Source organism: Pseudoalteromonas lipolytica, from assembly GCF_003515105.1.
GTDB lineage: Bacteria > Pseudomonadota > Gammaproteobacteria > Enterobacterales > Alteromonadaceae > Pseudoalteromonas > Pseudoalteromonas lipolytica.
Genome location: NZ_CP032091.1, coordinates 230686 through 346028, shown reverse-complemented (window position 1 = coordinate 346028; position 115343 = coordinate 230686). Strand labels below are relative to the sequence as shown.

At 41.0% G+C, this 115343-nt stretch carries 102 protein-coding genes (2 of these 102 only partly in view); 29 read left to right on the top strand and 73 right to left on the bottom strand.

Translation table 11 applies throughout. The features are described from left to right. Window positions 1–36 carry the end of a tetratricopeptide repeat protein gene (locus D0907_RS17845; RefSeq protein WP_118844950.1) on the top strand. It extends 963 nt beyond the left edge of the window, so the window shows 36 of its 999 coding nt (coding positions 964–999); its start codon lies beyond the left edge, outside the window; the stop codon is at window positions 34–36. A gap of 13 nt (window positions 37–49) precedes the next feature. Continuing rightward, window positions 50–1147: a HupE/UreJ family protein gene (locus D0907_RS17840; protein WP_065979146.1), complete on the top strand. Its 1098-nt coding sequence runs from the start codon at window positions 50–52 to the stop codon at window positions 1145–1147. 25 nt (window positions 1148–1172) lie between these two features. Here D0907_RS17840 and D0907_RS17835 read toward each other — a convergent pair whose 3' ends face one another. The 10 genes from D0907_RS17835 to D0907_RS17790 all read right to left on the bottom strand — a co-directional run bounded on the left by D0907_RS17835 (window position 1173) and on the right by D0907_RS17790 (window position 15342). Then, a complete protein-coding gene (locus D0907_RS17835) occupies window positions 1173–1790 on the bottom strand; it encodes a TetR/AcrR family transcriptional regulator (RefSeq protein ID WP_065979145.1) in 618 nt (205 codons plus the stop codon). A gap of 129 nt (window positions 1791–1919) precedes the next feature. Then, complete coding sequence (locus tag D0907_RS17830) at window positions 1920–3323, bottom strand: efflux transporter outer membrane subunit (RefSeq protein WP_118844949.1); 1404 nt, start codon at window positions 3321–3323, stop codon at window positions 1920–1922. Then, the gene (locus D0907_RS17825; protein WP_036972767.1) at window positions 3323–6454 is read right to left on the bottom strand and encodes an efflux RND transporter permease subunit; all 3132 of its coding nucleotides are present in this window, start codon (window positions 6452–6454) and stop codon (window positions 3323–3325) included. Before D0907_RS17825 ends, D0907_RS17830 begins: the two co-directional genes overlap by 1 nt. Before the next feature lie 12 nt (window positions 6455–6466). Beyond that, window positions 6467–7630: an efflux RND transporter periplasmic adaptor subunit gene (locus D0907_RS17820; protein WP_036972769.1), complete on the bottom strand. Its 1164-nt coding sequence runs from the start codon at window positions 7628–7630 to the stop codon at window positions 6467–6469. Between the two features lie 187 nt (window positions 7631–7817). Next, entirely contained in the window at window positions 7818–8909 is a 1092-nt protein-coding gene (locus D0907_RS17815; protein ID WP_118845277.1) for a 6-phosphofructokinase, read from the bottom strand. Window positions 8910–9174: 265 nt separating this feature from the next. Next, the gene (locus tag D0907_RS17810; RefSeq protein ID WP_118844948.1) at window positions 9175–10845 is read right to left on the bottom strand and encodes a type 1 glutamine amidotransferase family protein; all 1671 of its coding nucleotides are present in this window, start codon (window positions 10843–10845) and stop codon (window positions 9175–9177) included. Between the two features lie 75 nt (window positions 10846–10920). After that, a complete protein-coding gene (gene paeA / locus D0907_RS17805) occupies window positions 10921–12213 on the bottom strand; it encodes a polyamine export protein PaeA (RefSeq protein ID WP_036972771.1) in 1293 nt (430 codons plus the stop codon). Window positions 12214–12337: 124 nt separating this feature from the next. Beyond that, a complete protein-coding gene (locus tag D0907_RS17800; protein ID WP_065979141.1) occupies window positions 12338–13036 on the bottom strand; it encodes a substrate-binding periplasmic protein in 699 nt (232 codons plus the stop codon). 126 nt (window positions 13037–13162) lie between these two features. Further along, on the bottom strand, window positions 13163–14272 hold the full coding sequence (locus D0907_RS17795; RefSeq protein ID WP_036972773.1) for an arginase family protein: 1110 nt from the start codon (window positions 14270–14272) through the stop codon (window positions 13163–13165). A gap of 290 nt (window positions 14273–14562) precedes the next feature. Continuing rightward, window positions 14563–15342, bottom strand: a complete 780-nt coding sequence (locus tag D0907_RS17790; protein WP_036972774.1) for a DUF2189 domain-containing protein — start codon at window positions 15340–15342, stop codon at window positions 14563–14565. Between the two features lie 144 nt (window positions 15343–15486). Here D0907_RS17790 and udp point away from each other — a divergent pair, with 144 nt between their 5' ends. Further along, window positions 15487–16242, top strand: coding sequence for a uridine phosphorylase (gene udp, locus D0907_RS17785; protein WP_065979140.1), 756 nt, complete (start codon window positions 15487–15489; stop codon window positions 16240–16242). Here the strand turns inward: udp and cdd are convergent. Both cdd and D0907_RS17775 read right to left on the bottom strand, forming a co-directional pair. Beyond that, window positions 16231–17163 (bottom strand): cytidine deaminase, encoded by a 933-nt coding sequence (cdd, locus tag D0907_RS17780; RefSeq protein ID WP_065979139.1) that lies wholly within the window; start codon window positions 17161–17163, stop codon window positions 16231–16233. The genes udp and cdd overlap by 12 nt on opposite strands. 155 nt (window positions 17164–17318) lie before the next feature. Further along, window positions 17319–17636, bottom strand: coding sequence for a hypothetical protein (locus D0907_RS17775; protein ID WP_227006865.1), 318 nt, complete (start codon window positions 17634–17636; stop codon window positions 17319–17321). A gap of 397 nt (window positions 17637–18033) precedes the next feature. Between D0907_RS17775 and D0907_RS17770 the strand changes: the two genes are divergently transcribed. Further along, window positions 18034–20070, top strand: a complete 2037-nt coding sequence (locus D0907_RS17770; protein WP_065979138.1) for a tetratricopeptide repeat-containing sensor histidine kinase — start codon at window positions 18034–18036, stop codon at window positions 20068–20070. On the opposite strand, the gene ppc is transcribed toward D0907_RS17770, so the two are convergent. Beyond that, window positions 20071–22716, bottom strand: a complete 2646-nt coding sequence (gene ppc / locus D0907_RS17765) for a phosphoenolpyruvate carboxylase (protein ID WP_036972780.1) — start codon at window positions 22714–22716, stop codon at window positions 20071–20073. A gap of 424 nt (window positions 22717–23140) precedes the next feature. On the opposite strand from ppc, the gene D0907_RS17760 reads away from it, so the two are divergent. Both D0907_RS17760 and D0907_RS17755 read left to right on the top strand, forming a co-directional pair. Further along, a complete protein-coding gene (locus D0907_RS17760; protein ID WP_065979137.1) occupies window positions 23141–23887 on the top strand; it encodes an SDR family NAD(P)-dependent oxidoreductase in 747 nt (248 codons plus the stop codon). Window positions 23888–23898: 11 nt separating this feature from the next. After that, a complete protein-coding gene (locus D0907_RS17755; protein WP_065979136.1) occupies window positions 23899–24507 on the top strand; it encodes a flavin reductase family protein in 609 nt (202 codons plus the stop codon). A gap of 4 nt (window positions 24508–24511) precedes the next feature. On the opposite strand, the gene D0907_RS17750 is transcribed toward D0907_RS17755, so the two are convergent. Then, window positions 24512–25591 carry a M24 family metallopeptidase gene (locus D0907_RS17750; protein ID WP_065979135.1) on the bottom strand — a complete coding sequence of 360 codons (1080 nt, stop codon included), beginning with the start codon at window positions 25589–25591 and terminating at the stop codon, window positions 24512–24514. A 129-nt stretch (window positions 25592–25720) separates the two neighbouring features. On the opposite strand from D0907_RS17750, the gene D0907_RS17745 reads away from it, so the two are divergent. The 3 genes from D0907_RS17745 (at window position 25721) to D0907_RS17735 (ending at window position 29509) form a co-directional block, all read left to right on the top strand. After that, window positions 25721–26941, top strand: coding sequence for a M24 family metallopeptidase (locus tag D0907_RS17745; protein ID WP_065979134.1), 1221 nt, complete (start codon window positions 25721–25723; stop codon window positions 26939–26941). 161 nt (window positions 26942–27102) lie between these two features. Further along, window positions 27103–28509: a YfcC family protein gene (locus D0907_RS17740; protein WP_036972786.1), complete on the top strand. Its 1407-nt coding sequence runs from the start codon at window positions 27103–27105 to the stop codon at window positions 28507–28509. Between the two features lie 427 nt (window positions 28510–28936). Beyond that, window positions 28937–29509, top strand: a complete 573-nt coding sequence (locus D0907_RS17735) for a hypothetical protein (protein ID WP_143474468.1) — start codon at window positions 28937–28939, stop codon at window positions 29507–29509. A 484-nt stretch (window positions 29510–29993) separates the two neighbouring features. Here the strand turns inward: D0907_RS17735 and ppiC are convergent, their stop codons facing one another. The 7 genes from ppiC to D0907_RS17700 all read right to left on the bottom strand — a co-directional run bounded on the left by ppiC (window position 29994) and on the right by D0907_RS17700 (window position 38182). Next, complete coding sequence (gene ppiC / locus D0907_RS17730; protein ID WP_036972789.1) at window positions 29994–30272, bottom strand: peptidylprolyl isomerase PpiC; 279 nt, start codon at window positions 30270–30272, stop codon at window positions 29994–29996. A gap of 63 nt (window positions 30273–30335) precedes the next feature. Continuing rightward, window positions 30336–30914 carry a lysoplasmalogenase gene (locus tag D0907_RS17725; protein WP_162898069.1) on the bottom strand — a complete coding sequence of 193 codons (579 nt, stop codon included), beginning with the start codon at window positions 30912–30914 and terminating at the stop codon, window positions 30336–30338. A gap of 112 nt (window positions 30915–31026) precedes the next feature. Further along, window positions 31027–31401: a thiol-disulfide oxidoreductase DCC family protein gene (locus tag D0907_RS17720; RefSeq protein WP_244223175.1), complete on the bottom strand. Its 375-nt coding sequence runs from the start codon at window positions 31399–31401 to the stop codon at window positions 31027–31029. A 26-nt stretch (window positions 31402–31427) separates the two neighbouring features. Then, entirely contained in the window at window positions 31428–32450 is a 1023-nt protein-coding gene (locus D0907_RS17715) for a zinc-binding dehydrogenase (protein ID WP_036972794.1), read from the bottom strand. A 13-nt stretch (window positions 32451–32463) separates the two neighbouring features. After that, window positions 32464–33870, bottom strand: coding sequence for a TolC family protein (locus tag D0907_RS17710; protein ID WP_065979129.1), 1407 nt, complete (start codon window positions 33868–33870; stop codon window positions 32464–32466). Further along, entirely contained in the window at window positions 33863–37009 is a 3147-nt protein-coding gene (locus D0907_RS17705) for an efflux RND transporter permease subunit (RefSeq protein ID WP_118844947.1), read from the bottom strand. The genes D0907_RS17710 and D0907_RS17705 overlap by 8 nt, the downstream gene beginning before the upstream one ends. 6 nt (window positions 37010–37015) lie before the next feature. Next, complete coding sequence (locus D0907_RS17700; RefSeq protein WP_118844946.1) at window positions 37016–38182, bottom strand: efflux RND transporter periplasmic adaptor subunit; 1167 nt, start codon at window positions 38180–38182, stop codon at window positions 37016–37018. A gap of 118 nt (window positions 38183–38300) precedes the next feature. On the opposite strand from D0907_RS17700, the gene D0907_RS17695 reads away from it, so the two are divergent. After that, the gene (locus D0907_RS17695; protein WP_065979126.1) at window positions 38301–39251 is read left to right on the top strand and encodes a LysR family transcriptional regulator; all 951 of its coding nucleotides are present in this window, start codon (window positions 38301–38303) and stop codon (window positions 39249–39251) included. On the opposite strand, the gene D0907_RS17690 is transcribed toward D0907_RS17695, so the two are convergent. Then, a complete protein-coding gene (locus tag D0907_RS17690) occupies window positions 39248–40297 on the bottom strand; it encodes a GGDEF domain-containing protein (RefSeq protein WP_065979125.1) in 1050 nt (349 codons plus the stop codon). The genes D0907_RS17695 and D0907_RS17690 overlap by 4 nt on opposite strands. A 193-nt stretch (window positions 40298–40490) precedes the next feature. Continuing rightward, window positions 40491–41339, bottom strand: coding sequence for a DUF6279 family lipoprotein (locus D0907_RS17685; RefSeq protein ID WP_074989125.1), 849 nt, complete (start codon window positions 41337–41339; stop codon window positions 40491–40493). A 545-nt stretch (window positions 41340–41884) separates the two neighbouring features. On the opposite strand from D0907_RS17685, the gene D0907_RS17680 reads away from it, so the two are divergent. Next, on the top strand, window positions 41885–42607 hold the full coding sequence (locus tag D0907_RS17680; RefSeq protein WP_036972801.1) for a tetratricopeptide repeat protein: 723 nt from the start codon (window positions 41885–41887) through the stop codon (window positions 42605–42607). Between the two features lie 19 nt (window positions 42608–42626). Here D0907_RS17680 and D0907_RS17675 read toward each other — a convergent pair whose 3' ends face one another. The 13 genes from D0907_RS17675 to D0907_RS17615 form a co-directional block, all read right to left on the bottom strand. Continuing rightward, entirely contained in the window at window positions 42627–44042 is a 1416-nt protein-coding gene (locus D0907_RS17675; protein WP_118844945.1) for a coniferyl aldehyde dehydrogenase, read from the bottom strand. A 134-nt stretch (window positions 44043–44176) separates the two neighbouring features. Further along, a complete protein-coding gene (locus D0907_RS17670; RefSeq protein ID WP_227006889.1) occupies window positions 44177–45607 on the bottom strand; it encodes an SLC13 family permease in 1431 nt (476 codons plus the stop codon). A gap of 57 nt (window positions 45608–45664) precedes the next feature. Then, window positions 45665–46549, bottom strand: a complete 885-nt coding sequence (locus tag D0907_RS17665) for a porin (protein ID WP_482811983.1) — start codon at window positions 46547–46549, stop codon at window positions 45665–45667. 280 nt (window positions 46550–46829) lie between these two features. Beyond that, window positions 46830–48200 carry a sigma-54-dependent transcriptional regulator gene (locus D0907_RS17660; RefSeq protein ID WP_036972805.1) on the bottom strand — a complete coding sequence of 457 codons (1371 nt, stop codon included), beginning with the start codon at window positions 48198–48200 and terminating at the stop codon, window positions 46830–46832. Further along, window positions 48197–49936 (bottom strand): sensor histidine kinase, encoded by a 1740-nt coding sequence (locus D0907_RS17655; RefSeq protein ID WP_118844943.1) that lies wholly within the window; start codon window positions 49934–49936, stop codon window positions 48197–48199. Before D0907_RS17655 ends, D0907_RS17660 begins: the two co-directional genes overlap by 4 nt. A gap of 22 nt (window positions 49937–49958) precedes the next feature. Next, window positions 49959–51941 (bottom strand): TonB-dependent receptor plug domain-containing protein, encoded by a 1983-nt coding sequence (locus tag D0907_RS17650; protein ID WP_118844942.1) that lies wholly within the window; start codon window positions 51939–51941, stop codon window positions 49959–49961. A 226-nt stretch (window positions 51942–52167) separates the two neighbouring features. Then, a complete protein-coding gene (locus tag D0907_RS17645) occupies window positions 52168–52440 on the bottom strand; it encodes a CBU_0592 family membrane protein (protein ID WP_036972808.1) in 273 nt (90 codons plus the stop codon). A gap of 152 nt (window positions 52441–52592) precedes the next feature. After that, entirely contained in the window at window positions 52593–52844 is a 252-nt protein-coding gene (locus D0907_RS17640; RefSeq protein WP_036972993.1) for a hypothetical protein, read from the bottom strand. 43 nt (window positions 52845–52887) lie between these two features. Continuing rightward, window positions 52888–53292, bottom strand: a complete 405-nt coding sequence (locus tag D0907_RS17635; protein ID WP_074989122.1) for a DUF1761 domain-containing protein — start codon at window positions 53290–53292, stop codon at window positions 52888–52890. Between the two features lie 151 nt (window positions 53293–53443). Then, window positions 53444–53977 carry a response regulator transcription factor gene (locus tag D0907_RS17630; protein ID WP_065979120.1) on the bottom strand — a complete coding sequence of 178 codons (534 nt, stop codon included), beginning with the start codon at window positions 53975–53977 and terminating at the stop codon, window positions 53444–53446. Next, complete coding sequence (locus D0907_RS17625; protein WP_074989121.1) at window positions 53974–55182, bottom strand: ATP-binding protein; 1209 nt, start codon at window positions 55180–55182, stop codon at window positions 53974–53976. Before D0907_RS17625 ends, D0907_RS17630 begins: the two co-directional genes overlap by 4 nt. Before the next feature lie 17 nt (window positions 55183–55199). Then, window positions 55200–55604 carry a nuclear transport factor 2 family protein gene (locus D0907_RS17620; protein WP_036972813.1) on the bottom strand — a complete coding sequence of 135 codons (405 nt, stop codon included), beginning with the start codon at window positions 55602–55604 and terminating at the stop codon, window positions 55200–55202. Between the two features lie 11 nt (window positions 55605–55615). Continuing rightward, window positions 55616–56923 carry a metal-dependent hydrolase family protein gene (locus D0907_RS17615; RefSeq protein WP_118844941.1) on the bottom strand — a complete coding sequence of 436 codons (1308 nt, stop codon included), beginning with the start codon at window positions 56921–56923 and terminating at the stop codon, window positions 55616–55618. Between the two features lie 152 nt (window positions 56924–57075). Here D0907_RS17615 and D0907_RS17610 point away from each other — a divergent pair, with 152 nt between their 5' ends. Continuing rightward, window positions 57076–58149, top strand: coding sequence for a ketoacyl-ACP synthase III (locus tag D0907_RS17610; RefSeq protein WP_065979118.1), 1074 nt, complete (start codon window positions 57076–57078; stop codon window positions 58147–58149). A 69-nt stretch (window positions 58150–58218) separates the two neighbouring features. Next, entirely contained in the window at window positions 58219–58614 is a 396-nt protein-coding gene (gloA2, locus tag D0907_RS17605; RefSeq protein ID WP_174403885.1) for an SMU1112c/YaeR family gloxylase I-like metalloprotein, read from the top strand. A gap of 3 nt (window positions 58615–58617) precedes the next feature. Here gloA2 and D0907_RS17600 read toward each other — a convergent pair whose 3' ends face one another. Both D0907_RS17600 and D0907_RS17595 read right to left on the bottom strand, forming a co-directional pair. Further along, a complete protein-coding gene (locus D0907_RS17600) occupies window positions 58618–59979 on the bottom strand; it encodes a leucyl aminopeptidase family protein (protein WP_036972816.1) in 1362 nt (453 codons plus the stop codon). An 88-nt stretch (window positions 59980–60067) separates the two neighbouring features. After that, a complete protein-coding gene (locus D0907_RS17595) occupies window positions 60068–60478 on the bottom strand; it encodes a hypothetical protein (RefSeq protein ID WP_036972817.1) in 411 nt (136 codons plus the stop codon). A 104-nt stretch (window positions 60479–60582) separates the two neighbouring features. On the opposite strand from D0907_RS17595, the gene D0907_RS17590 reads away from it, so the two are divergent. The 3 genes from D0907_RS17590 (at window position 60583) to D0907_RS17580 (ending at window position 65233) form a co-directional block, all read left to right on the top strand. Beyond that, on the top strand, window positions 60583–60738 hold the full coding sequence (locus D0907_RS17590) for an oxidoreductase-like domain-containing protein (protein WP_075593321.1): 156 nt from the start codon (window positions 60583–60585) through the stop codon (window positions 60736–60738). A gap of 292 nt (window positions 60739–61030) precedes the next feature. Beyond that, window positions 61031–63616, top strand: coding sequence for a TonB-dependent receptor plug domain-containing protein (locus tag D0907_RS17585; RefSeq protein ID WP_075593320.1), 2586 nt, complete (start codon window positions 61031–61033; stop codon window positions 63614–63616). A gap of 132 nt (window positions 63617–63748) precedes the next feature. Then, a complete protein-coding gene (locus D0907_RS17580) occupies window positions 63749–65233 on the top strand; it encodes a tetratricopeptide repeat-containing sulfotransferase family protein (RefSeq protein WP_118844940.1) in 1485 nt (494 codons plus the stop codon). On the opposite strand, the gene D0907_RS17575 is transcribed toward D0907_RS17580, so the two are convergent. The 3 genes from D0907_RS17575 to D0907_RS17570 form a co-directional block, all read right to left on the bottom strand. Continuing rightward, a complete protein-coding gene (locus D0907_RS17575) occupies window positions 65154–66068 on the bottom strand; it encodes an alpha/beta fold hydrolase (protein WP_036972821.1) in 915 nt (304 codons plus the stop codon). The two genes, D0907_RS17580 and D0907_RS17575, sit on opposite strands and share 80 nt — an antisense overlap. A 306-nt stretch (window positions 66069–66374) precedes the next feature. Continuing rightward, the gene (locus tag D0907_RS21085) at window positions 66375–66545 is read right to left on the bottom strand and encodes a hypothetical protein (protein ID WP_155950861.1); all 171 of its coding nucleotides are present in this window, start codon (window positions 66543–66545) and stop codon (window positions 66375–66377) included. A gap of 143 nt (window positions 66546–66688) precedes the next feature. Next, window positions 66689–67147, bottom strand: coding sequence for a hypothetical protein (locus D0907_RS17570; RefSeq protein WP_118844939.1), 459 nt, complete (start codon window positions 67145–67147; stop codon window positions 66689–66691). Window positions 67148–67502: 355 nt separating this feature from the next. Between D0907_RS17570 and rlmF the strand changes: the two genes are divergently transcribed. After that, window positions 67503–68408: a 23S rRNA (adenine(1618)-N(6))-methyltransferase RlmF gene (gene rlmF / locus D0907_RS17565; protein WP_118844938.1), complete on the top strand. Its 906-nt coding sequence runs from the start codon at window positions 67503–67505 to the stop codon at window positions 68406–68408. Between the two features lie 10 nt (window positions 68409–68418). Continuing rightward, a complete protein-coding gene (ltaE, locus tag D0907_RS17560) occupies window positions 68419–69426 on the top strand; it encodes a low-specificity L-threonine aldolase (RefSeq protein WP_065979111.1) in 1008 nt (335 codons plus the stop codon). Here ltaE and D0907_RS17555 read toward each other — a convergent pair. The 10 genes from D0907_RS17555 to D0907_RS17510 form a co-directional block, all read right to left on the bottom strand. Next, a complete protein-coding gene (locus D0907_RS17555) occupies window positions 69409–69993 on the bottom strand; it encodes a thymidine kinase (RefSeq protein ID WP_065979110.1) in 585 nt (194 codons plus the stop codon). The two genes, ltaE and D0907_RS17555, sit on opposite strands and share 18 nt — an antisense overlap. 65 nt (window positions 69994–70058) lie before the next feature. After that, window positions 70059–70889, bottom strand: a complete 831-nt coding sequence (locus D0907_RS17550; protein ID WP_162898068.1) for a transporter substrate-binding domain-containing protein — start codon at window positions 70887–70889, stop codon at window positions 70059–70061. A gap of 66 nt (window positions 70890–70955) precedes the next feature. Then, window positions 70956–71429, bottom strand: coding sequence for a methylated-DNA--[protein]-cysteine S-methyltransferase (locus tag D0907_RS17545; protein WP_118844936.1), 474 nt, complete (start codon window positions 71427–71429; stop codon window positions 70956–70958). Continuing rightward, entirely contained in the window at window positions 71426–72775 is a 1350-nt protein-coding gene (locus D0907_RS17540) for a DNA-3-methyladenine glycosylase 2 family protein (RefSeq protein ID WP_118844935.1), read from the bottom strand. The genes D0907_RS17545 and D0907_RS17540 overlap by 4 nt, the downstream gene beginning before the upstream one ends. Window positions 72776–72850: 75 nt before the next feature. After that, a complete protein-coding gene (locus D0907_RS17535) occupies window positions 72851–73462 on the bottom strand; it encodes a superoxide dismutase (protein WP_118844934.1) in 612 nt (203 codons plus the stop codon). A gap of 15 nt (window positions 73463–73477) precedes the next feature. Then, entirely contained in the window at window positions 73478–73984 is a 507-nt protein-coding gene (locus D0907_RS17530; protein ID WP_118844933.1) for a hypothetical protein, read from the bottom strand. Window positions 73985–74087: 103 nt separating this feature from the next. Further along, on the bottom strand, window positions 74088–74585 hold the full coding sequence (locus D0907_RS17525) for a GNAT family N-acetyltransferase (protein WP_268260732.1): 498 nt from the start codon (window positions 74583–74585) through the stop codon (window positions 74088–74090). 126 nt (window positions 74586–74711) lie between these two features. Then, window positions 74712–77825: an efflux RND transporter permease subunit gene (locus tag D0907_RS17520; RefSeq protein ID WP_118844932.1), complete on the bottom strand. Its 3114-nt coding sequence runs from the start codon at window positions 77823–77825 to the stop codon at window positions 74712–74714. Window positions 77826–77834: 9 nt separating this feature from the next. After that, entirely contained in the window at window positions 77835–78962 is a 1128-nt protein-coding gene (locus D0907_RS17515; RefSeq protein WP_118844931.1) for an efflux RND transporter periplasmic adaptor subunit, read from the bottom strand. Window positions 78963–79038: 76 nt separating this feature from the next. Beyond that, on the bottom strand, window positions 79039–79416 hold the full coding sequence (locus tag D0907_RS17510; RefSeq protein ID WP_036972834.1) for a hypothetical protein: 378 nt from the start codon (window positions 79414–79416) through the stop codon (window positions 79039–79041). 166 nt (window positions 79417–79582) lie between these two features. Between D0907_RS17510 and D0907_RS17505 the strand changes: the two genes are divergently transcribed. The 6 genes from D0907_RS17505 (at window position 79583) to D0907_RS17480 (ending at window position 86345) form a co-directional block, all read left to right on the top strand. Beyond that, the gene (locus D0907_RS17505; protein WP_036972835.1) at window positions 79583–80443 is read left to right on the top strand and encodes a cation diffusion facilitator family transporter; all 861 of its coding nucleotides are present in this window, start codon (window positions 79583–79585) and stop codon (window positions 80441–80443) included. 61 nt (window positions 80444–80504) lie between these two features. Beyond that, window positions 80505–81575, top strand: a complete 1071-nt coding sequence (locus tag D0907_RS17500; protein ID WP_065979103.1) for a PepSY-associated TM helix domain-containing protein — start codon at window positions 80505–80507, stop codon at window positions 81573–81575. Window positions 81576–82153: 578 nt separating this feature from the next. Next, the gene (locus D0907_RS17495; protein ID WP_118844930.1) at window positions 82154–84289 is read left to right on the top strand and encodes a TonB-dependent receptor; all 2136 of its coding nucleotides are present in this window, start codon (window positions 82154–82156) and stop codon (window positions 84287–84289) included. A 206-nt stretch (window positions 84290–84495) separates the two neighbouring features. Further along, window positions 84496–84969 (top strand): bacterioferritin, encoded by a 474-nt coding sequence (gene bfr / locus D0907_RS17490; protein ID WP_036972840.1) that lies wholly within the window; start codon window positions 84496–84498, stop codon window positions 84967–84969. 12 nt (window positions 84970–84981) lie between these two features. Then, window positions 84982–85446 (top strand): bacterioferritin, encoded by a 465-nt coding sequence (bfr, locus tag D0907_RS17485; protein ID WP_036972843.1) that lies wholly within the window; start codon window positions 84982–84984, stop codon window positions 85444–85446. A 473-nt stretch (window positions 85447–85919) separates the two neighbouring features. After that, window positions 85920–86345 (top strand): helix-turn-helix domain-containing protein, encoded by a 426-nt coding sequence (locus D0907_RS17480; protein WP_036972845.1) that lies wholly within the window; start codon window positions 85920–85922, stop codon window positions 86343–86345. 42 nt (window positions 86346–86387) lie between these two features. Here D0907_RS17480 and D0907_RS17475 read toward each other — a convergent pair whose 3' ends face one another. Next, entirely contained in the window at window positions 86388–86864 is a 477-nt protein-coding gene (locus D0907_RS17475) for a mechanosensitive ion channel family protein (protein ID WP_036972846.1), read from the bottom strand. 62 nt (window positions 86865–86926) lie between these two features. Next, window positions 86927–87382 carry a hypothetical protein gene (locus D0907_RS17470; protein WP_036972849.1) on the bottom strand — a complete coding sequence of 152 codons (456 nt, stop codon included), beginning with the start codon at window positions 87380–87382 and terminating at the stop codon, window positions 86927–86929. Between the two features lie 185 nt (window positions 87383–87567). On the opposite strand from D0907_RS17470, the gene D0907_RS17465 reads away from it, so the two are divergent. Continuing rightward, on the top strand, window positions 87568–87999 hold the full coding sequence (locus tag D0907_RS17465) for a hypothetical protein (RefSeq protein ID WP_036972851.1): 432 nt from the start codon (window positions 87568–87570) through the stop codon (window positions 87997–87999). Between the two features lie 1418 nt (window positions 88000–89417). On the opposite strand, the gene D0907_RS17460 is transcribed toward D0907_RS17465, so the two are convergent. Further along, a complete protein-coding gene (locus D0907_RS17460) occupies window positions 89418–89828 on the bottom strand; it encodes a GFA family protein (RefSeq protein ID WP_074989107.1) in 411 nt (136 codons plus the stop codon). Window positions 89829–90216: 388 nt separating this feature from the next. Here D0907_RS17460 and D0907_RS17455 point away from each other — a divergent pair, with 388 nt between their 5' ends. Beyond that, window positions 90217–90588, top strand: coding sequence for a hypothetical protein (locus tag D0907_RS17455; protein ID WP_074989106.1), 372 nt, complete (start codon window positions 90217–90219; stop codon window positions 90586–90588). Window positions 90589–90645: 57 nt separating this feature from the next. Beyond that, on the top strand, window positions 90646–91020 hold the full coding sequence (locus D0907_RS17450; protein ID WP_118844929.1) for a protein kinase family protein: 375 nt from the start codon (window positions 90646–90648) through the stop codon (window positions 91018–91020). 510 nt (window positions 91021–91530) lie between these two features. On the opposite strand, the gene D0907_RS17445 is transcribed toward D0907_RS17450, so the two are convergent. Together D0907_RS17445 and hutH are read right to left on the bottom strand one after the other, a co-directional pair. After that, entirely contained in the window at window positions 91531–93531 is a 2001-nt protein-coding gene (locus D0907_RS17445) for a urocanate hydratase (protein ID WP_118844928.1), read from the bottom strand. Window positions 93532–93542: 11 nt separating this feature from the next. Continuing rightward, window positions 93543–95036 carry a histidine ammonia-lyase gene (gene hutH, locus D0907_RS17440; protein WP_065979097.1) on the bottom strand — a complete coding sequence of 498 codons (1494 nt, stop codon included), beginning with the start codon at window positions 95034–95036 and terminating at the stop codon, window positions 93543–93545. 119 nt (window positions 95037–95155) lie between these two features. Between hutH and D0907_RS17435 the strand changes: the two genes are divergently transcribed. Continuing rightward, window positions 95156–96052 (top strand): LysR family transcriptional regulator, encoded by an 897-nt coding sequence (locus D0907_RS17435; RefSeq protein ID WP_065979096.1) that lies wholly within the window; start codon window positions 95156–95158, stop codon window positions 96050–96052. Between the two features lie 8 nt (window positions 96053–96060). On the opposite strand, the gene D0907_RS17430 is transcribed toward D0907_RS17435, so the two are convergent. The 8 genes from D0907_RS17430 to D0907_RS17395 form a co-directional block, all read right to left on the bottom strand. Next, window positions 96061–96447 (bottom strand): DoxX-like family protein, encoded by a 387-nt coding sequence (locus tag D0907_RS17430; RefSeq protein ID WP_118844927.1) that lies wholly within the window; start codon window positions 96445–96447, stop codon window positions 96061–96063. A 51-nt stretch (window positions 96448–96498) separates the two neighbouring features. Next, complete coding sequence (locus D0907_RS17425; RefSeq protein WP_220469631.1) at window positions 96499–96915, bottom strand: DUF805 domain-containing protein; 417 nt, start codon at window positions 96913–96915, stop codon at window positions 96499–96501. A gap of 178 nt (window positions 96916–97093) precedes the next feature. Continuing rightward, on the bottom strand, window positions 97094–97396 hold the full coding sequence (locus tag D0907_RS17420) for a hypothetical protein (protein ID WP_118844925.1): 303 nt from the start codon (window positions 97394–97396) through the stop codon (window positions 97094–97096). A gap of 58 nt (window positions 97397–97454) precedes the next feature. Continuing rightward, window positions 97455–97982, bottom strand: a complete 528-nt coding sequence (locus D0907_RS17415) for a DUF4240 domain-containing protein (protein WP_065979094.1) — start codon at window positions 97980–97982, stop codon at window positions 97455–97457. Then, window positions 97979–98173, bottom strand: a complete 195-nt coding sequence (locus D0907_RS17410) for a YwbE family protein (protein ID WP_036971837.1) — start codon at window positions 98171–98173, stop codon at window positions 97979–97981. The genes D0907_RS17415 and D0907_RS17410 overlap by 4 nt, the downstream gene beginning before the upstream one ends. Before the next feature lie 59 nt (window positions 98174–98232). After that, entirely contained in the window at window positions 98233–98682 is a 450-nt protein-coding gene (locus tag D0907_RS17405) for a hypothetical protein (RefSeq protein WP_065979093.1), read from the bottom strand. 2 nt (window positions 98683–98684) lie between these two features. Further along, window positions 98685–98957, bottom strand: coding sequence for a hypothetical protein (locus tag D0907_RS17400; protein ID WP_036971841.1), 273 nt, complete (start codon window positions 98955–98957; stop codon window positions 98685–98687). Further along, window positions 98950–99156 (bottom strand): hypothetical protein, encoded by a 207-nt coding sequence (locus tag D0907_RS17395; RefSeq protein ID WP_118844924.1) that lies wholly within the window; start codon window positions 99154–99156, stop codon window positions 98950–98952. Before D0907_RS17395 ends, D0907_RS17400 begins: the two co-directional genes overlap by 8 nt. 89 nt (window positions 99157–99245) lie before the next feature. Here D0907_RS17395 and D0907_RS17390 point away from each other — a divergent pair, with 89 nt between their 5' ends. Then, window positions 99246–100052 (top strand): ion transporter, encoded by an 807-nt coding sequence (locus tag D0907_RS17390; RefSeq protein ID WP_180311914.1) that lies wholly within the window; start codon window positions 99246–99248, stop codon window positions 100050–100052. 61 nt (window positions 100053–100113) lie between these two features. Here the strand turns inward: D0907_RS17390 and D0907_RS17385 are convergent, their stop codons facing one another. The 9 genes from D0907_RS17385 to D0907_RS17345 all read right to left on the bottom strand — a co-directional run. Continuing rightward, the gene (locus D0907_RS17385; protein WP_118844922.1) at window positions 100114–100494 is read right to left on the bottom strand and encodes a VOC family protein; all 381 of its coding nucleotides are present in this window, start codon (window positions 100492–100494) and stop codon (window positions 100114–100116) included. 279 nt (window positions 100495–100773) lie between these two features. Then, window positions 100774–102315, bottom strand: a complete 1542-nt coding sequence (locus D0907_RS17380; protein WP_118844921.1) for an EAL domain-containing protein — start codon at window positions 102313–102315, stop codon at window positions 100774–100776. Between the two features lie 150 nt (window positions 102316–102465). Next, complete coding sequence (locus D0907_RS17375; protein ID WP_118844920.1) at window positions 102466–104424, bottom strand: methyl-accepting chemotaxis protein; 1959 nt, start codon at window positions 104422–104424, stop codon at window positions 102466–102468. Window positions 104425–104674: 250 nt separating this feature from the next. After that, window positions 104675–105286 (bottom strand): FMN-binding negative transcriptional regulator, encoded by a 612-nt coding sequence (locus tag D0907_RS17370; RefSeq protein WP_118844919.1) that lies wholly within the window; start codon window positions 105284–105286, stop codon window positions 104675–104677. 66 nt (window positions 105287–105352) lie between these two features. Further along, window positions 105353–106489, bottom strand: a complete 1137-nt coding sequence (gene asd, locus D0907_RS17365; protein ID WP_118844918.1) for an aspartate-semialdehyde dehydrogenase — start codon at window positions 106487–106489, stop codon at window positions 105353–105355. A gap of 129 nt (window positions 106490–106618) precedes the next feature. After that, a complete protein-coding gene (gene yegS / locus D0907_RS17360; protein WP_118844917.1) occupies window positions 106619–107515 on the bottom strand; it encodes a lipid kinase YegS in 897 nt (298 codons plus the stop codon). 139 nt (window positions 107516–107654) lie between these two features. Beyond that, on the bottom strand, window positions 107655–110345 hold the full coding sequence (locus tag D0907_RS17355; protein WP_036971859.1) for a TonB-dependent receptor plug domain-containing protein: 2691 nt from the start codon (window positions 110343–110345) through the stop codon (window positions 107655–107657). A gap of 66 nt (window positions 110346–110411) precedes the next feature. Continuing rightward, complete coding sequence (locus D0907_RS17350) at window positions 110412–114512, bottom strand: hypothetical protein (RefSeq protein WP_118844916.1); 4101 nt, start codon at window positions 114510–114512, stop codon at window positions 110412–110414. Window positions 114513–114803: 291 nt separating this feature from the next. After that, window positions 114804–115343: the 3' end of a tetratricopeptide repeat protein gene (locus D0907_RS17345; protein ID WP_065979086.1), read on the bottom strand. Its footprint extends 768 nt past the window's final position; the window shows 540 of its 1308 coding nt (coding positions 769–1308); its start codon lies beyond the right edge, outside the window; its stop codon occupies window positions 114804–114806.

Sequence of the window (115343 nt, the reverse complement as noted above, 5' to 3'; positions counted from 1 at the left end):
AAGCAGTTACTCAAATTAGCAAACGATATCGATTAGGAACATAACCACGATGAAAAACATAATTTTAATTGCATTCTTAATCGTTGTTACTAGTTTTAATGTGTCTGCTCACCAACTAAGTACAGCGTACATTAACTTACAAAACGACAGCAACGACACCGTGTCTTTATCAGGCTCGTGGCAAGTTGCAGTTGCAGACATAGAGCAAGCTATTCCATTTGATTTAAACCAAGATAACGTGATTATTTGGCAGGAAATTAGCGCAAAACAGGCTGCAATAGCGTCGTACTTACTTAATCATATTACGGCTCAGCAAGCAGGTGCTACCTGTACGGTAAGCGCTGAGGGGTCACTTAAACTTGATAACCACTTTAACCAAGCGTATATCGATGTACCGCTACAAATTTACTGTCCTGAACAATCAGCACTGACGCTCAGCTACAATGCAATAATGCAGATTGATGCTAATCACAAAGCCATCGCAGCAATCAATAACACAAGTCGAGTGTTTAGTCGGAATAATCAGCAACAAACGCTTAATTTCTCTCAAACAAGTTATGGTCAAACATTTGTTGAATATGTGTATCAAGGTATTTTGCATATTTGGATGGGTGTTGATCATATTTTATTTTTAGTGGCGTTGCTTTTAACCTGCGTACTTGTGAGAGACAAAAATACGTGGCAAGGGATCCAATCAAAGAAAAAAATTGCCGTCGGCACAGCTTGGATAGTCACCGCATTTACGCTTGCTCATTCCATTACTTTGACAGCCACGGCCCTTGAATTAGTGTCACCCAATAGTCGTTGGGTTGAATTAGGTATTGCGCTCTCTGTTCTCTTTGCAGCGTTAAACAATATATGGCCATTAATCGTTCGATTAGGCTGGGTGACTTTTGCATTTGGTTTATTACATGGAATGGGCTTTGCCAGTGTTCTAGGGGAACTGGGTTTATCAAGCGATTATCAATTAATGAGCATACTGGCATTCAATTTAGGCGTTGAAGTAGGTCAGCTTGTGATACTTGCTATCTGTTTACCGGTATTAATCAGTCTAAGGAATCGTGATTGGTATCGTAAATGGCTGATGCCCGCGGGCTCATTAACCATTGCTGTTATTGCCTTACAGTGGTCAATTGAGCGTTTTTAAAAACCAGAATAAAGGCTAAATGCCTTTATTCGAAAGGCAATAATAAGGTCTGCATGGTAGGCCTTAATGCCTTTATTAACTGCTCGGTATCTAATGAAGGGTTAAGCATTTTGCGTAATAACAACCCGCCCATCACTGAAAACATGACTTCGATGCGTGCGTTTATTTCATCCAGTGCAGTGCCTTGTAAAGGACCTCGTTCACCAATTAATAATTCGCGCATTGAATCACGCGCATGAGCATCAGATTCTCTTAAAAGGTTTGCAATTTTCTCGTTGCGTGCAGCTTCAGCAAGCATTTCTAAATCAAGGGCGCCTTGATTTAAATCTGTGTGTCGCTCTACTCCTCTATTAAGGCCATCCAATAACACCGAAACACGGTCTCCTGGCTTGTCTGCAAACTCTCTAAAGATTGAGAACATTTCTTCCATGTCACGTTCGACAATAGACTCAATGATGGCTTCTTTACTGGCAAAATAGTTATAAATATGGCCTGCACTCATACCGGCTGTTTTCGATATTTCAGCCATACCAGCGCCATGATAACCTTTGCGACGAAAACAATCTGCCGCAGCACAAAGAACTTGATTACGTCTAGCTTCTGCGAGTGCAGGATCGCTGTGTCTTTTGGTTTTTTGCGTCATGTTTTCTCCACACTATTCGCCCGTATAGTTAACTATAATTTAAACAAGGTTTACATGATCTTAATCATAGCGCTAAAGCAAAACAACTAAGATCGTGTAAATCCTTAAATAAACTATGCAATTGCTGGCTTATTGAACAGCACCTTGTGCATTCCAACCACCGCCAAGGGCCTTATACAAATTAATTTGGCTTGCAAGATACGCTTGCTTACCCATAATTAACTGCTGGCCCGCACTGTACCAATTGCGCTGCGCATCGAGTACCTGCAAATAGCTATCAGCCCCTTTTTGAAAGCGTGCATCCGATAAGGTAAAAGACAGCTCATTGCTTTGGTAAAGGTCATTTAGCGCTGCTAATTGTTGCTTATAACCTTGACGGTCTGCTAATGCGTCAGACACTTCTTTAAATGCCTGTTGAATTGTTTGCTCATAACGCGTTAAGGCCACTTTTTGCTGCGTTTCAGCCACCTCTAAATTTGCTTGGTTACGACCCATATTAAAGATAGGCAAATTAATAGAAGGCACAAAGCTCCACGTGCCCGAGCCTGCATCAAATAAATTGTTTAAATCTGCTGATGCCGTCCCCGCATTGGCTGTTAAGCTAATACTTGGGTAAAAAGCCGCTTTAGCAACACCAATATTTGCATTTGCAGCACGTAAATTATGTTCAGCAGCTTTAATGTCAGGACGTTGTGTTAACAACTCCGACGGTAAACCAACCGGCACCTCAGGCATACTAAGTACAGTATCGATACTTTGCTTAGGCAATAAATCGACATTGACTGATTGGCCGACCAAAAAATCTAACGCATTTTTATCACGCTTAAGTAAACGCTGGTAATTCGCTATATCTACTTTCGCTCTCGCAACCGTACTTTCTAGCTGCGATAACGTAAGTTGTGATGCTGCACCAAGCGCAAATGTTTTACGCGTAAGCGCAAGTGACTCTTGCTGCGACTTTAATGTGTCATTAGCAAGCTCTAACAGTGCTTTATCCGTTGCGTAATTTAGCCATGCATTAACCAGCTCAGAAATTAAGCTGATACGAACACTGGATAAACTATACTCAGCAGAATAAAGATTTTGCAAAGCTTGTTCAGATTGATTACGAACCTTTCCCCAAAGATCGAGCTCATACGCGGTTAACCCCACGGTAGCAGAATAGTTCTCACTGATAGCTGCCTCACCGGTGCCCGTTAGGCTCCCGGGTAAACGTTGACGTGTACCCGATGCATTCAAATCGATACTTGGATACAGATTTGAATCCTCAATTTGATACATCGCTCTCACCTGCTGCACATTAAGTGCAGCCGTTTTTATGTCTTTGTTATGTTCGAGCGTTAATTCAATTAACTGTTGTAATTGCGCGTTACTAAAGAATGCTTGCCAATGCAGGTCATTAATATTTCCCGCATTGGTTTCATCTGCATAGTGTGGTGCAATAGGTAATTCACGCTGTTCAAGGTCAGGAGCCATATTACAGGCCGAAAGCACTAAGGTCGCGACTGAAATAGAGACCAGTTTAAGTTTCATTATGCTTGCTCCTCACTATTCACTTTTTGTTTGCCGGGAAATACGCGACGAACTAACACAAAGAATAACGGAACGAATAACACCACGATTGTTGATGAAGCAAGCGTGCCCCCAATCACTGCAATACCGAGTGCATTTTGAGCTCCCGAGCCTGCACTTGATGCTATCGCAAGCGGTAAAACACCGCATACGAACGCCATTGACGTCATAAAGATTGGGCGTAAACGTAAGCGAATAGCAGCAATTGCAGCATCAACAAGCTTCATACCTTCGTCCATTTTATGAATCGCAAATTCAACAATTAAAATCGCATTCTTAGAGGCTAAACCTATGGTTGTTAATAAGCCAACTTGCAAGTAAATGTCGTTCGATAAATTAAACACAAATGACGCAACACCCGCACCAAAGACACCCAGTGGAACAATCAGCATCACCGCAGCCGGCACAGACCAACTTTCATATAATGCCGCAAGACATAAAAATACAACCAGCAATGACAATGCATAAAGTAACGGTGCCTGACCCCCACTTAAACGCTCTTCATACGATATACCGGTCCACTCAAATGCCACACCTGGCGGAAGCTGTTTCACTATTTTTTCAACCTCAACCATTGCCTGCCCTGTACTGTAACCTGGCGCAGCGGCACCTTGAATCTCCATCGCCGAGAAGCCGTTATAGCGCTCTAAGCGTGGTGAGCCATAAGTCCAATATGAATGGGCAAATGCAGTGAATGGCACCATATCGCCGTTTGCATTGCGCACATACCATTTATCGAGGTCTTCGGGCACCATGCGTGATTCTGGAGTCCCTTGCAAATACACTTTTTTCACACGACCACGGTCAATAAAATCATTTACATAGCGACTACCCCACGCCGTTGATAACGTGTTGTTAATGTCAGTTTGTGTTAGGCCAAGCGCTTCTGCTTTAGCTAAATCAATATCCAGCTCAAGCTCTGGTTTATCTTCTTGGCCATTAGGGCGAACACCTGAAAGCACCGGGTTTTTAGCCGCCATGCCTAAAAACATATTGCGTGCTTCAAGTAACTTATCATGACCAAGCCCTACGCGGTCTTGTAAAAATAAGGTAAAGCCGTTTGCTGTACCAAGTTCTACAACTGCAGGAGGTGGAAACGCGAACACAAACGCTTCTTTAATTGTTGAGAAGTATCCCATCGCTTTACCCGCAACAGCGCCCACTGATAAATCAGGACGTTGACGTTCATCCCAGTGTTTTAAACCAACAAAGCCAATCGCTGCATTTTGACCAGATCCCGCAAAGCTAAAACCTGTGACTGTAAAGATAGATTTCACTGCTTCAGATTGATCTTCCAAGAAGTGATGCTCCATTTTTTCAACCACTTTTAACGTTTGTTCCGTGGTTGAGCCTGCTGGCAAGCTTACTTGGTTAAACAATATACCTTGGTCTTCATCTGGTAAGAAAGCAGACGGTAATTGCGAGAAAATATACACCATGCCGCCGACAATTAAACCATAGCAAAGTAAGTAACGTTTACTGTGCTTAATCATGCGTGCAACAAACCCTTGCGCACCCGCATTGGTTTTATCGAAACCTCGGTTGAAGCCTAAAAAGAAACGACCAAATAGTGATTTATCATTGTGTACATGGCTTGGCTTTAGCATTGTTGCACACAGTGCTGGTGTAAGAATAAGTGCCACTAATACCGACAAGCTCATTGCTGTTACAAGCGTAATTGAGAATTGACGATAAATAACGCCCGTCGATCCTGCAAAGAAAGCCATAGGAACGAATACCGCAGAAAGCACCATGGCAATCCCCACCAAGGCCCCTTTAATTTCATCCATTGATTTACGTGTTGCTTCAAGCGGTGACAGGTTTTCTTCTGTCATTACACGTTCCACGTTTTCAACGACAACGATAGCATCATCAACAAGTAAGCCTATCGCTAACACCATAGCGAACATGGTTAAGGTATTAATTGAATAACCAAATACTTGTAAAATCGCAAAGGTACCCAGTAATACAACCGGTACAGCGATTGTTGGAATAAGTGTCGCTCTAAAGTTCTGTAAGAATAAATACATAACTAAGAACACCAACACCACGGCTTCAATTAGCGTACTAACCACTTTTTCGATTGATAAAGAGACAAAAGGCGTTGTGTCATACGGTACAACTGTCGTTAACCCCTCAGGAAAGAAAGGTTCAAGCTCAGCAAGTGCCGCTTTAACACCATCAGCAGTATCAAGTGCGTTTGCACCACTGGCTAGCTTTACCCCTAAACCCGATGCTGGTTTACCGTTAAAACGCGCAACCACACCATAGTTTTCACCGCCTAATTCAACCTTTGCTACATCGCTTAGGCGCACAACTGAACCATCAGGATTCGTTTTAACGAATATATCTCTAAATTGCTCTGGCGTTTGAAGGCGGCTTTGTGCCGTTACGGTCGCATTTAATTGCTGGCCATCAACTGCAGGTAATGCCCCAAGCTGACCCGCAGATACTTGTGCGTTTTGAGCACTAATGGCTGCACTGATATCTGCCGGTGTTAATGCATATTTTTGTAGTTTTGATGGGTCAAGCCAAATGCGCATTGCATATTGAGAACCAAATAACTGAACCTCACCCACGCCATTAACACGCGAGATAATGTCGAGCACATTTGATGAAACATAATCACCAATGTCGATATTATTCATACTGCCGTCTTCAGAAACAAAACCGACAACCATTAAGAAGTTACGTGCCGATTTCGCAACAGACACACCTTGGCGCTGAACTTCTTCAGGTAACAGTGGCGTTGCAAGTGACAGTTTGTTTTGTACTTGTACTTGGGCGATATCAGGGTCTGTATCAGCGCTAAAAGTCAATGTAAGTGTTGCTGAACCATTAGACTCCGATGTTGATGACATATACAACAAGCCATCAAGCCCTTTCATCTTTTGTTCTATAACCTGGGTAACCGTATCTTCTAATGTACGGGCAGACGCACCTGGGTAATTGGCTTGAATGCTAATGGCAGGTGGCGCTATTGATGGATACTGCGCAACCGGCAAACTTTTTATTGCAAGAATACCTGCCAGCATCACAACGATGGCAAGTACCCATGCAAAAATAGGCCGATCAATAAAAAATCGTGACATGTAGATTCTCCGTTACTGGCTGTTTGCTGTTGTTTCAGCAGGCATTGGATTGACTGGTGCACCTGGGCGAATTTTTTGTAAGCCTTCCACAATGAGCTTATCGCCGTTATTTAGTCCCTCAGTCACTAACCAGTTTGAACCGACCGTGCGGTCTGTTTTAAGCACGCGAGCTTCTACAGTGTTATCTTTACTCACCACCATCGCTGTCGGCTCACCTTTTGTATTACGGCTAACACCTCGTTGAGGTGCTAAGATTGCATCGCTTTTAACGCCTTCAACAACAACCGCGCGAACATACATACCTGGGAGTAAAAGCTTTTCTGGGTTAGGAAATTCTGCACGCAAGGTCACTGACCCTGTGCTTGGGTCAACGGTTACTTCAGAAAATTTAAGCACCCCTTTGTGTTGATAGGTACTTCCGTCTTCCATTTTTAGCTCAACGTTAGAGTGCAGTGCGGCATCTTTATCAAGCTCACCTGCAGCAATCGCTTTTTTAAGACGAGTAAGTTCACTGCTTGATTGTGTTAAATCAACAAAAATCGGATCAAGTTGCGTAATCGTCGCTAAAGCAGTTGCTTGGTTTGCACTGACAAGCGCACCTGCGGTGACATTTGATTTACCAATTTGACCACTGATAGGCGCTAAAACTTTGCTGTAATTTAAATTAATTTGAGCCGTTTTTAATTGTGCTTGTGCTGTTAGTAAGTCGGCTTTTGCTCCTTTGTAAGCAGCATCGGCTTCATCAAAGTCTTGTTGACTAACGGCTTTAATACTGAGTAGCTCTTTATAACGTTCAGACTTCGCTTTTGCGTTTGAAATACTCGCCTCAGCTTTAGTAATAGCCGCTTTACTGGTTGCAACTTGGGCTTCAAATGTAGAGGGGTCAATTTGATAAAGTGCCTGACCTTTTTCAACCTCCGCCCCTTCAACAAATAAGCGTGATTGAATAATACCATTCACCTGTGGACGGATTTCTGCGATACGTGATGCAGACACGCGACCCGGTAACTCTTTTGTTAGCGTAAGCGGTTTACTTTGCATCTCAATAACACCCACAGGAACAGCCTGAGCTGCCTGCATCTGCCCTTGAGCTGGTTCTGATTGGCCACAGCCTGATAAAAGCACAGCGGCAGCCAGTGCTGACACTGCAAAAAATGGAATGCGAGAGCGGTGCATGTTTATACCCTTAGTTTAGAATGAACGATCATTCTAAACTAAAATTGACACAGATCAACCCTCTTTAAATTAATTTACATTAAATAAAACCCTTGCTTTGTAGGATGAATTTTGAACAAAGCTAAAACAACAATTTTAGAATCAGCATTTAGTGAAATAAGTCACGGCTTATGAACACGCCATTTTCCTAGGTATCACCTAAGCATATGCCCATACTTCTGGCTGTTTTAATAAGTACATGCTCAAGCGGAATAGCCCGATATTGTGATGTTGCTTCTTTTAAACTGATTGGTTTAATTTCACCATTTTTATGAACCGGTATTAAACCAAATTTACCTTGTTTAACAAGCTCAAAAGCCAATACTCCATATTCTGCACCAAGCACCCTATCAAATGAATTAGGGGTACCACCTCGTTGAATATGACCCAAAACAGTCACACGAACATCTAACGGGAGTTGCGCTTTAATACGCGTTGCCAATTGCTCTGCAATGCCTCCTAATACAGGGTTTTCGTAGCCAAATTCAGTAGACTGGTGACTCACAACTTCACCTTCAATTGGTTTTGCACCCTCAGAAATTACGACATTAGCGAAGCCATGTCCGTTATCGAAACGAGTCTGTAGCTTGTTAATAATCGTATCTATGCAATAAGGAATTTCGGGAAGAAGCGCAACTTCTGCGCCTGCTGCGATTGCCGAATGTAAGCAAATCCAGCCTGCATCTCGCCCCATGACTTCTGTAATAATAACGCGATTATGACTTTGAGCTGTCGGGATTAACCGATCGATAGCTTCGGTTGCGGTGTCTACCGCAGTTTGAAAACCGATGGTGTAATCAGTGCCAAACAAATCATTATCAATGGTTTTTGGTACACCAATTATGTTTAACCCGCGTTCATATAAATGCTGAGACACTCTGTGGGACCCATCACCGCCAATATTAATAACCGCATCAAAGCCTAGTTCGCTAATTACGTTGATTAATTCATTGGATCGGTCGACCAACACACGCTTACCCTCTATGTCTGTCGGGAATGCGATAGGGTTGCCTTTATTAACCGTCTCTAAAATAGTACCGCCACGAACATGTATGCCAGCAACAACGTCATCAGAAAGATGAATAATATCGTGCGGTGTCTCTAACACACCACAGTAAGCGCGTCGACTGCCATAGACTTGCCAATTTCCATCATGTGCAGCCGCTTTTACAATGGCACGGATCACCCCATTGAGTCCTGGACAATCTCCCCCGCTCGTTAATAAAAGTAATTTTTTCATCGCATTATCAACCACTCAGCTCTTTTCATTACAGGTTAGCTTAAATTTAATCATTACGCGTATGACTTACATCAATGAGAATGTCTTTTAATGTGTTTAAAACGATGTGTAGAAGAATTAAATAAATGTGCTAGATAGCTGTGTGACTTAGTTAAACGTAAGAAAAAATAACATACTGATTATGTTGAATTTTGTAATTATAAAGTAAGACCTTAGCCCATTTTCTAAACATGAAAATAGGCTAAGCTTCTGTGCATTTTAGTGATTAATTAAACGTTTTAACTTTAAATGAAAGGTTTTCGACGCCGCAACCAGAGCGACTTTTGTTAATTCGATAGTAATGAGTTTGCTCTGTAGCATCTAAGTTAAGTAAAAACTCATCTTGTTGAGCAACCGCCTGTTGTTCTTGTGTTAAACACATGGCTTGCAGTAATGAACGGAGTTTGGCTTCACTAAAAATACCGCCAAATCGTTGCAGTGGTAACGGAGGAATTGTCATACTTGGCAAGGCATTATCAACACTGCGTTTAGCAAAACTAAAGCTCTTGTCAGTGACATCAATAACTGCGCCTGCCGGCCAATAACTGAGTTTGCCGCTCAGCTTCCCCGCTGACTCAATATGAACAACGCCATTTTTACCTATGACGGTCATTAAGGCTGTGTCTGCTGAGCGAATCGACACTAAGGCCGTTGTTTCGTCAATCCCAAAGCCATATTTTTGTCCTGTGTCGGCAAGGAGCCTAGCAAGGCGCATGGTTCTGTTACGTTCACTAAAATGGCTATCAACAGTGCCATAGTCAAATGTCGCAAGGCCACTTTTAGTTGAATAAACTAAAACGTCACTCGCTTCTTTCATTTCACAACCAATGCAGTCATAGTTCGTGCCACCTTGCCTAAGAGCAGACAGACTGTCACCTTGCAAAACCATCACCGATTTTTTCCCTTGTGCAGAAACTCCACCGTTTTGTAAGATACTGCCACTGCCCACCCCCATGATAACAGGGCGTGATTGAAGTTTTGTAAACCACGGATAAGGCTCGCCAGAACGAGTAAATAATACCTGCTGAGCAAGTGCTTGGTCACCGTCGTTAAATATCACCGCGGTGGCCGTGTTTAACTGCTTATGTAATGCATTAATACCTTGCTGGCAAAAGGCCAGTTCGGTGTCGGTTCTATCTCTATACACCTTTTCTCGATTAAATAAGTGCATTTCGGTTTGGCGCAATGTATTGAGTTCATTACACTTATCATTAACAAGGGCATACGCTGACGCGGGCGTTAAAGGTAACCACTCTGCTTGAATACCTTTATGATTAAGTAATGACTCATAATAATCAGCACTCGCATAAGGATCGCGGCTAGATGCAGTGATCACCAAAACCTTCGGGGTTTGGCTGTTTACTTTTATACTCGCAGCAACAAAGTCAAGGATATCAGTGCTTGAAGACTCCACATTATAGGCAGGAAACACACGTTCTTTTATTCTATTTTGCTGCTGATCGACGACGGCAATCTCTAGCATATCTAACACATAGTTGAATTCGCTGACATGTAAAACACTTAATAGCTCATTATTGGTATCACGCCATGCCCACAGTAACTGCGTTTTACGCATTGATTTAGAATGAGTGTCTACAAGTGTATTTAATAGGGTATTAACCGCTTTTTTATTCGCTTTATTATTAGTCGGCCACGATTGATTAACGGTTTTGATTGCTTCACGGGTAATTTTGAACAACCTTGATTGCTTACCTGAAATTGCCTCTTCACTTATACAGTGTTGACTATTTGCACTTGAACACATAGCCAGCTCGCCCCCGACCATAACAAGAGTTTGGTTAGTAGGTTTTACTGCAAAACTAAAAAAAGATAATAGTAAGAAAAAAACAAGCAGTGCAGCACGAAAGGCACCATAAACAATTTTAAAAAGGCACATAGGAAGTCTTAAATTATAATAAACTGCCTCAGTATACAGACAATTAATGCCACTTTAAATGAAAGGAAAAGGCGCTTATGCGCCTTCACTGGATGATAATCGAGAAACAAGTAACTGCTCTACTTTCACCCCTTCAACATCCACAACTTCAAATTTATAGCCGCCATAATGAATAAACTCAGCGCGCTTAGGCAAACGTTTCATTGTGTAAATTAAAAAACCCGCAACAGTTTCAAAATGAGATTGATCAGGAAAATCTTCAAGCTCAAGTACTTTTGCCAGCTCAACCACTGGCGTAAGTCCGTCCACCAGCCACGAATTTGCATCACGCTTGATGATAAGCTCCTCACCTTGGTGAGATATTAAGTCTCCCATAAAGCCTTTCATAAGATCTTTTACCGTGACGATGCCAACCATTAATGCGTATTCATTAACAACAACAGCAAACGGCTCAGCGGCGGTTTTAAAAGTATTTAACGCTTCTGACAAACTGAGGGTTTCAGGTAAATAAAAGATATCCTTATTGATCAGTTCCTCATCTATGTCAGCATTTTGGCCTTTGAGTACCTTACGCAAAATATCTTTTGATTCGACCGAACCAATTAATTTATCTAAACTGCCATCGCACACTAAAAAGTGATTGTGTGGGTGTTCAATAATTTTTGTAGCGACATCATCCGCAGCGGCTTTCACATCGAAAAACACAATTTGATCTCGCGGTGTCATCACACTCGATAAAAAGCGAGCTTCTAAGTCAAATACATTACCAATAATCTCATACTCTTGCTGCTGTAAACTTCCGTATTCAGCACCTGCATCCATCATGGCAACAATGTCTTCTGTGGTTACAATGTCTTCTCGTTCTGCCGGCACTTTAAAAGCACGCAGAATAAAATTAGTGGTGCCATTAAAAAACATCACAAACGGTGTTAGCGCAAAAGTTACCCAGCGCATGATTGAAACAACATTCACTGCGACCACTTCCGGCATGATCATCGCCAAACGTTTGGGTAGCAAGTCTGCAAATAAGATAAAGAGCGACGTAATACAAAAAAACGAGATTAAAAAGCTTATCTGACTAAGCAACGGCCCTTGGTAGACCATGACCAAAATTTGTTCAATGTAAGGTGATAAGGCTTGCTCACCCACTATCCCGCCTAAAATCGCTATAGCGTTCAGCGCAATTTGAATCATCGCAAAAAAAGCACCTGGTTGCTCTTGCAGTGTTAAAACCGCCTGCGCTTTTTTACTACCTTCATCAACCATAACGCGCAATTTGATCTTGCGTGATGCAGCGATGGCTATCTCACTCATCGCAAATAACGCACTAATCAAAATTAATAACATAATAATGAGTAAATCACTCATTGCAGCTCCTAAATATAGAATCGCATTCAATCTTTTGAATACACAGTACTTTTTAGACGTTACACTTTTGCAAGAATGGTCAAAAAGCAGCTGATTATAGCGACTTTAATGCAATCAACAAGTGCTATTTTTTATCGTCAAATGCAAAGGCGTTGGTTAATTTTTCCAAGGTTGAATTGTTGATATTTTTATTGCATGCAAAATACAATTCTTGGCTTCCCACTGGGATTTCATAAACAGGTTTTAATGACGAGAGTGTGGGGTCTTGCTGGAGCGCGAAGTTAAATTGTTCATCGCTGAGCACCACTAAATCGATACTATTACGACGGCTTTTTAATATATCGTATATGTTGTCAAAACTATTTAATAAGATGAGTTGGTTTTTTTCATTAAAACCATGTTCTGCTAAATAAATATGACTGTAATTGTCTTTTAAAACGGCAATACGGTATCGTTTCGCATCACCCAGATTTGCAATATTGATATGCTCAGGCTTGAAGCTATAAAACGAGACGGTAAAGTTAGACAGCTTGGAAATCCATTTAAAATGCGTTTCTCTGACTGGAAGCCTCGCCATAGAGAAGATACAGGTGTTACTGTCACGCAGTGCTGCATTGTATGAAACAGACCAAGGATTAACCGATAGTGTGTAGTTAACGCCGCTGCGCGTTAATGCTGCCTTTACTTTATCAACGACAGTACCAACAAGTTCGCCTTTTTCATTTTGATAGTGAAAATTTGGTAAGTTTTCAGTCACTACTGTAATTGCTGCAAAACAAGGAAATATTAAAAGCAACAAAGACAAAATTAGTAAATTGCGCATACAGCAACAACACCACAATATGATTATTAACTATCAATATAGCGTGATGTAGCCATTATTGAAATAGAATTAACAATTGTGACCAGAACAAGGGCCTAATACACAGGCCCCTGCATTATTAACGTATTATTTATTCATTGCACCGATTAAAAATGCTGAGATTTTTGCACCCTCTCTCAACGTTGTTTCTGAACTTGTTTGACCAATCAACGAACTGTCCGTAAAGGGGGCAATTTCCATCATGTCAGCCCCTGTGATCGGAAACTCATCGGCTAACGCCACCAAAATATCCAGTGCATGCTGAGGAGTTAATCCCCCCGCTTCTGGCGTACCGGTAGCCGAAGCGAAACTTTCATCAAGCGCGTCTATATCGAAGCTCACGTATAGCTCATCAATATTGTCTGCTTTAAGTTGTGCAATAACCTCATCTGCAACCGCTTTTGCGCCGCGTTCGATTATTTCATGCGCCCAATGCTGTTTCACACCGAATGTTGATTCCCAATGCGCTTTTGGTTTGCCACTTGAACGAATACCAAATTGGATCAAATTACGCGGAGCGGGTAAATACTCAAGAATATGTGTGCACCACGAGCCAAAACACAAATCAATCCCTAGTCGTTCAACTAATAGGTCGGTGTGCGCATCAAAATGAATAATAGCAGTGCGTTTACCTGCATCGCGTTTTGCTTTTAAATACGCTTTGGTTAACGGGTAACTAATTGAATGGTCGCCCCCTATTCCAAAAATCCCTTTTTCTGGGTAGTGTGCATAAAAGCCATCACATACATCTTCTGTAATAGAAAGTGGTGAAACATGATATTCACTATTTTCGTCAGCATACAACGCTTTTTGACAGTTACTAATCGTTGCATCGTTCAAATATTTATCATGCAATAAATGTGGAATAACACGCACATCACCTAAATCAAAAGCACGTGCTTGAGGCTGTTGATCAATTAATGTCGAACGTAAAAATAGTGGTCCCCAATTGGCCCCACGTAAAATACCACCGCCACAATCTGAACTAATCCCTAAAATAACGGCTTTATGCTCAGAGTCTGCTAATGTCTCGAGTGATTCTTTCCACAGCACATCAACATTTTCTGTTTGGCCATAAAGCTTGGTACGAAGGGCATCTTTACGCTCTTTAGCTGTATTAACCGTAAAAACACCGTCTCCTGGTGGACAAAGGCAGTGACTTAATTTTTCGTGGAATGCTTTTTGTGTGTTACTCATATCTACTCCGCTGATAATTATCTGCATAATCATGCGCTAACAAAAATTTATGCATTTAGCACAAAGTTCAAAACTAGATAAGCCTAGTATTAAACAGCGTATGAAAATTAGAAAAAACAACTCATTGAATTTAATAGATTTATTTTCTCAAACAGAAAAGTTGAATTTGCTTATGAATTAAATAAACAATCTAATGAGGCAGGTATAACATGCGTTAAGTTAAAGTCAAATAGTGCAGCAATCGGTGAGATTACTGCACTAGATTTATATTCATGCAGAGTGAATACTCATTATTCGTAACCTCGCGGTTTCTTAGTCTTGATCACCGCAATATACGCATGCCAGCTTGCATAGCTAAGTAAAGGCATAATGACAATAAAACCGGCCGTGCCAGTGATAAACCCGACAAATACCAAGCACAGTATTAACCCAGCCCACACAATCATTGCTGCCGCGTTTGTTTTAACGGCGTTAATAGACGAGATGACCGCCGTCATCAAGTCCACACGACGCTCCATCATAATTTGCGGTGTAAAGGCCGAAATGGCAAACACAGTAACAAGTAAAATACCACCGACAATCGTGCCTAGGGTTAAAAATGCCGATAATTGCTCAAAGCTAGGGTTTACAACGTTTGGATACAAGGCATGGATAAGTGCAGCTAATCGCATCCACACTATCATTATCACCATGAGTAAAAAAGCAAATCCCCATTCACCGGCAGGGTTTCTAAACATTGATTTTAAACTATGAAATAAAGTTGGCTTATGCCCTTTTTCAAGCTCCCAAGCAACATCATATAGGCCTGCCGCAAATGCAGGACCAATTAATGCAAAGGCAACAACAGCCGGTAAAATCACAAGATGGGTATCAAATTGATACACAAAGTACATAATCGTAGCGGGTATTAGGGTGAACACTAAACCATAAACTAAACTTAATATGGGTGCATTAGCGATATCTTTAAACGCCAAAGACAACCAGTGAAAAGGCGCCGAGGCTGATACGTGTGAACTTTCTAAGCAGCGGGCAAATTGTTGATGTTTACTCATAGAAGATGACGCAGGCATAATATATCCTCTTTTATCATTACATCTTTAGGTTTAGGTTATCTGTTCGATTCTTGCAACCTTCACCTTAAATAGGACATCTGTCCTGTACTTTACAAGCAGATGATTTAAGTATTACGCTTTAGATAAAAATAAGGTTCAAAAATGGAAAAGGTATTTCACTTAGGACTCTCACGTGACGACTTAAAAGGTGCCACTCTGGCAATCGTTCCGGGCGATCCTGACCGCTCAGCGCGTATTTCAACCTTTCTTGATAACCCTGAATGCTTAGCAAAAACCCGTGAATTTCATGTTTATCGTGGTGAACTAAATGGCCACAGCGTTGTGGTATGTTCGACTGGCATTGGTGGACCTTCGACATCAATCGCTGTAGAAGAATTAGCACAACTGGGTGTTGATACTTTTTTACGCATTGGGACAACCGGAGCCATTCAACCACATATTAACGAAGGTGACATTTTAATTAGCCAAGCGTCTGTGCGTTTAGATGGAGCAAGCCAACACTTTGCCCCGTTAAGTTACCCTGCGGTTTCTGATTTTTTTGCCACACGAGCAATGGTTAATGCCTGCGATAACTTAGCCATCAATTATCATATTGGTATTACGGCATCGAGTGATACATTTTATCCTGGGCAAGAACGCTACGATACCTATTCAGGTTATGTACCACGTGCTTTGCAAGGTAGTTGTGAAGAGTGGCAAAAACTTGGTGTCATGAATTATGAAATGGAATCGGCAACACTCTTTACTATGTGTGCTGCTTTAGGCCTCAGAGCAGCCTGTGTAGCTGGGGTATTAGTAAATAGAACTAAGCAAGAAATCCCTAATGTAGACCACGGCGAGATCGAGAAAAAGTCGGTCGCCGTCGTCATTGAAGCGGCCAAACTATTACTTAATTAAAGCCGCTGTAATGTATTCAAATGCTGGTGGGTTTTCAAAGCTTGCCAGCACTGCTTTCGCCACCTCTAATTGATTTTTCGCGCCCTCTGTCTCAAGTAAAGTGATTGACTTAACCGTCTGATCGTCAAAACTTAATCCGCTAAGGTAAAACTGGCTCAACGCACTTTGTAAAGGTGACAAACTGGGGCTATATGCCGCATTTTCTGCGTAACTGCCATAAAAATCACCATCGTGATACGTACTAATTTTAACGGCGCTAAAATTCCCCGTATAAGGCACGTAGGCATTTAATGCTGTTTTAATGAGTGTTGCATCACACGCGTTACTAATACCTGAAAATTGATGCGTACTCGCTGACTGCGACATAAGACTTATTTCATTACCTAAGTCTTTAGGACCAAACGCATTAGGCAGTAAGTCATGCAAACTAAAGTGCTTTTCTGGTAGGAGTATCTCAAGCGAATCGGCTGTATCTAGCTCATTCATGAACTGGCGGCAATAACCACACGGCGCATCACTAATTGCAATTTTAATGACTGATTTTGCCCCATTTAGCCAGGCATTATTTATCGCTGACTGCTCTGCATGAACAACTAAACTTAATGCTTGATGGGTGAACTCAACATTCGCACCAAAATAGAACTGAGTTTCGCCTTGCTGATTAATACCCAGTGCAATTGCACCGACATAAAATTGCGATATAGGCGCAACAGAAAATAAACTCGCAACGGGTACACACGCTTTAAGTAACTGTGTTTCTGTGAGTTTATGCTCATTACACAGAGCAATAATATCGCGCTGAAATAGAATACCGCGCTGCTGCTTTAACTGAGTAAAAAGCGCTGTTTTTTGCTCTAAAGAAAAACTAAATGACGCTAAATTTAGCGCTTCTTGGCTCAGTTCTTTACTACTTGCTGTCATAACAAATTATAATTATTAATTGGCTATACAGTGTAAAAGGTTATGCCCGTAATTACTAGACTCTAAGGCGTGCAAAGCTCAATTATGTCCCGATTTAATAGGCTAATTATCTGCAGCTTTAAAGTAGAACCAGGTGTGTATGTCACATTTTGAGATTACTGTTCTATAAGCCAATTTTTTGCTGTTTGAAAACATTCGAAATTTTCTGCATGCACGTTATAACGCTTGGCCTTTTGCACAAACAGGTCATGCATAAACCCATCAAAACTGACCACAATTGCGATTACAGCTCGCTTTAAAGTGTTTGCAACAACGGGCATAATGGTAAATAAGTCTGCAGGCTCAAAGTTATGGGTTAACTCGGATACATCGACCAAAATTTTATCTGATCCATACAATAAAGAGTATTGATGGGCTATTTGGTAAAAATTTATCACATCCTGTGCACTTGCCATCCCTCTTAACGTCATCATTACAAGCGACGTCGATGCATCATATGTGATGCAAGTAGACACATTGGTCATAAAGTTACTCTAAAAGTCTGTGGGTAATTTTTAAATGGGCTTAATCTAGGCTGAATGAGAAAGCCGCGCTATTTTATTGATATCTACAACTGAGTCAACACCTAGCAATAAAATAGGTCAGACCAGACAAGTAAATAATAATTTAGTGCTAGATAATAATTAAATATCTGTAGCGATATTTCACGTTGTGTTTACTTGTTAGATACCTGTAATTTTTCCTAACCAACAATACGTTTTTTCTGATAATTCACATTACTAATAAAATATACAGTTTGTACCTGAACGAAATCGAACGTATGAACTATTCTGGTATTAATACTTTATTTTTTATCTATTGAGTTCATGCATGGCCAGAGTACTCATTACATTTTTGTTTAGTCTGCTGGTGTTTAGCTTCCCCGTTGCGGGTCAAGCTAACGTTAAAACAGCAGATGAGTTTGAAAAAATACGCAATACAATCAGGGAAAGCTACGCACACTCCCCAACCGAAGGGCTCAATTTAGTCAACTCTTTACTCGAAACAGATGACTTTTCACTCGAACAAAGAGTTATGATTACCAACTACAAAACCTGGTTTTTATTTGAAAACAATCAGTTCGAAGATGCGATGCAGTCAGTGGTAGAATACAAAAGCATGGTCTCTCGACTGAGTGAAAAGAGTTTAATGTATGGGTATTACAACCTTTCTGGTGGAATCTATTCACGACTTGGCCTTTACGAAGAAGCCCTCAACTACTATAACGATGCAATTCCCTTTGCGAGACAACGAAATCAACTTCTTGTTTATCAAGTCGAAAACAATATAGCGCTTATCTACTTAGAATTAGAACGCTTTAAAGAAGCATTAACCACATTCGAAAATTACAAACTCTACGCACAAACAAATAATCAAACACTCAACGAATCGTTTGCATCAATGAATATTGCGACCGCACTGGTTGGGCTTAAAAAATACGATGAAGCGATGGCAGTTTTAGATGCGCTACTCATTTTGCAAGAAAAGCATGACTACATCACACACCAGAGTATAAGTTTAGTCCTGAAAGGCAAAATTCTTCGACTGCTAGGTGACTTAGAAGCCTCTGAAAACGTGTTATTAAACGCCGTTGATTTAATAAAAGAGCATGATGTAAGCAGTGAATACATGAGTGCTATTTTAGCGCTTACAGCGACATATGAAGCACAAGGTAAAATTGAACACGCAATTAGTTTGATCACATCAATCGATCTCGATTCTGATAAATATACGCATTTTGAAACACAGCTAGAAGTCGCAAAATTCACGGCAAGTCTCTATGAAAAACAAGGCAATTATCAAAATGCACTGATAGCTTATAAACAGTACAACGACATACAAACGGTCGCTTTGAAACGTCAGGCAAGTGTTAATTTAACCAAAGCCTTAGCCGAAGCTGATTTAGCTGCAAAAGAAGTGAGAATTTCTGAACTAACCAAAACAGAGCAAATAAAAGCAACCAAAGCAAAAGCATTCCAAGATTTAACAATTGCCATCTCGATGTGTCTATTCTTGATTATTATCGGCTCATTTATAGCCATACGAAGTATTAACAGACAAAAACATAAACTCGCAGCCACGCTCAAACGCCTCCACGATACACAAAGCCATCTTATAGAAATCGAAAAAATAGCGTCGCTTACGTCATTAGTCTCAGGCATGGCGCATCAATTAAATACCCCGATAGGCACCATTGTGACAGCCAGCTCGCTAATAGATAAATACTTAACGGGCTTATCTGATAAGTTTGAAAACCGGAATTTAACCAGCAAGCATTTCCACGAGTTTATAAATGATACCAGCAGTGCAAAAGAGTTGGTGATCAGTAGTGTTAATCGACTCGCCAGCATTGTTGAAGAATTTAAATCGCTCAATGTCTCTATTAATCTTGATAAACCGATGTCAAATATTGTGCTTCTTGAGTATATGCACGACCGATTAGAACCGCTGAGTATCTATCTAGGAAAACATATTTATTACGAAGTGAGTGGTGATGATGTCACGATTATGTCTTACCCCTCTATTTTAGGTGATGTTTTAAAAACACTGGTGATTAACTCCTGCGAACATGGGTTTATTGACCGTGATGAAGGCAAAGTAGACATTGTAATTAAGCAGAATGCGCAGTGTGTTGATATTATCTATCAAGATAACGGCGTAGGAATTAAAGATGGAATTCTTAAAGAAATTTTCACCCCCTTTTACACATCCAATATGGGTAGCCAGCATTTGGGGCTGGGTTTAAATGTTGTTTTTAACGCAGTGCAGTATAACTTAAAAGGCAAAATATGCGCCGAGTCATCTGATCACGGCGCACGGTTTATAATTACCTTACCAATCGACGTACGATTAGTAGATGAAGAGTGATTAACCGGTATTACGCATACCCGCAGCAATCCCTGTCATGGTGATCATGAGTGCATTATCAATATCACCCGCTGAACTAGCATCTGCTTCACGCGAGCGACGTAGTAATTCGACTTGTAACAAGTTGAGAGGATCGGTGTACGGGTTACGCAAAGCAATAGACTCTTTGATCCACGGTTGATCAGCAAGTAAACTTTTTTGTGGACTCAATGATTGAACCAATTCAATTGCTTCATTAAGTTCTTGGCGTAACTTCACACCGAGCGGTTTATATTGATCTGTCACTAACGCATCATCATAGTGTGCGCTTAACCAGCTATCCGCCTTACTAAATACCATTTCTAGCATTTCTAAACGCGCACGGAAAAATGGCCATTGCAAACTCATTTCATGCAAGGTTTCAATACCGTACTTATCTAGTGCAGCTTGTAAACCTCTTAATGCGCCAAGCCAAGCCGGTAACATTAGGCGGTTTTGGCTCCATGCAAAAATCCATGGGATTGCACGCAAACTTTCTACCCCGCCATGTGGGTTTCGTTTCGCAGGGCGTGAACCCAATGGCAATTTTGAAAGCTCTTGCTCTGGCGTCGCCATTCTAAAATAGGGAACAAAGTTTTCATCATGACGAACCACATCGCGGTAATGCTCACATGACTCGGCGCTAATAAGCTGCATCACATCACGCCATTCACTCTTAGGCTCAGGAGGCGGTAACAAATTACTTTCAAGCACTGCACCAGCATAAATATTAAGACTTTGTAGCGCAACGGCAGGCAGACCAAACTTAAAGCGGATCATCTCGCCTTGTTCAGTAACACGCAGTCCCCCTTTTAATGAACCCGGTGGTTGAGAACGCAGTGCTTGCGCCGCAGGAGCGCCTCCGCGTCCCACGGTGCCACCTCGTCCATGGAACAATACCAACTCAATGCCACGTTGCTCAGCAAGTTGAACAAGTTTATCCATGGCTTCGTACTGTGCCCAGCCAGCAGCCATCATGCCCGCATCTTTCGCAGAATCTGAATAGCCAATCATGACATTTTGTTGGTTTTGTATATGACCACGATACCAAGTGTTATCAAGTAGGCACTCGATAACATCTTTACCCGCATTTAAGTCATCCAACGTTTCAAATAAAGGAGCCACGGGTAATTTAAACTTACAACCACTTTCTTTTAGAAGCAGTTGCACAGCTAATACATCAGACGCAGTCCGTGCCATAGAAATGATATATAAACCGAAGGTGTGCGCATCTTGTGCAGCAATAACATCAAAGGTATCTAGCACTTCTTGAACATCGGGACTCGGTTTCCAATGCTTAGGAATAAGCGGTCTGCGCGAATTTAACTCAGCAAGTAAGAAAGCTTGCTTATCGTCCTCTTGCCATTGGTGATAATCGCCCAAGCCCAAATAGCGTGTTAACTCAGAAAACACATCACTGTGGCGCGACGAATCTTGACGTACATCTAGCTTAGCTAGGCGTAAACCAAAGCTATTTATGCGTCGTAACACATCAAGTAATAAACCGTCAGCAACCACTCGCATGTTGGTTTTAATTAACGAGCGATAACACACTTCAATGGGATGTTTTATTTGTGCTATGTCGGTAATTAAATCCTCAGAATCTGTACGTTTACGCTTAATTTTTGCACCAAGGTGCGTAACTGTTTCAGCAATCTGATTTTTTAAGTTTTTCAGCACCGCACGGTATGGTTCGAATTCTTGACCTGCCAGCGCAATGAGCTCATCACTTGCATCTGACATTGATAGTTCGTTACTCAGGGTTTCAATATCACGAGAATATAAATCGAGAGCCATCCAACGACCGTGGTCAAGCACTTGTTGCGTCACTTCAGCGGTGACAAATGGGTTTCCGTCACGGTCGCCGCCCATCCACGATGTAAACTCTATCGGGCTGTAATCAATTGGTAAGCTTAAATCGAGTTCAGATTTAACCTCATCAGTAAATTCACGCAGAAAACGTGGCACAGCATGCCATAGACTGTTTTCGATCACGGCAAAGCCCCATTTTGCTTCATCAATAGGGGTCGGGCGTGAACGTCGAATATCATCCGTATGCCATGCTTGGCTTATTAGCTGCTCTATACGGTTAAGAAGTTCTGCACGCTCTGTAGGTAGATTGTCTTTGCGCTCTAATGACGCTAAGCAATCACTTAACTCAACGTGTTTGTTAATCATAGTACGACGCGTCACCTCTGTAGGGTGCGCGGTGAGCACTAAATTAATGTGGAGTTTTGAGAGAGTTTCGGCTAAATGATTAATATCAATGTGGCCTTGATTTGCCGCAGTTGCTAACGCTTTTAATGTTTGAGTGAGAGGATTAAGTTGGCAAAAGCCAACATCATTAAAGCGTGACACAGTATGAAATTGTTCGGCAACATTAGCAAGGTTCAAAAAATGATTAAATGAGCGTGCAACCGGTAATAGTTCTTCGTCTGTGAGAGCGTGTAGTACATCAATAAGGGCCTGTCTGTCGGCTTCATTACCACTACGTGACGATTTAGATAAAGCGCGAATTTCTTCTACTTTATCTAAAATGGCTTGTCCTTGTGCATCTTTAATCGTTTGACCCAACATTTGTCCAAGCATGCTAACATTACCGCGAAGTGCAGCGTATTGTTCACTCATTCTCATACTCCTTTCTTTTACTAAGTTGAAAGTACTTACTGCACAGTATTTTGCTAAGCAAAACGCCTACAAAATACTGATCCTTTCTATTAATATCATTGTCAGCGTCAATTTAATAGATCGAATTTTCTAACATGTTCGTAAAAAAGAATAACCAATATATAAACATAAAAGCGTAATAATTATGCAGCTTAGCCTTAACAAACCATATTTTATCCATTCAATTGGTAAAATGGACTTACCAATATTTTAGGCAAAATCCGTGTAAATAAAGGCGTGTTCAAAAAACAGTTGGTAAAGCTTTTAGATGTTGAATTATGTCTTTCGTTTTTAGTTTAAGAATAAAAAACGGCCCATTCTTAAGCGATTTTTTTATGTTGAACGAGAAAAAATATTTTTTAAAAAATTTAGAATCGAGCTAAAAATGCAACTAATTATTTTATCTGGCGCAAGCAGTGATATCGCAAAAGCCTACTTTAATGAGCTACACAATGAATTAACCGATGCCATCATTGTGACTCTGAGCAGAAGTGATTTTGACAATAGTTTTAATAGCACAACTCAACATAATGTGCGCCATCAGCACTTTATCACTGATTACAGTGATGCCAGTTTAGCCGCTGTGGCAACTGAGCTTGCACGCTACGACATCCCGTTGTCGCAACTGATGATATTCAATGGCATGTTGCATAATTCGGATCATGCTCCAGAGCGTAAATTATCAGACATATCGCAAGCACACTTCATCGACAGTATGAAAACGAATGCTTTATTACCGATTGCTTGCGTTAATGCTTTTGTACCTTTGCTTAACCGTAAAACACCGAGTGTTATCTGTGCACTGAGTGCCCGTGTCGGCAGCATTTCTGATAATAAACTGGGTGGCTGGTACAGTTATCGTGCCTCAAAGGCTGCACTTAACATGCTATTTAAATCGGCTGCGATTGAGATTAAACGTCGTTTTCAACATAACCACTGTGTGCTGTTTCATCCTGGCACAACAGACACACCTTTATCTAAACCTTTTCAAGCCAATGTCCCAGCAGATAAGCTTTTTACACCAGAATTTGTTGCTAAGCAGCTTTATAAGTTTGTTGCAGATACTCATTTTTTATCTCAGTTAGATAATCCTGCTTACATTGATTGGCAGGGAAAAACCATTGATTGGTAACAAGGAAAATTATGTACTTTTCAAAAAACACCATTGAAAATTTAGACAGTCGATACCGAGCCCATTTCATTAATAGTTTATCGGGGTTCAAAAGTGCTAATTTAATTGGCACACAAGATAATCAAGGGCATACAAATTTAGCCATTGTCAGCTCAGTGTTTCATTTAGGCGCACACCCGCCGTTGGTAGGCATGATAATCCGTCCACATTCTGTACCTAGACATACATTAGAAAACATTTTAGAGACGGGGTTTTATACGATTAACCACGTTAATAAAACAATTTATCAACAGGCACACCAAACATCTGCACGCTATGATAAAGCGGAATCTGAGTTTATTGCGACGGGTTTAGAAGCAGAATATCTCGCTGACTTCAAAGCCCCTTACGTGAAAGACAGCCGGCTTAAATATGGCGTTGAGTTAAAAGAGCACCACCACCTTGAAATCAATGGCACCGAACTCATTATTGGTGAAATTACTGCTATTCATCTTGATGAGCACAGTATAGACAACGATGGGTTTGTCGATATCGAATCGTTAGAGACCGTCGCAGTAAGCGGGCTCGACAGTTATCACACGACTGAACGACTTGCCCGCTTAGCGTACGCTAAAAAATAGTGGCTTAGATAATAAATGGCTTAGGTGCGTGCGTTAATACTTCGTAACCTGTGTCAGTAACGACGATATCGTCTTCTAAACGCACCCCACCATAACCTGGTATATAGATGCCAGGTTCTATGGTTATCACATTACCAACCTCAAGGGTGTAATCAGTCAAGGTATTAATAAAAGGCACTTCATGTAAGAAAAGCCCTAGCCCATGCCCGAGTCCTTTACCTGCATACTCTCCATATCCTGCATCATCCAATACTTGCTGTGATGCCGCATTTAACGCCAAACAGTTGATACCGGGCTTAACAAGCGCAAGTGATGCTTGTTGCGCTTCTTCGACAGCTTTGTAAATCGATATTTGTTTATCAGATGCCTCACCTAGTATATAGCTTCGTGTCATATCGGAGCGGTAGCCGTTCACCACAGCCCCAAAATCAAGGGTGATAAAGTCGCCGTGTTTTAACACCTGTGAAGACGGATTACCATGCGGCAGCGCTGTTCGTTCAGCAAATAGCATAATAGTAGCAAAAGACATGCCTTCGGATCCTAGCTTTTGCATTCGGTATTCAAGTTCTAAGGCTAAATCACGCTCAGTAACCCCTTCTTTGAAGTAAGGTAAAGTCTCTGCCAAAGCCTGATCCGCGATAGCTGCAGCCGCTTTAATCTGCTCAACTTCCCAAGCATCTTTAACACGTCTTTGCTGTTCTATAAGACCAGTAACCGGGGCTAAGGTGTGATTACTTAGCGCTTTTTCTACATCTTGCCATACTGCTACTGTGATATAACTTGCATCAAAAGCAACATGACTTTTAGCAGCTAAATGACGGTTGATGCAGTCACCAAGACTTTCAGTATCACGGTCGCGGCACACCACATCAAACCCCGAAGTCTCTGCAATAGCACGCTGATGGTAGCGATAATCGGTTATCAGTATACAGTCGTTCTTTGTGATCAATGCGTAGGCGGCATTGCCACTAAAACCACTTAAGTAACGAATATTTTCATGACCAAGAACTAACATGGCGCTATAGCCTTGCTGTTCGAGTCGGGCTTTAAATTCAGCTTGTCTTTGTAGGTAGTTTGCTTGCATCATCACTCCTTATTTTTTGCGCATGCTAGCAGCATTCGATTTAAAAACGAATTAGATGCGATTAGTCGCAGTGAATTTGCATCCCGTTACACACTCAGGTCACAATGTGAAAAAACCAAGGAGTAAACAATGACAACATATGGCATCGGTATTCAGTCACCAGAGCAAGCTCTGGCTTCTTTATCAGATATGACAACAGATTTAACCCCGATACAAAGTAATGAATTTTTAGCCCGTATCAGCGCAGCGCAAGCCTATATGCAAGCCAATAATATAGACGCAATTTATCTGAATGCAGGAACCAACCTTGCTTATTTTACTGGAATGCGTTGGTATGCAAGTGAACGTTTAGTTGGCGCTATTTTACCTGCGAAAGGCAATGTTGAATACATCGCCCCTTATTTTGAAATTGGTAGTTTAAATGATTTTATGGTGATTGACGGTCCAATACGCGGCTGGCAAGAGCATGAAAATCCGTACCAATTGTGTGTTGATGTACTGTGTGAAATGGGTATCGATAAAAATGCTACGATTGGTATAGATGAAAGCGCGCAATTCTTTATTTATGATGGGATAAATAAAGCCAACAGCCATTACAACATCATTAATGCCCAATGTGTTACAGCGCATTGCCGTATGCATAAATCAGCGAATGAGCTTGCTCTTATGCAACGTGCTATGGATATGACTCTTGAAGTTCATAAAGCCACTGCAAGTATGCTCTACGAAGGGATAACAACCACCGAAGTCGAAGCCTTTATTAAAAAAGCACACCAAAAAGTAGGCGCACCAGGAAACTATTTCTGCATTGTATTATTTGGTGTAGCGTCGTCTTTCCCGCATGGTGTAAAGAACCCACAAACCCTTAAAAAAGGGGATGTGGTGTTGATTGATACAGGTTGTAAAGTACATGATTACTTATCTGATATTACACGTACTTATGTCTTTGGAGATGCAACTGTACGCCAACGTGAGTTCTGGCAACATGAAAAAAATGCACAATTAGCTGCATTCAACGCCGCTAAAATTGGTGCTAGTTGCGGCTCGGTTGATGATGCTGCACGGCAATATCTCGCAGCTAATGGTATGGGCCCAGACTATCAAACACCAGGATGTCCTCACAGAACAGGTCATGGCATTGGTTTAGATATTCATGAATGGCCTTATTTAGTTGGGGGTAATACAACTAAACTTGCTAAGGGTATGTGCTTTAGTAACGAGCCAATGATTGTTGTTCCTGACGAATTTGGTATTCGATTAGAAGATCACTTTTACATGACAGAATCGGGCCCATGTTGGTTTACAGAACCGGCACACAGCATTGATGACCCGTTTGGCATAGGTAAATAAGTTTTATTCAGGCCACTGTATTGTGGCCTGCCTCTTTCCCTGTCTTTATGCGCTTCACATATTACATTAGTTCACAATACGCTTACTTTTCGGTCACCTTTTTTGTCTAAGCCATGGTATTATTTCAAGAATTTTACCTATAAAAATATTATGGAGAATAAATGGGTTTGCATTTTAAAGTTCCCCACACGCTAATTTTACTACTCAGTATGATGGTCATTGCTTTAATCGCAACATGGCTCGTACCACAGGGTTTCTTCAGCACAACACTCAGTGACTCAGGCCGAGAAATGGTCGTTGCGGGTACTTATCAAACAGTATCAGAACGTCACTATTTAACTCCTTGGGATTTATTACAAGCAATTCCTCGCGCTTTTGCCGCGGCACAAGATGTAATTTTCTTTGTATTAATCGTCGGGGGTGTATTAGCCATAGCACGCGCAACAGGTACTGTTGATGCACTAATCGGTCGCTTACTTGAGCGCCACGGTGAAAAACCACAGCGTTTAATATTTATGGTGGTATTTTGCTTTGCACTTGCATCGAGCAGTATTGGTACTGCAGGTGAGTACATCCCGTTTGTTATTATTTTAGTTGCGCTGTGTAAAGCAATGCGCCTCGATGCGATGACCGCAGTCGGTATGATAGTCGCAGGCTATGGTATTGGGTATGGTGTATCGGCATTTAACCCCTTCACCGTATTAATAGCACAACAAATTGCAGGTATTCCTGTTTACTCTGGCCTATGGTTACGTTTAGCCATCTTCATTCCATTTGTTCTTATCGGTTTTCATCATGTTTGGAAATACACCAAAATGGTGGCCAATGATCCGTCTAAGTCGATGATGATAGGTGTACCTTGCCCGCTTGAAAATCAAACGGCTGCAAGTTATCCAACACTTGCTCTTCGCCATAAACTTATTTTAGGTAGCTTTATTATTACCCTTGCAATTGCAGTATGGGGTATCGCATCAAAAGGATGGTATTTATATGAGCTAGGTGGTGTTTTTATCGCATGGGGTGTCGTTGTAGCCATTTTAGGCAAGTTATCTGCTGATGAAGCGGCCAATAAATTTATTGAGGGGGTGTCAGACCTAGTAACAACCGCAATTTTGATTGGTGTTGCAAGGGGTATTGCGCTGATTTTAGAGGATGGTCAGATTCTGCATAGTTTAGTGCATGGCATGTCGTTACCGTTGTCTTATGTATCTGCCGAAATATCAGCGATTGGCATGTTAGTGATTCAAACTGTATTAAATACATTTATTCCATCAGGTTCTGGTCAAGCTTATGTCACGATGCCACTAATGGCACCACTAGGAGATTTAGTCGGTGTGCCACGTCAAGTTGCAGTACTTGCTTACCAATTTGGTGATGGGTTCTCAAATATGATCATTCCTACCAATGCCGTACTTATGGGTATTTTAGGTATGGCTGGCGTACCCTACGGCCATTGGTTTAGATTCTGTTTACCACTGCTTATCAAACTAATGGCTGCCGCATCAATAGTACTGGTAATCGCAGTTATGTTTGGTTATGGGCTAGATGTGCAACCCACACTAAATTAAGCTAGTTGATATTAAAAAAGCGCCCTAGGCGCTTTTTTTACATGTTTTGAGTTCTTTGTAACAACACATTTTTGGATAAAATGGAGTTGGAGTCAAAGGACAAGCCTGTGCCAAAACCTGACCATAAGCCGCAACTCGCTTCTGCCCCAAGACGTGTTTAGGAGAATTTCTAAAAATAGTGAACTTCGGCCGTTCACAATTGCTTTTCTATTTCGTCAAGGTATATTGCTTGCATAGTCAGGAAAGCAACACAATCGCTCGTTTTTGTCCTGAGGCAAAAGCTAGGACTACTGCATTTTAGTAGTAATGGCAATTAGTTAAGAAGTTTGCTACAAATGAGTCATTCAGAAAAACGAGCGACGCTGTGGTAGAAATACGTACGATTCGCTCGCTATAAACATGTTGGAAATACATAGAGTTGGGTGTCTTGGGCAAATTAATTATTAAAATTATAAAAGTATTTCTTCTTTTGTTGATTGCTGCCGCTGTTATTGTTGGAACGTATTTGGGGTATCTGGAATACGAAAAATCGCAAAAATTAAAAGCTGAATTAAATTATAAATCAGAACATGAATGGGTATGGCACAATGAATACAGACGAATTCAAATAAGGTATGTTGATGCTCTAGGCAGAAGTATACTCCGTAAAGTCTACAAGACTGAAGATCATGTTATTTATGCGTATAAAAATGATGACTATTCTCTTAGTGCTGCAGTTTTATTTTTTACCCCATGTGAGCCGGAAAGTGAAATAATAACATCGCAAAAATTTGTTTCGGGAAAACCGAAAACACTTGTCTGCAACCCAGACGGTGAAGCTCTTAGTTTCAGTGTTACTTGGTCAGATAAGAGTAGTGATAAGCTTTGGGAAGAACAACTTGATGGCTTTAATTTAAGCGTTGACTTTTCTGATTGGGATTTTACCAAACTAGACCAAGAGATTACATTATCAAAGGCTAAGTCGAAAAGTACTCCTAACAAGTCAATTAAGCAGGACTAAAATCAGTTGGCTATGCTAGTACCTCGCTGATTTTAAACAACAATTTTAGACTCTTGTTGGGGCGTTATGTAGCAGGTGAATAATTGAGTCAGCAGTGCAAAAAATGTGATAGTAAGATCAATCCTATAGAAGTTAAGGTGTCAGGCAATTATTCACATTTTAAATGCCCTGTTTGTGGTGCAGATGTATCAAGCAGTAGAGGAAAAGGTGTTCTCGCTCTAATTGGTATTGGTTTAATTGCTTGGGCTTTAGCCTGTGCTTATCACCATTTGGCTGGCTAAATTGAAGCCCTGACAGTTTAGCTACATAACAAGGTAAATCAATAAGGACAAAAAACAGGTGGCTTTTTCTACTTCGTCGCTATTAGAGCCAACTATATTTTCCCATTAACAGGGCTTTACGAATGACAGTAGTTGGCACACAACTGCTCATCGTCTCAACACGTTTATGTCCAATAATGATTTAAATGCTAAGGCTTTAAACTTTAGGTTCTGTATAGCACTTTAATTACATGCCAACCAAAGCGGGTTTTCACTAAATGCGGTTCAAGGATTTCGCCGCCAAATGCAACTTTGTCAAACTGCGGTACCATTTGCCCGCGTCTAAATTCGCCTAAATCCCCACCTTTTTTACCTGACGGACACGTTGAATATTTTTTAGCGAGGGTCTGGAACTTAGCCCCTTTTTTAAGTTGCTTAATGATATCTTCAGCTTGCTCTTTATGTTTAACTAAAATATGCAATGCATGTGCTGTATTGGCCATGGGGTATCTCGAAAATTAAAACGCAGATATTTTATCACGACAAACTAAACTGAGCCACTGCGGCTATTTCTGTTTGCTTATTGCCGGTAAGAACCCTTTAATCAAACAAAATTGCGCTAAATAATAACTACACATGATTGCGATATCTGCATGCACAATTTCAAAATAAAAACGATTAAGGCCAAGAATAGAGTCTGATACAACAAACACTGCCCCACCTAAGACTAAAAAACCGTTCGATTTATCCGTCATCCAAGTAAGGCTTGCCATTATGGTGAGCACCAACATATAAAAAAGCACGGGAATGAGTATGTCATTCAGGTTTGGATAGAATAAGCAAAAAACGATGATTGCAAAAAAGAGATAAAGTAATACGACTTCTATTCGCCAGTGTTTAATTGGTAACATGGTAATGATATAAAAAGCGTGACTTACAAAGAATGCCGCTAAACCGCCTATAAAAAGCTGCCCTGTATCAAGGGCTAGTAGCACATCACCTAGTGTCGAAAAGCTAAGTGCTAATAATAGCGTGATCAAAATGCGATTTTGTATCTGATTGCGTGCTTTTAACACCATCACAATCAACACACCGATAGGCAATGCTTTAAATACCGCCATAGAGGGTTGAGATAATGCAGGCATAAATAGCAGTAAAGCAATGTAAAACGTGCAAAGGATTAGAAAGAGAATGTTCATATTCTTATTATTTTTGTTTGTTCCCAATAATGAGAATAGCAAGCTTTACTTTAAATGTTTATAAAAAATGCTGCTTTTGTTTTTCGCTCAGTAACTTACACTGAGTTTGTTTACCAAAAATACGATAGCGATTACGACCTACCCAATCATAAATATGATCGCGAAAGCCCTTTGGGAGCAGATAAAACACTTTAGCAATTGAGAATGGAAACCCTAATTCATTTGCGATAAATAACACAGCATCACTTTGTTTATATAGCTGGTTTTTATCAATCACTAACATTGAGGAAAGAGGATCTTTAACTTCATGCGCTTTTAATAAACGCTCACCTTTATCGCTTTGCATTGGGCATAACTTAAAGGTTATCTGTTTATCAAAGCGAAGAATAAAACGTACACAAAAATGGCACAGATTACACTGACCATCAAACAAAATGACTGGGCAGTGAGTATGCAAGTTTAACCACTTACTTGCACAACTTGTTTCCCAGTGAAGCCACCAGCAAGTTGTTTATTCAGTGCATCAGAAACCGCTTGGGCACTAAAGTCAACGGCATGGATTTGTGGCAGTTTTATCTCACCACGCGCTGCATTATCGAGTAATAAATTGCCCATAAAACTTAACTTTTGCTGTGCACATAAGCTATTAGCAAGCCAAGCCCCACCAAGCGACACAATACCAATATTAGGTGCGCGTCTGAACATCAGTTCTTGTTCGAATTTCGGGAGTTCGTTTAAGCATGCAATATGGCCACAAAAGCGCATTAGTTCAACGTTACGAATGGTAGTATCACCACCAATACAATCAAGCACAGCATCAAAGCCTTGCGGCCCTAGTTCACGACGAATTTTATCTTCAAGTTTAGGGTCTTTATAATCAAACACGACATCTGCACCTAATTGCTTAAGTAACTTATGATTGTGTTTGCTGGCGGTGGTAAACACCGTTGCACCACGTTGCTTAGCAAATTGAATAGCAAATTGGCCAACTCCGCCAGCACCAGCATCAATAAACAGTGAATCCCCTTCGCTCAGTTGCAACTTATCAAGGGCAATTAATGCCGTCATACCTGAACAAGGTAAGGTTGCAGCGTCTGCAGGTGATACGTTATCTGGCACAACCGATACAGCATAGTTTGGCACCGTTGTGTATTCAGATAACACACCTTGGTCGCCAAGACTGGCGTGCCATACAACGCGTGCACCAACACCAGGGAATACACCTTTATTTGCCTGAACAACCACCCCAACAGCATCATGGCCTAATACATGCGGGTAATGCCATTTACAAAAACCTTGTTTTGCAAAATTAGCATCAACATGGTTTAAGCCCACATATTCAACTTTAATCAAAAGTTCGTTCCCTTCAGGACTCGGTACTGGCACAGAAAGCTCAGATAACGTAATAGCGTCATTGGGCTCAACCACTGCTAGCGCGCGCATTGTTGACGGAAGATCTGTAGTTTGTTGAATATGTGACATTTAATACTCTGGGTTAAAGATTGTTAAGTTCAAAGCTCCAACGACCGTTAAACACGTTATATGCGCTTACCTTGGCCTGGACAGATGCAATAGTTGAATCAACAGCATTTTCTTGCGCTATTAAAACATCCTGTCTCGCATCTAACAACTCTAAGTAAGGAATTTGTCCTTCTTCATACATAGCGTGAGCTTGTTCAAATGCTTTATTCGCATAATTAAAACGCTGATTAGCAAAATCAAGTTGTTGCTGTTGTTTGACTAAGCGTTGCAAGGTAAGTTCACTTTCGCTTATCGCTTTTAGTACTTTACTTTGATAGTCGCTGTAAGCCGCTTCGCTTAAAAATTGCTGTGCGTCTCGTTGAGCCAATAATGCAGGATAGCTGAGTAATGACCATTCAACTTTTGGCGTCACTTGCCATTGTTGCACGGTATCGTCTAAACCATTACTGGTTAAACTCACCACACCTGCAAACCCTGCTAGGCTAATATCAGGCAGAAGCGCTTTAGAGGCTGCCACACTGAGTGAATAAGCTTGACTGAACTGATACAAGGCACTGGTAATATCCGGTCTGAGTGCCATTGCTTCACTCGCTTTATAAAACGACACGCTAAAATCGCGGCTCAATAATTCAGACTCTTCAATCAGCGTTATGTCGCTTGCAAGTCGGCCAGTTAGCACCGCAAGGGTTGCTAAGTCGCGATATTGCAAGTAACTAAGCTCAGGAATAAGCGCTTGTTGCTGCTTTAACTGAGCAAGGGTACGATTAAGGTCCAACTCATTGGCAACGCCCTCTTCAACTCTTGCTCTCAGCACATCAATACTTTGCTCTAACGCCTCGATTTGCATCTCAATAATCGCTTGTTTTTGCACATTACCTTGATAGCTTACATAGCCTTGCACTACCGCTGAAACCACTTCAACCTGCAATGCCCTTAACTGCTCGGCTTGATTTAGTGCGCCAGCATTCGCAGCATCCACTAAAGCTGTAATTCGACCAAATAAGTCAAGCTGCCAATTTACATTAACACCCGCGTTTGATTGGCGCGTAATAGCGCCATCTAAGCTACTGCGTTGTGCGATTACGCTTAAGCTGCCCTGCGGATAATAATCCGCACGGGCTGCACCTAAACGAGCTATGGCTGCATCAAGTTGAAGTTGGCTGGTTTTTAAGTCGTGATTCATTGCTAATGCATCAGTCACTAAATTGTCTAACTGCGCTGAATCTAAACGACGCCACCAGTTATTCTCGCTCGCACCTTCGTTTTGTGCACCAATTTGTGTATCACTGACAAATTGTGTCAGGCTAACTTGCTGCTCTTGTATGTCTACGCTTTGTGCGCAGCCTGCCAATACACCGGCTAACAGCATTGCACTTACAAGTTTGCCTTTTTTAATGATTACATCAAAAGGCTTATGCATCGTGTTGCTCCTTCTGCGATTTTTTCGTTACTAACATATAAAACACCGGGGTAAACAATAAGCCAAACACGGTTACACCAATCATGCCTGAGAATACCGCGTTCCCCATAGCGTGACGCATCTCAGCACCTGCACCAGTGGCAAGAACAAGAGGTACAACACCTGCCGTAAAAGCAATTGATGTCATTAGAATTGGGCGAAGTCGTAAGCGACACGCTTTAATAATGGCTTCAAGATGAGACATTCCCGTTTTATGCTGATCTCGTGCAAACTCAACCATTAAAATGGCGTTTTTACTTGCTAGCGCAACCAGTACGATTAGTGCGATTTGTGTGAAGATATTGTTGTCATCACCCACAAACCACACACCTAACAAGGCCGAGAAAATAGTCATAGGCACAATCAGAATAATAGCAAGTGGTAATCTCAAGCTCTCGTACTGCGCCGCAAGTACCATGAACACAAGCAATACAACAAGTGGGAAAACATACACCATGGTGTTACCCGCTAATATTTGCTGATAGGTTACTTCTGTCCATTCAAACTCAATCCCATTGGGGAGTGTGTCTGCAAGGATTGCTTCAATAGCTTGCTGTGCTTGGCCTGAGCTATAACCTGGTGCTGGGCTACCATTTAGTTCAGCTGTAGGATAACCGTTATAGTGCATCACACGATCTGGGCCTGTTGTTGGTGTGACCGTTAATACAGAACCTAATGGCACCATCTCACCCATACGGTTACGTACTTTTAGATTCAAAATTTGCTCTGGATCTTGACGGTAATCAGCATCAGCTTGCGCATTTACCTGATAAGTACGACCAAACAAGTTAAAGTCATTCACATACACAGAACCTAAATAGACTTGTAAGGCATTAAATACTTCATCAAGAGGAATGCCTTGAATAAGCGCTTGCTCTCGGTCAATGTCGATATCCATTTGTGGCACTTGAATTCTAAAGCTAGAGTAAAGTCCCATTAATGCAGGGTCTTGCTGCGCTTTAGTAATGGTTGCTTGTAAACTGTTAAAGAGTGCTTCAAAGCCTTTGTTAGCACGGTCTTCAATTTGCAGTTTAAAGCCGCCAGTAGTCCCTAAACCTTGAATTGGCGGTGGCGGGAACACCGCGACAAACGCTTCATCAATAGCGGCAAATTTTTGATTTAACTGCGCCGCTATCGCCATTGCAGACATACTCGGGTCTTGACGCTCTTCAAAAGGTGCAAGCGGAGTAAACACAATGCCGCTATTTGGGCTATTGGTGAAACCATTTACAGATAAACCAGGAAACGACACAGTGTTTGCAACACCGGGGACTTGTAGTGCAATTTTTTCCATTTCTTGCACGACTTCTTGGGTTCTGTCTAAGCTTGCCGCATCAGGTAACTGTGCAACAGCCACTAAATATTGCTTGTCTTGCTGTGGAATAAAGCCACCCGGAACAGCATCAAACAATTTAACGGTGCCACCAACAAGCGCAACATAAGCAACTAATACAATCACACTCATACGAATAAGCTTTTGCACGAGTTTTTCGAAGCCATTGGCGCCTTTATCAAACACGCGGTTAAAGGGTTTAAATAGCCAGTTGCCAAATAGGCGGTTTAATAACTTAGTTAAACGGTCTGGTTTTGCATCATGGCCTTTTAATAATAACGCCGATAACGCAGGCGATAATGTTAACGAGTTAAATGCTGAGATAACCGTTGAAATAGTAATAGTGAGTGCAAATTGCTTATAAAACTGACCCGATAAACCAGTAATAAAAGCCGTAGGAATAAATACCGCGCACAATACTAACGCAATAGCGATAATTGGCCCGGTTACTTCTGTCATCGCAACACGAGTTGCTTCTAGTGGTGATAAGCCCTGTTCGATATTTCGTTCAACGTTTTCAACCACAACAATGGCATCATCGACAACAATACCAATTGCGAGTACGAGCCCAAATAACGATAAGGTATTAATAGATACGCCTAACCATTGCATTACCGCAAACGTACCAATCAAAGATACTGGCACAGCAATCAGTGGGATAACCGATGCACGCCATGTTTGTAAAAACACCACCACAACAATAACAACTAACGCGATTGCTTCTAAAAGCGTTTTAATTACAGCATCAATCGAGCCGCGTACGAAAATAGTGGGGTCATAAACAATGTCGTATTCTACTCCTGATGGAAAGTCTTTAGCTAACACCTTCATGGTTTCACGCACTTGATCAGAAAGCTCAATCGCATTAGAACCGGGGCGTTGGAATACGGGCATAGCAAGGGCTGGTTGACCATCTAGCATCGCTCTTAGTGCATACGTGTCTTGGCCAAGCTCAAGGCGTGCAACATCACTTAGGCGTGTAAGCTGACCTTGTTCACCGACTTTAATGATCACATTTTCAAATTCTTCTTGTGAGCTTAAGCGCCCTTTTACATTCATTAGAATTTGGAATTGGTTACTTTTCGACGTAGGTTGTGCACCCAAGCTACCCGCAGCAACTTGTTGGTTTTGCGCACGCAATGCATTTACTACATCCATTGCCGTTAATTCGCGTGCCGATAGCGCATCTGGATTTAGCCAAACGCGCATCGAGTATTGGCCACCACCGAACATACGTACGTCACCCACTCCCGGAAGACGTGCAATTTGGTCTTTGATATACAAGTCAGCATAGTTCGCTAAGTAGGTCGTATCGTGCGTTTTTTCAGGCGAGTATAAATGCACCACCATGGTTAAATCGGGTGATGATTTTTCGGCTACGACACCTAAACGCTGAACTTCTTGTGGTAATCGCGGTAGTGCACTATTTACACGATTTTGCACTTGTACTTGTGCACGGTCTAAATCAGTACCTAACGCAAACGTTACCGTTAGTGTCATGCGGCCATCACTGGTTGCTTGCGAAAACATATACAACATGTTTTCGGTACCATTGATTTCTTGCTCAAGCGGAGTCGCCACTGTTTCAGCAATCACCGTTGGGTTTGCACCCGGGTAACTTGCCGTCACAACAACCGTTGGCGGCACCACTTCTGGATACTCACTGACTGGCAATTGAAATAACGAGATGGCCCCTGCGATAAGAAAGATAAGCGACAGCATCGCAGCAAAGATGGGTCGCTGAATAAAAAAGTGTGAAAATTTCATTTTGCCCTACTGTTTTGCGACCAAGTCTGAATTTGTACTGGAAAGAGTGAATGCTATTCCGTCGCTGTTAATGGTGATGGTGTTTGGTGAGATAGGCATACCAGGACCTACACGAGCAGGGCCATTGACGGCTATCACATCACTTTCATTTAAGCCTGATGTAATCGCGCGTAGGCTGCCGTAACGCTCGCCCACCGTCACTAATTTATATTCAAGAACATTGCCTTCACCCACAGTGAGTACAAAACGGTTCTTTAAATCTGTACCAATTGCGCGCTCTGGCACGATAACTTTTTCGCTTACTTTATTGGCTGCAAGCTTAATACGAGCAAATGACCCCGCACGCAGTTGTTGCTCATCGTTTTCAAACACGGCACGAACGCGAAGAGTACCGGTAGTTTCGTTAATTTGATTATCAATGAAATTAATTTTGCCATTAAAGTTAAAGCTCGTTTCGCCCACTTTTTGCATCACGACCGCTTGCTCGCTTTGCGCTGTAACATCAGAAAATGACTGATTCCACGTGCGCTCATCAATATCAAAGTAAGCATACATTTGCTGGTTTGAAACAATGCGTGTTAACACACTTTGACCGGCAAGTACGTTGTTACCTTTGGTGATATTTGCTCGCGATACTACGCCATCAATGGGTGAACGAACTTGGGTAAATGCTAAATCAAGCTTAGCTGCACTCAGTTCTGCCTGAAGAGCTAGCAATTGCGCTTCGCGTTGTCTAAGGGTTGATTTACGAGACTCTGCTTGCTCAATTGAAATAGCTTTTCGTTCTGTTAAGCGCTCAGCTCGTTTTGCTTCACTTTTAGCTTGCTCAAGTGCTGCCTTGGCGCTTTCAATTTGCGCTTTTAAGCTATCAACCACCGCAGCAAAAGGGCGTGCATCAAGCGTGAAAAGCAAATCGCCTTCTTTAACGCTGTCACCTTCTTTAAAGTTAATTTTATCGATCACACCCGAAACACGTGGCATGAGCGCAACTTCTTGCGGTGCTTCTAAACGTGTTGTATAGGTGTGCCAATTTTGTACTGGCTTAACGAGTACTTGTGCTACATCAATAGGTTGTAAATGCTGTTGCTGCGCTGCTTGGTTGGCTTCTGTGCCACACCCTGCAAGCGTTAAGCTCGCAATGGCCACTGCCACTGCAAGAATAGATTTGTTCATCACGACTCTCCTGTTTATAGATTGGAGACAATGTTACGGCACTAATTAGATGACAAAAATGATAGATTTCTAAATTCTTTAATGCCAAAATGGCATCAATAATGTTTTAGGAACTGCTATGGATACCACCAGCCGCCTGTTAATGCTACTTGAGGTAATAGAACGAGGCTCGTTTGCAAAAGCCGCTGAATCGAGAAACATCGACCGCTCAGTTATCTCTAAACAAATTAGCCGCCTAGAAGACGAGTTAGGTGTTCGCTTGCTTAATAGAACCACGCGCTCGTTTTCATTAACTGCAGCAGGGGCTGAAATGATCAAAAAAGCCGCTGAACTCAGAGATCTCTTAAATGAAACAGTGCGACTAGCTGAAAACTATCACCAAGAACCGCGAGGAACCCTTAAAATCACTTCCTCAAGTATTCTTGGCAAACGCTACATTCAACCGGTTATTAACGACTTTCAAAAACGTTTTCCGCAAGTAGAAGTGGAACTTCGTCTAGACGACAGATTAATTGATTTAGTGTCTGAGGGTTACGATCTCGCGTTTCGTGTTGGCGAACCAAAAGACTCCTCGTTCATCGCGCGTAAAATTGCACGTAACCGGATGTTGCTCTTAGCCTCGCCTGAGTTTATTGAAACCTACGGTATGCCAACATCTGTAGAAGATTTAAAAGAACTGCCAGCAGCCAGCTACACCAGTCCGAGTAAGCGTATAAGTGGTATTCGTTATCGCAATGCTAATGGCGATATTATCGAGCAAAATATTAAAAGTGTTTTCAGGGCTAATGACGCAGAAGTACTTCTTATGAAGGCTATTTCAGGAAACGCGTATGTGCTCGCTCCTGCCTTTATACTTGAAAATGAAGTAAAGCGAGGTGATTTAGTGCCTATTTTGACCAACATTGAATTACTTGATTACAGTGCGGTGTATGCTGTGTATCCACACAGAGACCTGCCAGTCAGAACACGCTTATTTTTTGATGCGATGCGTGAATACATAGGTAAAGATATCCCCATTTGGGAAGCAAATATCCCTAATTACGATGCCATGTATCAAAAAAATACTTAGCTTGCTTTATCTGTATCGCAAAACAGTTGAGTAATATTTAACTCATAGGCTGTAACAACACGATTACGTCCTTGCTGTTTTGCCTGATATAAGGCGTCATCAGCCCGTTTGATAAAGTTTTTAAGGGTTTGTTTTGGCATATAACACGCAACACCAATGCTAATGGTTACATTAATTGTGTGCTCATCTATTTGGTAGTCAATTGTGGCTAATTGCTCACGCAACATATCCGCAAATTCAAACGCACTCTGTGGGTCACTTGCAGGTAAAAAGATAGCAAATTCTTCGCCACCAATACGAAACACATAGCCTTTATTAAGCCGTTGCCTAAAGAAACTGGTGACCTCTATTAACACTCTATCGCCTACTTCATGACCGTACTGATCATTAATTTTTTTAAAGTAATCAAGGTCAAGCATTAACATAAACAAACCATTTTTATGAGTCAGCTCAACTTCGAAATAATGAGTCATTGCGAGTCGATTGCCAGCCCCTGTGAGAGGGTCTAACAAGGCTAAATTTTCAAGACGCTTTCCATATTCTGCACGGCTATTTTCAAAACTGTGCGACACAGCCCAAATGCTGATATAGACAAACGAGAGGTTGAGTAACGAATTAACAGAGTTTAACGGTACTAAGGTCTCTTTACTGAGTAAAGTAATGCCTTGGATGATGGCTATTCCAAACGAGAAAAATAGCCCATATCGCTTGCCTAATAACAAATAATACAAAATGGGCAGAGCGCACGTCCAAATAAATAGCAGGTTTTTAATATCACCAAAATGCGTACCAATAACAACAAGCAGACTCAAAAAAACGCACAGAGTGAGCGATTGCCACAGATGGCCGTAGTGTTGTCGTGTGTAAAAATAGGTGTGGAAACAAAAAACGGCAAAGAAAACTTCGAGTATGCCAAGCACAGCAAAGTCGTTATAGAGTAAATTATAAAAAGCGAATATTGTTGCAAGTACGCCCAAACAAAAGCTCATCCATTTAAGAACGTTATTTCGTAAAGCCTGAGTGCCTCTCAGCGCACCAATATCCATCAAGTTTCTCGCTTTGTTATGATTACTTGATTTTAGCGTGAAACAAATTAATTAGGAACATTTTATTAACAGTGAACAGCGTTAAGGTAAGCTCTTTACACTACATCCCTATTATTACTACACAGTATCTCTTTGGATTAGTAGCACACGCTAATAACAGAACCGGCTTAAATATTCAGTTCAAAATAAACAACTAATCGTTGATTAACGCTGTCACTTCTTCGATCAGATCATTAAATTCATTGCGTACATTTTTTTGCTGTTTGTCTGTTAATGTGGATTTAAGTGCTAACAATAGTTTCACGTAATTCTCTAAATTTTTGTCGTCAGCGTTAATAAGTGCTTGGCTCATGAACGCAACTCGGTCGTTAATAATAACCGCAAGTTGTTGATCAAAATCGGCGGGCTTGGTTTCTTGTAAAAATAACGTTTTAAGTGCATCTAAACGTTTTTGTTTGTACTGCATCCAGAGCAAAAAAGTATCGACACGCTGATGAGTGAAATCGACAACCAATGTTTTTTGTTCAGTTGATAACTTTGTACCAAGCCACTCTTTATAGGTATCAAGGTTGTCGTCTAAACGCGCTTTATCATGCTCTGCTGGCGTTTTTTGTTCATGCTCTTCATATTCATCGTTAATGTTCTCTTGTAACGCAGCCACAAACTCAACACGCTGCTTGTAAGACAAGGTATTTGCTAATGCAATTAACTCAGGTTCAAGTTTTGTCACTAATGTTTGCCAATGCAGTTTGGCAGCTAAGAAATGGGTTTTTAATTCATCATGACTAACATTTTTATCAAGTAATGATTTTAAATGTTCGAGATCACGCTTGTACAAAGGCAATTGCGTTTCTCTGTGCCAATCACGGCTAGTTTGGACTATATGTTTAAACTTATCTGCTTGGTCGCTATTCAGGTCGACATAGTCGTCTATCCAAAACCCAGACAACCAGCCAAGGTTGTTATAGGTAAAACTAGGTGAACATCCTGCAATGCCAAGCAATATGCTAAGTGCAATAAGGTACTTTGCTATTTTTTTCATTTGTATTTGTAAAATCCTGTTCCTGTCTAATTACTTTAGCAAGTTGATAGAGAGTGTAAATATGCAATGCCTGCATTTTAATGAAATTAATTCTCATTTAACTATTGACGAACAGTTAAACCTAAGTAATAATCGTTATCAACAACTTGGTTCGCTAAACTGTTTATACCCCAGTTTCAATACCTACAAGGGTTTGATGCTGTTCCACCAAGTTTGTTCAAGACGTAACTCTTGAATGATTGTTGCTTCCTCGACCCGAGCACCGACATAAAACGTTACACTTTACTTGCTACATTGCTCATATCGGTGACGGTAGATATGACCTCAAAAAGCCCACTCTGGGCTTTTTTTATTTCTTTAGTTTTTCTATTAAAATCTGTATCTTAAGCCTACTTGTTAATTACTAAGCGTGTCGGTGTCTATAAATTAGGCATTTGCAGTAGTTGGGTCTAAACTAACAATATGTTTTGCCCATTTGCTGATACGGCAAGGCTTTTATCAATACCCTAATTATTGATATTTAAACACACATTTGGAGGCAGACTATGATCAAGCCTAATTTAAAATCACTATTGCTAAGCAGCGTGTTACTTCTTTCACCGTTTGCCAATGCAAGCCTAGAAGATGCTCAACTCGCAGCGAATGAAGGACGTTTTGAAGAAGCACTTCAAGAATTTAATTACCTTGCAGATCGTGGCTATGCACCCGCTATTTATGAATTAGCTAAAATGTACGAAGGTGGGTTCGGTGTTCAGCGTGATTACCGTAAAGCAGCAGAGCTTTACCAAAAAGCCGTTAAGCAAGTTCACGCAGATTCAATGTTTGCACTTGGTGTACTTTACCAAGAAGGTAAAGGGGTAAAACTAGACAAAGAGAAAGCAATATCACTTTACGAAATGGCAGCGCAAAAAAACCACCCTGCAGCACAATATAATTTAGGTGTTATGTATGCCAATGGTGAAGGTGTTTTACAGGACTACCGCACAGCAATGAGCTGGTATCAAAAGGCTGCTGCAAATAACTTTACGCTTGCGCAGTATAATATGGCGTTAATGTATTATGATGGTTTGGGCGTTCCAAAAAACCTTGAAAAGTCATATATTTGGAACACAATTGCTGAATACAATGGCAATATGGATGCCAGTCATAGTCGTAAACTTGACGAGCGAAACATGATGCCAGCAGAAGTTGAAGCTGCAAAAGAAAAAGCCGACGCTATTTACGCAAAAATACAAGCGGGATTATACGCCCCTGACGGTCGTTTATAATGACACGAAGTACTTGCGTCTATCGACGCAAGTACATCCATTTTAATAGCGTAATAAGCAATTTATTTTGCTTAAGCAATAGCTGTGTTCTTGGATTAAATTTACCAGATACCAATGTATTTCTGGCATGACTAAAAGTTTTAAACCCTTCTATTCCATGGTAGTGACCCATTCCTGATTCACCAATCCCACCAAAAGGAAGCTGATCTGCGGTCACTTGCATCAACACATCATTTATTGCCAAGGTGCCACTGCGAATCGACTGACTCACAAACGAAATCCTCTCTTTATCGTGGCCAAAAATATACAATGCTAAGGGATGAGGGTGACTATTTATATAGTCAATAACCTGTTGCAATGATTCATAGCTCATTATCGGCAGTAATGGGCCAAATATTTCATTTTGCATCACGTTCATCGCATCATTAACTTGCGTCAATATATGCAAACCCAAACGATGTTTTAAATCGTCATATTGATTCTCTTCAAGCGGCTTAAAAATCTGAGCCCCTTTATCTTCAGCATCCACTAAATATGATTTTAAACGCTGATATTGAGAGTCAGAGACGATTGAAGTTAGGTTTTTTCCCTCAACGCCGTCTTTAAAATGCTGTTTATAGAGCTCACATAGCTGTTGCAGTAATTGATGCTCATGTTTTTTTGGCACGAATACATAATCAGGTGCAACACAAATTTGCCCTGCATTATTTAGCTTGCCAAACAGCAATGTTTTCGCCACTGATTTTATATTCACATCGTCAAGAATCACAACCGGTGATTTACCGCCAAGTTCTAAAGTAACCGGGGTTAAATGCTGACTCGCTGCCTGCATCACCTTACGACCTACTGTTGTGGAGCCTGTAAATAATATGTGTGCAAAAGGCAGTTCACTAAACGCCGCAGCAACCTCGCTCTGCCCTTCAACAATATGGCAATGCGCTGCTAACTCACCAGAAAATATATTCTTTATAATCTCATTGGTATGGGGTGTAAATTCGCTGACTTTTAGCATCACTCGATTACCTGCCGCTAATGCGGTAATGACAGGAACCAGTGCGAGCTGTATAGGATAATTCCACGGCGCAATAACACCGATAACACCTTTTGGCTGATAATTAATATGAGCCTTAGAGGGCCACAAACTAATACCCACACCACGCGACTCATTGCGAGCCCACTTGGGCAGCCGTTTTATTGTGTCACTGATGAGTTTTACTGTCGGTAATAAATCACCCAGTACGGTGTCAAAAGCAGTGCGGTATCCAAAATCTTTACTCGTCGCCGCAACAAGGGCTTGCTCGTTAGTAATCAGGCTATTTTTTATCTGTTTTAAAATGCTAATACGCTGCTCGATTGGCAAATAAGGTTCAGCCAAAAAAGTACGATTGAGTTGCTGGAATTGAGAATGTAGAAGTCTTTGAATATCAGTCAAAATGTGATCTCTTGAATAGCGACAAATTCAACTATAGCGATCAATAATAACCGCCGCAACTTTCATAGAAGTAAAAAAACAGCGCTCAGGGTGAGCGCTGTTGTTGGTTGGAATAGGTTGGATATTATAAATGTATCTTAAAAGCCAAACACAGCGGCCGCGATGGTCATTGTAATTAGCGTAATCATCGCAATCGCAATGATATTAAGTGCAAAGCCTGATCGGATCATGTCACGCATTTGAATTTGCCCTGACCCAAACACAATGGCATTAGGAGGGGTTGCAACAGGCATCATGAATGCGCAGCTACATGCAATCGCTGCAGGAATAACCCACACTAAAGGCGTTCCAAATACAGATTCAGCAACCGGACCTAATAGCGGTAAGAAACCAGCAGCAGTTGCGGTATTACTTGTGATCTCAGTTAAGAAAGTAATCAATGTTGCAACAGCCAAGACACTCAGTACTAACGGAATCACACTTGCACCTTCAATCATGTGAGCGATGTACTCTGCTAGGCCTGATGATTTAATTTGCGCAGCAAGTGTTAAACCACCCCCGAACAGTAATAACACGCCCCAGGGCACTTTTGCTGCACTTTCCCAATCGAGAATACGCTCGCCATCCCCTTTATTCGCAGGTAACACAAACAGCAGTAAAGCAGCAGCAATCGCAATGCCTGTGTCCGATATTTTTAACCCTGTTGAATCAGCCAGTAACGGTCTGAAAATCCAACACACAGCAGCAAGTACAAACACTATTGCCACGCCTTTTTCAGCACGCTGCATTACGCCAAGCTCTTTAAGCTGGGTTGAAAATAATGATTTAGTATCTTGGCTCGCATCTTGCGCGCACGGTGTATCCACTTTATAAGCAAACTTAGTTAACCATACCCAGCATAAAATAAGCATAACTGTTGCAAGCGGGACACCCACTTTCATCCACTGTGCAAAACCAATATCAATTTTATAGCTATCTGATAAGTACGCTGCCATTAATGCATTTGGCGGAGTACCAATCAACGTGGCAATACCACCAATGCTCGCGCCATACGCGATAGATAGTAATAATGCTTTGCCAAATTGGTCGTTATCAGGATTAGATTGCTTTACTAACATCGTGATCGACATAGCAATCGGTAGCATCATCACCGCAGTGGCTGTATTTGACATCCACATTGATAAAAATGCCGTCACCAACATCATCGCTAAAATTTGTAGGCTAGGTTTCGTTCCCGCACGAAGCATTGTATTAAGTGCTATACGTTTATGTAGCCCCCAACGCTCCATCGCGATAGAAATTAAAAAACCGCCCAAGAATAAAAAGATCAAAGGGTGAGCATACGGTGCTGCAACCCCTTTGATTGCTGCAATACCAGCAAGAGGTGATATAACCAGTGGTAATAATGAAGTAGCTGGAATTGGCACAACCTCACTCACCCACCAAGATGCCATCCAAAATGCAAGGCCTGCTGTTCTAAGTGCGGGTTCACTCATCCCTGCTGGTGGGTCTATTAAGCATGTTAATAGCATCACTAATGGACCCAATAAAAGCATCACAGTGGTCATCAACGGACGTTGCTCTGTGCCGTCTTTTGTTTGATTAACTAATGACATACCGACTCCTTAAAACTTGTACTTAAGGCCAAGTGCAATGCTGTTATCTGATTCAATATCAAGGTCTAAATCAGTATAGAATAAGTATGCAGTTGTTTGTTTATCAAATACATAGTCAACACCTGCTGTCCATTGTTTACCTTCTTCAGCATGGCGAATTTTAGAGTCGTCTTTTACGTATTGTAATTTAGGGACCCATTTATCAATTGCATAGCTTGCACTTACAGCATAACCATTGCCTTCTTTAGTCCCGTCTGTTGATTCACTACGTTGGATTAAACCGGCTAACTGAAGATTTTCGTGTTTCCACGCCGCGACAACGCGACTTGCCGTTAATTTATTAAGGGCATCAACATGACTGATTGCAACATAATAATTAGCTGATTTTAATGCACGGTCACCATAAATAACGGTTGCAGCAAACCCTGACTCATCATTACTGCTATCGTCTTTTGGCGCGTATGTTAACGCTAATGAAGCACCCGCATATGTTTTAGAGCTATAGGTAATGGTGTCGCCAATCCGGTCTTGCCCTGGGATCAACTGCGCAATATCAGCTTGTGTTTCGTTAAAACCATCAAGTTTGCCTTCTGAATATTTAAAGCGCGTGTCATTACGACCAACGACAACTTCACCAAAATCGCCCGCTAAGCCTAAATATGTATTACGTGCTGAGAATGGCTCATTAGTATCATCGTGTTCAAAGCCTTTTACTTGTACTTCGTATTTGAACACAGCTTTTAATGATTCAGTGAGTTTATGACTGCCCTTGATGCCTATACGAGAAAAAGGTGCATCAATTTGCGTACCTTCATCAGCATAGCGCATCACACCAGTATCGGTGTTGGCTATTTGAACTTCGGCTTTTCCATATACAGCGTAGTCAGCAGCCATAGATGAGCCTGCAAAACACGCTAAAATTATACCCGTTGCAACGCGAGTTTTTGTATAAGTTACTATTGTTGTCATTATGCGCCCCTTTATATTAGGTTCAAATTGTTGTTCCTAACACTAGAGGCAAATTAATTGCCAACTCACACAATAAATTTAAAAAACTTAAAATACATATAGTTATGATTAAATCAATTTATTGGCATTGTTTTTATGTGCGGATTTCCACACATTTTTTAAGATGCGATGTCACTTAATCCACCCACACCCACTTTGTGATTGCTTAATCCTTAAACATTTCACGATTAATACCGTACTTACTCATTTTGTCATAGAGTGTTTTACGGGCGATTTGCAGGGTTTGCATGGTATTTTTTATACTGCCATTGTTTCGCTCAAGTGCTTCTTCAATCAGTGACTGCTCATAAAAACTCATTTTTTCAGCGAGACTAAGATCTTGGGCGAGTTGGATTTCGTTGTTACTATCATTGTTAGTGGCAAATGCTAAGTCAGAGCCCAACAAAACAGCGCGTTCTGCTTGGTTTCTAAGTTCACGCACGTTGCCAGGCCAATCGTAGGCTAACAAACGTTGTTTAGCTTCGCTATTCAGTGTTGCAGGTGGTTTATGGAATCGAGTCGCCGCAATGGAGCTAAAATGTTTAAACAGCAACGGTATATCAGCTTTTCGGTCACGTAACGCAGGGATACTCACTTTAACGAGGTTCAGTCGATAATAAAGATCGGCTCTAAACTCACCGGCTTCGACTAAAGAAAGTAAATCAACCTTGGTTGCTGCAACAATACGCACATCAAGATCAACAGCATGATTGTCACCAACGGGAGTAACTTTTCGCTCTTCAAGCACGCGTAATAACTTAACCTGCAAACTTGCTGGGGTCGATTCTATTTCATCTAAAAATACCGTTCCCCCTTTAGCAAATTCAAACTTACCTTGTCGTGATTGTGTTGCCCCCGTGTACGCGCCACTGGCTGCACCAAATAACTCACTCTCAATTAACTGCTCAGGAATTGCGCCACAATTTATGGCAACAAAATTTGCTGATGAACGATTACTTTGGTCGTGGAGGTAGCGAGCAACTAGCTCTTTTCCGGTGCCTGTTTCGCCTTCAATTAATACATCTGCTGGCGTATCAATCACGGCATTGAGTAAATGCATCATCTGCTGCATTTGTTCGGTTTCACCCAAAATTCGCACACCAGGTGCTGATGTTTTTTCGACTGCAATTTTCAATGCACGGTTTTCCATCACCAACGCGCGTTTATCGCATGCTCGCGCAATGCAATCTAATAGCTGCTCAGTTAGCGGCTTTTCAAATAAGTCATAAGCCCCTAATTGCATGGCTTTTACTGCGACAGACACGTCTGCAAAGCCCGTTAGAAAAATAACCGGTAGTTCACTATCAAATGCCTTAACTTGTTCTAAAAAGGTTAAACCATCCATCTTAGGCATATTAATATCGCTTAATACAACCCCCTCAAAACGACGACTTAGTTTAGATAACGCCGCCGTTGGTTCGCTAAAGCATTGCACCTGATAGCCTTCAATCTCGAGCAGTTGCTTTAATGAATCACGGATCACCGCTTCATCATCAATAACGATCACCTGTTGGCAGGCATTGGCAACTAAACTCATGAGGTTTCCTTATTGCTTTGTAGTGTAATAATAAACTGTGCGCCCCCTTCAGGGCGGTTATGGGCACTTAATCGACCATTGAATGAGTCGATAATTTGTCGGGAAATAGACAGCCCTAACCCCAAACCATTGCTGGTTTTGGTACTGTAAAATGGCTCAAAAATACTGCCTAATGCATGTTGGTCAATGCCTGGGCCTGTGTCTAATATCGAAAACTTCACTCTGTCGTCAAATAATTCAAGCTCAAAACTCAATTCGCGTTTTTCACATTCAGCCATCGCTTGGCTGGCATTGGTGATTACATTCACTAATACTTGTTCAAACTTTACACTGTCGACCCATACCGTGATATGTTCTGAGATGTCGGCTGTTTTAACATCAATATCATCTTGCTTTAATTGAGCACTGGCGATCATTAATGCATTTTTAAGCATCCGTGATAAGCTCTGTTCACGCAGTTGCGTTTGTGCAGGCTTACTAAAATGCTTAAGTTGAGCAACGATCTTATGTACACGCTCAATGAGCGATTGCACCAATACAAGGTTTTCTGATGCTTGTTCAATATTGCCTTTCATAAGCAATCGCTTTGCACTGACTAAATAAGTGTTCATGGCACTTAATGGCTGGTTTATTTCATGATTAATACCCGCACTTAACTGGCCTATCGTAGCCAGCTTAGCAGCTTGGACAAGTGCCTTTTGCGCTTTTTCGAGTGCATGCGTACGCTCTATCACTTCTTGCTCAAGACTGTGTCTTGAAAATAAGAGTTTTTTATAACCCGCGAAACGAACCATACTCATGTGTATCAGCACGACAACTATCATATAAAACACACTAAACCACAGTAAACGTGGTATTTGTGCAACTTCTAAACCGCTTATATCTACCAGCACGCTGGCCTTCGCATTAATAATATCGATGGTTTCGAACGCGCTAATAAATCGCACTCGCTTATTATTTATTTCGATGGTTTGCTCAGCCGTATTATCACTTAAAGGCTTAGAAGTATAAGTTAATAAACTTGGCGTATGTGATAGGTATCGCCTTGAACTTACAAGCGTTTCCATTTGCTTTTCGCTAAGCGCTTTTAACGAATTTAAACGCCAGCTTTGCACATCAGACATCACGATAACACTGTCTTCAAGAGAAATATGAAAGTGCGTACTGTCTGACGCATTTAGCAATTGCCTGTCTTGCTCAAACTTTTTTGCATTCACTTTTAATGTCACGACGGCAATAACTTTACCGTCTGCAATAACCGGTTCAGAGAAGTATATACCCCGCTCACTTGAGCGCATTCCTAGTGCAAAGTAAGCAACTTTTTCACCTTTTTTCGCTAAATAAAAATACGGCCTAAACGCAAAGTTACTGCCAAGAAAAGTGTAATCGACTTGCCAATTACTACTGGCCACAACAGAGCCAGATAAGTCCATTAAATAAACATCTGATGCACCACTTGCACGCTGGATATCTTCAAGATAATAATTGACGGCTTGTTCACCAACACCTTGGTTAGTTACAAACGTCTTTACTAAATCATTAGCACTCACTAAGGCAGGGATCGTTTGAAACCGTTCAAGTTCACTTGAAAAATAGTGACTTAATTGCACCGCTTGCACACGGCTTAATTGACTGGCTTTTGTGTAATCGTGTTGTCGACCAATGTAAAAAACCAATACAAGCAGCAATATTAAAATAGCACCTGCCGCAACTAACTTTTTACTTAATGATGACATTCAGACCTTAAACACGACACTGCTAGAAATTGATTTGGTAGTGTAGCGATAATTCTTCTGTTGTACCAGCGACAGAGCCATTCTCAACACGTGGATCAAACACGTTATAGTTTTTACCCAATACGTTTTCAGCTTTAAACATTAAATGACTATGCGTATTCAATTGCCATTTAACCGTGCCTCCTAATAAACTATAAGCCGATTGGTTAAACTCATCACCGTTTAATGAAGCCGCATTCACTTGGTCACGCCATAAAATGTTTAGGCTTAGCTGCCAACTATCGTTTAAGTTATAACGGGTAACTAAGCTGGCAAAGCGTTTAAAACTGGCATTTATCGGCTCATGGAAATAGTGTGTATAGGTTCCCATAAGCGCAAATTTTTTATTATATTGCCATGTAGCATCCAGCTCTAAACCATGGTTATCAGTGTTGAGTGAGTTTTCAAAAGTGAACAGTGTGTCACTGCCTTGAAAGGGCACAGTCTCAATAAAGTCATTAAGTTCATTATAGAAAAGTACCGCATTTGTTTGAAGTGTCGCGTTTTGATAGTGCCAAACAAGTTCAGTGGTTTTAACTGACTCAGATTGTAATGATGGATTACCTTTTGTCACAGAGTCATTAGAAAAAAGTTCATTCGTCACCGGTGTTCTGAACGATTCGCCATATTGAAGCTTTAATGTATGTGACTGATTAATTTCGTAAATGCTTGCTAATCGAGGTGATAATTTACTGTCGATATCTTTAACATCATCATAGCGTGCCCCTATAAAGAACGTGAACGAGTCAGAAAATGGAATCTTTAATTGCCCGTAAGCACTCACCGTTTCAAAGGTATACTTTAATGACGCAAATAAAGGAAAATCTTTAATACGTACAATCCCATTTTGATAATAAGCAGGCGCGAGGATAACTTGTTGTGAGTCACTATCATAATAGTTAGTACGTACATCGGCTTTTTGCTGCTTTGCCTCAGCATATTCAACGCCTGCAGCTAATTGCAATTGATTATCAAACTGGTAACTTAATTCTGTTGAAAATTTACTGTCAGATGTTTGCCAATCGGGCCCTAATAAAAAGTCTGGCATATCGTCAAATTCAGCAATCAACCCAGCCGTTGATATTGCATGTTTACTGTAAGAGTAATGACTATCTAGCTTGAATTTATCGGTATTAAGCCAATTATATTTAATGCCTATAAACGTATTATCACTGGTGTGTTGGTTTTGTTTAGAATAACCGGCAAGATTTAAAAACTCATCAAGTTGCGTTTCATTGTAACGTGTATGAAGTGAAAGTTTTTTATAATCTAACCCTGCCTCAATATACACCGCTTTTAGAGGGTCTTTTACGTCTTGTGGGTAGCGTTCACCCGATTTACTTTCGTATGATAACGTCGCATACGCCGACACCGTGTCACTAAAATGCTTATAAAACTGTGCTGTTGCTCCGTAACGACCATTGTTGCCTGCTACAGCCTGTAATGCATTACGCTCTTTTGTCGTGACAATATTCATCACACCTAAAAAGGCGTTACTACCGTATAAAGCAGAGCCCGGCCCACGAATAAACTCTATTTTTTCTATTACCTCAATAGGTATGTAAGGCATGTAGACCGAAGCCTTACCAAATGATGATTCATTGACGCGCTCACCGTTGATCATCACCAACACATTACCACTATCTAGGTACACTCCTCGGGCATGATCTTTAGGCACAGCCCCTACCCAATCACCGCGGGTTGATTGCATACCCGCAACAAAATTCATCACTTCATACGCATTATCAACTCCGAGCGCTTGAATTTGCTGACGGCTAAACACGCTCATTGTTGAAGGAACTGATGACAGGGTTTCCGCTGTTTTACTCGCAATATCAACGTGTACATCGAGTAAATCTTCAAAACTTAATGAAAATAAATCTTCATCTTCAGAAGCTTCTGCGCCAAATAGCGCTGCTGGGGAATTTGCGATTAAAAAAAGTGTTGAACATAGTAAAAACTTCATGCTGCGAGACACCCGTAATAATGATTAGAGACACCCGTAATAATGATTAAATGTTGCACTGCAACACTCTGTTTACACTATTAATACAAAAGATGGGTAAGCTTGCAATCTTTTTATACCAATTCACTTAATTTTATACAGTCTTTGACGCTCTGTACTTGGTGTAATAAAAAAGCCCATGTACTTTATAGTTATGGGCTCCTGTATCATTAGTTTAACGTCTCAATTAGCTAAACTGCTTAACACGCTCACTGCGCTTAGTTTTAAGATATTTGTATAAGCCAATCAATGATGCCGCAATCCAAAATATTTCAATGACAAAGCTGGCCAAGTTAAAGTTATAACACAAACTAATTAACAGCAGCACCGCGCCAGTTAAGTTCATCATGTTATACACAAGCCCTGTCGGGGATGCTTTATTTAGTTGTAACATGAAAAAGGCACCTACTACCAAGAAAGTACCCGTCATACCAATAATATCAAATAAAAGTGCTATCACGTACGTGAATCCATATTGTTCATTTGTTTATACCCAAACAACTGGCCCAATCCATGGGGAGGGTTGTTTTCATTCATTGAAACAGCAAACCGAACAATGGTATCAAAGCAGATAACTTAAACGAGGATAAATGTCCGCATTCTATGTATAAGCTACTTATGCGTCACTTTACCGCCAATAATTTTTAATGCGGGTGTGCCTCTTATCATTGTTTCGCGGGCAAAATGACGATGGCACTGCGGGCAAACACCCGTCTGTGCTGTAAAATTTTGGCTTATACGTTCAACAAAGCACTTAACTAATGCACCTTTGCCGCCTTTGCGGTATTTAAATAATTGGCACTTGCACTGACTACAAAATATATCAACGGTTTTCGTCGGGCCTTTTTTATTGGGTTTAGCCATAAACTCCACACTAAACGCGATTAAAAAACGCATGCTACCATGTCTATGGCCAAAGCCCCAAAACCAAACCCGTTAAAGAGAACTGTAAAATAGAATAGCCAGCGTTCACTAAAAACAATTTAAGGGGTCGTTGCTCAAAAATATAACCAATGCCAAGTGCGCAACTTACCCAACATAAACCGATGATGAACCCTGTGCCTACGGCAACGCCTACATTAACATTGCTACCAATAAATAAAGATAAACTTAAAGCAATTAATAGACACAGCACAAAACTGCCACCAAACACCATGACATGATTGATTTGCTGAAGATCAAGTTCTGTTAAACCGCAGCTCTCCATCCAAATGCGTTTAAAAAGCCACGGAGAATACCAAACAGCCCCAAGAAGAAAAGAAGCAAGCGCAGCAAGAAATACGGCAAAAAAATTCAGTTGAGAAAAATCCATACACCAGACTCATACAACCAATAGGGTTAATTTGACTTTAGTTAAGGAATCCCAAAGCAGCAAATCAAATGTGACGAGTGGTATTTGGTTCTAATACTAAATACCTTTTTTATGTTGTGCTACTTAATTTAACAATACTTAAATATCATCTTTATTGCTGAACGGGTTTCTTTTGAAGTTTACGTTGTAAGGTTCGTCTGTGCATGTTCAACTGCCTTGCTGTTTCAGATATATTGCCATGATTACGATGCAATACGTGTTGAATATGTTCCCATTCGAGTCGTTCTGGCGACATTATTTGTGTTTGCGGCAAAGTATGAGTAGGTTGCTCTGCCTCACTGCCCTCAAGTAATGTTCTCAATAACGATACAAAATCGACGGGTTTGGGTAAATAATCATCTGCACCGAGACGAATCGCTTCAACCGCACTGGCAATACTTGCAAAGCCTGTTAGAAGGATAATACGTGAACGCGGAAATTGCTGGCGCATTGGCTTTATTAACGTTAAGCCATTTTCATCTTTTAACTTTAAATCGACTAAAAAATGACTGGGTGAAAAAGCACTACAAATGTCAATTGCTTGCTGACAACTGTGGGCAAGCTGACAACAAAAGCCATGTTTTGTAAAGCGTCTGGCTAGCGTGTTGGCTAGATTAATGTCGTCTTCGATTATTAATAAATTCATGCCACTTTCAGGGTGATTGTAGCTACAGCCCCCTGCTCTTTATGATTACTCACTGTAAGTGAGCCTTCTAAGCGTTCCAAAGTCACATTAGAAAGCATTACTGCCATCCCCATACCATGTTGACTCGGCATAAGTTGACCCCCTAATGCTGCCATTTGTTGCTCACTTAAACCTTGACCAAAATCACGTAAAGATAAAGAAACCGAATCCGCGTTAAACTGCCAACGAGCTTCTATGTGAGAGTGCTGCTGATTGTTTGCTAATACTGCATTTTGTAGCAAATTCAAAATAGCGGGTAATAACATTGCATCACTCAGAATAGTGCATTTAGGTGGTTCATTTAACCATTCAAGCGTGTGTTCTGGATGATGTAATAATGCAGCATCTGCTATTTCTTTTTGCAGCACATCGACCGGTATTATTGTTTGCGTTTTACCTGTTCTAAGCGCAGATGATAGCGCTCTAAAATGCGCTAGTTGCTCATTGCACTGCTCCAATGGCTTGGCCATTTCTTGTATAATGGGGTCGTCAGCTTGCTGCTCTTTAAGCTCTTCGTAAAGAAATTGCAGGTTTGCTATAGGACTTGCTAACTGATGGGTAATTTGTGCAGCTGCACCATCTAATGTTAACAATTGCTCGTGCCTGAGCTGCTGCTCTCGGCCTCTTGCTATAGTGGCATCGCGTGCTTTAATCGTCCGATTTAGCGCACCGATTATAAATGCAATTACAATCACACTTATCACGAAGTTAACCCACATCCCAATAAAGTGATGAGTCATGTCGATTTGATGCATACTGTGATCAGGCATTTTAAACAGCAAATAGCTATACGCCGCGATAGCAAGCCCGGCTATGTAAGCTAATCCTTTACCATTAACCGACACGGCAGCAATCATAATTGGTAAAAGTAACAGCGACACAAATGCGTTCGTGGCGCCCCCACTCAAAGACAACAATATTGATAAAAATAAGATATCAGCAGTCAACTGCATCAACACGGCAATCGGTTTCGCGTGGTTCACTTTGCGATACGCTAAAATACTGAGCAATTGGAACAGTGCTTCAACACTAATCACAGCCAGTAAAGGGAAGATGGCAACTTGATAATCAAATAAAAAGTATACCGAAACAACAGCAAAAAATTGCACAGCAATAGCTGCACTTCTTAAAGTAAGTAAACGACTAATCGCCGGATCAGTTTGCATAAAAAGCGTTAAGTGACTTAATCGTCATCCATAGAAATAGTAAAGGGAGCGCAAGGTGTTCCTTGATGAAACACCATTTGCCATTGTTGACCATTAAAGCGCCATAGCGACATGCGAATTGAATAATTAAACTCAGCACGGGCGGAACGCCTAAAAGCAGCTTGATAACTCAATTGGGCAATCTCATCACTCAGCATCCGCCCTTTAAAGTGTTGATTATAAAACTGAGGAACGACTTCAGTCGGTAAACGAGTTAAAACCTGAAACTTATTAAACGACGTGCCATTAGCTGAAATTTCAATAAAGTCATCATCGAGCAACGCATCGAGTGCATCTGCAGACTGACGGATCTCAGGTTCTAGCAATTGCCTTTCAGCCTCAATGAGCTGATTAAATAACGTTGCTTTAATTTTACCGCTCATCGTAGTTACCCTTACTGTTTGAGCACGTCTCCGCCTTTCATAACAAAGCGTACATTTCTAAGTTCACTAATGTTATCAAGTACATTCATATTAACACTGATAATATCTGCTTGTTTACCAACACTCAAGTCACCAAGGTGCTCGCTTTGCCCTAATAATTTAGCGGCCTCGACAGTGGCTGACTTTATTGCTTCTTTTGGTGTCATGCCATAATTAACAAGTAGCTCAAACTCTTTTGCATTATCACCATGCTTTGATACGCCTGAATCTGTTCCAAATGCTATTTTAACCTTATTTTTTAACGCTAATTTAAACGATGCCTCCATTTTTGGAGCTACAAACTCAACTTTATCAGCAATTGCTTTTGGCATGTTGGGGTTTTCTAATACTTCTTGTTTGACTGTAGCACCTGCAAGTAATGTTGGGATTAAATACGCATCTTGTTTCTTAAATAGCTTAACAGTGTCTTTATCTAAAAAAGAGCCGTGTTCAATTGAGTCTACACCCGCTCGTAAAGCCGCTTTGATACCTTCTGTGCCATGTGCATGTGCAGTAACTGGGCGACCTAAGTGATGAGCCGTATTAACGATTGCAGTAAGTTCATCATCGGTAAACTGCTGATTAACACCGGCAGCTGTATTACTCAACACCCCACCCGTGGCAGTGATTTTAATGACATCGGCCCCACTTTTTATTACATCTCTTACGGCTCGAGTACAATCATCAGCGCCATTACACACGCCTAACCCACCGCCAATGGCTTGGCTAACATCACGGCGGTACCCGTGCATATCGGCATGCCCTCCCGTTGGGGTAATCATATCGCCTGCCGCAAAAATTCTTGGCCCAGGTATATCACCCCGCTCAATTGCACGCTTTAATGGAAAAATAACTTGATAACGGCTGCCTAAGTCACGCACTGAGGTAAAACCTGCGTCGACTGTGCGCTTTAAATACTTGAGTGAACGCAGAGCATCATCCGCTTCATACTCAGTTAACCACTGATGGGGGTTTCGCTTAGTATCTCGTTCAAATGTTAAGTGCACATGCATATCGATTAAACCGGGGAGCACCATCTGATTTTTTAAATCAATAATCGTTGCATCTGTAAGATTTAATTGCTCTTTAGTTAAATAACCAGCTTCAATTGCTGTAATTTTATCGTTTTCGATCACGATGGTTTGTTGTTGTTTTACAGCTTGCTCAACGCCAACCAACATTTTCCCTGCATGGATCAGCAACGTGTCAGCACTCACTGAAAATGTGCACAAAGAAACCAGTACCGATAAGGTGCCTATTTTTAGATTTATTTTTTTCATATTCGCCTCATTTTTATACTAGGTTTAACTTAAATACCGAGTAAAAGCCATTATTTGCGACATAGCAGTGTGTTACGCTAGTCTTAACAAGTGAATTTTGATATAACTTCGGCAAAATTTTAACAAGTCTGACCACATAAAGAGAACACATTATGTCTTATGCCCAAATCACTGGCTGGGGTAAATGTATACCACCAGCAAGCATTAGCAACGACGAAATCAGCAATATAGTTGATACTAACGATGAATGGATCACAACACGTACGGGTATTAAGTCTCGTCGTGTAAGCCACGTTAGCACTGCTGATTTAGCAACTGTCGCTGCAAAACACGCACTTGCATGCGCAGGTGTTGATGGGAAAGACATTGACCTTGTTTTACTCGCAACATGTACCCCCTCAACAATGGTGGCTAATACAGCCTCACTTGTACAAAAGAATATTGGTGCGGTGGGTGCAGCAGCAATGGATACAAACGCGGCATGTTCAGGCTTTTTATACGCACTACAAGCAGCTACTGCACAAATTCGTGCTGGTATGATCAAAAAAGCGGTGGTTATCGCAGCAGAGCGCATGACCTGGTACATCAATTGGGAACGTCGTGACAGTGCAGTATTATTTGGTGATGGTGCGGGCGCTGTAGTATTAGAAGCGTCTGATACTCCATCTGGTTTATTGGCAACTAAAACAGGCTGTGATAGCGAAGATCGTGATATTTTGCATATCGAAAATTTTGGTAGCGATCTTAATAAGTACGCGCCAATTGGCCCGTCTAACTTATTATTTGAAGGCCGTGAAATCTTCAAACGTGCCGTTAAAGGAATGAGCGAAGCGTGTGATGATGTGCTTAATCAAGCGCAGTTAAAACTTGATGACATCGATGTACTTGTTCCGCACCAAGCAAACTTACGTATTATTCAAGCTATTCAGCAGCGCTTAAAGGTGGCTGACGAAAAAGTAATGGTCAACATTGCTGATTACGGTAATACATCAGCTGCAACGATTGCAATTGCGATTTGCGAAGCTGTTGAGCAAGGCCTTATAAAACCAAACTCGAATATTATGTCTGCGGCATTTGGTGCCGGTTTAACGTGGGCTGCAAGCTACATTAAATGGGGCGAGCGCGTAACGCCTATCTCAATTTCAGACGCAAGCCTTCCACCCTGCGATAAAACAGGCTTAGAACTTGTTGCGCCGGCTGTTGCAGCATGTAAAGCGGCTGAATAACAAGCTATATATTGTGAATTAAGCGCGGCAATTGTCCGCGCTTTTTTGTTTCAAGGATACTGTTGATATATGAAAACAATCGGATTATTAGGTGTTCACCATGTAGCGATTATTTGTAGTGATTATGAGCATTCAAAACACTTTTACACTGAAATTTTAAAATTGCCAATTATCCATGAGCAGTACCGAAAAGAACGCGATTCTTACAAGCTAGACCTTGCACTGCCAGACGGCAGTCAAATAGAGTTGTTTTCATTTGTAAATGCGCCCACAAGACCAAGTTATCCTGAAGCACAAGGACTGCGCCATTTAGCTTTTAAAGTGGCCAATATAACGGAAGCTAAACAGTACTTAGAACAACAAGGTGTAGATGTGGAAGATATTCGTGTCGATGAAATCACCGGGAAGCAATTTACGTTTTTTGCTGATCCCGATGATTTACCGTTAGAGTTGTATCAAATATAACACTTATTGAAAACGGTCTTGTAGGTAGTTAAATACAGCACGAATACCGAGTGCTTCCCCTCCCACAGGACGACCAGGCAATGGGCGTAAGTTCCACGCCATAACGTCAAAGTGAACCCAAGGCGTATTCGGTTCGATAAACTCTTTTAAGTAAAGTGCAGCAGTGATAGCTCCACCAAATGGGGTTGATGCACAGTTCGCAATATCAGCCACATCACTCTTTAATAACGCTTTGTATTGACTGAATAAAGGCAACTGCCAAACGGGATCAAAGCACTTTTCTCCGGCGCTCATCAACTTACTGGCTACCTCGTTATCGTTCGCAAAAAAGCCTGGCAGTTCAGTACCAAGCGCAATACGACACGCTCCTGTGAGCGTTGCAAAGTCAATAATAAGATCGGGATTGTCGTTTTGTGCTTCTGCTAACGCATCACATAACACTAAACGCCCCTCGGCATCCGTGTTATCAATTTCAACAGTGATACCTTTTCGGGTTTTAATAACATCACCCGGTCTGAATGCATTACGCGATACAGCATTTTCTACAGCAGGAACCAAGACACGTAAACGTATCGGCAAGTTCGCTGCCATAATTAGCTGCGCTAAGCCAATGACATGAGCTGCGCCCCCCATGTCTTTTTTCATGTTGCGCATGCCCGAGCTTGGTTTTAAGTCTAAACCGCCCGAGTCAAAGCACACCCCTTTGCCCACAAGGGTAATTTGAGGAGCATCTTTTGCGCCCCAGCGTAAGTCTAACAAACGTGGTTTGTTTTCACTTGCACGGCCAACCATGTGAATTGTGGGATAATTTTGCTCAAGCAACTCATCGCCAACCCATTCACTAAACTCACCATCAAAATTATCAGCTAAGTCAGCCATCACTTGTGATAAATGTTGTGGCATCATATCGGCTGCAGGTGTATTTACGAGATCGCGTACTAAATTTATTGCGCTTGCGAATTCAGTCAAGCGCTTGGCAAGGCTTTCATCACTGATAGCAAGTTGTGCTCGTGGCGATGGTTTCTCTTTATATTCACTAAACTCATAACCACCTAACATAAAGCCAAGTGCAACCTGTTCGACAAAGGCACTGTCACCCTGAATTTGGTAACAACCAGCCGGCAATTTAGTCGACAAGTCACCTGCAAGCCAAAAATCGTTAATATCGTTTACAAGGCAATACACATGAACCAAATCACCTGATTCACTGTCAGCTACGAGCGCAAGCCCCTTGTTTTTAAAGTCGCAATTACTTAACCAGTTTTGCAAAGCTTGCGGCTGTTCAGATAACCACGATGCTAAATGCGTTTTTTCAATGAAAGAGAGCGGAATACCCGTAGAAGAATGACGAATTAATGAACTCATTAAACGACTCAATATAAAGAAAAGGTAATTAAGCATACCAATAACTTGAGCTAAAAGGTATAGGCTAAATCAGATTGATAAACGCAGCTTACTTGTGATCTTTTTCTTCGGCTTCTTCTTTTGCAACTTGCTGATCTATCTCTTTAAGTGACTTATTGATATTGAATGAACTCGGAAGAACATCAACACCAACCCACTGCCCTAGTTTTACAACTAGCGGAATCGTAATGGGTGCAAAAGGCAATACAGCAAACACACCCAGCCCAATCCCTTTTAGAATATCTAAAAATTGTTCATTGGCCGTATGCAGCTCTTCTTTAGTTGCGTGGCCTTGTGTATAACGTCTATAGATTTGCAGCATTTCTTTGGTTTCTTGCTTTTCTTGGGCAAGTGCGATTTTAAGTGCCACCATAGCGCGCTTAAAGCGTAATTGCTGACGCTTTTTGGTAATTTTAGCCACTCGAAATGGGGCCCGATGAATAACTTTATATAATCGCATTCGGTTATTTTCACATAAGCATCTCACTTCACAAAGCATAATTTACTTATAGTAGATTTTGCTTTACCCTTCGCACACTTTTCTTAACTCGTTTTATTTTTTAAATGTGCCAAGATCGCCACGTAAATGAACCTAAGCCACAAAAACCTGCGCCTGACGAATGTTGTGGAGGCGGTAGTTGTTGCCCGTGTGTTTGGGATGAATACCGAGAGAAATTACGACAGTGGCAATTAAAAAACGAATCAAAGCAAAATAATTAAACCGTTCCAACTCAGTTTTAGTGCAAAATACGAACAAACAATCACTAATTTTAATTTTTTTTAGCTTCAACAATAAATTCTGACCTCCTTTAAGAAAACAACGAATAATTTATCACATGCGTTTTCAGTGACATACCCCTTAAAAATGCAAAAAATACGACAAAAACACTCAAAATAAAACGTTTCGTTAACAATTTGCAAATCAAATTAACAGTAGGTATAAGTTAGTTACACCAAATTAAAATACCTATTTGGTGGCATAATCATAACTATTCTAACTGGGGAAGTCAGAATGAAATTAAGAAATAATATGCTACAACAAGCTGTTAAGTTTGCTTTAGCCACGACAACAGCGGGTCTGTTTGTGTCGGGTTCTGTGGTTGCTGCAGATGAGTCAACCGAAGAGACTAAAGTTAACAAAAATGTTGAAAAAATCGCAGTAGTTGGTACTCGTTCAGCGCCGCGTTCTATCGGTGACTCACCTGTTCCTATTGATATCATAGGCGGCGAAGAACTTACTAAAGCTGGTAATACCGATATGCTTGAGCTTTTAAAAGGCTCAGTTCCTTCTTTTAACGTACACCAAAACCCGATTAGTGATGCTGCATCACTGGTTCGCCCAGCAAATTTACGTGGCCTTCCTGCTGACAGTACATTAGTGCTTGTTAATGGTAAACGTCGTCATCGTGCTTCTGTAATTGCCTTCCTTGGTGGCGGCATTAACGATGGTGCACAAGGTGCAGACATCTCTGTGATCCCAAGTATCGCGCTGAAACAAGTTGAAGTTTTACGTGATGGTGCAGCGGCACAGTATGGTTCTGATGCCATCGCAGGTGTAATGAACTTCGTATTAAAAGATGCGTCTGAGGGTGGCTCGTTTGAAATCCGCCAAGGCGAATACTACGAAGGAGATGGAGATACAACACAAATCTCTGGTAATGTGGGCCTTCCATTTACAGACAGTGGCTTTGCAAATTTAAGTTTCCAATACAAAACGGCTGATGCAACAAGTCGTTCAGTTCAACGCCATGACGCAGCTGAGCTATCTGCTGCGGGTGTACCAGACGTGTCACCACTAGCACAAGTATGGGGTGCACCAGAGGTAAATGATGACATTTCAATCTTTGGTAACATTGGTCTTCAATTAAGTAATACGTCAGATTTTTACATGTTTGGTAACTATTCTGAGCGAGATGTACGTGGTGGTTTCTATTATCGTAACCCGCATACTCGCCCAGGTGTTTATTCAAATGACGGCGGCGAAACCTTACTTGTTGGTGATTTAACGGGTGATATGAGCGGTAACTGCCCAGACGACATAAAGATTGATGGCAACGTGTTAAATAACACTGATTACATTAACCGTGTAGCGAATAACCCAGACTGTTTTGCATTCAATGAAATTTTACCTGGCGGTTTCACACCAAACTTTGGTGGGAATATCACAGATACAGCACTAACAATTGGTACCAAAGGTGAAATAACCAGTGGTTTCCTTAATGGTGCTTACTATGATTTAAGTGGTACGGTAGGTTATAACGAATCTCGTTACTTCATCTACGATACAATTAACGCGTCGCTTGGTCCTGATAGTCCACGCGACTTTAGCCCTGGTAAATACTCACAGTTAGAGAAAAACTTTAACGCTGATTTATCTAAAGGTTATGATTTTGGCTTAGCATACGACGTAAACGTTGCAGGTGGTCTTGAATGGCACGAAGAAACGTTCACCGTTGTGTCAGGTGATGTTGCTTCCTTTACAGCGGGTCCACTAACAGAGCAAGGCTTTGGTATCGGCTCAAACGGCTTCCCTGGTTTCAAACCGTCTGATGCCGGTGAGTATACTCGCCGTAACTACGCAGCGTATGTAGACGTAGAAGCCCCCTTTACAGAAGATTTCTTAGTGGGCTTAGCACTTCGTTATGAAGACTATGACACATTTGGTTCAACCACTAACTATAAGTTAACGGGTCAATACCATTTAACAGAAGATCTAAATATTCGTGGTTCAATCAGTACAGGTTTCCGTGCGCCAACGGTCGGACAAGCGAACGTAAGTAACGTGCAAACAAACTTAAGTAGCGGTGTATTAGTAGACTCAGCACTTTTACCACCCACTAACCCGATTGCAGTGCAATTAGGGGGTACCGAGCTTGAACCTGAAGAATCACAGAGCTACACATTTGGTGCCGTATGGACCTTAGGTGACTTATTCTTAACAGTAGACTACTACAACATTCAAGTAGATGACCGAATCAGTCAATCAGATAAAATTGAGCTAAGCCAAGCAGACAAAGATACTCTTGAAGCTGCGGGTGTACCCAATGTACAAAACTTAGCGCAAGTTAGCTTTTTCACAAATGACTTTGATACAACAACTCAAGGTATTGATTTAGTTGCTAACTACTCAACTGAACTACTTGGCGGAAGCTCAACATTTAGTTTAGCGTACAACTGGAATGATACTGAAGTTACTAAGTCGACCCCTATTACAGGTGAGTTTAAAGTAAGCCGTTTAGAAAACGATTTGCCTAATCACCGTGCTACATTAAGCTGGGCACAACAATGGGAAGATTTCTCTGCTTTCACACGTGTAAATTACTATGGCGAATACCAAGGTGTTCACGTTGATTATGATGCAACAGCTAAAACAGCTGACGCAGCTATTACTCTGGATGCAGAGGTTACCTACTTCTTAACTGAGTCAATTAGTTTCTCGGTAGGTGCACAAAACCTATTTGATCAAGAAGCTGAAAAACTTGATTTCTTCGACAGTACAGAGATCCCTAACAATAACTGGGGTGGCAAATACTACGAGACATCACCTTATGGGATTAATGGTGGTTTCTATTACGTGAAAGCAACTTACACGTTCTAGAACTGCGCTATTGTGTGGGTTGTGACATTACAACCCACATACCTTGGGTATTTATAGTGATTTAAAAAGGCGAAAGACATTTCGCCTTTTTAGTTTTATAGTGAATAAAAATAATAAATTCTTATCGATGCTATGCTGCTAGAAAAAGCCAATCAATTACTTGCTGAAAACAAACTAAAAGAAGCTGAGTTTCATTTTAAAGCCTTGTTAGATGCGAACCCTGAAAATGGTGAAGCATTGTTTGGTTTAGGCAGAATCGCACTTCGATTAGAGCGCTATGATGCTGCTGTATATCTGTTGCAGCGCGCGTGTGAAAGGCTGCCCTATCTGCTTGAACCGTTGCATGCACTTGCCGATGCGTTTAATGGCGTGCATTCACCTCAAGATGCGCTTACTGTGCTTGAATATGCAAAATCAATCGCAAGTCATAACCCAGAGCCTCACTACTTTTTAGCTCAACACTATTTAACCTATGGTGAACTCGACAAAGCCTATGGTATTTTACAACAAGCGCTCGCCATGGGTGATTACCCAGTTAAGGCCTATATACTTTTTGAGCTTGTGCAATTTTCTCGCTTTAATCACGAGCAAAACTACCTCAATGAGCTGCATCACTTTTTAACACTCACCAATAACTTACGTTTAAAAATGGTCTGCTACTACGCATTAGGTAAAAGCTATGATTTATTAGATGATACCGAGCAAGCATTTAATTACTTTACCCTCGCTAATAAACTGCAGTCACAACTGACTACGTTTAAAACCAATGAACTCGCCCCTTTTTATCAGCAAATCATCAGCCAAAGTGATGCAACGTTAATTGATTCACGCGATAAACGTTTTACGGGCACGATCACCCCTGTTTTTATTATCGGCATGCCACGAAGTGGCTCTACTTTGCTTGAACAAATGCTAGTTAGTCACGAAAGTTTTGCAAGCCTAGGAGAAGATGCCAGTATCAGCAATCAGGTTGTAGCGTATATTGAGCAGCAAACTCAATTACCTTACCCCGAGTGCCTATCTAAACTGGATCAAAAGCTGATCAGTACGGCGCGCAATATCTATATAGAAAGATTAAAGCAATCTCCCCATGTACACCCGTATATGATCAATAAGCTGCCAGCAAATTATCAATCACTTGGATTAATCTATCTATTATTTCCAAACGCAAAATTTATAAATATACAACGTGATTATCAGGCTGTTGCGTGGTCAGTATTTAGTAATTACTTTGCAGAAAATGAGCCCTACTTTTGCTCATTGACTGAATTTAAGCAGTATTACGATTTATATCAGCAACTTATATCGCACTGGCATAGCGTAATGCCCGATGCACTTTTTGACTTACAATATGAGCAACTCGTCACAGAACCTGAACAAACGTTGAGTGCTCTGTGTGAATTTTTAGGCGTTAAGTACAGCAATCGCTTTTTAGAGTTTTACAAGTCGAATAAGCCAGTCGCAACACTGAGTAAAGCAGCAGTCAGACAACCATTAACTGACAAAGCTAAAGATAAATATAAGCGTTACGAAACGGCTATGAATCGCCTTGTGAATGAGCCGAAAACCACTCAAGAAGATCAGCAAACTGATCGTGGCGCGCCTCAGGGTGAGTAAGCATATTAATATGGTCATAATTCACCTTGTGACCATATTTTCGACCGTAAATCGTCATTGTTTGCACACCTACACCTGACTCAGCCATGAACTTTTCAATGTCAATCGGTTGGCAAAGCGCCTTATCTTTTATACCCGCCACATGAAAAATAGGGGGCAGAGCTATATCTTGCAGCGCTTTTGCATAGTCAAAGCCGTCATCTGAGTCTACCCAGGGCTTGCGCTTAGCCCATTGCATACTTTGATAATGGGACTTACGCGTTTCATCGTCACTTCCCCATTTCAATTTTTTAGCAGGCACAAACCCGTGTTTTCTCGCCATTAAAGGTGCTAAACCATACCAAATTAAATTACCTTGGATATATTTGCTTGGGTGATGATTATAAAGCGTGCGCTTTGATCCAAAATACGCACAAGCCCTTACATCATTAATTAGATTAGGAAAGCGCGCAAATACGCTATTCATTAATACCCCACCCCATGAATGGGCAACCCAATAACGTGCGGGTGCACCTTCAAGTTGTTCTATTTTTGCTAAAAAAGCGGGGATGTCTTCTAATATGGCTTCGGTTTGCCCGTAGCTCGCATATTTTGATATTGCAGGTTTACTTTCACCACGGCCCCGTAAATCAGCCACGTAGCACACATAACCCTGTTCAGCTAAAAACGGTGCCAAACCTTTATTGCTGTGAGTGTAAAAAATTTTGCCATTCTCGACTGCACCATGCATAAAAAACACCGCAGGCCCGGTTGCATCAGTTTTACAAATACGGCGCATATGGAGGGTTTGATTTTCAGCTAATTTTATAAATACAGACTGTTGTTTTAATGTCACGGTTGACCTTTTTTATTATTATAAACTCATCGTACCAGCAATACGTTACGTCAGTATTACTAGCAAAGCAAGCATGATGTGATCAAGTAAGTAGCCCTTAAATACAACAAGACTTTGTAAACGTAAGAGCGGGAGTTTTAATAAAAATATAACGGAATGAACCAAATGAAATTGAGTTGAGTTGAGTTGAGTTGCATGCTTAAAGACGATAAGCGGACATTGACAACTCCCTTATTATCGTTTTTTTCACAGTTGGCTAAACATGCAGCTCAGGATGAAAACCAACTGTGAAAAGTGATTTCCTTGCTATGTTTTTTTACACTCGAAACCCTTAGAGTCCACCCGTGCGATACTGTCTTTGTCGCCACATTGCTCTATGGCCATTTCCATGTGATTTTGCTCATTATATTGTTTAGCAATGGCCCCAAGCCCTACCAATATTACCAAGGCTATAAGAACCTTTTTAAATTTAGACATAAACACTCCTTTGAAAATGATCACTCAATACATTAGTACCTAAATATTACACATAAAGAGACAAGCAAACAATTCACTTTCCCTCTGCACAAACCAGCCGCAAGCTTTAATTACTCGCAGCGGTTAAAGTTTACCTTTAATTATCATTCAATCATTGCCATTGAATTTATATTGAAATGATAAATGGAAAACGATTCACCCTCTTCTTTTAAAGTCACTGTTATTTGTGCTTCACCATTTTCAAAAGAAGCTGGGATTTTATAAGTAACAAAAGTACCTGAACCATCGCCTGTTACAGCTTTAGTGCTGACATTAATAAATTGATACTCACCGAGTTCTTTCAAATCGCCTAATTTCGAAAAAGCTCGAACAATTTTTGACAAGTCGTCATCTGAAACACCCTCAATTGAGGTTGGGGTCATGTAACTTTTTAATGTTTGTGCGTCCCATTTAGATATTTCAGTTAATGCTGGGGTTAAATAAGGTATCGCTGTTTCTTTATATCCTGAGGCTTTAAATGAAGTCCAAACCGCTAGGATTACAAACAAGCAAATTATAACTAAGAGCGTTATACCCATTCCTTTAAGTATTTTTTTTATCATTATTTTTATTACTTTTCAGTTAGTTGAAATTAAAATTTACCAGCTTTGAATTATTATTCATAGCCGTTTTATGACTCGTATTAATGAAAAGATTACTTTGCCTCGATTATCAAACAGATAAACTGCATTTAAGAACACACATGACTTTATCACTTAGCTTACCTTTGTGAATTCAGTTAACGTTTAAAATCAGAAAGTTAAATGCATGAAAATTGGTTTTTAGTCATTTTATGCTAACAGAAACCAATAAAATTTCTGACCACCCTGCCTGTTTAAAAAAACCTAAAAACAACACTTTGTAATGATTAATTTGATACAATCTGTACTGAACATTGCTAACAGATAGGTTTATTTAATGCATCCGCGAAATCGCCACCTCAATGGCTACGACTTTACTTTATTATGTAAAGATACTCCGGTTCTTTCTCAGTTTATAACACAAAGCCCAACCGGCAGTGAGACTCTCGATTTTTCAGATGCAATGGCAGTGAAAACCCTTAATCAAGCATTATTAAAAAGCTACTACAAAATTGATTTTTGGGATTTGCCCGACAATTATCTGTGTCCTCCTGTACCCGGTCGAGTTGATTACATTCATCACCTAGCAGACTTATTAGCCAGTGATAACCAAGGTAAAATCCCTACAGGTAAGCAAGTTAAAGTGCTGGATATTGGCACAGGTGCAAATTTGATCTACCCGTTAATAGGTCAACATGAGTATGGCTGGCATTTTACAGGGTCTGATATCGATGCCTTATCCGTTAAAATTGCCAAGCAAATTGCGCAATTTAACCGTTTAAAAATATCAGTAAAGCAACAAGATAACAGCAATAAAATGTTTACAGGCGTTATCACTGATAAAGATGTGTTCCACTTAACCTTATGTAACCCGCCATTTCATGCCAATGAACAGCAGGCACAAACAGGTTCACAGCGTAAGTGGAAAAATTTAAATAAAATCCCTAAAAAAGAACTCAACTTTGGGGGCAGAGAAAACGAACTTTGGTGTGAAGGTGGCGAACGCGAGTTCATCAGTAAAATGATCACCGAAAGCCAAGAGTTCAGTGAGCAGTGTATTTGGTTTACGTCTTTAGTATCAAAGTCAGAAACACTCCCACAACTCAAAAAACAACTCGCATCGCTTGATGTCAAAGACGTTAAAACAATAAAAATGGCACAAGGCCAAAAAATAAGCCGCTTTATCGCTTGGAGTTACTTTGACCAAGCAGACCGCGAAGCCATTCTTAACCAACTTGTATAAGGGTAATAACATGATCGACTTTCGTTCAGACACAGTCACTCAACCTACAGCCGATATGCGTGCAATCATGAATAATGCTGCCGTTGGTGATGATGTTTACGGTGATGACCCAAGCGTTAACCAATTAGAACACGTTGCTGCTGAGCGACATGGGTTCGAAAGTGCGCTTTTTTGCAGCTCTGGTACGCAAGCAAATTTACTTGCTTTAATGGCGCATTGCGAACGTGGTGATGAGTACATTTGTGGCCAACAAGCACATAACTATAAGTTTGAAGGTGGCGGTGCCGCCGTACTTGGGTCGATTCAACCACAACCGATTGAAAATAACGCCGATGGCACCATTGATTTAAACAAGGTGGTTGCAGCTATTAAAGCGGATGACTTTCACTTTGCAAAAACGAAACTACTCAGCCTTGAAAACACCATTGGAGGCAAAGTACTGCCATTAAGTTACCTTGAACAAGCAAGAGAATGTGTTAATAAACACAACCTTGCACTTCACCTTGATGGTGCGCGTGTGTATAACGCAGCAGTTAAGTTAGGTGTCGATATTACTGAAATCACCCAATACTTTGATTCAGTGTCTATTTGTCTATCAAAAGGATTAGGCGCCCCTGTGGGTTCATTATTATTGGGTAACAAAGCACTCATTGATAAAGCTCGCCGCTGGCGTAAAGTGCTTGGTGGTGGTATGCGCCAAGCGGGTATGCTTGCCGCAGCGGGGCAATATGCGCTTGAGAATCATGTCACCCGACTAAGTGACGATCACGATAATGCGGCTTATCTCGCTGAAAAATTAAATTCATTATCAGGCTTTGATACCACACCTTTTCAAATCGATACCAACATTGTGTACGCAAATGTCGATGAAGCTATTGATTTAAAAGCTGTTGCTAATAAGCTAAAAGAGAAAAATATACTTTTTTCAGCAGGCAAACCACTTCGCTTAGTGACGCATTTAGGGGTCACTAAGCACGATATTAACTGCTTTATTGATGCTTTAGCGGCAGAGATTTAACGCGGCTTTATAATGTTTGCGGCACACCGATACATATCGGTCGTTGCCGCCAATTTCAACTTGATTACCATCAGCAATCGCATTGCCTTGCTCATCGGTGCGTAAAACGTGGTTTGCTTTACGACCGCAATGGCATACGGTTTTTAGCTCAATAAGCTTATCCGCCCACGCTAAAAGATACTGCGAGCCACTAAATAACTCACCTCTAAAATCATTACGAAGACCATAACAAAGAACAGGAATGCCCAGTTCATCGACCACATCGGTTAATTGCATCACTTGCAATTTAGATAAAAACTGACACTCATCAACTAAAATACAATGACGCTTTTTCTGATCGTTCAACGATTTGATTAGCTCAAATACATCTTTGTCGGCATCAAAAATATGTGCATCAGCTTGTAAACCTATCCGTGACGATACTTTGCCAACGCCCGCTCTGTCATCAATCGCAGCGGTTAAAATCACTGGTTCCATTCCACGTTCGCGGTAGTTAAAAGCCGATTGTAAAAGTGTGGTTGATTTACCCGCATTCATTGCAGAATAATAAAAGTACAGCTGTGCCATGATGTTGCCCAAAATTTAAAGTCGCAATATGCTACCCTAATCGTGCAATAACATCATCTATTACCTTACTCTTTTGCGCCGTAGCTGCTCATCTCTAAATGAGGGGAGTTTTGCATCTGTTTTGCAAAGGTCAATGGGATATTCTGCTTTAAAAGTTGCTGCCAAATAACAACCGCCTCATTCTGATGCTTAACATAAAACTCATTTGAAAAAGCCAAGTACGCTGTCACCGTATTTAAAGGCGGATAGACAGGTGCCAGCTTCTGTCGATGGTATACCGATAAATCAAGTTTATTATTTTCGATTTGGCAGAGCACTAAAGCCGCATCGGCTCGCCCCTCTGATACACGCTCTATAGCCTGCTGCTGAGTAAACGTGTGTTCAATAAAAAACGCCTCTTCGCTGGCCGCTTCTCCCACAAAAAGCCCATTTGCAACGGCCAAAGAAAATGCCTTTGATTGTAACACTTCACGAGATTGCCATTTGGTATGAAAGCGACGACTTCCAATTAAGCATTGGCTCATTCTTGCAAAGGCAAATTTAGCAATCGGTACACCTTTATCAGTAACCGGAAATACAGCATAACGGGATTTTTGTGGACTAAATCCCGCTATAAATGCATCGACTCGACCCTGCTTAATCGCTGTAATGCACTGCGACCATGGCATTTTTACAAACTTAAAAGTCACGGATTCAAGTGCATTATCAAGTTTAGCAAGCGCCGCTAATTGCGCCGTAGGTTCAACAAGGGGTATTTCATGTTTAGCACCAACAAACAGAGGTGCTTGCGTGTGGTCCGCATAACATAAGGTCAGGGGCAATGGCGCACTACTTTTTGCCTGACAATGCAGAGAAAGTACGATAAAAAGAACAAGTAAAAATCTAATAAAAAACAACGTCACTGCCATAATAAACTACGAATTTAGTCAACTAATAACAGTGTAGAAGTAAAAACAGGATTTTTACAAAATTCCTTCGTGTTTAAGTAGCCATTCTTTACGGTCTAGTCCACCAGCATACCCCGTTAACTTTCCGCTTGCTCCAATTACCCGATGACATGGCACTATGATACTAATTGGGTTCTTCCCATTGGCTGCGCCCACTGCACGCACCGCTTTTGGGTTATTAATAGCCTGTGCTATATCTAGGTAACTCTTGGTTTTACCAAATTCAACCCCCATTAGCGCACGCCACACTGATTGCTGAAACGCCGTCCCTTGTGTGTCAAGCGGCACACTAAAATGTGTACGTTCGCCCTTGAAGTATTCGTTAAGCTCGCTCATGCATATTAAAATCGGGGTTAGTGTATGCTCGTTAACGGTTTCAGTTTGCATGGCAACAACAGGATAAAAACCTACATAACTGACGCCCTTTGAGGAGCTTTGAATGGTAATATCGCCAAGTGGGCTTGGCATAATAACTTGTTGCGTTTTCATAATTGTTGCCATAGTTGAAATGTTAAATAAGAACGGAAAGGTGCACAGCGCTCACTATCAAATTCACCGACCTCTGCTAAAGCCTTTTTAATGCCTAAGTCACCGGCAAGTAAAATATCAGGGTTACTTTGACCTCGCAGCTTAGCGTAATTAACTGTCCATGGGCCAATCCCTTTTAGTGACAGCCAATTATCAAGCTTTTGATTATCAGGATGTTGATGACAATACTCACTTAACCGGTTTAAAGCGTCTTTGCGTGATTGAGGCATTTTAAAAAAGCTCAATTCTGAATTGGCAAGCCATTCTGGAGATGGAAAAAACACGGTATCACACGCTTGATTAAACTCAGCGACCAGCTTAGTTACCAAGTTGTGCGCAGCAGTCACACTCACTTGTTGACCCAAGACTGCGCGAATACCCGCTTCAAAATCTGACCAAATACCCGGCAAGCGTAAGCCTTGTGTCAATGGCATGGCATTATTAAGTTCGGCATTTAAATGGGCTTCAATCGTGTGCGTATCAGCATCTAAATCAAGTACACGACGAATGTTATGGATCACTTGTTGTAAATAGCGGGTGTTATCAATATCTATCGTGACTTTAAAATGATTTTTTTGTTCAACAAATTGAGCAGTAAATTGCCCTTGGCAATGCGAGTCTTTAAATGTGCGCCCATAGCTTGTTTCGCTAAGCCATTCGAGACCTTTAATTAAGCGGCGCTGTAAAAACCCATGTAAAGCCTGCCAGTTATAAGGTGGACGAAACGCCAAAGTTAAATTTAACGTTGCACTTGGTTTTTTATCGGTTTTTCGCAATTTTGATGGTGCAATATTAAGCTGCTTTAAAAATGCGTCGTTAAAACGGCGAATACTATTAAAACCAGATGCAAAAGCGATGTCAGCAACCGATAAATCAGTTTCTTGTAACAGCTGCTTAGCAAAATTGCACTGATTGAATAAGCGATATTGTGTGATTGAAAGACCAAAGTGCTGATTAAACAAACGACGCAAATAACGACTCGACACACCTAATCTATCGGCCAGCACTTCACAATCATATGCCTCGCCTTTGTCAATAAGTTGCTTTGCTCTTAGCGCCGTGGTTTTAGTTCCTAACCACGCGGGACTATTCGGTGCACTATCAGGTCTACACCGAATACAAGGGCGAAACCCATCCTGTGCCGCTAAATGCGCGTACTGATAGTATTCAACATTTTTCTCTTGCGCTGTCGGTGCTGGACAAATTGGCCGACAATATATACCGGTACTTTTTACCGCGACAAAAAATACCCCATCAAATCGGGCATCACGGCTTTGCCTTGCTGTACGCCATTGTTGGCTAGTCATAATGATTCTCGTAATCAGCTAATACCGATAGCTTAACCGAATATATTTTTTTGACTAGCCAGTTTCGGACCTTAACTATTTAATCGCTGCTAAATAACGTCGCTCAACTTCGGGCCAATTAATCACTTTATAAAATGCAGCGATGTATTCTGGTCGGCGGTTTTGATATTTTAAGTAATAGGCATGCTCCCACACATCGAGAGCCAAAATCGGCATATGGTTATGCATCAGCGGGCTGTCTTGATTTAAACTACTTTCGACAACGAGTTGATTATTTTCGTCAACACATAGCCATGCCCAGCCACTTCCAAAGCGGCTAACAGCGGCATCAGTAAACTGTTCTTTAAACTCATCAAAACTGCCAAATGCTTCAACGATCGCTGTATGTAATTCACCGCTTGGTTTGCCTACCCCATTCGGTGTCATTACTTGCCAAAATAATGAGTGATTATGATGCCCGCCAACATGCTCTTGCACCGCCTTTTGTAATGACTCGGGCATTGTAGCAATCGTTCGCAACAGTGTTTCGGCATCTTGCTCGCTATAATGACTCCCTTCTAAGGCAGCATTCGCCTTATTAATATAAGTTTGGTGGTGCAATGTATGATGGATTTCCATGGTTTTTGCATCAATATTAGGCTCGAGTGCATCATAGTCATAAGCTAAATCGGGTAATGTAAAAGGCATACTGATTCCTTATCGTTAATGTAATAACTGCGTTTTGTGGGGATGCTCAGCTAATAGCTGATTTATACGATTGATGAGGGTTGGAAATGCCGATGACATTTTCGCAAACTTCACCAGCTCAAAATACGTTTTGTGATGATGATGTAATACGTGTGTGCGAACTTGCTGCTCTGGGTGCATTAAAAGATGACTAAGCCGTTGATGAGCATAGCAAAGCCAACTACAGGCTTGCTCAGGTTTTTGCATAACTTTGAAGGTATCTGCAAGGTTTAAAGTCGCCACTACAAAGGCCGCAATACAATGCTCTAATGTGTCAATAACCGTGGGGTTTAGTGGTAAGTTCGCAAATTGCGTGAGTAATGTTTCTGCACAACCACTTGCCTGCGTGTAGTGATCGCGAGCAATGATTAATTCGCCAGACTCAAAAGCAAGATTCCCGTTATAAATAGCGTTTTGCCAAGGTGCTAATGCATCATCAATAACTGGAGCACCTAAGGCCGAGATATGTGTTGTGTGTGTCATAAAAATCACCTGCACTTAAAACCTGTGTATTAAAACTACACAGACAAAACACTAAATGCAAATGATTTTTATTTATATTTATTATTTGTGTGATTTGGTGATATTACTGATTCGCAAAATCGATCAACTCTTGCCCTGTTAGTCGATAAATGATCCATTCATTTTGTGGTTTAGCACCAATGCTGTCATAAAAATCAATCGCTGGTTTATTCCAATCAAGTACTACCCACTCAAATCGACCGCAGTCTTTTTCTAGCGCTTGTTTCGCAAGGTATTGCATAATTTTTTTACCTGCACCTTTACCACGGCTATCAGCACTGACGTATAAGTCTTCTAAATACAAACCGTTTTTACCAAGCCACGTAGAGTAATTATAAAAATAAACGGCAAAACCAATGGCTGTGTCACCTTCTAAACAAATAACACTGTGAGCGGTTGCACCTTCACTAAATAAAGTTTTTAAAATAGCATTCTCATCAGTCTTTACTGCATCTGGTTCTTTTTCGTAGATAGCTAGTTCATTGATGAAATGTAGGATAGTTGCTGCGTCGCTCGGTACTGCAGGACGAATTGAAATTTGATTGCTCACGGTCTGTTCCATATGTTACTTCATTATTATAGCGCCCAGTTTATAAGGGCTTACGTGTTGTGTAAACGCCCTTTACAGAATTACTCAGTACTAAAAAAGGGGCGATTACGCCCCTCTGCAAATAAGCCACTTAGGCAGTTATTTATTACTCATCGACTTATAAAGAACAGGCAGGACAAATAAGGTCAAAAATGTTGCGCTGATCAAACCGCCAACAATCACTGTTGCCAGTGGTTTTTGTATTTCAGCCCCTATTCCCGTGCTCAATAGCATGGGTATAAGCCCTAACATTGAAGTTAATGCGGTCATTAATACTGGTCGTAACCTTGAGGTTGCCCCATCAAACACCGCGTCATCTACTTCGTCTCTGCTCTTAAGACGATGATTAATACTTTCTACCATGACCACACCATTCAATACCGCAACACCAAACAAAGTAATAAAACCAACAGAGCTTGGTACCGACAAATATTGCCCAGATACAAACAGAGCCACAATCCCCCCTATTACCGCTAAAGGGACATTCACTAAAATAAGTAATACTTGCGATACATTGCCAAATGCAAAATAAAGTAATAGCGCAATCAGTAACAATGCCGCTGGCACAACAATCATTAAACGTTGCTGTGCCCGTTGTTGGTTTTCAAACTGACCACCTATAGCAACACTGTAACCACTCGGTAGCTGTAATTTATCCTCTATTATCGCGCGAATGTCAGCAACAACAGATCCCATATCACGTCCTTGCACATTCGCTTGTACAACTACGCGCCTTTGTACATCATCACGGCGTACTTGGGATGCTCCTGATTCAATCGCTACCTTAGCCACATCACCTACTCTCACAATCGCCCCCGAGGGGGTTTGTAAACGAAGGTCTGCAATTACACGCGGGTTCTGCCGGTAATTTTCTGCTATGCGAACATAGATATCGTAACGCTCGTTAGCATTGATAATTTGCCCTGCACTTTGTCCACCAATTCCGTGCTGTACAACCTCCATTAAATCAGCAACCGATAATCCAAAACGCGATAACGCTAAGCGATCAGGTTTCACAATTAACTGTGCCTCACCGCCCATTTGCTCCATGGCCACATCTTTAGCACCGGGTATTTGTTTAACTAGCTGCTCAATTTGCTGACCTTTTTCACTTAACACCGCTAAATCACTACCAAACAACTTGATTGCTAACTGTGCTTTTACACCCGATAATAGTTCATCAACACGGGTGGCGATGGGTTGCGAAAAGTTAAATAAGAGCCCAGGAAACTGCTCAAGTTTTTCTTCCATTAACTGCTGGAGTTCAACACGTGTTTTAGCATTTATCCATTGCTCGCGAGATTTAAGACCAATGTATATCTCTATGTTGTTAACAGGTTCAGGATCGCCACCGACTTCTGCTCGACCAATCCGACTAAGTGCATAATCGACTTCTGCAAATTCAAGTAACATGGCTTCCAGTTTAGGTGCCACTGAGATTGCCGTTTCAAGACTGGCTGATGGTGCAAGCGTTACCCGCAAATTAATCGTACCTTCTTCAAGTTCGGGCACAAACTCAGTCCCCAACCTTGGAAGTAAAATAGCGGCTGTAACCAATAACAAAGCAGCAATAGCAAGCACCAACCGTTTTGCTTGTAACGCCTGTCGTAACGCTCGTTGATACAACTTTTCAATGGGTTGTAGCAGCTTACTGTGTTTAACTGTCACGCCTTTAGCAAAAAAGTACACACTTAGCGCAGGCACAACGACTAAGGCAACAATCATGGCACTTACTATCGCTAACATGATACTGACGGCCATAGGCTGGAACAGCTTTGCTTCGACTCCTTCAAAGCTGAATAAAGGCAAAAATACCGTTAAAATAATCAATGACGCAAAGAAAACTGGCCGAGCAACTTCTTTTGCTGCAACAGCAACCAGCTCACGGCTTGATTTACCCTGATTATGTTTTAGCCCTAGATGACGAAAAATGTTTTCAACCATAACAACAGAGCCATCCACCAGCATGCCAATAGCCACAGCAATGCCACCCAATGACATTAAATTGGCCGACAGCCCTAACCAAGCCATAATACTGAGCGCTAAGCCGATTGAAATTGGAATGGACAGCAAAACCAAGAATGTTGCTCTTAAGTCTAACAAGAATAGCGCTAACACTATGATTATAAATACAAATGCAAGTAACAATGCATCTATAACGGTTTGTACCGCGTGGCTAATAAGTGCCGCTTGGTTATAAATAGGCGTGAATTTGACGCCCTCAGGCAGCGCGCGGTTGATCATTGTAATACGCTCGTTAATACCATCGATGGTCTGCTTCGTATTTGCACCAATCCTTTTTAATACCACGCCAGTTACAACTTCGCCTCGGTTAACAACATCACCATTTTCATCGCGAGTCGATAAGGTTACTGCCCCTTGGCGTATTTCACTCCCAAGCTGTACGTCTGCAACATCAGTGACTTTAATTACGGTGCCATCAATCGTTTTGATGGGGGTTTGCGCAATTTCACTCAGGCCTTTATCACCGGTCGAAAACCAGCCAGTACCACGAATAACTAATTGCTCTTGACCGCGGTTCATATACCAACCGCCAACATTCCTGTTGTTTGCTTGCAATGCATTGCTTACATCTTGTTGGCTTAGGTTATAGGCAAGTAATTTGTTAGGGTTGAGGTTAACGTGATACTGTTTTACTTCGCCACCAAACGATAAAATATCAGTAACACCATCAATGGGTAATAGTAATAATTTAACCACCCAGTCATTTAGGCTTCGCAGCGCCATGCTATCAATGTCAGCATCGGGCTTTGCTTCAAGTAAGTATTGATAAACTTGCCCAAGACCAGAGGTATTAGGCCCCATGGTAGGCATGCCAAGTCCGTTAGGGATTAGCTCTTTAGCAGATTGTAAGCGCTCAAACACTAACTGCCGCGCAAAATAGATATCAACGCCTTCTTTAAACACCACCGTCACGCCCGACAAACCTGTTTTTGAAATCGATCGCACTTGTTCAACGTCAGGTAGTGCGTACATTACCGCTTCTATTGGGTATGTGATAAGTTGCTCGACTTCTTCCGCTCCAAGACCAGGAGCTTCGGTGTTAACAGCTACCTGCACATTTGTCACATCAGGAAACGCATCTAAGTTCAGTTTTGGAACCATTAATGCACCCAGAGCAATGGCCGCAAGTAAAGCTAATAGCACGATGAAACGGTTTTTTATCACCGACTCGATTAATAAATTAAACATGCGGCACCTCTAATGGTTATGCGGATCAAACCCGCCTTTTGCGAGCTGTGAAGCAACAAAGAATGCGCCTTGAGTAACAACGTTAACCCCTTGCTCGATACCTGATATTTCACGGTATTGTGCTAAATTTCGACCTACGCTCACCTCTTTGGCAATAAACCCACCATCATCATCAACCACAAAAACTTGCCAATCACCATCGGCACTGCGTGTTAACGCGTTTTCGGGAACCGCAAGCACAGCTTGCTCTGTTGTAAAGTGAAAATACACATCTGCAAACATGCCCGGGTGTAAGCTGTGCTGGGTATTTTTCACTTCAAGCCGCACTGTCCGTGAGCGTGTTTGCTCATCAATAGTGTGCGCCTCTTGAATAACTTTAGCGTGGTAACGGTTTCCATTTACCTGCATCGTTGCAACAGAGCCATTGGCAATCGTGCGGTCTTGATTTGAGGAAAGTTGCGCTTCTACCCACAGCGCAGATTCATCTGCAATGAGCATTAATTCAATACCTGAATCGACACGCTGACCTTGTGAAAAATTATCGGTGAGTACAGCACCCGAAGTAAGTGCAAATAAGGTATATTCACCGAGTTTTTCAGGCGAGATAGTCAGTGTTTGTTCTATTGCGTATTTAGACAATCCAAACGCGACAAGGCGACTGTATGCCACTTCGTACTCGGCTTTAGCAGTAAGCAGCTGCTTTTCGCTCACCGTACCACGGGTCATTTTACTCACCCGCTGCCACTCAGCTTCGGCTAACCTAAATTCGGTTTGTCGGCTTGCCACTTCTCCACTAAACAAGGTTACCAAGGGCTCACCTTTATTAACATGCTGTCCCAGTAAAGCGTGGCGTTTTACAACAATAGAATCAACACGAGGGGCAACCACATAACTGGCATAGCCATTGGCTTTAACTTCACCCGGTGCATACACGGTTTGGCTGTGTGTTTTGAGTGCAAGGCGTTCGACCTTAATATTCGCTAATTGCTGTTGCTGTGGCGTTAAGGTTACTTCGTTAATGTGTGGTGTTTGTGCATTTTCTTGATGGTCATGCAGTTGCTCTGACGCAAAACTGTTTGCGACATATATAAAGCATACGCACGACAATGCGTAGCGTATAAAATTTCTTAAATACATAATTTTTCTCTTACTTAAAATAGGCTAAGCCCAAGCTTGCCTTAAAAAATAATCCCAAAGACAAGGGAGTAAAGTGTTAAGTAAGAGAGGCGATTGGGGGGCGATGAAGTGGTGTTAGATCTGCCGACTTAAAATTAAGCTCTAACAGTTCAATTTTTGCAAAATAAACTGAAACGGGTTCAGAAAGGGTAAATGAATCAACAAATGCAGGACTGTGACACACATGACAATGGCCTTTTTCGGCGGAGTCAGATAACTGTTTAGCAAGCTCGGCATGTTCAGATTGATGCTGTTGATGATCGCCATTAGCTGCGCAGTGGGCTTCAAGATCCAGCTCTTCTAAAAGCAGGGCTGAGGTGTGATTAAATGCAACATTATGATCAGCCACGTCAAAGCTATCCAGCAACGGCTGGAGCAATAACACACTAATCAAAATAACAAATGCTGCTTTCACGTAACACCTAATAATTGGTACAACGGCGTTAACTTAACAAATTAGTACTTATTTGAACAGTAAAACCTAAACACGAAACACCCCAGACATGCATACTGCTAACGAGTGTTTTAAAAGCGATGCTCACATGATATAAAAATAAAGAAATCAGCAACTAGGTATGCTTATGGGACACGGACATCACCACCATCACGATGCAGAAAGCAAAAGTACACAGCAATTATTACTTGCTGTATTAATTAATGTGTTACTTACATTTGCACAAATTGTGGGGGGGCTCATTTCTGGAAGCCTATCGCTCATTGCTGATGCACTGCACAATTTAAGTGACGCATCATCGTTATTTATTGCGTTAATAGCACGCAAAATTGGGGCTAAACCAGCAAATAATCGATATCAATATGGCTATAAACGCGCCGAAATATTAGCCACGCTTTTTAATAGCCTGAGTTTAATTGTAATTGGTGGCTACTTAGTCATTGAAGCAATAAAAAGTTACCTAAATCCAGAACCCATCGATGGCTGGATCGTTATTTGGGTTGCAGGGTTAGCCCTGATTATTGACCTAGTAACGGCATTCCTTACCTACCGTGCTGGCGCTAATCAAAGTATGAATATTCGTGCTGCGTTTATTCATAATCTTTCAGATGCTATGGCTTCTGTCGTCGTTATTATTGCCGGCTCTCTGATCATTTTATATCAATGGTATATTGTCGATCTTATTGCGACCATTCTTATCTCTGTGTATGTGATATACCACGGCGTATTGCTCTTAATTGCCAGCAGTAAAATTTTAATGCAAGTTGCACCAAGTCACTGCGAATCAACACATGTATCTGAACAACTGATAAGCGCATTTCCTATTTCAAATATTGAATACATAAAAGCATGGCAGCTTGATGAACACACCGTGCATTGCGAACTAAAGTTTTATGCCCACCAAACAATCGACAACAATGAAATTCGTCAATTTTTACAGGATAAGTTTGCTATTAAGGCGTGTACTATTGAGCAAGTTTTAGTGTAAATGTTACTTGTTATCATTTACAATTTACCTTTGTATTTAAAACAAAGTAAAGGAACACCTCTTGAAGTTGTGGTTACGCCGTACGCACTTACTCCTTGCCTTAGTAAGCGGCCTTTTTTTGATTTGCTTGAGTTTAACAGGCGCATTACTTATTTACGCAAAAGATATTCAGTACCTTACACAAAGTGATAAATGGACGGTGACTCCACAAGCTTCACCGCTCGCTTTTGACCCACTAATAGCACGCGTATCAAACACAACTAAACAACCTGTTACTTTATTAATGCCTGAGGCGCGTGATGATCTTGCTTGGCAACTACAACTTGCCAATAATCGTTATGTGAGCGTTAACCCTTACACCGGTGATATTTTATACGAATACGATTATTACAGCACGGTGTATGGATTTACCATGGCGCTACATCGTTGGTTGCTTTACGAAGATGGCGACAAAAACCACCCTTTGAGGAACTGGGTTTCACTATGCGCGCTTATTCTTATTTTAGAAATATTACTAGGGTTTTACATTTGGATTAAACCTAAAAACCGTTTAAAGCGACTAGCTATAAAACCAAAAGCCAAATTTAGAGTATTAATGTACCAACTTCATACCGTGCTGGGCGTCTATTTATTGCTGCCACTTATTTTAATAGCATACACAGGCATGGCGTTTAACTGGCAGACAGAAACTAAAGCGGTATTAGAGTTTGTAATGCAAGGCACGGTTGAAGACAGACCTAAACCACCTGACGTGCTGCTCCCTTCAGAAACAACACCTTATCAAGTACAAAAAGCCTATAACAATGCACTCACTGTTTTTCCTGAAGGTAAACTGTTTAGAATTTATTTACCTAAAAAACCGACTGACAACATTGGTTTTCGCATCGAAAACCCTGGTGAAAGCCATGCCTATAGCTGGGTATGGGCCAACCCGTATACAGCCAATATCGTCGCGAGTTACGACGCCAGCAAAAGCTCGTGGACAACACAAACATGGCACTTTAAATACAAATTCCATATTGGCGATTTTGCGGGACCTATTGTGCAGTTACTGTGGCTTGTGTTTGCCCTGTCACCTTTATTTTTTACTGTGTCGGGTTTTTACTTTTGGTACAAACGCCACTTTAGATAATAACGCGTAATTAAACTTAAACTGATAAAACATGAACCCCCGAGCATATCACTGCTTTTAGCAAAAAGAAGTGTTTACATTGGCTAATTATACTACTGTATTTAGCCACCTTGAATAGCTCATATTCTCGGGCAAAGCATGATAGTTCAACATACCCAGTATTATTGATTGATGTGTAAAATAGGTTTTAATACCAACAATACAAAAGAAAGAGTGGGCCAAAACAGTGGGCCAAATTGTAGTTATGACTACCTCTATTGTTTTATTACTTATTTGGGTGCCGCTTAGAAATACAGCGGCACCTGATAAGTTAATTCAAAGTGCTTTCATTCAAGACATCTCTATTCAAGCCAATACTACTCTCTAATGACTTAAAACGACCCTTTAATTCATTGCAGCAATTCACAACATACGCGTTAATCCGACAAGCTCTATCGCTAATATGCTACATACATCGTAGAGATTAAACTGCCAACACTATTGCAAATAGTTATCATTAAGCTTGCCTTTACAGTTCTTTACATTTACACTGCCGCCCCATAACTCATTTCATTTATCTTTTTTTAACAAGGACAAACATGTTAAAAACATCGCTTAGCCTTATTGCACTGGTGATAAGTAGCCAATCATTTGCTGATGATGCACTCAATAAAAAACTCACAGCAGAAGAGATGGAGCACGTTGTCGTTTCTGGTAGCCGTGTTTTTGAGAGCATTGATGAAGTACCTGCTTCTGTGACTATAATTAATCAACAAGAAATTGAAGAACACTTAAAGGTAAATCCAGAATTACAAAGTTTGCTGTCACAAATGGTACCCGGACTTGCACCTGACACAGGCAGTTCAAGCAACACAGGCCAAAGTTTACGTGGTCGCGCCCCACTTGTTATGATTGACGGCGTTCCACAATCAACACCTCTGCGTAATGGTTCTTTAGGAATAAAAACGCTTGATCCAAGTGCAATAGCCCGTATAGAAGTTATTAAAGGCGCCACCTCTATTTATGGCAATGGGGCTTCTGGCGGTATAATTAACTATATTACCAAACAAGCGCAAAGTGAGGGTAAAACCGAAGGTGAAATTAGCCTATCATCACGTTTTAGTGCCGTAAAACTAGAAGAAAGTGCAGGCGCACGCCTCTCAGCAGCTATTAATGGCCGCGCAGATAAATTAAGCTACTTATTTACTGCCAGTTATGAAGAAAACGGGGTACAACGTGACGCCGAAGGCGACATTTTGGGCTTGCAATATGGTTTGTCTGATGCCGTAACCGAAAACTACTTCACTAAACTGGGGTATGATTTTGACGATCAGAAACAACTGCAATTTAGCTATAACTTTTTCAGTTCTCAGCAAAAAACAGATCTCGGTGATGTCGTTGGTAATATTAACAATGGCGAAAAAACCTACGCGATACATGTGCCAAAAGAGTTGCAAAAACGAGGTAAACCACAAGGCCCTGAAGGCAACGAAAATATTACCTTGAAATACACTGATTACGCCTTGTTTGATAATACCCAAATGACCCTCGACCTCTACATGCAGGATATCGAAAACATATTCTTCTATTCGCCAAACCTTGCAAACCCAGATGAGGGCTACGATGGTGGTCAGTCAATAATCAGCTCAGAGAAAAAAGGCGCACGTGCGACATTTAATACCCTGGTCGATTTTGACAATATTGAAGCAACCTTTATCTATGGTTTAGATGCTTTAAACGATGTGACATCACAACCCCTTGTTGATGGCCGCATTTGGGTCCCCGAAATGGACATGAACAGTGTTGCAGGCTTTTTACAGACTAAATGGGTTATCAATAACGACTTAGTTGTTAAAGCCGGTGTGCGTCAAGAAAGCATTGACTTAAGCGTCGATGACTACGAAACATTAAAACTTTGTCGCTCTGCAACACAATGTTCAGTGCCACTGAATGTAAAAGGCGACACCATTGACTACGACGCAACAACCTATAACGTGGGTATTAAATATAATTTGCTAGCGGCCTTTAGCCCCTTTGCAAATTACTCACAAGGCTCTGACATTTCAGATATTGGCCGCTTGTTACGAGCAGCAACTGTGAATGATATTGGGTTAATTCAAACCGATGCGTCTATCATCGACAACTATGAAATTGGTTTTACCTCACAGTTTGATGATGTTCGTTTTGAATTTGCAGCCTACCGAAGTACATCGGAGTTTGGGACGACCAACAGTTTTAATGAGACAACCGGAGTGTATGAGCCCGTACGAGCACCACAAGAAATTTGGGGTTACGAAACACTTGTTGACTACATGATTAGCCCAACCTTAAAGCTAGTTGCAACCTACAGCTATGTAGAAGGCAAAAACACTGAAGACGATATTTACTTAGGTTCTCGTCAAATTAGCCCACCAAAAGGAACTGCGAATTTAAACTGGACGCCTAACGACGAACTGTCATTAAGCGCAAGTTACTTGTATGTTGGCTCACGTAAGCGCTTTGAACCTAATGCAGATGGTGATTATGTGGGCGATCAAGGTCCAATTAGCAGCTACAATATTGTCAACTTGAGCGGCCGCTATAAGTTTACACATAACTGGCAAGCCTTCATGGGTGTTGAAAATCTATTTAATAACGATTACTACCCTGCTCGTGCGCAATCATACACGTACGGTGGTTACAACATAAAAGGCCTAGGTACAACAGTGACATTAGGGGCGACATATCGCTTTTAACAGCCGCTTAATAAAACACTAAGCCCTTCTTCGTAAGGGCTTTTTTATTTTTAAATAAAAACGATAAATTGTTCATTTATCAACCATTAACGCAAACTTAAACGAGAATCACAATCAATAGTAAACAACTGATTTACAAGGAAAAAGTTTGCAATCTTATTTTTATATACTACAATTATCGCAACTTGAATTTTGAGGACAGCACGATGAAAGGTAACCAGAAAGTCATTGATAGTTTTAATAAACTACTCGCAAACGAATTAGCCGCTATAGATCAATACTTTATCCATTCACGTATGTACGATGATTGGGGCCTTAACAAGCTGTACGAACGCCTTAACCACGAAATGGAAGAAGAGAAAGATCACGCTGACTGGTTAATCAAACGTATTCTATTTTTAGAAGGCGTACCAAACATGACCAAGCGTCGTGATTTATTAATTGGTACCGACGTTAAAAGCATGATGCAAAACGATCTCACTCTTGAACTTGAAGTGGTTGATTGTGTTAAAGAAGCCATTGCTATTTGTGAGCAAGAAAAAGACTATCAATCGCGTGAAGTACTTGAAAAACTATTATTCGATACTGAAGAAGATCATGTTTATTGGTTAGAGCAGCAGCTTGGTTTAATCGACAAAATTGGTAGCCAGAACTACCATCAATCTCAAATGGGCGAATAGAGGTTTACACGTATGAAAGGCGATAAAAGCGTTATTGCTGCACTAAACAAAGTACTAGCAAATGAGTTAGTGGGTATTAATCAATATTTTTTACATGCGCGTATGTTTAAAGATTTTGGCTTTTCAAAATTAGACAAAGCTGACTATAAAGTGTCTATTCAAAAAATGAAAAACGCCGACCGTTTAATTGAGCGTATTTTGTTTTTAGAAGGATTACCAAATCTACAAGACCTTGGTCGTCTGCGTATTGGTGAAAACTCTGAAGAAATGATTGAAGCAAACATGAGCTTCGAGCTTGATTCACTCCCTGATCTTAAAGCTGCAATTAAACTTGCTGAAGAGAAAAAAGATTACATCAGCCGTGAAGCGCTTGATCACATCTTAAATGAGCAAGAAGAGCAAATTGACTGGCTTGAAACACAGCAACAGTTAATCAAAACCGCAGGGCTTGAGAATTACCTGCAATCTCAAATGTAATTTGCAACTATCAAAAAGCAGCCTCGGCTGCTTTTTTCTGCTTAAGTCCCCCCTAACCTAACTAAATCGTTGCATATATTTAAAGCAATCCTATCAGAAAATTCTGATATCGCTGGGTTTGTCGCAATTTAAAGCGGCTTAACAGTGAACTTGATAATGATTTTTATTAACATTAGCTTGTATCCAATAAAGACACTGAGCTTTAGACGTAAAATATCAATTTACTTAATTAAGCGAGCGAGTTTGTAACATAACATATTGCTTATAAACGCAATGATTATGTTGTTTAGCGTTCATAGCGATTGCGATTAACTTGCTCTACTTCTTGTATTTATTTAATCGTGGATAAGGCATATTTAACACGGTGATCATCAGATTTACTCCCTCAAGATGAGCAAGTATGTCGGCACATTGGTATTGCACACCACTTTAAAGGATACATTCACCCTTCGAATAATTAGCTAGGTTTAATAATGAATGATTTAACTAAGCGAGCAGTCATTTCTTCTTGTGAATATTTTAAAGAATGTATAGATCAAACAATCGACACAGGTATTAAAGCAGGTAATAAAATGAGTATGAATTGGCTGTCTGAGGCGCTTAATTACCCTAACAGGAAAAAGTTAGAACGGGATTTCAAACGATATCTCAACACCACTTATAGCGATTACATTGCCAAGAAAAGACTGACTCTGGCTTGCAACATGCTTTGTGAGGAAAAAGTGTCTATTAAAGCGGTTGCGCTATCCTGCGGATTTAGTAATTCTGCGACATTCTGTAATGCCTTTAAACGCCAGTTTGGCTTAGCCCCCTCGGTATACAGAGTTGATAGATACAAACAGCGGGTTAAACAAGGATGTGATTGTTCAAAAGAAAAGCGACTTAACAGCGCCGCTTAGAAACTTAGGATATATTACGCACCAAGTAACGGGTGCGTTTATTTATGAAGCGTCTTTTTGCTCAATGATAGATACTTTATTGCTTAAAATTAATGAGTTAGGAATTAAATGAATCGCCCCTTCACCTTTAATAGTTATATAACGAAGATTTAAATCGACTACGATGCCTTTTGAATTACTCACTTCGATATAATTGCCAAGTTTTACCGGCTTATAAAGGACAATCATCACACCAGCAACCAAATTAGAAATTGCGTCTTTTAGCGCAAAACCAAGTGCAAAACCTGTTAAACCAAGCCCAGCAACCAATGCAGCCACATCGAAGCCTAACTTAGAAAGAGCCAGTACGATGCCAACAAAAAGTAAAATAGCGCGCTGCGAGTTCGAAATCAGTCGGAAGGTTTCAAGTGCTGTTGAGTCAAAACGACGTTGAAACTGCTTTATCGCACGGTCAATAATCAAACTAGCGATAAAACAAACAGCCAACACAAAAAATGCCTGAATGAATTGATTAGTCATTGAGTAAATTAGCTCCAGCCAAAAAGCCTATAATAGGCTTAAATAACCTACCAGAAAACATATTATTGCTTTTCAAATACACAACTAACCGAAGGCTGGCTGAGTGTATAGGTTATTTTATCGTTATCCTCGAAGCGCAAATCTTCAACGGTCGTCCCTTCGTCACTTTCATCATTACAGCGACTGTAGCGATTAGTTCTTACTATGCCATTAACGAAATACTTGAGTTTCGATGTGACGATGCAAAAATCAGGAATTTTCTTCGTTTGTGTACCGTTATGTAAATCACTAAAGTCTATTAGGCTTCCTAAAGTGAAGCCTTGTGTGGGCTGTTTAACCAAAGTAAACGGTGCACTTTTGCATACTTCATCACTGCCAGATACAAGAGCATAGTCCCCCTGCTTCGCTTTTATCAATGACAAAAACTGTGTTTTATTACTGGGTTTAACATCGAGTAACGCACTTGCTAAAAGTGAATTTGAGAACAGGAACAACACTAAACAATAGTAATATCTCATTGAAAATCCATAAGCTTATGCACACTAAACAAGCATAGCATGCTGTGTAAGGTTGGTGAAAATATAACTGTATTGCTTCATACGAATTAAAATCAAAAATAGCTCTACTTTATAGATGAACCAGAGGCACTTTAAATAAATATGTGCTATATCTTTGAGTGATAATAATTTTTGGAGGGATTCTAATGAAACTAATCAAGTTACTTTCTATTGCGTTATTCTTCGGTTTATTTAGCTTGCAGAGCGTTGCTGGCGACGATGATTGGAAATCAATTGCTGAAAAAAAGGTCAGCTTTAAAAGTGAAACCGACACTGTTAATCCTTTAACTAAAAGCCGATATAGTCATATAAAAGTCAAATGCACGCATGGCACCGTTAACCTTAAAAGTATTAAGGTGATCATGAATGACGGCGAAGAAAAAGTGTTCGACAATTTAGGTGTTCTCAGTAAAGGCATGTCGTCACGAAGCTTAAGTCTGCCTGATAAAAACGACGCTAAGCTTGATAAAATAGAGCTTAATTACGAATCAGTTGGCAGTGCCGCACTAAGCATGGCGGGTGTAACAGATAAAGCACAAGTTGAAATTCTAGCGAAAAAGGCAAATAAAGAAGATTAGTGCAACTTGCGAGACAACCATGTTCGAACGAGTACATGTAAGCTTTCATGTAGGAACGGCTTCAGCCGTGAACTTTAAAAATTCGGCGTTAAAACGCCTCCTACATCGAAAGTGTTCTGCTGTGTAGTTCACCACTTATAGCGGCCTACATACTTATAGCAGCCTGCATAGTGTCGCACTCTATTCTCATAAATCGCGCTAAAGCCCGAGCTACACCCTCAGCTACGTAGGAACGGCTTCAGCCGTGAACCTTAAAAATTCGGCGTTAAAACGCCGTCTACATCGAAAGTGTTCTGCTGTGTAGGTCGCCGCCACTTATAGCAGCCTACATACTTATAGCGGCCTACATAGTGTCGCACTCCATTCTCATAAACCGCGCTAAAGACCGAGCTACACACTCAACTACGTAGGAACGGCTTCAGCCGTGAACTTTAAATGTTCGGCGTTAAAACGCCTCCTACATCGAAAGTGTTCTGCTTTGTAGGTCACCACTTATAGCGGCCTGCATACTTATAGCAGCCTACATAGTGTCGCACTCTAGTCTCATAAATCGCGCTAAGCCCGGACTACACACTCAACTCCGTAGGAACGGCTTAAGCCGTGAACCTTAAAAATTCGGCGTTAAAACGCCTCCTACATCGAGAGTGTTCTGCTGTGTAGGTCACCATTTATAGCAGCCTACATACTTATAGCGGCCTACATAGTGTCGCACTCTATTCTCATAAATCGCGCTAAAGCCCGAGCTACACGCCAACTGCGTAGGAACGGCTTCAGCCGTGAATCTTAAAAATTCGGCGTTAAAACGCCTCCTACATCGAAAGTGTTCTGCTGTGTAGTTCACCACTTATAGCGGCCTACATACTTATAGCAGCCTGCATAGTGTCGCACTCTATTCTCATAAATCGCGCTAAAGCCCGAGCTACACCCTCAGCTACGTAGGAACGGCTTCAGCCGTGAACCTTAAAAATTCGGCGTTAAAACGCCTCCTACATCGAAAGTGTTCTGCTTTGTAGGTCGCCGCCACTTATAGCGGCCTACATACTTATAGCGGCCTGCATAGTGTCGCACTCTATTCTCATAAACCACGATAAAGCCCGGCCTATACGCCAACTGCGTAGGAACGGCTTAAGCCGTGAACCTTAAAAATTCGGCGTTAAAACGCCTCCTACATCGAGAGTGTTCTGCTGTGTAGGTCACCATTTATAGCAGCCTACATACTTATAGCGGCCTACATAGTGTCGCACTCTATTCTCATAAACCACGATAAAGCCCGGCCTATACGCCAACTGCGTAGGAACGGCTTCAGCCGTGAACTTTAAATGTTCGGCGTTAAGACGCTGCCTACAAGCTATTTCCTTTAAGCTCGCTAACTTTACTATTTACCTGTAAGTATGCTTTTGTATATTTATCAAATGAGCTTAATCTCGACCAAAGCCAATCAGCTTTTTACCATTTAACCCATTTTTATGCCATTCGGTTTGCTCTTCGCAGAATATTTGTGCGTCGAGCTCTTTGCTTGGTTCTTCGTTTAAGCTACCAGCGGGCACCAAAAGATAGCTGCTGTCTTGTGATTCAAATGGCAGTGCAGAGCCACAGGTTTTACAAAATGCACGTGACAATGCACGATTTGGGTAGTTAAAACGTGTAATATTATGCTCACCTTTCAGCCATTCGATGGCATCGGGTGAGGTAAATAAATTTGCAGCATGTGCAGTGCCAGATAATTTACGGCATTGCTCGCAATGGCAAAAGAAAAAACGCTTAAAATTGTCAGTTACCTGAAAACTCACTTCACCGCAGCAACAGCCACCCGTTAATATTTTACTCATAGTCACCTCCTTTTTGATTCAGCATAACCCGAGATAAAGAGTTCAACAATGCGCCTAAATGGTAATAACAAGTAAAACGAATTATGCCTGAATGTACTAGGCTGGTAGATTCAACACTCTTCATGTTATATTTAGTAATAGGAACCCACCTTAATTTCACTAACCCCCACCATAAAATGCATTTTAATTAATAACTTATGAATAAGTTAAAATTTATAAGTCTGAATAATAAAGGGGAACTTAATTAATTTTAGATAAAACATAAAAATTCATATGTACCCGTTTATCAATTAAAACAATTGACAAAAAAATAAAAAAGCCACACGTTATCGTTATAAAGCAATTTATAAAAAATCGCCATCAAACTATAAGACACGAGGAAAATGCGATGATATTAGCAGCAGGTTATCTGGCTATTTTTCTCGGCCTAATACATTCTTTTTTAGGTGAGATTCTTATTTTCCAAAAACTAAGAGATAACGAACTAATCCCAAGTCATGGTGGTGACTTACTAAAAGCGCGACAGGTTAGAATTTTATGGGCCTCATGGCATCTGGTTTCTATTTTTGGGTTTGGGATGGCAAGTATTTTAATATGGCTTTCATTGTCAACCTCAAATTCATCTATCACAGAGGTTTTAATTAATATTGTTTCTATTACCATGCTGTGTGGCGCTGTATTAGTGCTAATTGGTACTAAAGGAAAACATCCCGGCTGGATAGTCCTTACCATAATTGGTATTTTACCTTGGTTTGCCTAATAGATTTTATAAAGTGGAACTATTAAAAACTACATAACAATAAAAATGGAGAAGAATATGCAAGCTTATTTTTTATGGCAAGCAACTATTTTGAGCGTAATCACGTTTTATGTTCATACATTTATTGGTGGACCAAGAGTTGCCGCTCCATTATTAGCTGATAAAGCCCTACCTGTAGCATCAAAATGGCTAAATTATTACTGTTGGCATATTACGACACTGTATACACTTATTATGAGTGGAGCTTATGCATATGTAGCACTTTTTCCAGGCAAAATTGAGCTAATCGTATTTCTTTGTGTCTTAAATTTCTCTTTTTCTATATTGAGCTTTCTCGTTGCTCTCAAAGCAAAAATTAATCCTTTTCGGTTTCCCTCAACATCACTTTTTTTCTTGGTTGCATTATCAGGTTTAACAAGCTTATTAATTTAGCAACCTTTAATCACCCACCCTATATTACTAATATAAAATCTAATGAAATAATAAATTATGAGTAAAAAAAGAGTAAACTCAATCAATAACATACCTATCAAAATTAGAATGGGCATTATTTTCGCTCTTGGAGTAGTGTTAATAACTTACCACTTAACAAAAATTTCAAGCTTATATTTTTTAAATCCTCCGATAGATTATTCATTACTTACTCACTTTCAATCTTTGGTGCGAGTAGTTATTGTTATCTCCTTGTTTTTAGTTATTTTAAAGAAGAAATACGCCTTGTTCAGTATGTGGGTTAGTATACTCATTTTAGTTATTACCCAATACATTACATACTTTTCAAACTCGCCCACTGACGTTTCTGTATTTTCATATTTAAAAGGCTTTATTTTTCCATCAATAATTACGCTTCTGTTTCCATACAAGAAAGATACAACACGTTCAGTTTAAAAATAAAAAAGGCCATGTTACGTGTGCAACATGGCCTTTTTGAATTGACACAACTTAAAAATCTAAGTTCGATAAAATCTCGTCATCAACGTTATTCGATAACGTCACCTTCAGTTTTGGTGTACGTGCCATTTCACGCTTAATCGCAAAGTTGGCTTCTTCGTTACGCGCCCAACTACGACGTGCAATACCGTTATTTACATCAAACAGTAACATTGATTTTAAACGACGTTCAGCGGCTTCAGAGCCATCTAGTAGCATACCAAAGCCACCGTTGATCACTTCACCCCAACCTACACCGCCACCATTATGGATTGATACCCATGTTGCACCACGGAAACCATCACCAATCACGTTATGAATGGCCATGTCGGCTGTGAAACGGCTACCATCATAAATGTTTGATGTTTCACGGAAAGGCGAGTCAGTACCACTTACGTCATGGTGGTCGCGGCCAAGAACTACAGGGCCAATTTCTCCACGATTAATTGCATCGTTAAAGGCTTTGGCAATATCTGCGCGGCCTTGTGCATCCGCATACAAGATACGTGCTTGCGAGCCGACAACAAGTTTGTTTTGCTTCGCGTCTTTAATCCAAGTGATGTTGTCTTGCATTTGCTGCTGAATTTCTTCTGGTGACTCAGCCATGATTTTTTCAAGGACTTGTGCAGCAATGGCATCAGTTTTATCTAAATCTTCTGGCTTACCAGAGGTACATACCCAACGGAATGGACCAAAACCATAGTCAAAACACATTGGACCAAGGATATCTTGTACATACGATGGGTATTTAAAATCAATACCATTTTCAGCCATCACATCGCCACCAGCACGAGATGCCTCAAGCAAGAATGCATTACCGTAATCGAAGAAATATGTGCCTTTTGCTGTGTGTTTATTTATAGCATCAGCATGGCGTTTAAGCGTCGCTTGTACTTTTTCTTTGAATACGTCTGGTTCTTCACGAATTAAACGGTTTGATTCTTCGTAGCTGATATCTACTGGGTAATAACCGCCTGACCACGGGTTATGCAGTGATGTTTGGTCTGACCCTAGGTGAACAAAAATATCTTCAGCTAAAAAGCTTTCCCATACATCAACGATATTACCAATGAACGCAATTGAAACTACTTCTTCGTTTTGTTGCGCGCTGCGTACGCGTTCAATAAGTTCTGGCATGTTATCGATTAGCTCATCAACCCAACCTTGTTGGTGACGTTTTGTAGCCGCTTTCGGGTTCACCTCTGCACACACTGTAATACAGTTTGCAATATTACCCGCTTTTGGCTGCGCACCACTCATGCCGCCTAAGCCAGCAGTTAAGAAAATTTTACCTTTTGGTGATTCGCCTTTTTCAAGTACTTTACGGAACGCATTCATCACCGTAATAGTTGTACCGTGAACAATACCTTGCGGGCCAATGTACATGAATGAACCCGCGGTCATTTGACCATATTGCGTTACACCCAGTGCATTGAATTTTTCCCAATCATCAGGTTTTGAATAGTTCGGGATCATCATACCGTTAGTAACCACAACACGCGGTGCTTCAACCGAAGACGGGAATAACCCCATCGGATGACCTGAGTACATGTGAAGCGTTTGGTCTTCTTCCATCTCGCTTAAGTACTTCATGGTTAATAAGTACTGAGCCCAGTTTTGGAATACCGCACCGTTACCACCATAAGTGATCAGCTCTTCTGGATGCTGTGCAACCGCAGGATCGAGGTTGTTGTCGATCATAAGCATAATCGCGGCAGCTTGTTCACATTTTGCTGGGTAATCGCTAATTGAACGTGCTTTAAGTTCATAATTAGGCTTAAAGCGATACATGTAAATGCGACCAAATTGCTTTAGCTCTTGTGCAAATTCAGCGGCGAGCTCTTGGTGCCACTCTTTCGGGAAATAACGCAATGCATTACGAATAGCCAATTGCTTTTCGTCTGCTGATAAAATGTCTTTACGTTTTGGAGCGCGGTTAGCATCGCTTGGATAAGCTTTAGGCTCAGGTAAAACGCGTGGGATCCCTTGTTTAATTTGTTCTTGGAAAGTCATTATCTGCTCCCTTAGTTTACTTTAAACGCTTGCGATTTAACCAGTGTAACCATGGCATCAATATCCGGCTTAAGTAAACGATCTTCTTCTAACTTAGCCACTTTGTTACGAATAATTGCAACGTTTTCTTCTATGATATCTGAGCACTTATTAGGGCGTCTAAATTCGATAGCTTGTGCTGCATACATCAGCTCAATTGCAAAAATTTTATCAAGGTTACCTAAAATCTGGTTTAGTTTACGACCCGAGATACTGCCCATTGATACGTGGTCTTCTTGGCCCATTGATGTTGGTACACTGTCTGCCGATGGTGGGAAACACAGTGATTTGTTTTCTGTTACCAATGCTGCTGTCACGTATTGTGGGATCATCATGCCTGAGTTCAAACCACCAGATGAGGTTAATAAGCGCGGTAAACCGTGTAAACCCTCAAGTAATAAATAACAACGACGGTCAGCAATATTACCAAGCTCAGCCGCCGCAATTGAAGCGTAATCTAATACCATAGCAAGGGGTTGACCGTGGAAACCGCCACCCGAAATAGCCTCTTCTTCGCTGATAACTATTGGGTTATCAGTTACTGAGTTCATTTCTGTTTCAGCAAGTTCTTTTAAGTGGTTGTAGGCGTTTCGCGAAGCACCATGCACTTGTGGAATACAACGCAATGAATATGGGTCTTGAACACGGTCACAATTAGTGTGTGACGCCATGTTTTCAGAGCCTTCGAAAAAGCGACGCATACGCGCTGCCACTTCAACATTGCCTTTAAAGGCACGAATTGCATGAAGCTCTTCACGAAACGGTGATTGGCTACCCTGCATACCTTCGATACTCATCGCCCCTGCAATATCGGCAAGGTCTAGTAAGTAACCCATTTTTGTCAGTGCCGTGATCGCATGCGATAAAATAAATTGTGTGCCATTGATAAGCGCTAAGCCTTCTTTAGCATGTAACTCCATTGGCTCTAAACCATGCTCTTTGAGTACTTCTGCAGCCGGCTTAATATCACCATCAATCCAAAACTCACCTTCGCCTAATAAGGGTAAAAATAAGTGTGATAACGGAGCTAAATCGCCTGATGCGCCTACTGAGCCTTGTTCTGGCACAACCGGGATAATATCAAGCTCAATAAACTTAAGCATGCGCTCTACAACCGCTAAACGAATACCTGAATAACCTTGGCTTAGTGCGTGCACTTTAGTGATAAGCATTAGCTTTGAAATAGGTTTAGCAATGGGCTCACCCACGCCGACAGCATGAGTGATTAATAAGTTCTTTTGTAACAGATTAGTTTCTTCTGGAGATATCTGCGTATCACATAACGGGCCAAAACCTGTGTTAATGCCATAAATGGCTTTATCAGAGGCAGCCATTTTATCTACGTTTTGGCGGCTTTTATTAATTTTATCAATCGCTTCTTGGCAAAGCTCTGCCTGTAACGTACCCGCTGCAATAGCATTAACGCTGTCTAACGTTAACTGGTCAATACCGTACTTAAATGTCATTTATAACTCCTAAAGAACAGGATTAGTTTTATTTAATGCAATGCTAACTTGCTCTAGATGTTTTACAAATGCATAATTATCGTTATTCATTCCAGATTTATCGAACTATAAGAATCGCCATGCAAGTTCATGATGTAGACCTGCGCTTATTGCGCGTTTTTGTAGCAATTGTAGAGTGTGGGGGGCTGTCGGCGGCTGAGTCGCGATTAAATATTGGCCGCTCAACTATCAGTGCTCATTTATCAGATTTAGAAGTTAGGCTTGGCATTAAATTATGTAAGCGTGGCCGCAGTGGGTTTGAAATTACCGATGCTGGCGCCATTACTTATCAAGCTTCAATTGAACTTTTACAACAATGTGAAGCATTCGCCAATACAGTCGCCAGTTCTAAAAATGAGTTATCGGGGCGTTTAAGCATCGCCATGATAGATACCATGGTGAGTGACCCACGCTGTGTGATCCCCCGCGTTATAGCCACACTAAAAAGAAAGAGTAACAATATTCAGTTTGATATTAATGTATGTGAAGCCCGAGAAGTTGAAACGTCGGTGGCTAATGGCCGTTCACTCGTTGGCATTGGCGTGAGCCGCCATCATATTCGCGGTTTACACTACACTCCCCTGCATAACGAAACCAACTTTTTATATTGTGCGAAAGGCCACCCGTTATTTGATTGCGAAGACGGGCACATTAATAAACTAATAAAAGAAGCTGAAGTAATCACCAGTAACTATATGCGCGATAAAGAAAGCCGTAACGACGGTTTGAATTATCAAAACAGTGCGGTAGCGTATCACGATGAAGGCATTGCCCACTTGATTCTATCGGGTGAGTTTATTGGTTATTTACCCGATCACTATGCGCAGTTTTGGGTAGATAAAGGTATGTTTAAGGCTATTCAACCAGCCAAGTACCATTATGATATTCCGGTGGTGTTGATCACCTCAAAAACAAACGCTAATTCGCCACTTGCAAACGCCATGATTGAAGAAATAAAACACTGTTATACAGCTTAATAACAATATTACTGACGTTGAGTACCTTTAAGCTCATTTATTAATACAACACTAAACGCGATAATTGCGAGGTTTGTGGTTACCGGATTAAAGGCTTCAATTAAAAGCGAGGGCTGTAAAATGGCAACAAATAACATTAAGCCAATTAGCGTCAATATGTTTAATACATTGATTAAAATAGAGCGATAGAAAATAAAAAAAAGCACAGCAAAGATGATTTCACCAACACCTGCTGCACGTGTAATCAAATTTGAAATTTCAGGATTAAAACCAAAACTGCCTGTCATCTGCTGCTCAAGAGGCGAAATATGCACAAGTTTTGGAAACAACCCATGGTAAAACCAACTAAAGCTGATAATAAAGCGGGCAATTTGAAGTGTCGTTAAATGGCTCATCGTGAAGGCTGAATTATGTGTGCTCTAGCCATTAGAGCACACTGCAAAGACTTATAAAACAGTTGGCTTACCAAAACGGTTTTCTGTTTCATCACCAGCTAAAAAGCCATTCTCAATGAGTGCCCAAATTGGTCCAATCAACGGAATAAAACCAATTAAGACCCACCAACCTGACTTATTACGGTCATGCCAACGTTTTACTTGAATCGCTAGTGAAACCCACATTAGGGGAATGTACATAATGAACGAAATAACCATTACGGCCGATTCACTAGCACCAGAAAGTAGTGCAGCAATAAACATAATCACAAACGTAGCAGCCACTACTCCTAAGAACGCATACCAATACGTTTTACGCGGAATTCGACCACTAAAAGAGAATAAAATTTCTTTTATGCTTAACGTTGTTGATTCTGTAGAGGTTGAAACAAGGTTCGATTCTGGGGCTTGATAAACATTTTCTGACACTGTCATTTCCTTTGAATTGTGTTTTAGCAAACTAACACGACGGTTACCCTGCTGATTTATAATCATTAACTAAGCGAGACTCAGCGCGAATAACATAACATAAATTTAGGTTATTTAGGTACTAAAAAATTACAACTAGCTATTCGCTCTTAGCTTTTACCGCAGGCACGGTATTTAATTAACGTTTCGAAAATGGGTCTAAAACTAACTCTGCCTTAAAATATGCCACAGCATCTTCAACATCGATAAATGTTTTTTGCTGAAACTTTAAGCCTCTTTCAAAGTAAAAAACCTCAAAGTGGGTTTTAGCATCGTAAATACAATATCCTTCAAACTTTGGCAAAGTACCAATAGCGTACGCACCGGTGCTAACTCGTTTCTCAACTAAATACTTTTTCAGCTCAATAAACTCTTGTCGCACAGTAACAATCTCTTTATTACGAATACTTAATAACTTATTGAAGCGTTGGAGTAAAAGCAAGTGACCTTTGAAACATTAAAATAAGAAGTATTAAAAAGCACCTGAACGGTGCTTTATATTAATTTGGTTGTTGCCAGTATTTGGCGTATAGATTTGGGTAGGTTTGTTTTAAAAACTTAGCTTTATCTTTAAAGCGCTTGCCTTTTGGCTGTTCAAGCCCCGACGGAATAAACGGCAGTTCATCATCATTTCGCTCTTCGTACAGCATACCTGCGATAAGATCATACTCATCTAAATAAGGGTAAGGTTGCTCATTTAAATGATAAACCGGTGTACAGTCAGCGATTGAATCCGGGTTTTCAAGGGCATTTATAAATACCTGCTCGCCACGTGAAATCAGCCAACATAAAAACTCTGAAAATCCGTAATCGTCGTTACAACCTGCCATTACAAAGGCAGCACCGAACAAATCCCACGTGTAGGCTTTACGCATGCGAAGACTAAACTGCTTATCAAATTCCATCAGCTGTTCATCAGATAAGTCAGTTAGCTTTGCTTTTAATGCATTACATACAGACTCAGGCTCCGCGGTTTTATCTTCTGCGGTAACTAACTGCCAAAACTCAGCTTCTGTTAACACACTCATGATAAAATCTCTTTTACACGACCTACTTGACCATCGTCTAACTGCACTTTTATGCCGTGTGGATGGTTAGGTGATTTTGTCAAAATACGTGACACCACACCTTGGGTTAACTGACCTGTTCGTTGATCTTGCTTTAATACAATATTCACTTCACAACCAATAGAAATTTGTGAACGCGTAGGCACTGCCATAGCAAAGTCTCTTTCATTAATTTTTGCCGATTATAGCTATTTGTGGCGCAGTTACCAAACTAAACCCGTGTGATTGACGTGTTTTTAAGCGCTTGATGGGGAATGATATCGTTAAGTCTTTCGATTATAGCGTCTGATTTTCCTTTAATTTGAAAATCATAGCCTTGACCATTTCTATCCAGAATGACCGCTAAGTAATTATCGGCGACTTTAAACTCAGTAATTCGGTTTAATTCAAGCAACTGCTCTTTCGAGCTGTAATAAAACTGCGTTACTTTAAGGTGAGTATTTGTTGCAATTAGCGTGTTACTCAGTGCGGTTTTTGCAGCAAATTTATCTGTTGAGCGAACGGCTTGCAGAGCAAAAAAAACGGCAGCAACAAAAGCGCTAAATGATGGAAACGGCAACGCGTCGTCAGACAGTATGCCATAAACACCCACGCCTAAAAACAACACAGACAGTGCTGAATTCAAAGATAACATGTGCTTCGCCGTTAAATTCAAAAACATATTTATTCCTTTAAAAATGAAATTGCCTTCGCGTTTATAGTTATATCTATCGTATTAAGTTCATCAATAATTAAGTTTACTATCAGTTGCTTTTGATTTTCGTTAATTGGCAACGTATTGAAAAAACACTTTATTTTAAGTGATTGAGGCAGTTTTTTTAAGTCAGCGGTATGAGTTAGCCATAAAAACTCACTGACTGTCTCTTTAGCTTGCTCACACGCGTGAGTTAACGCAACACGAATGGCTTTATCAAGGCGTTTTTCGGTTTTAGTCATTTTCAACTTGTTGTTTTTTAAATTCTTCGTAACTGTCTTCTTGGCGTTTTACACACTCGTGATACTCTTTATCTGCTAAGTAATTGCATTCATTTAAACGGGCCGATTGAATTTCGTGATACCGTGCATCAGAGCTACATGCACTCAGCATAACGAGTAAGGCTGCTAAAGCCACAAACTTTAAAGCGTTAAAAAACATTAAATTTCCTTTCTTAAGTTATACATTGGCACTGTGTTTTACTGTATATTGCGTGGGTTTAAAATCTTATTATCAAAGGGTCATCTATGATGTTGTCGCAGTTACAAGAGCTGTTTCAGCGTATCGATAAAAGTAAAATTTTTCAATCATTTGTTATCGCGGTCATTGTTATTTCGGCGTTAACTGTTGGCGCGCACACGTACTCGTTACATCCAACCGCAGAAATTGCCTTGCACTGGATGGACATGGGGATCACTGTCTTCTTTCTGATTGAGCTTGTGATCCGCTTTATTGCCAGCCGTGGCATAAAGGACTTTTTTAGAAAAGGCTGGAATATTTTCGATTTTATCATCGTCGTCGGAAGCCTTTACCCTGCTGCGGGGTCAACTATTTTCATCGCAAGGCTGTTACGTATTTTCCGCGTATTACGATTAGTGTCGATGATCCCAGAGCTGCGATTGTTGGTTAATTCGCTATTAAAAGCCATACCGCAAATGGGCTATATCGCCTTGTTAATGTTCGTTATCTTCTACATATATGCCGCAATGGGTAGCATGTTATTTGCCGATATTAACCCTGTTTTGTGGGGCGATGTGTCAATTTCAATGCTAACTCTATTTCGTATTGCCACCTTTGAAGACTGGACCGACGTAATGTATGAAACCATGGCGGTGTATAAACTAAGCTGGATTTTCTACTTAACGTTTATATTCTTAACTGCATTCGTATTCTTAAATATGATGGTCGGTGCCATTTTAGAAGTTATGTCTGAAGAGCATCGTAATGCACGTGAAGAACAAACGAGCGACGATGACATGCCCGCTACAAAAGGCCAAATTGTTCAATTACAAGCTGAAATGGCAGAGCTAAAACAATTACTTAAAGAAAGAAAATAACTTTTTTATTTAACAGTTTTTAGTTATGAGGCGCTAGAGTACAAAACCTAGCGCCTTTATTTTATCCACGTTTTTCCACTTTCCATGGTGGATTCAAGCGGTTTTCACCTGCCCAATACAGTTTGATTTTGTTACCTGAAGGGTCTTTCAAAATAGCTTCTGTCCATAAGTAGCGCTGCGCTGTTGGCGGTTGTTCAAAAGTAATCCCCTTTTTAACAAGGCTCGTGTAAAGAGCATCAAGATGTTCTTCTTCAAAATAGATAACAGCATGACTCTTAAAGTCCCCGCTTTCTAACGACAGCGAAAATGTCGCGTCTCCATTGGTACATTTAAAACGCGCATAGTGAGGTGTATCTACAATTTGAATAAAACCAAGAGTTAAATAAAAAGCCACCGCCTCATTCATATTTTTTACTGGTAACGTGACTTGATTAAGCTTCATTTGCTACTTCTGATTAATTAGATTTCGTTATGCCAGCATATTCCGAATAACTAAATAAGCAAAAGATAAGCGTGAATAACGTATTAAATAACTGATAAGCTCACAGCTTGCATATTCGAGTGGACAGCTGTGAGTCATACTGTAAAGCATCATGCAGCGCTCAAAGGGTTTCCCCTTGCCATTTAAAACTGAATAAACGTTCTATTTTTGTTTATACAAAAAGGGCCGTGCAGCCGCCATAAGTGATAACCAACAAGGGCAATGATGATTATATGTATTTTAATCGCCACCTTGCTGGCCTAATACATGCAATAACTCAGTTAAAGGCAACGACTTGTAAAAGTACCAACCTTGACCTTGAACCTGATAGTCGTCATTGTAATTTTTAATAAAGTTATATTCTTCAACTGTCTCAACCCCCTCAAAAATAACAGTGCGGTTTAGGTTTGTTATTAATGACATAATGGCTAACAACATTTCTTGCTTCAACTCATCAGATATTGATTGAGTGAAAACCTTGTCTATTTTGATCACATCAAAATTGATTTCGGTTAACCACACTAGGTTTGAAACTCCTGTTCCAAAATCATCAAGAGAAATAGAGAAGCCGTATGTTTTAGCTTTTGAAGCAAAACATGACAATTCGTCCAATGGAAGCTCTATTCGCTCGGTGATTTCAATTTTGATTTGCTGTGGTTTTATTTTATTTTCAGTGCATAAATCATATAAATAATCTAAATACTCTTTTGTTTGAATTTCATAAGCGTTAATGTTGATTGCCACGCTGAAATCAGAATCAGCACGTAAAACAGGAGAAAGTTCATTAAGCGCTTTTTTGACCGAGTTATACGCAAGAGTTGGATACAAACTTAGCTGCTCTGCAATACCTAAAAAAAGCTCTGGCGAAACATTACCGTAAACAGAATCTTTCCACCTTATCAAACTTTCTACACCAATAATTTTGTTACTTTTTAGCTCGAGTATTGGCTGATACTCCAAATATAATTCTTCGTTTTCAATGGCTTTACGAAACCTAAATTCCATTGAGTGGCTTTTATCTAAGTATGAACAAATTGAATAAGCAATTAAAAAGCTAATAAACCCAATTAAACCGATTAATAGAGCAGAAATGTAAAAAGGGAAATACAGTAAACCAGGCCGGTTATTGTATGTCTCAATGCAGTATTGGAATTGAGTGCTACAAGTTTCTACCACTTGCGGTTTAAGCAGTGTATCTGTTTTAAACTGGTAGTGTGCCGCATAGTTATGAAAGGTGTATTTTCTATTCTTTGAAATAATTTTATATGAAAAATTTTTATTTAATTGATCAAAGTTTTTAAAAGGGGCATTAATTGTAAAAGCAATTACACTCCCTTTATTTGTAATGTCATATTTCGCTGCAACAGGAAAAATATTCGCAACTTGAGAAGCAAAATAGTAGCCCGATGGAGAATGATACAAAACACCGTCAAGTGGCGTTGAATCAGCAAGAAGTCCCCAATTTGCTGAGCAATTAACTTTATTATTAAAAATCAAACCTAAGTCATGCGTAAATTCATGTTTAGAAAGAATAATGCGCAACTTATTGATTGTCTGAGCATCACACTCAAGAGGAGATAATGCTGAAGCCTCTTGGATAGAAGAGCCTAAATCGCTTGATATGTCTTCTGCTTTTGATAACAAAGATTGCGAAAACTCCTTTTGATAGCTGACTTGCAGATAACTAACCAGAAGGTGAAAAGCAACAACGAGAAAAAGCATTAAACAAATAATATAGAGTGCTTGATTATTTTGAGCTGATTTTAGTGTTTTTCTCGTCATATTTAACTTATACGCTTTACAGTCTAAACCTCAAATTAGCCTTTATGTATTACCAAATCAATAAAAAGTAATAAAATGGAAACAGAGTAAGTGTAACTACCTACTAAACCCCGAGATGAATCAGAAAAGACAACATTAGGCTGTTGCACCTCATACCTTAAATTTACCCACTAAGTCTGTAAGTAAATGAGACAGCTGATTAAGTCTTTCACCATTTTGACGCGCACTCTGTGCAATGTCACTTACATCGTCTGCCGCATTTTTAATTTCGACAACATTGCGGTTTATGTCTTCTGCTACATGCTGCTGCTCCTCGGCTGCAGTCGCTATTTGTGTGTTAAGGTCACTAATATTGACAATAGACGATGTGATCTCGCTAAACTGCTGTTGCGCAGAATGTGCAAGCTCAACAGTTTTATGAGTGCGGTTTAAACTTGCAGCCATTTCTTTAGATACTTGGTCAGACATTTTGCGAAGCGTACTAAGTTGGGTTGCTATTTCCTCCGTTGACTCAGACGTTCTTTGCGACAGCGCACGAACCTCATCAGCAACCACAGCAAATCCACGACCGTGATCGCCCGCTCGAGCAGCCTCTATTGCAGCATTCAGTGCTAATAAGTTTGTTTGCTCAGCAATGCCTCTTATGACACTGAGAATCGACATGATATTTTCACTTTCAGCATCAAGCTGAGTGATATCTTGAGTCGCTTTTGTTATCACAGTAGAAAGCGACACAACACTCTCTACAGTTTCTGAAATGACATTTTGTCCAAGCTCAGAAGCATGCTGTGTTTGCGTTGCAAGCTCTGCTGCATTCGCACAACTTGCGGAGACCTCATTGGCTGTCGCAGCCATTTCATTAATTGCAGTCGCTGCCATTTCAAGAGCTTGTTGTTGCTGTGATGTAGAATCAGATAGTTGTGAGGCTTGTGACGAAGTGTTCGCTGATGTTTCACTCACATTTTGAGAACAATCATTTATTTGCGTCACTAACTCTGAAATTAAATTCAAAAACAAATTAAAGCTATTCGCTAATTTTGCTGTTTCATCTCGCGTTTTAATAACAAGCCGCTTCGTTAAATCACCGCCGCCTTGTGATATTTCTGTCAATCCATCACTCACTTCAACAATGGGGGCTGAAATAAGTTTAGAAATATAACTTGCCACTAGAATAAACACAGCAATCAGCACCGTACTAATAACAAGTATAGTAATTGTGATTGTGTTAGCTGCGCTCATTACTTCAGATTTTTCGACTAAAGCAACGAACTTCCAACCAAGCTTTTGCGAAGTGTAAATATTTGCTAAATAATCTTTGCCATTTATTTCAATTTCAAACTGGCCGCGATCGTTGTTAGCAAGCTCCCGGTATTTACCGCCATTGATTTCGTTTAGCTGTTTAAAACGATAATCCGCATTTTTGACATCGACCAAAACATTGCCGCTGTCTTCTATCAGCATTAAGTAGCCTGTTTCACCCAATTTAATGTTCGCAATAATATCTGTTAGACCTTGCAGTGAAACATCCATGCCTTGTACACCAATTAAGTTGCCATTTTCTTTGATAGCCTTAACAGTTGACACTATTACCATGTCATCAGCAGCCCAATAATAGGCATGCGTTCTTAATGTTTCACCGTTAGCGGCTTTTGCAGTTTTGTACCAAGGCCTTACTCTCGGATCGTAATTAGCGGGTACTTCACTTGCTGGCCATTGAACATAACCACCTTGCTCGTTCCCCATATAAATATATGCAAGGCCGGGGTGCGTTGTAGCAAAGTGATCAAACAAGTTAAACACTGTTTGCTCTACCAAACTGCCATTCTGGTGATCTAGCTTGACTGGATTTGATGATTGCATGTGCGTCATTACGTCGGTTTTTGCATTTAAAGTCGCAGAATGAGACGCCAAGTAATCAACATTTTTTTCAATTTCAGCGAAAAATAAACTGATACCGTTATCTACTTGCCGCGCTTCACGCACACTCAATTGAGCAAAGTTGTCTAGCGCCTGTTGGCGGGTTTCAGTAATAACTAATAGAGAAATAATGATTAAGGGAAGTGCAATTGCTGATGCAAAGGAGAGTTTTAATTTTTTTGAGATGTTCATTGTAGACTTCCAACTAAGTACTTACGAAAATATAGTGAGGTGGTTGCAATTGAGCAAATAAATAGTTGGAAATTTATTAGGCACAAAGTTGGGTAGGCAAGTCGTTCAAGTCTTTAATTTATTTATGATATGACAATAGGTTGACAGATATACATTGTAGACTAGCTTTACCTCTAGTAATGAAACAAATATTTAACAAACCAAACGCTAATGACCTTCCAACCAATTGGCAGCTTTTGCAGGATGCAAATTAGCTGCCTATTCCAATTTCGTGTTTAAGCATATAGCGCAATAAAGCCTGTGCATCTGGGTGTGTATCAGCTTGTAACCCTGCAACAACACCTTGTTGATCCGCTGCTAACTTGTGTTGGCCAAGTTTTTCTTTTGCTTGTATTGACTGAACATTAATTTTAATTCCGACAATACCGCGCAGTAGTTTTGCTTGGTAATCAGCAGGTAGCAAGTCGGTATCGTGTAAAATACTCGGCTCATACTGGCTAATTAACTCATCTAAGCAGGCTAAGGTATTCTCATTATCAAGATATTCAACCTCACCTTGAACATGGACCGCAGCATAGTTCCACGTCGACACAGCGGGTTTTTCTGCATACCAGGTTGGAGATATATAGCTATGCGGACCACTAAAAACCACTAATACGCGGGTTATATCTAAGCCCTTACCATGACGATTTGCCCGTGATACATGACCATACAAGGTACCCAATTCCCCCTCATCAGCTTTGTATACTAAAGGCAAATGTGTGGCTTCAAATTCACTGTCTACCATCAGCGCAAAGCTATAGGTTTTTATAAATTGTGAGACTCGCTCCGGTGTCATTTTCCACTTGCTGGGTGTGTGCATTACTTTCCTTTATTGCTTAAAAAGGCCAGCAAAGTGCCAGCCAGATTTAACTATTACCACTTAATTTTAGCCATCAACAATTATGCGTAGCATACGACGAAGTGGTTCAGCAGCACCCCATAACAGTTGGTCACCAACCGTAAATGCACTGATATATTCTGGGCCCATAGCTAATTTACGAATACGGCCTACCGGAATAGACAACGTGCCAGTCACTTTAACAGGTGTTAGGTCTGTTGCTGTAATGTCTCGGTCGTTTGGAATAACTTTGACCCATTCATTGTGAGACGCAAGAATTTCTTCGATTTTTTCTACGCTGATATCTTTACGCAATTTAATGGTCATTGCTTGCGAGTGGCATCGCATTGCGCCAATACGAACACACAAGCCATCAACCGGGACAGGCTGCTTGCTGGTGCCCAAAATTTTATTAGCTTCGACTTGCGCTTTCCACTCTTCTTTACTTTGACCGCTTGGCATTGGCACATCAATCCAAGGGATAAGGCTACCCGCTAAAGGCACGCCAAATTGGTCTTGTGGTAAATCGCTTGATGCAATTTTTTCGGTGACTAATTTGTCAATTTCAAGAATAGCGGCATTAGGATCAGCCAGTTTGTCAGCAACCGTTTCGTGAATTGCGCCCATTTGTGCAATTAACTCTTTCATGTTGCGAGCACCGGCGCCTGAAGCCGCTTGATATGTCATTGGGCTGACCCATTCAATCAAGTCTTGTTCAAATAATCCACCAAGCGCGAGTAACATAAGTGATACAGTGCAGTTGCCGCCAACATAGGTTTTAACCCCCTGCTCTAACCCTTGTTCAATCACATCTTTGTTTACAGGGTCAAGCACGATAATACTGTCGTCACTCATACGCAGTGCCGACGCAGCATCAATCCAGTAACCTTGCCAACCAGACTCGCGTAACTGCGGGTAAACGGCTTTTGTGTAATCGCCGCCTTGGCAGGTAACAATAATATCCATTTGCGAAAGCGCAGTAATGTCGTTTGCATCAAGAAGTGGTTTTGCTGGGCCCGCAATATCAGGGCCTAATTGACCGGTTTGTGAGGTGGTGAAAAAAGTCGTGTCGATTTGAGAAAAATCATTTTCTTGCTGCATACGATCCAATAACACAGAGCCAACCATGCCCCGCCAACCGACTAATCCTACTTTTTTCATTGTTTGTTCCACTGTTTGATTCATTCCAAGTACCTAAGCTGTTAAAAATTAAAATCCATTGCGTAAGAGTTTAATTTTTACAGAGCTAATCTAGCATTGTGAATGGCACAAAACCAGCGCAGATAATGGAACTTAAAATTATTTCATATTATTTTATTTAATTAACGGGCAGTCTGTAGGCAATACAAGGTTTACTGCATTAGCACAGACTTTAAATGTTTGTTGTTTTGAGGTAATTGGCTCGCCATCGAGGTTAATTGGCATTTCAGTTTGCGTTTGCCATTCAAGCCAAGGCACTTGATAGCGTTTCACCCACTTTTGTGAAGAATTGGGGTAGTTGCTTAACTCTTCGATAACCGCAGGCACATCTGAAATTGCAAATGAGGTGAAAGCAACAAGATCAACCATGCCATCATTAATATACGCATCGGGTGCGAGTAACTGCCCGCCACCGGCTTGTCGGCCATTACACACGGCAGCGGCAATAATCTCACCGGAACTGTGCTGACCATCGGGCAAAGAAAGTTGACCACTGTAAGGAACAAAGCTCAGCGCTTGAACAAGCCCAGCGAGTGTATATGCACCGCCGCCAAGCAAGTTTTTAAGTGCTGGCGGTGTGGTGGCGGTAATTTTTGCCCCAAAGCCTGCACTGGCAACATTAATAAAAAATCGTTTATCGACTTCAACAACATCTACTTCTTGAGTATGTCCCTCAAAAGCCAACGTGAGCGCCGACAAGTATTCAGCCGGAATGTTTGCAGAGCAAGCAAAGTCATTTGCCGTCCCCATTGGGAGTATGGCAAGTACTGGTCTTTGAGATTGCTCAATTTTCATTAAGGCGTTCACAGCTTCGTTGACCGTGCCGTCACCACCAGCAACAATAACCCGTTTTACGCCCTCTTTATTTGCCTCGTTAATCAGTCGCTCAACATCGCCTCCTTCATAGGTTACTCGAACCTCTAACGGGGTTGTTTGTCGAAATTTAGAGACAGCTTCGCGTAATTGCTCATTGCCTGCTTTTTTACCATTTAAAATTAATCGTAGGCTCATTCTTAATCCCTGTTATGACAACTAAGCTCTACCATAACATGCAATGCTGTTTACTCAATACGGATACAAAAAAGCCCCGCTATTGCAGGGCTAAATCAACGTTAGGATTTATTATTGTATCCTTCCTTGGGGAGTTTAGTTAAAACTCGTAGCTGAAGCCTAAGCTAAACTTAGTGCCTTCTTCTTTCTTCCAAAGTGATAAACCTTCTTGCTCAATTTCTTTATCTTGACCAAGGATGTTTTCAATTTTGAACTTCACTTTCGTGTTAAAGTTCGGGAAGTAAGAATAAACTAAATCAAGCGAATGGAATGGCTTCTCTTCTGCATCTTCATTACCGCGAGTACCCGGTACAATAATACGCGGACCAAACACGTTATATACTAGTGATGTCGAGTGGAAACCATCAGCAGAGTCATAACCCATCTGCAAGTTTGCTACCCACTCAGAATGCCCTACTAAACGGCGCTCATCATTAGTGACAATGTTAGACACGGTATCAGCATCAAGTGCATCTTTTAATTGCTGCTCAAACAACGAATCAACGCCGTCAGAATCATCAATACCTAGTTTCACACTTGAGTCAGATAGCGTAACGTTACCCGACAAGAACACACTCGACCAATCGGCACTGATAAAACTAAAATCAGTCAAGAAATCAACTTCAATACCCGTTAACTCACCCGATTCAGCGTTTGCAGTTAATAGTTGTGGCGCAGCACCACCTACACCTGCAAGCTCTACCATTTCGATAGGGTTTGTAATGTCTTTATAGAACAATGCAACTGATAAGTTATTACCCGATGCCATATACCATTCAAAACGGAAATCTGCATTTTTAAGTTTTGAGCTTTGTAATGTCGGTGAACCACGAACTAGGAATTCCGTTAACGGATCAACGAAGAACGTTGAGCTTACATCACGCATATCTGGACGAATGGTTGTTTCGCTTAGATTTAAACGAAATTGCATTTCTTCATCCATAATATAAGTCACAGCTAAAGATGGATAAAAATCATCTTCTTTGATCGCAACTTCAGCTAGCTCTTCTGTTGTCGCATCAAATAAATTACTGTGAGCCTTAAATGGAACCGATACTTGGGCAAAGTCTTCCCAGCGAACACCACCAGTAATACGCCAAGTATTATTGATGAAATAATCAGCCATAAAGTAATAAGCATCTAACTTATGCGCCGCACTGTATTTATCACCGTCTGTTGTTCTGTCATCAAAAATGCCAGAACCGGTTGAACTTGCGTAAAAAGCATCATTGTTGATGTTATCGTAAGCAAAAATTTCATCCAAACGTGAGCCATAGGTAAAATCATCAGCAATACCACGGTGCGTAATACCAAATGTCGTATTATTTGCAGTACGTGTTTTCTCTGAGAAATCGCCACCCACTTTTAGTTCAAGCTCATAGCCTTCACCATAAAATGGCATACCCATGTTCCAACCCCAAGTATCAACTTCGTCATGAAGAACTTGGAATTCACGGGTTACGTTAGTAGCTGAAACATCTTGTAATTGCTCAGAAACAAACGAACCATCGTCATAGTTACGTTGGAAAACAGCGTCTACACCACCTGGTGCATCACGGTTTGCACGGCTTGTACCGGCATACCAATCAACAAACAAGTTGTTAAAGTCGATAAAGTTGTGTGTGCCTTTTAATTGGCTAGAGAACATTTCACGCTCTTCGTACACAACATCAACGCGACGAAGGTCACGAACACCTTCTTCAGTTTCGTTGGCATCATAGAAATTACGATTACGAACACGGTCACGCATGTCATGCAGTGCAATGTTTGTCATCTCAATTTTATGGTTTGAATTAAACTCATAACCAATATTGAATGTACCACTCCAACGCACATTTTGCTCCGTTGATGTGCCATCGTAATACTGAGCAAAACACTTGTCTTCACAACCTAAGCTGCCAAGGTTAGTACCACTTTTTTCTTGTGCTACTTCCCACTCATTTTCGTAAGAAACAGCGGCAAGTACACCAAATGTACCCATTTCACTTTCAAAGCGATCGCCTAGCGAAACTGAAAAGCTCATTTCAGGATCAACGTCTTTTTCTGTTGCCGAAATATTCCAATCAAGTGACGACATCAATGCTTGGCGCTCAGCCAATGTTGTATTGATATCACCTTCTAGGCCAGTGCCATAAAAGGCATTAATTATTTCAGTAGGTAACGCACGAGTACCATCGTCACGGCCCATCCAGTCATCATCGCCACCTTCATAAAAGTAGCCTGTATCACTGTTATTGGTGTTGTAAGAAGTACCAATGTCGACTTTAAACAAAAAATCAGTCGGGATTGACTTTGTTCTAATATTTACGTTACCACCACCAAAATGCGCAGGCATATCGGGTGAAAACGATTTTTGAACACTTAAACTTTCAATAATATCTGATGGGAATAAGTCAAGCGGTACAACTGAGCGAGTTGGATCTGGACTTGGCACATACATACTATTGAGCTGAGTACTCGAATATCGCTCACCTAAACCACGAACATAAATGAACTTGCCATCAACCAGTGTCAAACCTGTTACACGACGAAGTGCCGATGCAGCATCGCCATCACCAGTACGAGAGATTTGCTCTGCACCCATGATATCAGCAACAAACGCTTGATTTTGACGCTCTTGAAGAACCGCGCCAGCACTCCCTTTTAAACGCTGTCCTACAGCAACCACTTCTTCAATTTCTTGTGCTTCATCCGCTGCGTAGGCAGTATTCATCGATAAGCCTACTAATGCTGCAAGCACTGCATGATTTATCTTTGAACGCACAAGTTTAGAGGGGGTAAAAGATTTCATTATTATACTCCGAAAACAAAACTAGAAGCTGGCCGGGGTATTCCCCCGACCATGGATTAGAAGGGCTTAGTTAAGACCTACTTTTACCCAACCTGCTGTCCAGTCTGTTTGCGCGTCCATTGCACCGATGTAATCTACTTTATCGAAGAAGCTATTTAGGCTTGAAGAATCGAAACCACTACCAAGTAGTGCTGATTCTGCACTTGGTTGATAACCGTTGTCGCTAAGACCTAACATAGCTGCGTCCATGATAGAGTTACCTTCTTGGCCTTCGAACCAAGATTGAACATTACCCGAACCAATCGCTTGGCTTGAGAAGTTATTATCTGCTGTACATGCAACTACTGAGTGGCTGATTGTTAGTGAACCATCTTCAGCGCGAGGAGCTGAATCTGCACCCACTCGTAAGCAGTTTTTATAACCTTCACCACCTGTTACTACTACGTTTTTCAGCATACCCGCAGTACCTGCACGTAAACGGATACCGTTCACACCATCTGCACCGATGATAGTTACGTTAGAGATAGTAGGTGTAGTTAAAGGTGATGCATTTGAGTCAAACTCTGAGTTATCAGCTTCAATTGCATTATCACCTTCTGAAGAAGACTGCTTGATCAATACGTATTGTGCATTACCAGTCCAACCGAATGACCAATCTAGCGAGTCATCACCGATGTTTGTCAGTACTAAGTGGCTGATGCTTGCAGTACCACCGAAGAACTCAACACCGTCATCAAGGTTTTCGTGAACGTGGATATAATCAAGTTCAGTTTGGCTACCAACACCTGCAAGTGAAATACCGTTAAGCTCATCACCGTTACCTAGTGTTTTACCTGCTTGTTTTACAACAACATACTTAAGTGTACCTGAGTTATCTTCTGGTTGGTTACCACCGAATTGACCAGCATCACCTTCTGCAGCAACACCACAGTTTGCTAGTTCATCGGCTGTTGTTTCACCCACTTGGTCACCACAAGAGTTAGCTGGTGCGTTACCAAGAAGTACCACACCACCCCATTGACCAATGCCTGTTTCAGCGCCTGTCATATCTTGGATTGATGTCATCACGATTGGTTGAGTTGCAGTACCTACCGCTTCAATCTTAGAGTCACGACGAACAACTAAGAAGTCATCACCGCTTTCACCGATTAGCGTTGTACCAAATTGAACATAAAGTGTTGCGCTATCAGTGCGGTCACCACCCACTGCTGTGCGGCCTTTAAGGATCCAGTGAGCATCGTTAGTTAGAGTTACGTCAGATGTGAAAACAACATCTTGTGCTAGCTGATAAACTGGCTTATCGGTAATTTGTGGGAAGCTTGCTGAAACATCAGTCGCTAGACCTTGCTCCATTGCATTTGTGATATCTGCTGGAAAGCTAGGGTTAACAGCAACTGTCCAACCGTCCATCCAGTTATTGTCACCGTCAAATGCACCAATATAGCTTGTTTTAGTGAAGAATGGGTCAAGCTCTGACGCATCAACACCTGCACCTAATAGCGGCGAGCTAGATTTAGGTGTGAAACCATCTGTAGCAAGGTTTAGTGTCGCTGCAGTAAGTGTTTGGTTACCTGTTTGACCTTCGAACCAAGATTGAACATTACCAGAACCAATTGCTTCAGTACCGAAGTTATTCTCTGCACTACATGCTACCACTGAGTTTTCGATAGAAAGCTCACCAGACTCAGCATTTGCAACAGAGTCAGAACCTACACGTAAACAATTTTTGTAACCTTCTGGGCCTGTGATAACCATGTTACGGATAACACCCGCTGTACCTGCGCGAAGACGAACACCATTTTTACCGTCAGCACCAACAATCGTTACGTTTGAAAGTAATGGCTTAGTTAGTGGTGTAGCGTTTGAATCGAATTCTGAGTTATCAGCTTCGATTGCATTGTCACCTTCAACTGATGATTGTTGGATATATACGTTTTGTGCACGACCTGTCCAACCAAATGACCAGTCAAACGCGTCATCACCAATATCAGTTAGTACAACGTTACGAACGTTTACAGTACCACCGAAGAACTCGATACCATCATCAAGGTTTTGGTGAACTTGGATATATTCAACTTTTGTTTTAGAACCAACACCCGCGAATGAAATACCATTTAGCTCATCGCCGTTACCTAATGTTTTACCTGCGTGTTTAACAACAACATAACGGATAACACCCGAGTTGTCTTCTGCATCGTTACCACCAAATTGACCTGCATCACCTTCAGCTGCAACACCACAGTTTGCGAGCTCTTCAGCTGTTGTTTCGCCTTGTTGATCACCACATGAGTTAGCCGGTGCATTACCAAGTAATACTAAACCACCCCATTGACCGATGCCTGTTTCTGCACCTGTCATATCTTGGATAGATGTCATAGTGATTGGTGCTGTTGCATTACCATTAGCGTTAATTTGCGAACCACGGCGAACAACTAAGAAGTCATCACCTGTTTCACCGATTAATGTAGTACCTGCTTGAACATATAATGTTGCGCTATCAGTACGGTCACCACCCACTGCTGTACGACCGTTTAAGATCCAGTGAGCATCATTTGTTAATGTTACATCTGCTGTGAATGTTGTATCTTCAGCTAAACGATAGACAGGCTTGTCAGTGATTTGTGGGAATTCAGATGAAACGTCTGTCGCAAGACCTTGCGCCATTGCATTTTCGATATCAGTTGGGAAGCCACCATTGATAGCAACAGTCCAACCTTCCATCCAGTTGTTTGTTGCGCTAAATGCACCGATTTGACCATTTGCTAATAATGGTGAACCAGCTAAAGGCATATAACCATTATCATCTAGCATTAAATCAGCGGGTGTTAGAGTTTGGTTACCATCTTGGCCTTCAAACCATGCTTTTACAGTACCACCATTAATGGTTTCACTACCGAAGTTATTAGCAGGTGTTTGACAAGCAACAATAGAGTTAGTGATAGTGAGTGAACCATCTTCAGCGCGAGGAACTGAATCAGAACCAACACGTAAACAGTTTTCATACGTTGCAGGGCCTGTAATGAAAACGTTTTTAAGCATACCTGCAGTACCTGCACGTAGACGAATACCATTGTTACCTTCAGCACCCACGATTGTCACGTTTTCAATTGTAGGGTTAGTCAGTGGTGTAGCGTCTGAATCAAACTCAGAGTTATCCGCTTCAATCGCGTTGTCACCTAAGTTCGCAGCTTGTTGAATGTATACGTTTTTCGCAGTACCAGTCCAACCAAATGACCAATCTAGTGAGTCATCACCAATGCTTGTAAGTACCACGTTGCTTACGTTTACTGTACCACCAAAGAACTCAATACCATCATCTAAGTTTTCGTGTACTTGAATGAAATTAACAGTAGTTGCAGAACCAACACCGGCAAATGAAATACCGTTTAATTCGTCACCATTACCCAGTGTTTTACCTGCATGTTTAACAACTAAGTATTTCAATGTACCAGAGTTATCATCTGCAACGTTACCACCGAACTGGCCTGCATCACCTTCTGCTGCAACACCACAGTTTGCAAGTTCGTCTGCCGTTGCTTCGCCTTCTTGGTCACCACATGAGTTTGCTGGTGCATTACCAAGAAGAACTAAACCACCCCACTGACCGATAGACGTTTCAACATTAGTCACATCTTGAATCGAAGTCATTGTAATTGGCTGGCTTACAGTACCTACCGATTCGATTTGTGAACCACGACGAACAACTAAGAAATCATCACCCGATTCGCCAATTAATGTAGTACCTTGTTGGATATAAAGAACAGCATTATCTGCACGATCGTTACCGACCGCTGTGCGACCATTTAAAATCCAGTGAGCGTCATTTGTTAACGTTACATCTGCAGTAAAAGTAGTATCTGCTTTCAAACGGTAAACAGGCTTATCAGTGATCGTTGGGAATTCTGAAGAAACATCTGTCGCTAACCCTTGTGTTAAGGCATTTTCGATGTCAGTTGGAAAACCTGTTGTCGCATTTTGAGAATCATCACGGCCTGACTGATCGCCGCCGTTATCACCATTGTCACCACCGTTATCGATGATATTAGTGATGTTATCGCCTTCATTTACAGTGGTGTCGCCTTCTTTAACGACTAAATCACCACCACAACCAGCTAAAGAAACTGCAGCAGCTACCAGACTAACTTTAAATAAGTCAGATAATTTCATTGTTCACTCCGTTAAGATAGATATTTAATTATTGTGTTAGCGCATAAACTCAAGTCACCAAAAAGCACTGTAAAGTAATGCTTTTGGGTCACTTGAGTTTTAAACTGCGACTACCTTACGGGAGCTGTATGACAAAGTGGTTACATTTTAATAAACATAAAATGACAATGTAATTGACTTTAAAATTAGAGGGTTAACTTAAATTAAACAACGGAAAAAAGCCGCCCGAAGGCAGCTTTGGTGTTGCGATTATAATTAAGTTATTTTGTACGCTTGCCTGTTGAATACAAATTAGAGCAATGCGGTACGTAACGTTTCGGCGTGTACTTTTTCACGCTTCACGTACTTGATCCATTGCTCAGCTAAACGCTGTGACTTTTTGTGCTTTTCCGCTTGCTCAAACGCTAAAATAGAGGCATCAAAGTTTTGTAAATTGTACTGTGCCATTCCTAAGGCTACATACACATTCGATTCAAACTCTAAGCCGCCTTTATCAAGTGCTTTACGGGCTGCATCTGCTGCTTCGTCGTATTTTTCAAGGTTAATGCTCACCTCTGCGATACGCTGGTCGTACTGACCGTGCGGCACTAAGTCAGCAGCTTTAGCAAAATACGGCAGTGATTTTTCGTCTTCTTTTGCTTGCACCATGGCTTCTGCAACAAAAGCATAGTTTTTAGCAGATTGTTCAACGACACCGTCTTTCATGGCTTTACTCATCACATTCGCCGCTTTATAAGCAAGACCGTTGTATAAATACACTTGTGATAATTGGCGTAAATCAGATTTAGACTTTAAAAAGCCTTGCTGATACGCGGCTTCTAACACTGCTAA

Coding starts and splice junctions, on each gene's coding strand:
- D0907_RS17505 (WP_036972835.1), top strand. CDS start 79,583: ATGGGACACGGACATCACCACCATCACGATGCAGAAAGCAAAAGTACA.
- D0907_RS17790 (WP_036972774.1), bottom strand. CDS start 15,342: ATGCCTGCGTCATCTTCTATGAGTAAACATCAACAATTTGCCCGCTGC.
- D0907_RS17610 (WP_065979118.1), top strand. CDS start 57,076: ATGTCTTATGCCCAAATCACTGGCTGGGGTAAATGTATACCACCAGCA.
- D0907_RS17725 (WP_162898069.1), bottom strand. CDS start 30,914: ATGCCTGCATTATCTCAACCCTCTATGGCGGTATTTAAAGCATTGCCT.
- D0907_RS17430 (WP_118844927.1), bottom strand. CDS start 96,447: ATGAGCCATTTAACGACACTTCAAATTGCCCGCTTTATTATCAGCTTT.
- D0907_RS17515 (WP_118844931.1), bottom strand. CDS start 78,962: ATGTATTTAAGAAATTTTATACGCTACGCATTGTCGTGCGTATGCTTT.
- D0907_RS17530 (WP_118844933.1), bottom strand. CDS start 73,984: ATGACACACACAACACATATCTCGGCCTTAGGTGCTCCAGTTATTGAT.
- D0907_RS17435 (WP_065979096.1), top strand. CDS start 95,156: ATGCAAGTTCATGATGTAGACCTGCGCTTATTGCGCGTTTTTGTAGCA.
- D0907_RS17470 (WP_036972849.1), bottom strand. CDS start 87,382: ATGAGATATTACTATTGTTTAGTGTTGTTCCTGTTCTCAAATTCACTT.
- D0907_RS17685 (WP_074989125.1), bottom strand. CDS start 41,339: ATGAAAAAAATAGCAAAGTACCTTATTGCACTTAGCATATTGCTTGGC.
- D0907_RS17760 (WP_065979137.1), top strand. CDS start 23,141: ATGCAACTAATTATTTTATCTGGCGCAAGCAGTGATATCGCAAAAGCC.
- D0907_RS17465 (WP_036972851.1), top strand. CDS start 87,568: ATGAAACTAATCAAGTTACTTTCTATTGCGTTATTCTTCGGTTTATTT.
- D0907_RS17370 (WP_118844919.1), bottom strand. CDS start 105,286: ATGCACACACCCAGCAAGTGGAAAATGACACCGGAGCGAGTCTCACAA.
- bfr (WP_036972840.1), top strand. CDS start 84,496: ATGAAAGGTAACCAGAAAGTCATTGATAGTTTTAATAAACTACTCGCA.
- D0907_RS17630 (WP_065979120.1), bottom strand. CDS start 53,977: ATGAATTTATTAATAATCGAAGACGACATTAATCTAGCCAACACGCTA.
- D0907_RS17475 (WP_036972846.1), bottom strand. CDS start 86,864: ATGACTAATCAATTCATTCAGGCATTTTTTGTGTTGGCTGTTTGTTTT.
- D0907_RS17665 (WP_482811983.1), bottom strand. CDS start 46,549: ATGGCTGCTGACTACGCTGTATATGGAAAAGCCGAAGTTCAAATAGCC.
- D0907_RS17520 (WP_118844932.1), bottom strand. CDS start 77,825: ATGTTTAATTTATTAATCGAGTCGGTGATAAAAAACCGTTTCATCGTG.
- D0907_RS17640 (WP_036972993.1), bottom strand. CDS start 52,844: ATGGCTAAACCCAATAAAAAAGGCCCGACGAAAACCGTTGATATATTT.
- ppiC (WP_036972789.1), bottom strand. CDS start 30,272: ATGGCCAATACAGCACATGCATTGCATATTTTAGTTAAACATAAAGAG.
- D0907_RS17830 (WP_118844949.1), bottom strand. CDS start 3,323: ATGAAACTTAAACTGGTCTCTATTTCAGTCGCGACCTTAGTGCTTTCG.
- D0907_RS17595 (WP_036972817.1), bottom strand. CDS start 60,478: ATGCGATTATATAAAGTTATTCATCGGGCCCCATTTCGAGTGGCTAAA.
- D0907_RS17620 (WP_036972813.1), bottom strand. CDS start 55,604: ATGAGCGGTAAAATTAAAGCAACGTTATTTAATCAGCTCATTGAGGCT.
- yegS (WP_118844917.1), bottom strand. CDS start 107,515: ATGAGCCTACGATTAATTTTAAATGGTAAAAAAGCAGGCAATGAGCAA.
- D0907_RS17350 (WP_118844916.1), bottom strand. CDS start 114,512: ATGAAATTATCTGACTTATTTAAAGTTAGTCTGGTAGCTGCTGCAGTT.
- D0907_RS17380 (WP_118844921.1), bottom strand. CDS start 102,315: ATGACGAGAAAAACACTAAAATCAGCTCAAAATAATCAAGCACTCTAT.
- D0907_RS17395 (WP_118844924.1), bottom strand. CDS start 99,156: ATGTTTTTTAACGCTTTAAAGTTTGTGGCTTTAGCAGCCTTACTCGTT.
- D0907_RS17385 (WP_118844922.1), bottom strand. CDS start 100,494: ATGAAGCTTAATCAAGTCACGTTACCAGTAAAAAATATGAATGAGGCG.
- D0907_RS17615 (WP_118844941.1), bottom strand. CDS start 56,923: ATGAAAAAAATAAATCTAAAAATAGGCACCTTATCGGTACTGGTTTCT.
- D0907_RS21085 (WP_155950861.1), bottom strand. CDS start 66,545: ATGTCTAAATTTAAAAAGGTTCTTATAGCCTTGGTAATATTGGTAGGG.
- paeA (WP_036972771.1), bottom strand. CDS start 12,213: ATGAGTGATTTACTCATTATTATGTTATTAATTTTGATTAGTGCGTTA.
- D0907_RS17740 (WP_036972786.1), top strand. CDS start 27,103: ATGGGTTTGCATTTTAAAGTTCCCCACACGCTAATTTTACTACTCAGT.
- D0907_RS17660 (WP_036972805.1), bottom strand. CDS start 48,200: ATGAGTTTAGTTGCCAATGCCTGCCAACAGGTGATCGTTATTGATGAT.
- ltaE (WP_065979111.1), top strand. CDS start 68,419: ATGATCGACTTTCGTTCAGACACAGTCACTCAACCTACAGCCGATATG.
- D0907_RS17570 (WP_118844939.1), bottom strand. CDS start 67,147: ATGATAAAAAAAATACTTAAAGGAATGGGTATAACGCTCTTAGTTATA.
- D0907_RS17700 (WP_118844946.1), bottom strand. CDS start 38,182: ATGAACAAATCTATTCTTGCAGTGGCAGTGGCCATTGCGAGCTTAACG.
- gloA2 (WP_174403885.1), top strand. CDS start 58,219: ATGAAAACAATCGGATTATTAGGTGTTCACCATGTAGCGATTATTTGT.
- D0907_RS17480 (WP_036972845.1), top strand. CDS start 85,920: ATGAATGATTTAACTAAGCGAGCAGTCATTTCTTCTTGTGAATATTTT.
- D0907_RS17415 (WP_065979094.1), bottom strand. CDS start 97,982: ATGAGTGTGTTAACAGAAGCTGAGTTTTGGCAGTTAGTTACCGCAGAA.
- D0907_RS17655 (WP_118844943.1), bottom strand. CDS start 49,936: ATGTCATCATTAAGTAAAAAGTTAGTTGCGGCAGGTGCTATTTTAATA.
- D0907_RS17690 (WP_065979125.1), bottom strand. CDS start 40,297: ATGGATATTGGTGCGCTGAGAGGCACTCAGGCTTTACGAAATAACGTT.
- D0907_RS17580 (WP_118844940.1), top strand. CDS start 63,749: ATGCTGCTAGAAAAAGCCAATCAATTACTTGCTGAAAACAAACTAAAA.
- D0907_RS17590 (WP_075593321.1), top strand. CDS start 60,583: ATGTGCCAAGATCGCCACGTAAATGAACCTAAGCCACAAAAACCTGCG.
- D0907_RS17555 (WP_065979110.1), bottom strand. CDS start 69,993: ATGGCACAGCTGTACTTTTATTATTCTGCAATGAATGCGGGTAAATCA.
- D0907_RS17755 (WP_065979136.1), top strand. CDS start 23,899: ATGTACTTTTCAAAAAACACCATTGAAAATTTAGACAGTCGATACCGA.
- D0907_RS17355 (WP_036971859.1), bottom strand. CDS start 110,345: ATGAAATCTTTTACCCCCTCTAAACTTGTGCGTTCAAAGATAAATCAT.
- D0907_RS17680 (WP_036972801.1), top strand. CDS start 41,885: ATGATCAAGCCTAATTTAAAATCACTATTGCTAAGCAGCGTGTTACTT.
- D0907_RS17705 (WP_118844947.1), bottom strand. CDS start 37,009: ATGAAATTTTCACACTTTTTTATTCAGCGACCCATCTTTGCTGCGATG.
- hutH (WP_065979097.1), bottom strand. CDS start 95,036: ATGACATTTAAGTACGGTATTGACCAGTTAACGTTAGACAGCGTTAAT.
- D0907_RS17495 (WP_118844930.1), top strand. CDS start 82,154: ATGTTAAAAACATCGCTTAGCCTTATTGCACTGGTGATAAGTAGCCAA.
- D0907_RS17835 (WP_065979145.1), bottom strand. CDS start 1,790: ATGACGCAAAAAACCAAAAGACACAGCGATCCTGCACTCGCAGAAGCT.
- ppc (WP_036972780.1), bottom strand. CDS start 22,716: ATGAGTGAACAATACGCTGCACTTCGCGGTAATGTTAGCATGCTTGGA.
- D0907_RS17840 (WP_065979146.1), top strand. CDS start 50: ATGAAAAACATAATTTTAATTGCATTCTTAATCGTTGTTACTAGTTTT.
- D0907_RS17450 (WP_118844929.1), top strand. CDS start 90,646: ATGCAAGCTTATTTTTTATGGCAAGCAACTATTTTGAGCGTAATCACG.
- D0907_RS17800 (WP_065979141.1), bottom strand. CDS start 13,036: ATGCGCAATTTACTAATTTTGTCTTTGTTGCTTTTAATATTTCCTTGT.
- D0907_RS17460 (WP_074989107.1), bottom strand. CDS start 89,828: ATGAGTAAAATATTAACGGGTGGCTGTTGCTGCGGTGAAGTGAGTTTT.
- D0907_RS17650 (WP_118844942.1), bottom strand. CDS start 51,941: ATGAAGTTTTTACTATGTTCAACACTTTTTTTAATCGCAAATTCCCCA.
- rlmF (WP_118844938.1), top strand. CDS start 67,503: ATGCATCCGCGAAATCGCCACCTCAATGGCTACGACTTTACTTTATTA.
- D0907_RS17825 (WP_036972767.1), bottom strand. CDS start 6,454: ATGTCACGATTTTTTATTGATCGGCCTATTTTTGCATGGGTACTTGCC.
- D0907_RS17390 (WP_180311914.1), top strand. CDS start 99,246: ATGTTGTCGCAGTTACAAGAGCTGTTTCAGCGTATCGATAAAAGTAAA.
- D0907_RS17715 (WP_036972794.1), bottom strand. CDS start 32,450: ATGTCACATATTCAACAAACTACAGATCTTCCGTCAACAATGCGCGCG.
- udp (WP_065979140.1), top strand. CDS start 15,487: ATGGAAAAGGTATTTCACTTAGGACTCTCACGTGACGACTTAAAAGGT.
- asd (WP_118844918.1), bottom strand. CDS start 106,489: ATGAATCAAACAGTGGAACAAACAATGAAAAAAGTAGGATTAGTCGGT.
- D0907_RS17410 (WP_036971837.1), bottom strand. CDS start 98,173: ATGGCAGTGCCTACGCGTTCACAAATTTCTATTGGTTGTGAAGTGAAT.
- cdd (WP_065979139.1), bottom strand. CDS start 17,163: ATGACAGCAAGTAGTAAAGAACTGAGCCAAGAAGCGCTAAATTTAGCG.
- D0907_RS17405 (WP_065979093.1), bottom strand. CDS start 98,682: ATGTTTTTGAATTTAACGGCGAAGCACATGTTATCTTTGAATTCAGCA.
- D0907_RS17540 (WP_118844935.1), bottom strand. CDS start 72,775: ATGACTAGCCAACAATGGCGTACAGCAAGGCAAAGCCGTGATGCCCGA.
- D0907_RS17820 (WP_036972769.1), bottom strand. CDS start 7,630: ATGCACCGCTCTCGCATTCCATTTTTTGCAGTGTCAGCACTGGCTGCC.
- bfr (WP_036972843.1), top strand. CDS start 84,982: ATGAAAGGCGATAAAAGCGTTATTGCTGCACTAAACAAAGTACTAGCA.
- D0907_RS17815 (WP_118845277.1), bottom strand. CDS start 8,909: ATGAAAAAATTACTTTTATTAACGAGCGGGGGAGATTGTCCAGGACTC.
- D0907_RS17400 (WP_036971841.1), bottom strand. CDS start 98,957: ATGACTAAAACCGAAAAACGCCTTGATAAAGCCATTCGTGTTGCGTTA.
- D0907_RS17750 (WP_065979135.1), bottom strand. CDS start 25,591: ATGCAAGCAAACTACCTACAAAGACAAGCTGAATTTAAAGCCCGACTC.
- D0907_RS17810 (WP_118844948.1), bottom strand. CDS start 10,845: ATGTGCCTTTTTAAAATTGTTTATGGTGCCTTTCGTGCTGCACTGCTT.
- D0907_RS17670 (WP_227006889.1), bottom strand. CDS start 45,607: ATGACCACTGTGATGCTTTTATTGGGTCCATTAGTGATGCTATTAACA.
- D0907_RS17635 (WP_074989122.1), bottom strand. CDS start 53,292: ATGGATTTTTCTCAACTGAATTTTTTTGCCGTATTTCTTGCTGCGCTT.
- D0907_RS17455 (WP_074989106.1), top strand. CDS start 90,217: ATGATATTAGCAGCAGGTTATCTGGCTATTTTTCTCGGCCTAATACAT.
- D0907_RS17625 (WP_074989121.1), bottom strand. CDS start 55,182: ATGCAAACTGATCCGGCGATTAGTCGTTTACTTACTTTAAGAAGTGCA.
- D0907_RS17545 (WP_118844936.1), bottom strand. CDS start 71,429: ATGAAAACGCAACAAGTTATTATGCCAAGCCCACTTGGCGATATTACC.
- D0907_RS17535 (WP_118844934.1), bottom strand. CDS start 73,462: ATGCCTTTTACATTACCCGATTTAGCTTATGACTATGATGCACTCGAG.
- D0907_RS17775 (WP_227006865.1), bottom strand. CDS start 17,636: ATGATGACGTTAAGAGGGATGGCAAGTGCACAGGATGTGATAAATTTT.
- D0907_RS17745 (WP_065979134.1), top strand. CDS start 25,721: ATGACAACATATGGCATCGGTATTCAGTCACCAGAGCAAGCTCTGGCT.
- D0907_RS17795 (WP_036972773.1), bottom strand. CDS start 14,272: ATGAGTAACACACAAAAAGCATTCCACGAAAAATTAAGTCACTGCCTT.
- D0907_RS17375 (WP_118844920.1), bottom strand. CDS start 104,424: ATGAACATCTCAAAAAAATTAAAACTCTCCTTTGCATCAGCAATTGCA.
- D0907_RS17445 (WP_118844928.1), bottom strand. CDS start 93,531: ATGACTTTCCAAGAACAAATTAAACAAGGGATCCCACGCGTTTTACCT.
- D0907_RS17710 (WP_065979129.1), bottom strand. CDS start 33,870: ATGCATAAGCCTTTTGATGTAATCATTAAAAAAGGCAAACTTGTAAGT.
- D0907_RS17695 (WP_065979126.1), top strand. CDS start 38,301: ATGGATACCACCAGCCGCCTGTTAATGCTACTTGAGGTAATAGAACGA.
- D0907_RS17770 (WP_065979138.1), top strand. CDS start 18,034: ATGGCCAGAGTACTCATTACATTTTTGTTTAGTCTGCTGGTGTTTAGC.
- D0907_RS17600 (WP_036972816.1), bottom strand. CDS start 59,979: ATGAGTTCATTAATTCGTCATTCTTCTACGGGTATTCCGCTCTCTTTC.
- D0907_RS17585 (WP_075593320.1), top strand. CDS start 61,031: ATGAAATTAAGAAATAATATGCTACAACAAGCTGTTAAGTTTGCTTTA.
- D0907_RS17525 (WP_268260732.1), bottom strand. CDS start 74,585: ATGGAACAGACCGTGAGCAATCAAATTTCAATTCGTCCTGCAGTACCG.